Annotated in this window: 104 protein-coding genes, 2 tRNA genes, 1 other RNA gene and 1 pseudogene (2 of these 108 only partly in view); 42 read left to right on the forward strand and 66 right to left on the reverse strand. The window is 59.9% G+C overall.

Features of this window, described 5'->3' with window-relative positions; genetic code table 11:
* From lolE to GF111_RS02295, 4 genes are all read right to left on the reverse strand, one after another.
* On the reverse strand, positions 1-106 hold the 5' end (the start) of the coding sequence (lolE, locus tag GF111_RS02280) for a lipoprotein-releasing ABC transporter permease subunit LolE (protein ID WP_147191299.1). 1,142 nt of this gene lie to the left of the window's left edge; only the first 106 of its 1,248 coding nucleotides appear in the window; it begins with the start codon at positions 104-106; the stop codon falls past the left edge of the window.
* Complete coding sequence (gene lolD, locus GF111_RS02285) at positions 106-810, reverse strand: lipoprotein-releasing ABC transporter ATP-binding protein LolD (protein ID WP_004941120.1); 705 nt, start codon at positions 808-810, stop codon at positions 106-108. Before lolD ends, lolE begins: the two co-directional genes overlap by 1 nt.
* Positions 803-2,077, reverse strand: a complete 1,275-nt coding sequence (gene lolC / locus GF111_RS02290; protein ID WP_147191297.1) for a lipoprotein-releasing ABC transporter permease subunit LolC — start codon at positions 2,075-2,077, stop codon at positions 803-805. Before lolC ends, lolD begins: the two co-directional genes overlap by 8 nt.
* Positions 2,078-2,182: 105 nt before the next feature.
* Positions 2,183-2,824 carry a transcriptional regulator gene (locus GF111_RS02295; RefSeq protein WP_038877816.1) on the reverse strand — a complete coding sequence of 214 codons (642 nt, stop codon included), beginning with the start codon at positions 2,822-2,824 and terminating at the stop codon, positions 2,183-2,185.
* A 94-nt stretch (positions 2,825-2,918) separates the two neighbouring features.
* On the opposite strand from GF111_RS02295, the gene GF111_RS02300 reads away from it, so the two are divergent.
* Entirely contained in the window at positions 2,919-3,902 is a 984-nt protein-coding gene (locus GF111_RS02300; protein ID WP_047727725.1) for a threo-3-hydroxy-L-aspartate ammonia-lyase, read from the forward strand.
* Between the two features lie 152 nt (positions 3,903-4,054).
* Positions 4,055-7,528: a transcription-repair coupling factor gene (mfd, locus tag GF111_RS02305; protein WP_038877818.1), complete on the forward strand. Its 3,474-nt coding sequence runs from the start codon at positions 4,055-4,057 to the stop codon at positions 7,526-7,528.
* Positions 7,529-7,562: 34 nt separating this feature from the next.
* Here mfd and GF111_RS02310 read toward each other — a convergent pair whose 3' ends face one another.
* Positions 7,563-8,663, reverse strand: a complete 1,101-nt coding sequence (locus tag GF111_RS02310; RefSeq protein ID WP_147191295.1) for a GGDEF domain-containing protein — start codon at positions 8,661-8,663, stop codon at positions 7,563-7,565.
* Between the two features lie 199 nt (positions 8,664-8,862).
* Here GF111_RS02310 and GF111_RS02315 point away from each other — a divergent pair, with 199 nt between their 5' ends.
* Both GF111_RS02315 and dauA read left to right on the forward strand, forming a co-directional pair.
* Positions 8,863-9,348 carry a heme-degrading domain-containing protein gene (locus GF111_RS02315; RefSeq protein WP_147191294.1) on the forward strand — a complete coding sequence of 162 codons (486 nt, stop codon included), beginning with the start codon at positions 8,863-8,865 and terminating at the stop codon, positions 9,346-9,348.
* A gap of 232 nt (positions 9,349-9,580) precedes the next feature.
* Complete coding sequence (dauA, locus tag GF111_RS02320; protein ID WP_038877822.1) at positions 9,581-11,269, forward strand: C4-dicarboxylic acid transporter DauA; 1,689 nt, start codon at positions 9,581-9,583, stop codon at positions 11,267-11,269.
* Positions 11,270-11,316: 47 nt separating this feature from the next.
* Here dauA and kdsA read toward each other — a convergent pair whose 3' ends face one another.
* From kdsA to GF111_RS02355, 7 genes are all read right to left on the reverse strand, one after another.
* Positions 11,317-12,171, reverse strand: a complete 855-nt coding sequence (gene kdsA / locus GF111_RS02325) for a 3-deoxy-8-phosphooctulonate synthase (protein ID WP_038872048.1) — start codon at positions 12,169-12,171, stop codon at positions 11,317-11,319.
* Positions 12,172-12,229: 58 nt separating this feature from the next.
* On the reverse strand, positions 12,230-13,039 hold the full coding sequence (gene sirB1, locus GF111_RS02330) for an invasion regulator SirB1 (RefSeq protein WP_038872030.1): 810 nt from the start codon (positions 13,037-13,039) through the stop codon (positions 12,230-12,232).
* Positions 13,036-13,437 carry a SirB2 family protein gene (locus GF111_RS02335; RefSeq protein ID WP_170310520.1) on the reverse strand — a complete coding sequence of 134 codons (402 nt, stop codon included), beginning with the start codon at positions 13,435-13,437 and terminating at the stop codon, positions 13,036-13,038. Before GF111_RS02335 ends, sirB1 begins: the two co-directional genes overlap by 4 nt.
* A 41-nt stretch (positions 13,438-13,478) precedes the next feature.
* Positions 13,479-14,312 carry a peptide chain release factor N(5)-glutamine methyltransferase gene (gene prmC, locus GF111_RS02340; RefSeq protein WP_147191743.1) on the reverse strand — a complete coding sequence of 278 codons (834 nt, stop codon included), beginning with the start codon at positions 14,310-14,312 and terminating at the stop codon, positions 13,479-13,481.
* Positions 14,312-15,397: a peptide chain release factor 1 gene (prfA, locus tag GF111_RS02345; protein WP_038872021.1), complete on the reverse strand. Its 1,086-nt coding sequence runs from the start codon at positions 15,395-15,397 to the stop codon at positions 14,312-14,314. Before prfA ends, prmC begins: the two co-directional genes overlap by 1 nt.
* Positions 15,398-15,428: 31 nt before the next feature.
* On the reverse strand, positions 15,429-16,691 hold the full coding sequence (gene hemA, locus GF111_RS02350; RefSeq protein ID WP_055317459.1) for a glutamyl-tRNA reductase: 1,263 nt from the start codon (positions 16,689-16,691) through the stop codon (positions 15,429-15,431).
* Between the two features lie 327 nt (positions 16,692-17,018).
* The gene (locus GF111_RS02355; protein ID WP_146220594.1) at positions 17,019-18,191 is read right to left on the reverse strand and encodes an acyltransferase; all 1,173 of its coding nucleotides are present in this window, start codon (positions 18,189-18,191) and stop codon (positions 17,019-17,021) included.
* Between the two features lie 482 nt (positions 18,192-18,673).
* On the opposite strand from GF111_RS02355, the gene lolB reads away from it, so the two are divergent.
* From lolB to prs, 3 genes are all read left to right on the forward strand, one after another.
* Positions 18,674-19,297: a lipoprotein insertase outer membrane protein LolB gene (gene lolB, locus GF111_RS02360; protein ID WP_038872018.1), complete on the forward strand. Its 624-nt coding sequence runs from the start codon at positions 18,674-18,676 to the stop codon at positions 19,295-19,297.
* Positions 19,294-20,160, forward strand: coding sequence for a 4-(cytidine 5'-diphospho)-2-C-methyl-D-erythritol kinase (ispE, locus tag GF111_RS02365; RefSeq protein ID WP_147191730.1), 867 nt, complete (start codon positions 19,294-19,296; stop codon positions 20,158-20,160). The genes lolB and ispE overlap by 4 nt, the downstream gene beginning before the upstream one ends.
* 174 nt (positions 20,161-20,334) lie before the next feature.
* Positions 20,335-21,282: a ribose-phosphate diphosphokinase gene (prs, locus tag GF111_RS02370; protein ID WP_004941061.1), complete on the forward strand. Its 948-nt coding sequence runs from the start codon at positions 20,335-20,337 to the stop codon at positions 21,280-21,282.
* Between the two features lie 185 nt (positions 21,283-21,467).
* Here the strand turns inward: prs and ychH are convergent, their stop codons facing one another.
* Positions 21,468-21,746, reverse strand: a complete 279-nt coding sequence (gene ychH, locus GF111_RS02375; RefSeq protein ID WP_038872012.1) for a stress-induced protein YchH — start codon at positions 21,744-21,746, stop codon at positions 21,468-21,470.
* Between the two features lie 301 nt (positions 21,747-22,047).
* On the opposite strand from ychH, the gene pth reads away from it, so the two are divergent.
* Positions 22,048-22,638, forward strand: coding sequence for an aminoacyl-tRNA hydrolase (gene pth, locus GF111_RS02380; RefSeq protein ID WP_004941053.1), 591 nt, complete (start codon positions 22,048-22,050; stop codon positions 22,636-22,638).
* A 37-nt stretch (positions 22,639-22,675) separates the two neighbouring features.
* On the opposite strand, the gene GF111_RS02385 is transcribed toward pth, so the two are convergent.
* Positions 22,676-24,205, reverse strand: a complete 1,530-nt coding sequence (locus tag GF111_RS02385) for a SulP family inorganic anion transporter (protein ID WP_147191733.1) — start codon at positions 24,203-24,205, stop codon at positions 22,676-22,678.
* Positions 24,206-24,539: 334 nt separating this feature from the next.
* Between GF111_RS02385 and ychF the strand changes: the two genes are divergently transcribed.
* Both ychF and GF111_RS02395 read left to right on the forward strand, forming a co-directional pair.
* Entirely contained in the window at positions 24,540-25,631 is a 1,092-nt protein-coding gene (ychF, locus tag GF111_RS02390; protein WP_004941048.1) for a redox-regulated ATPase YchF, read from the forward strand.
* A 218-nt stretch (positions 25,632-25,849) separates the two neighbouring features.
* Positions 25,850-27,034: a tyrosine-type recombinase/integrase gene (locus GF111_RS02395; RefSeq protein WP_047727730.1), complete on the forward strand. Its 1,185-nt coding sequence runs from the start codon at positions 25,850-25,852 to the stop codon at positions 27,032-27,034.
* 120 nt (positions 27,035-27,154) lie between these two features.
* Here the strand turns inward: GF111_RS02395 and GF111_RS02400 are convergent, their stop codons facing one another.
* From GF111_RS02400 to GF111_RS02455, 12 genes are all read right to left on the reverse strand, one after another.
* Positions 27,155-27,931 (reverse strand): hypothetical protein, encoded by a 777-nt coding sequence (locus GF111_RS02400; RefSeq protein ID WP_047727731.1) that lies wholly within the window; start codon positions 27,929-27,931, stop codon positions 27,155-27,157.
* Positions 27,932-27,936: 5 nt separating this feature from the next.
* A complete protein-coding gene (locus tag GF111_RS02405; protein WP_047727732.1) occupies positions 27,937-29,022 on the reverse strand; it encodes a ComEC/Rec2 family competence protein in 1,086 nt (361 codons plus the stop codon).
* A gap of 12 nt (positions 29,023-29,034) precedes the next feature.
* Positions 29,035-31,863 carry an ATP-binding protein gene (locus GF111_RS02410; protein ID WP_047727733.1) on the reverse strand — a complete coding sequence of 943 codons (2,829 nt, stop codon included), beginning with the start codon at positions 31,861-31,863 and terminating at the stop codon, positions 29,035-29,037.
* Positions 31,864-31,877: 14 nt separating this feature from the next.
* Positions 31,878-34,757, reverse strand: a complete 2,880-nt coding sequence (locus tag GF111_RS02415; RefSeq protein ID WP_047727734.1) for a DUF1156 domain-containing protein — start codon at positions 34,755-34,757, stop codon at positions 31,878-31,880.
* Positions 34,758-35,810 (reverse strand): hypothetical protein, encoded by a 1,053-nt coding sequence (locus tag GF111_RS02420; RefSeq protein ID WP_047727735.1) that lies wholly within the window; start codon positions 35,808-35,810, stop codon positions 34,758-34,760. It lies immediately after the preceding gene.
* The gene (locus GF111_RS02425) at positions 35,810-39,337 is read right to left on the reverse strand and encodes a helicase-related protein (RefSeq protein ID WP_047727736.1); all 3,528 of its coding nucleotides are present in this window, start codon (positions 39,335-39,337) and stop codon (positions 35,810-35,812) included. The genes GF111_RS02420 and GF111_RS02425 overlap by 1 nt, the downstream gene beginning before the upstream one ends.
* Before the next feature lie 21 nt (positions 39,338-39,358).
* Positions 39,359-40,252 carry a WYL domain-containing protein gene (locus GF111_RS02430; protein ID WP_047727737.1) on the reverse strand — a complete coding sequence of 298 codons (894 nt, stop codon included), beginning with the start codon at positions 40,250-40,252 and terminating at the stop codon, positions 39,359-39,361.
* Between the two features lie 381 nt (positions 40,253-40,633).
* Positions 40,634-41,500: a hypothetical protein gene (locus tag GF111_RS02435; protein WP_053056815.1), complete on the reverse strand. Its 867-nt coding sequence runs from the start codon at positions 41,498-41,500 to the stop codon at positions 40,634-40,636.
* 231 nt (positions 41,501-41,731) lie between these two features.
* Complete coding sequence (locus tag GF111_RS02440) at positions 41,732-42,130, reverse strand: hypothetical protein (protein WP_047727738.1); 399 nt, start codon at positions 42,128-42,130, stop codon at positions 41,732-41,734.
* Positions 42,127-43,038 carry a hypothetical protein gene (locus GF111_RS02445; protein ID WP_154235509.1) on the reverse strand — a complete coding sequence of 304 codons (912 nt, stop codon included), beginning with the start codon at positions 43,036-43,038 and terminating at the stop codon, positions 42,127-42,129. The genes GF111_RS02440 and GF111_RS02445 overlap by 4 nt, the downstream gene beginning before the upstream one ends.
* Positions 43,039-43,062: 24 nt before the next feature.
* Positions 43,063-43,269 carry an AlpA family transcriptional regulator gene (locus GF111_RS02450; RefSeq protein ID WP_071845397.1) on the reverse strand — a complete coding sequence of 69 codons (207 nt, stop codon included), beginning with the start codon at positions 43,267-43,269 and terminating at the stop codon, positions 43,063-43,065.
* Between the two features lie 471 nt (positions 43,270-43,740).
* The gene (locus GF111_RS02455; protein ID WP_047727741.1) at positions 43,741-44,463 is read right to left on the reverse strand and encodes a hypothetical protein; all 723 of its coding nucleotides are present in this window, start codon (positions 44,461-44,463) and stop codon (positions 43,741-43,743) included.
* A 117-nt stretch (positions 44,464-44,580) separates the two neighbouring features.
* On the opposite strand from GF111_RS02455, the gene GF111_RS02460 reads away from it, so the two are divergent.
* Positions 44,581-46,146, forward strand: coding sequence for an AAA family ATPase (locus GF111_RS02460; RefSeq protein ID WP_047727742.1), 1,566 nt, complete (start codon positions 44,581-44,583; stop codon positions 46,144-46,146).
* Positions 46,147-46,176: 30 nt separating this feature from the next.
* Here GF111_RS02460 and GF111_RS02465 read toward each other — a convergent pair whose 3' ends face one another.
* The 3 genes from GF111_RS02465 to GF111_RS02475 form a co-directional block, all read right to left on the reverse strand.
* Positions 46,177-46,746 (reverse strand): ankyrin repeat domain-containing protein, encoded by a 570-nt coding sequence (locus tag GF111_RS02465; RefSeq protein ID WP_047727743.1) that lies wholly within the window; start codon positions 46,744-46,746, stop codon positions 46,177-46,179.
* A 204-nt stretch (positions 46,747-46,950) separates the two neighbouring features.
* Positions 46,951-47,424 (reverse strand): hypothetical protein, encoded by a 474-nt coding sequence (locus GF111_RS02470; protein ID WP_047727744.1) that lies wholly within the window; start codon positions 47,422-47,424, stop codon positions 46,951-46,953.
* Between the two features lie 2 nt (positions 47,425-47,426).
* On the reverse strand, positions 47,427-48,539 hold the full coding sequence (locus GF111_RS02475; RefSeq protein ID WP_047727745.1) for a hypothetical protein: 1,113 nt from the start codon (positions 48,537-48,539) through the stop codon (positions 47,427-47,429).
* A 153-nt stretch (positions 48,540-48,692) separates the two neighbouring features.
* Between GF111_RS02475 and GF111_RS02480 the strand changes: the two genes are divergently transcribed.
* Positions 48,693-48,878 carry a helix-turn-helix domain-containing protein gene (locus tag GF111_RS02480; RefSeq protein ID WP_224217808.1) on the forward strand — a complete coding sequence of 62 codons (186 nt, stop codon included), beginning with the start codon at positions 48,693-48,695 and terminating at the stop codon, positions 48,876-48,878.
* Positions 48,879-49,096: 218 nt separating this feature from the next.
* On the opposite strand, the gene GF111_RS02485 is transcribed toward GF111_RS02480, so the two are convergent.
* Entirely contained in the window at positions 49,097-49,531 is a 435-nt protein-coding gene (locus GF111_RS02485) for a tautomerase family protein (RefSeq protein ID WP_038872004.1), read from the reverse strand.
* Positions 49,532-49,697: 166 nt separating this feature from the next.
* On the opposite strand from GF111_RS02485, the gene GF111_RS02490 reads away from it, so the two are divergent.
* Entirely contained in the window at positions 49,698-50,192 is a 495-nt protein-coding gene (locus GF111_RS02490; RefSeq protein ID WP_147191876.1) for a helix-turn-helix domain-containing protein, read from the forward strand.
* A gap of 7 nt (positions 50,193-50,199) precedes the next feature.
* Here GF111_RS02490 and GF111_RS02495 read toward each other — a convergent pair whose 3' ends face one another.
* Positions 50,200-50,880, reverse strand: coding sequence for a helix-turn-helix transcriptional regulator (locus GF111_RS02495; protein ID WP_224217809.1), 681 nt, complete (start codon positions 50,878-50,880; stop codon positions 50,200-50,202).
* Between the two features lie 375 nt (positions 50,881-51,255).
* Between GF111_RS02495 and GF111_RS02500 the strand changes: the two genes are divergently transcribed.
* From GF111_RS02500 to GF111_RS02525, 6 genes are read left to right on the forward strand one after another with little or no spacing between them, the layout of a single operon-like run.
* Entirely contained in the window at positions 51,256-51,789 is a 534-nt protein-coding gene (locus tag GF111_RS02500; protein WP_015377562.1) for a fimbrial protein, read from the forward strand.
* 59 nt (positions 51,790-51,848) lie between these two features.
* On the forward strand, positions 51,849-52,601 hold the full coding sequence (locus GF111_RS02505; RefSeq protein ID WP_223182005.1) for a molecular chaperone: 753 nt from the start codon (positions 51,849-51,851) through the stop codon (positions 52,599-52,601).
* A 20-nt stretch (positions 52,602-52,621) separates the two neighbouring features.
* Positions 52,622-55,156, forward strand: coding sequence for a fimbria/pilus outer membrane usher protein (locus GF111_RS02510; RefSeq protein WP_060442614.1), 2,535 nt, complete (start codon positions 52,622-52,624; stop codon positions 55,154-55,156).
* Positions 55,157-55,184: 28 nt separating this feature from the next.
* A complete protein-coding gene (locus GF111_RS02515) occupies positions 55,185-56,525 on the forward strand; it encodes a fimbrial protein (RefSeq protein ID WP_060442615.1) in 1,341 nt (446 codons plus the stop codon).
* A complete protein-coding gene (locus GF111_RS02520) occupies positions 56,525-57,277 on the forward strand; it encodes a molecular chaperone (RefSeq protein WP_224217810.1) in 753 nt (250 codons plus the stop codon). The genes GF111_RS02515 and GF111_RS02520 overlap by 1 nt, the downstream gene beginning before the upstream one ends.
* A gap of 44 nt (positions 57,278-57,321) precedes the next feature.
* On the forward strand, positions 57,322-58,188 hold the full coding sequence (locus tag GF111_RS02525) for a hypothetical protein (protein ID WP_147191907.1): 867 nt from the start codon (positions 57,322-57,324) through the stop codon (positions 58,186-58,188).
* 6 nt (positions 58,189-58,194) lie between these two features.
* Here the strand turns inward: GF111_RS02525 and GF111_RS02530 are convergent, their stop codons facing one another.
* The 7 genes from GF111_RS02530 to ebgR form a co-directional block, all read right to left on the reverse strand.
* Entirely contained in the window at positions 58,195-58,788 is a 594-nt protein-coding gene (locus tag GF111_RS02530) for an ATP-dependent Clp protease proteolytic subunit (protein ID WP_038871984.1), read from the reverse strand.
* A gap of 44 nt (positions 58,789-58,832) precedes the next feature.
* The gene (locus tag GF111_RS02535) at positions 58,833-59,159 is read right to left on the reverse strand and encodes an SRPBCC domain-containing protein (protein ID WP_038871982.1); all 327 of its coding nucleotides are present in this window, start codon (positions 59,157-59,159) and stop codon (positions 58,833-58,835) included.
* Complete coding sequence (locus GF111_RS02540) at positions 59,156-59,470, reverse strand: helix-turn-helix transcriptional regulator (protein WP_134266960.1); 315 nt, start codon at positions 59,468-59,470, stop codon at positions 59,156-59,158. Before GF111_RS02540 ends, GF111_RS02535 begins: the two co-directional genes overlap by 4 nt.
* A 104-nt stretch (positions 59,471-59,574) precedes the next feature.
* Positions 59,575-61,077: an amino acid permease gene (locus GF111_RS02545; RefSeq protein WP_038871978.1), complete on the reverse strand. Its 1,503-nt coding sequence runs from the start codon at positions 61,075-61,077 to the stop codon at positions 59,575-59,577.
* Positions 61,078-61,135: 58 nt separating this feature from the next.
* Complete coding sequence (locus GF111_RS02550; RefSeq protein WP_048233457.1) at positions 61,136-61,588, reverse strand: beta-galactosidase subunit beta; 453 nt, start codon at positions 61,586-61,588, stop codon at positions 61,136-61,138.
* Positions 61,585-64,674: a beta-galactosidase subunit alpha gene (gene ebgA, locus GF111_RS02555; protein ID WP_147191749.1), complete on the reverse strand. Its 3,090-nt coding sequence runs from the start codon at positions 64,672-64,674 to the stop codon at positions 61,585-61,587. Before ebgA ends, GF111_RS02550 begins: the two co-directional genes overlap by 4 nt.
* A 170-nt stretch (positions 64,675-64,844) precedes the next feature.
* The gene (gene ebgR / locus GF111_RS02560; protein WP_038871971.1) at positions 64,845-65,825 is read right to left on the reverse strand and encodes a transcriptional regulator EbgR; all 981 of its coding nucleotides are present in this window, start codon (positions 65,823-65,825) and stop codon (positions 64,845-64,847) included.
* Between the two features lie 336 nt (positions 65,826-66,161).
* Here ebgR and ygjJ point away from each other — a divergent pair, with 336 nt between their 5' ends.
* Entirely contained in the window at positions 66,162-67,232 is a 1,071-nt protein-coding gene (gene ygjJ / locus GF111_RS02565) for a protein YgjJ (protein WP_147191184.1), read from the forward strand.
* Between the two features lie 17 nt (positions 67,233-67,249).
* Positions 67,250-69,625 (forward strand): alpha-glucosidase, encoded by a 2,376-nt coding sequence (ygjK, locus tag GF111_RS02570; protein WP_147191182.1) that lies wholly within the window; start codon positions 67,250-67,252, stop codon positions 69,623-69,625.
* 43 nt (positions 69,626-69,668) lie between these two features.
* On the opposite strand, the gene GF111_RS02575 is transcribed toward ygjK, so the two are convergent.
* Entirely contained in the window at positions 69,669-70,094 is a 426-nt protein-coding gene (locus GF111_RS02575) for a universal stress protein (RefSeq protein ID WP_015377548.1), read from the reverse strand.
* Between the two features lie 148 nt (positions 70,095-70,242).
* Entirely contained in the window at positions 70,243-70,761 is a 519-nt protein-coding gene (locus GF111_RS02580; RefSeq protein WP_038872110.1) for a hypothetical protein, read from the reverse strand.
* A gap of 236 nt (positions 70,762-70,997) precedes the next feature.
* Between GF111_RS02580 and metQ the strand changes: the two genes are divergently transcribed.
* The 5 genes from metQ to lhgO all read left to right on the forward strand — a co-directional run bounded on the left by metQ (position 70,998) and on the right by lhgO (position 76,910).
* Positions 70,998-71,813, forward strand: a complete 816-nt coding sequence (metQ, locus tag GF111_RS02585; protein WP_147191180.1) for a methionine ABC transporter substrate-binding lipoprotein MetQ — start codon at positions 70,998-71,000, stop codon at positions 71,811-71,813.
* Positions 71,814-72,000: 187 nt separating this feature from the next.
* Positions 72,001-73,035, forward strand: a complete 1,035-nt coding sequence (locus GF111_RS02590; protein WP_047727758.1) for a TAXI family TRAP transporter solute-binding subunit — start codon at positions 72,001-72,003, stop codon at positions 73,033-73,035.
* Between the two features lie 13 nt (positions 73,036-73,048).
* Positions 73,049-75,004, forward strand: coding sequence for a TRAP transporter permease (locus tag GF111_RS02595; RefSeq protein ID WP_047727759.1), 1,956 nt, complete (start codon positions 73,049-73,051; stop codon positions 75,002-75,004).
* Positions 75,001-75,720 carry a FadR/GntR family transcriptional regulator gene (locus tag GF111_RS02600; protein ID WP_047727760.1) on the forward strand — a complete coding sequence of 240 codons (720 nt, stop codon included), beginning with the start codon at positions 75,001-75,003 and terminating at the stop codon, positions 75,718-75,720. Before GF111_RS02595 ends, GF111_RS02600 begins: the two co-directional genes overlap by 4 nt.
* Positions 75,720-76,910: an L-2-hydroxyglutarate oxidase gene (gene lhgO / locus GF111_RS02605; protein ID WP_080490548.1), complete on the forward strand. Its 1,191-nt coding sequence runs from the start codon at positions 75,720-75,722 to the stop codon at positions 76,908-76,910. The genes GF111_RS02600 and lhgO overlap by 1 nt, the downstream gene beginning before the upstream one ends.
* A gap of 29 nt (positions 76,911-76,939) precedes the next feature.
* Here the strand turns inward: lhgO and GF111_RS02610 are convergent, their stop codons facing one another.
* Complete coding sequence (locus GF111_RS02610; RefSeq protein ID WP_047727762.1) at positions 76,940-77,704, reverse strand: SDR family oxidoreductase; 765 nt, start codon at positions 77,702-77,704, stop codon at positions 76,940-76,942.
* 196 nt (positions 77,705-77,900) lie between these two features.
* Here GF111_RS02610 and GF111_RS02615 point away from each other — a divergent pair, with 196 nt between their 5' ends.
* Entirely contained in the window at positions 77,901-79,106 is a 1,206-nt protein-coding gene (locus tag GF111_RS02615) for an ISL3 family transposase (protein ID WP_071845248.1), read from the forward strand.
* Between the two features lie 55 nt (positions 79,107-79,161).
* Here GF111_RS02615 and GF111_RS02620 read toward each other — a convergent pair whose 3' ends face one another.
* The 4 genes from GF111_RS02620 to GF111_RS02635 form a co-directional block, all read right to left on the reverse strand.
* A complete protein-coding gene (locus GF111_RS02620) occupies positions 79,162-80,082 on the reverse strand; it encodes a sugar ABC transporter substrate-binding protein (RefSeq protein WP_055317569.1) in 921 nt (306 codons plus the stop codon).
* A 63-nt stretch (positions 80,083-80,145) separates the two neighbouring features.
* On the reverse strand, positions 80,146-81,186 hold the full coding sequence (locus GF111_RS02625; RefSeq protein WP_102780036.1) for an ABC transporter permease: 1,041 nt from the start codon (positions 81,184-81,186) through the stop codon (positions 80,146-80,148).
* A gap of 15 nt (positions 81,187-81,201) precedes the next feature.
* Positions 81,202-82,686, reverse strand: coding sequence for a sugar ABC transporter ATP-binding protein (locus GF111_RS02630; protein ID WP_038875672.1), 1,485 nt, complete (start codon positions 82,684-82,686; stop codon positions 81,202-81,204).
* Between the two features lie 75 nt (positions 82,687-82,761).
* A complete protein-coding gene (locus GF111_RS02635; RefSeq protein WP_033642730.1) occupies positions 82,762-83,691 on the reverse strand; it encodes a sugar ABC transporter substrate-binding protein in 930 nt (309 codons plus the stop codon).
* Between the two features lie 484 nt (positions 83,692-84,175).
* Here GF111_RS02635 and GF111_RS02640 point away from each other — a divergent pair, with 484 nt between their 5' ends.
* From GF111_RS02640 to dcuR, 3 genes are all read left to right on the forward strand, one after another.
* Entirely contained in the window at positions 84,176-85,018 is an 843-nt protein-coding gene (locus GF111_RS02640; protein WP_147191798.1) for a class I fructose-bisphosphate aldolase, read from the forward strand.
* Between the two features lie 125 nt (positions 85,019-85,143).
* Entirely contained in the window at positions 85,144-86,757 is a 1,614-nt protein-coding gene (locus tag GF111_RS02645) for a sensor histidine kinase (protein ID WP_038875676.1), read from the forward strand.
* Positions 86,750-87,469 (forward strand): two-component system response regulator DcuR, encoded by a 720-nt coding sequence (gene dcuR, locus GF111_RS02650; protein ID WP_038875679.1) that lies wholly within the window; start codon positions 86,750-86,752, stop codon positions 87,467-87,469. The genes GF111_RS02645 and dcuR overlap by 8 nt, the downstream gene beginning before the upstream one ends.
* Before the next feature lie 37 nt (positions 87,470-87,506).
* Here dcuR and GF111_RS02655 read toward each other — a convergent pair whose 3' ends face one another.
* The 6 genes from GF111_RS02655 to fabV form a co-directional block, all read right to left on the reverse strand.
* On the reverse strand, positions 87,507-87,842 hold the full coding sequence (locus GF111_RS02655; RefSeq protein WP_147191800.1) for a hypothetical protein: 336 nt from the start codon (positions 87,840-87,842) through the stop codon (positions 87,507-87,509).
* Positions 87,843-87,875: 33 nt separating this feature from the next.
* Positions 87,876-88,301 carry a hypothetical protein gene (locus GF111_RS02660; protein ID WP_049193395.1) on the reverse strand — a complete coding sequence of 142 codons (426 nt, stop codon included), beginning with the start codon at positions 88,299-88,301 and terminating at the stop codon, positions 87,876-87,878.
* A 61-nt stretch (positions 88,302-88,362) separates the two neighbouring features.
* Positions 88,363-88,662, reverse strand: coding sequence for a hypothetical protein (locus GF111_RS02665; RefSeq protein ID WP_038875685.1), 300 nt, complete (start codon positions 88,660-88,662; stop codon positions 88,363-88,365).
* A gap of 637 nt (positions 88,663-89,299) precedes the next feature.
* On the reverse strand, positions 89,300-89,515 hold the full coding sequence (locus GF111_RS02670) for a helix-turn-helix transcriptional regulator (protein WP_025302459.1): 216 nt from the start codon (positions 89,513-89,515) through the stop codon (positions 89,300-89,302).
* A 7-nt stretch (positions 89,516-89,522) separates the two neighbouring features.
* Positions 89,523-90,086 carry a DUF2975 domain-containing protein gene (locus tag GF111_RS02675; RefSeq protein WP_033642723.1) on the reverse strand — a complete coding sequence of 188 codons (564 nt, stop codon included), beginning with the start codon at positions 90,084-90,086 and terminating at the stop codon, positions 89,523-89,525.
* Positions 90,087-90,244: 158 nt separating this feature from the next.
* A complete protein-coding gene (gene fabV / locus GF111_RS02680) occupies positions 90,245-91,444 on the reverse strand; it encodes an enoyl-ACP reductase FabV (protein ID WP_055312137.1) in 1,200 nt (399 codons plus the stop codon).
* 286 nt (positions 91,445-91,730) lie between these two features.
* Between fabV and GF111_RS02685 the strand changes: the two genes are divergently transcribed.
* Positions 91,731-92,033, forward strand: coding sequence for a hypothetical protein (locus GF111_RS02685; protein ID WP_047727769.1), 303 nt, complete (start codon positions 91,731-91,733; stop codon positions 92,031-92,033).
* A 50-nt stretch (positions 92,034-92,083) separates the two neighbouring features.
* Here the strand turns inward: GF111_RS02685 and GF111_RS02690 are convergent, their stop codons facing one another.
* Positions 92,084-92,434 (reverse strand): DUF4377 domain-containing protein, encoded by a 351-nt coding sequence (locus tag GF111_RS02690; protein ID WP_033638116.1) that lies wholly within the window; start codon positions 92,432-92,434, stop codon positions 92,084-92,086.
* Positions 92,435-93,049: 615 nt separating this feature from the next.
* Here GF111_RS02690 and GF111_RS02695 point away from each other — a divergent pair.
* A pseudogene (locus tag GF111_RS02695) lies at positions 93,050-93,472 on the forward strand (STM2901 family protein); the annotation flags it as partial.
* Positions 93,466-93,795: a DUF1493 family protein gene (locus tag GF111_RS02700; protein ID WP_038875697.1), complete on the forward strand. Its 330-nt coding sequence runs from the start codon at positions 93,466-93,468 to the stop codon at positions 93,793-93,795. The pseudogene GF111_RS02695 and the gene GF111_RS02700, both read left to right, overlap by 7 nt.
* Before the next feature lie 658 nt (positions 93,796-94,453).
* Here GF111_RS02700 and GF111_RS02705 read toward each other — a convergent pair.
* The 4 genes from GF111_RS02705 to ftnA form a co-directional block, all read right to left on the reverse strand.
* Positions 94,454-94,795 carry a YebY family protein gene (locus GF111_RS02705; RefSeq protein ID WP_025302452.1) on the reverse strand — a complete coding sequence of 114 codons (342 nt, stop codon included), beginning with the start codon at positions 94,793-94,795 and terminating at the stop codon, positions 94,454-94,456.
* Positions 94,796-94,864: 69 nt separating this feature from the next.
* Entirely contained in the window at positions 94,865-95,746 is an 882-nt protein-coding gene (gene copD / locus GF111_RS02710) for a copper homeostasis membrane protein CopD (protein ID WP_147191661.1), read from the reverse strand.
* A 2-nt stretch (positions 95,747-95,748) separates the two neighbouring features.
* Positions 95,749-96,132: a CopC domain-containing protein YobA gene (gene yobA, locus GF111_RS02715; RefSeq protein ID WP_038875845.1), complete on the reverse strand. Its 384-nt coding sequence runs from the start codon at positions 96,130-96,132 to the stop codon at positions 95,749-95,751.
* Between the two features lie 324 nt (positions 96,133-96,456).
* Positions 96,457-96,975: a non-heme ferritin gene (ftnA, locus tag GF111_RS02720; protein WP_038875847.1), complete on the reverse strand. Its 519-nt coding sequence runs from the start codon at positions 96,973-96,975 to the stop codon at positions 96,457-96,459.
* 340 nt (positions 96,976-97,315) lie between these two features.
* Here ftnA and GF111_RS02725 point away from each other — a divergent pair, with 340 nt between their 5' ends.
* The gene (locus GF111_RS02725) at positions 97,316-97,546 is read left to right on the forward strand and encodes a DNA polymerase III subunit theta (protein ID WP_033638067.1); all 231 of its coding nucleotides are present in this window, start codon (positions 97,316-97,318) and stop codon (positions 97,544-97,546) included.
* 34 nt (positions 97,547-97,580) lie between these two features.
* Here the strand turns inward: GF111_RS02725 and pip are convergent, their stop codons facing one another.
* Both pip and dksA read right to left on the reverse strand, forming a co-directional pair.
* Positions 97,581-98,534 carry a prolyl aminopeptidase gene (pip, locus tag GF111_RS02730; protein WP_038875880.1) on the reverse strand — a complete coding sequence of 318 codons (954 nt, stop codon included), beginning with the start codon at positions 98,532-98,534 and terminating at the stop codon, positions 97,581-97,583.
* A 194-nt stretch (positions 98,535-98,728) separates the two neighbouring features.
* Complete coding sequence (gene dksA, locus GF111_RS02735) at positions 98,729-99,154, reverse strand: RNA polymerase-binding protein DksA (protein WP_080491292.1); 426 nt, start codon at positions 99,152-99,154, stop codon at positions 98,729-98,731.
* A gap of 369 nt (positions 99,155-99,523) precedes the next feature.
* Here dksA and GF111_RS02740 point away from each other — a divergent pair, with 369 nt between their 5' ends.
* Together GF111_RS02740 and exoX are read left to right on the forward strand one after the other, a co-directional pair.
* Positions 99,524-100,270: a carbon-nitrogen hydrolase family protein gene (locus GF111_RS02740; protein ID WP_147191473.1), complete on the forward strand. Its 747-nt coding sequence runs from the start codon at positions 99,524-99,526 to the stop codon at positions 100,268-100,270.
* Positions 100,271-100,296: 26 nt separating this feature from the next.
* Complete coding sequence (exoX, locus tag GF111_RS02745) at positions 100,297-100,965, forward strand: exodeoxyribonuclease X (protein WP_004928833.1); 669 nt, start codon at positions 100,297-100,299, stop codon at positions 100,963-100,965.
* Positions 100,966-101,000: 35 nt separating this feature from the next.
* Here exoX and GF111_RS02750 read toward each other — a convergent pair whose 3' ends face one another.
* The 6 genes from GF111_RS02750 to GF111_RS02775 form a co-directional block, all read right to left on the reverse strand.
* Positions 101,001-103,034 carry a S9 family peptidase gene (locus GF111_RS02750; protein ID WP_047727774.1) on the reverse strand — a complete coding sequence of 678 codons (2,034 nt, stop codon included), beginning with the start codon at positions 103,032-103,034 and terminating at the stop codon, positions 101,001-101,003.
* 68 nt (positions 103,035-103,102) lie between these two features.
* A complete protein-coding gene (locus GF111_RS02755; protein ID WP_048233870.1) occupies positions 103,103-103,756 on the reverse strand; it encodes a tellurite resistance TerB family protein in 654 nt (217 codons plus the stop codon).
* A 158-nt stretch (positions 103,757-103,914) separates the two neighbouring features.
* A complete protein-coding gene (locus GF111_RS02760) occupies positions 103,915-104,493 on the reverse strand; it encodes a molecular chaperone (RefSeq protein WP_038875853.1) in 579 nt (192 codons plus the stop codon).
* A gap of 42 nt (positions 104,494-104,535) precedes the next feature.
* Positions 104,536-105,273: a phosphatase gene (locus tag GF111_RS02765; protein WP_038875855.1), complete on the reverse strand. Its 738-nt coding sequence runs from the start codon at positions 105,271-105,273 to the stop codon at positions 104,536-104,538.
* A gap of 90 nt (positions 105,274-105,363) precedes the next feature.
* Positions 105,364-106,305 (reverse strand): glyoxylate/hydroxypyruvate reductase GhrA, encoded by a 942-nt coding sequence (gene ghrA, locus GF111_RS02770; protein WP_147191471.1) that lies wholly within the window; start codon positions 106,303-106,305, stop codon positions 105,364-105,366.
* 125 nt (positions 106,306-106,430) lie between these two features.
* A complete protein-coding gene (locus GF111_RS02775) occupies positions 106,431-107,897 on the reverse strand; it encodes a peptide MFS transporter (RefSeq protein ID WP_047727777.1) in 1,467 nt (488 codons plus the stop codon).
* 447 nt (positions 107,898-108,344) lie between these two features.
* Here GF111_RS02775 and GF111_RS02780 point away from each other — a divergent pair.
* The 4 genes from GF111_RS02780 (at position 108,345) to GF111_RS02795 (ending at position 110,158) form a co-directional block, all read left to right on the forward strand.
* Positions 108,345-108,434 (forward strand) — tRNA-Ser (locus GF111_RS02780).
* 626 nt (positions 108,435-109,060) lie between these two features.
* Positions 109,061-109,150 (forward strand) — tRNA-Ser (locus GF111_RS02785).
* Positions 109,151-109,196: 46 nt separating this feature from the next.
* Positions 109,197-109,316, forward strand: a non-coding RNA gene (locus GF111_RS02790) — RtT sRNA.
* Between the two features lie 146 nt (positions 109,317-109,462).
* On the forward strand, positions 109,463-110,158 hold the full coding sequence (locus tag GF111_RS02795) for a hypothetical protein (RefSeq protein WP_147191713.1): 696 nt from the start codon (positions 109,463-109,465) through the stop codon (positions 110,156-110,158).
* 69 nt (positions 110,159-110,227) lie between these two features.
* Here GF111_RS02795 and GF111_RS02800 read toward each other — a convergent pair whose 3' ends face one another.
* Positions 110,228-110,584 carry a helix-turn-helix domain-containing protein gene (locus GF111_RS02800; RefSeq protein WP_004928813.1) on the reverse strand — a complete coding sequence of 119 codons (357 nt, stop codon included), beginning with the start codon at positions 110,582-110,584 and terminating at the stop codon, positions 110,228-110,230.
* 295 nt (positions 110,585-110,879) lie between these two features.
* On the opposite strand from GF111_RS02800, the gene sdeA reads away from it, so the two are divergent.
* On the forward strand, positions 110,880-112,067 hold the full coding sequence (gene sdeA / locus GF111_RS02805) for a multidrug efflux RND transporter periplasmic adaptor subunit SdeA (protein WP_147191715.1): 1,188 nt from the start codon (positions 110,880-110,882) through the stop codon (positions 112,065-112,067).
* 24 nt (positions 112,068-112,091) lie between these two features.
* Positions 112,092-115,235 (forward strand): multidrug efflux RND transporter permease subunit SdeB, encoded by a 3,144-nt coding sequence (sdeB, locus tag GF111_RS02810; RefSeq protein ID WP_060435468.1) that lies wholly within the window; start codon positions 112,092-112,094, stop codon positions 115,233-115,235.
* A 64-nt stretch (positions 115,236-115,299) separates the two neighbouring features.
* Here the strand turns inward: sdeB and GF111_RS02815 are convergent, their stop codons facing one another.
* On the reverse strand, positions 115,300-115,343 hold the final stretch of the coding sequence (locus GF111_RS02815; protein WP_015377469.1) for an Rrf2 family transcriptional regulator. It continues 436 nt past the right edge of the window; only the last 44 of its 480 coding nucleotides appear in the window; the start codon falls outside the window, past its right edge; its stop codon occupies positions 115,300-115,302.

Consider the following 115,343-nt stretch of genomic DNA (forward strand, 5'->3'; position numbering starts at 1 on the left):
CAATGCCGACGGTGGAGATGACCGAGATCAGCGACACCATGCCGCCGCGTTTACGGCCGCGACTGAAACGCAGGGCCGTCAGGAAGGACAGTGAGGCTCCCGCCATTACTCGGCCCCCATCAGGGTCAGCTGCGCCTGCAGGTGTCCGTCGGCCATTTCCAGCTGGCGGCTCAGGCGCTTGGCCAGCTGCAGATCGTGCGTCACCACCAGAAAAGCGGTGCCCTGACGCACGTTCAGCTCGCCCAGCAGATCGAAGATGCTGTCCGCGGTGCGTTTGTCCAGGTTACCGGTCGGTTCGTCCGCCAGCACCAGCGCCGGGTTGTTAACCAGCGCGCGCGCGATTGCCACGCGCTGACGCTCGCCGCCGGAGAGCTCTGACGGGCGGTGCTTGCTGCGTTTTTCCAGCCCGACCGCCGCCAGCATCTCCCGTGCCTTCTCCTGCGCCTGCGCCGGCTTGGCGCCGCCGATCAGCAGCGGCATGGCGGCGTTTTCCAGCGCGGTGAAGTCCGGCAGCAGATGGTGAAACTGATAGATGAAGCCCAGCTGGCGGTTGCGCAGCTCGGCCTTGGCCGCCGAAGACATGGCGTTCAGCGATTCGCCCTTGAAGATCACCTCGCCGGAGGTCGGTGAGTCCAACCCGCCCAGCAGGTGCAACAGGGTACTCTTGCCGGAACCCGAGCTGCCGACGATCGCCATCATCTCGCCCTGCTGCATGGCAAAGCTGACATTGCGCAGCACGTCGGTGTGCAGATTGCCTTCCTGATAGGTCTTGCACAGGTTGTCACACTGCAGCAAAAGATGGTTACTCATAACGTAAAGCCTCAGCGGGTTGTACGGCGGCAGCGCGCCATGAAGGATAAAGCGTGGACAACAAGGAAACCGCCATCGCCACCACGGCGATGATCGTTACCTGCAGCGGATCGACCGCCACCGGCAGCGAAGCGCCGTCGATCAGGGCGCCGAGGATCGGCATCAGGTTATTCAGGTTGGTGGCCAGCAGCACGCCGAGCAGCGTGCCGAGCAGCGAACCGATGATGCCGGCGCTGGCGCCTTGCACCATAAACACCGACATGATCTGGCGGCGAGTCAGCCCCTGGGTCTGCAGAATGGCGACCTCGCCCTGCTTTTCCATCACCAGCAGGCCGAGCGACGTAATGATGTTAAACGCCGCCACCGCCACGATCAGGCTGAGCAGCAGCCCCATCATGTTTTTCTCCATACGCACCGCCTGGAACAGCTCGCCCTTGCGATCGCGCCAGTCTTTCCAGACCGTGCCCGCCGGCAGCGCCTGTTGGCTGAGGGTATCGACCGCCAGCGGCTGCTGCAGGAACAAGCGCCAGCCGGTGATGTTGCCCGCCGGGTAGCGCATCAGGCGCGAAGCATCCTGTTGGTTGACCAGCAGCTGATAGCCGTCCACCTCGCTGTTGGCGTGGAAGGTGCCGATAAGGGTGAACAGGCGCTGGCTGGGAATCCGGCCCATCGGTGTGAACTGGCTGGCGCTCGGCACCATCACGCGCAGCGAATCGCCGCGCTTGACGCCGAGTTGCCCCGCCAGCTGTTCGCCGATGATGATGTTGTATTGGCCCGGCTGCAGCTGTTGCTGCTTGACGTTGACCAGATACGGGGTCAGCGGATCGGCTTCGTCGGGATTGACGCCGAGCATCACCCCGACCGCCACGCTGCGGGCGCTTTGCAGCACCACGTCACCGGTGGTCAGCGGTGCGACGCGCGTGACGCCCTGCAGCTTCTGCATCTCGGAGGCCGGCAGCTGCTGCGGGTTGACCGATCCTTGCGGACTGGTGACCAACGCCTGCAGCTTCTGCATCTCGGAGGCCGGCAGCTGCTGCGGGTTGACCGATCCTTGCGGACTGGTGACCAACGCCTGCGGCATCAGGCCGAGGATGTTGTTCTCCAGATCCTTCTCGAAACCGTTCATCACCGACAGCACGGTGACCAACGCCATCACCCCCAGCGTAATGCCGATGGTGGAAAGCCAGGAAACAAACCGCCCGAAGCGGTCTGAGGCTCGCCCGCGCATGTAGCGCAGGCCAATGAATAACGCGACAGGTTGATACATGAAATCCGTTTGATAGCCGTGGCTTAAGCAAAGTGATCATGGATAATAAAGGCTCTCCCTCGTTTAGGGAACACCCGGCGGCCTTTTATTGCGCCGGGCGGCCCCTCATCCGGCGTCTCGCTTGAGCAGGTTATAGACCGACACCCGCGAGATGCCGAGCGCTTCGGCCACCATGGTGGCCGCGCCGCGCAGTTGCAAATACCCTTGCTGCTTCAGCTGTTGCACCACCTGAAACCGCTGTTCGGAAGACAAAGCGCGCGGCTGGGTGGCATGCGACGCGGCGAACGCGTTGATCGCCGCGGCGATGTCCGACAGCGAGCGTGCACTCTCCGCCGCCTGCGGCGCGGCGCTTTGCACCACCGCCGTCAGCTGCTGCAGGATAGCGGTGACGCTGTTGAAGATGGACACATCCAGATTGAGGCAAATCGCCGCCACAAAGCGGCCCTGGCTATTGCGCAGGCCGATCGAGGTGCTCTTGGCCGGGCGCCCGTCGGGAAACACGCTGGCGTAGTTCTGCACCACGTCAGGAAACTCCGGCGACGCGATGCGCTCCAGCCCCATTTCCGTCGCGGCGTCGCCGATGCGGCGGTTGGACAGATTGTTGGCGATGGCGACAATGGCGCGATCGGGCTGGGTCAGATCGTGCAGCACCACTTCGCAACCGGGCGCAAACATCACGCCCAACGCCTGAACAATTTTTTCCGCTTCGCGCAGCAACAGCGCATTTTCCTGCCTGAGATCGCTCATTGAGTTAACCATTTGACAATAACTTTACAAAGAGTAAATTAAAAAACCACACCAAGCAATGCATCGTCCCCATCCTTACCTGTGCGAGGTCGCCATGAGTTCAGTCCCACGCTGCATCACCGCCGCCGATATTGCCACCGCCGCCGACGTTATCGCCGGGCATGCCCTGCGCACGCCGGTCATGACTTCGCGCCAGGCCGACCAGATCGCCGGCGCGCAGCTGTTCTTCAAGTGCGAGAATTTTCAGCGCATCGGCGCCTTCAAATTTCGCGGCGCCTATAACGCCATCGCGCAACTCAGCGCAGAGCAGCGTCGGGCCGGGGTAATCGCCTTTTCATCCGGCAACCACGCACAGGCGATGGCGCTGGCGGCGCGCGAATTGGGCGTTAGCGCCACCATCGTAATGCCCCACGACGCCCCTGCGGCCAAGCTGGCGGCGACGCGCGGCTACGGCGCCAACGTGGTCATCTATCAGCGCCACAGCGAAGATCGTGAAGAAATCACCCGACGCCTGGCCACAGAGCGGGGCCTGACGCTGGTGCCACCGTACGATTATCCGCAGGTGATCGCCGGCCAGGGCACCGCCGCCAAGGAGCTGTTTGAAGAGACCGGGCCATTGGATCTGCTGTTGGTGTGCACCGGCGGCGGCGGCCTGCTGGCCGGCAGTGCGGTGGCGGCGCACCACTGGTCGCCGGGCTGTCGCGTGTTCGGCGTCGAGCCCGAAGCCGGCAACGACGTTCAGCAAGCCTTTCAGCGCGGTGAACCGGTGCACATCCCGGTGCCGAAAACCATTGCCGACGGCGCGCAGACCCAACAGGTCGGGCGGCTGACCTTCCCGATCATTCAAGAATATGTCGAAGGCATTCTGACGGTCAGCGACGCCCAGCTGTGTCGGCAAATGCGCTTCTTTATGGAGCGGATGAAAATGGTGGTTGAGCCGACCGGCTGCCTGGCGGCCGCGGCGGCGATGAACGGCCTGCTCGATCTGCGCGGTAAAAAGGTCGGCGTTATCGTCAGCGGCGGCAACCTTGACGTCGACAAGATTGCGCACTATCTCACCCTGGCCGGCGAAAATTAACGCGGCGCATCGGTTAAATAACAGGCGGAACATCAGGGTAGAGCGCTTTTTGCTGTGTCAGTTTGGCGGCCGCTGGGCTACTATAAACAGCATAAAGGCGCTGGGTTATCCGTGCCGGAACGCCCTCTAACACATTGATTAAAGATACCTGAATGAGCACTTCCGATAGCCGTAACCGTTCCTCATCCCCCCGTTATTCTCTGCCCGATCGCGCGGGCGATCTGCGCCAGCTGGGGCAACTGACCGGCGCGGCCTGCGCCGTGGAGTGCGCCGAGATCGTCGAACGCCACCCAGGCCCGGTGATGCTGATCGCGCCGGACATGCAAAACGCCCTGCGGCTGCGCGACGAGATCCAGCAGTTCACCGACCAGATGGTGACCACGCTGTCCGACTGGGAAACCTTGCCGTACGACAGCTTCTCGCCGCATCAGGAAATCATCTCGGATCGTTTGTCGAGCCTGTATCACCTGCCGACCATGGCGCGCGGCGTGATCATTCTGCCGGTCAACACCCTGATGCAGCGCGTCTGCCCGCACGAGTTCCTGCACGGCCACGCGCTGGTGATGAAGAAAGGCCAGCGCCTGTCGCGCGACAAGCTGCGCGCGCAGCTGGAACAGGCCGGTTACCGCAGCGTCGATCAGGTGATGGAGCACGGCGAATTCGCCACCCGCGGCGCGTTGCTCGATCTTTACCCGATGGGCAGCGATGAGCCTTACCGCATCGACTTTTTCGATGACGAAATCGACAGCCTGCGCATCTTCGACGTCGATACCCAGCGCACGCTGAGCGAAGTCGAGGCCATCAATCTGTTGCCGGCCCACGAGTTCCCCACCGACAAAAACGCCATCGAGCTGTTCCGCAGCCAGTGGCGCGAGCAGTTTGAGGTGCGCCGCGACGCCGAGCACATCTATCAGCAGGTCAGCAAAAGCGCCTGGCCGGCCGGCATCGAATACTGGCAGCCGCTGTTCTTCAGCCAGCCGCTGCCGTCGCTGTTCAGCTATCTGCCGGCCAATACGCTGATCGTCAACACCGGCGATCTGGAGGGCGCCGCCGAGCGCTTCTGGCAGGACGTCAACCAGCGTTACGAAAGCCGCCGCGTCGATCCGATGCGCCCGCTGCTGGCACCCGATACGCTGTGGCTGCGCGTCGACGCGCTGTTCGGCGAGCTGAAGGCCTGGCCGCGCATCGCGCTGAAAACCGATAAGCTGCCGCCCAAGGCCGGCAATACCAACCTGGACTACCATGCCCTGCCCGATCTGGCGGTGCAAGCGCAGCATAAATCCCCGCTGGATAACCTGCGGCGCTTTATCGAAGGCTTCGACGGCAGCGTGATTTTCTCCGTCGAGAGCGAGGGGCGGCGTGAAACGCTGCAGGATCTGCTCGGCCGCATCAAGCTGGCGCCGGCGCTGATTCAGCGCCTCGATCAGGCGGAAACGGCGGGCCGTTACATGATGGTCGGCGCCGCCGAACACGGCTTCCTCGACGGCCTGCGCCAGCGGGCGCTGATCTGCGAAAGCGATCTGCTCGGCGAGCGCGTCAGCCGCCGCCGGCAGGATAACCGGCGCACCATCAATACCGATACTCTGATCCGCAACCTGGCGGAGCTCCATCCCGGCCAGCCGGTGGTGCATCTGGAGCACGGCGTCGGCCGCTACGTCGGCCTGACCACGCTGGAGGCCGGCGGCATCAAGGCCGAGTACCTGATCCTCTCCTACGCCGGTGAGGACAAGCTGTACGTGCCGGTTTCTTCGCTGCATCTGATCAGCCGTTATGCCGGCGGCGCGGACGAAAACGCCCCGCTGCACAAACTGGGCGGCGACGCCTGGACGCGCGCGCGGCAGAAAGCGGCCGAGCGCGTGCGCGACGTAGCGGCGGAGCTGCTGGATATCTACGCCCAGCGCGCCGCCAAGGCCGGTTTCGCCTTCAAACACAACCGCGAACAGTACCAGCTGTTCTGCCAGAGCTTCCCGTTCGAAACCACGCCGGATCAGGAACAGGCGATCAACGCGGTGCTGAGCGACATGTGCCAGCCGTTGGCGATGGACCGCCTGGTGTGCGGCGACGTCGGTTTCGGCAAAACCGAAGTGGCGATGCGCGCCGCCTTCCTGGCGGTGGAAAACGGCAAGCAGGTGGCGGTGCTGGTGCCGACCACCCTGCTGGCACAGCAGCACTTCGACAACTTCCGCGATCGCTTCGCCACCTGGCCGATCCGCATCGAAATGATGTCGCGCTTCCGCAGCGCCAAAGAGCAGCAGCAGGTGCTGGATGACGCGGCCGAAGGCAAGGTAGACATCATCATCGGCACCCACAAGCTGCTGCAGAGCGATCTGCGCTGGAAAGACCTGGGGCTGCTGATCGTCGATGAAGAACACCGCTTTGGCGTGCGCCATAAAGAACGCATCAAGGCGATGCGCGCCGACGTCGATATCCTGACGCTGACCGCCACGCCGATCCCGCGTACCCTGAACATGGCGATGAGCGGCATGCGCGATCTGTCGATCATCGCCACCCCGCCGGCGCGCCGGCTGGCGGTGAAGACCTTCGTGCGCGAATACGACAGCCTGGTGGTGCGCGAGGCGATCCTGCGCGAAGTGCTGCGCGGCGGCCAGGTTTACTACCTCTACAACGACGTGGAAAACATCGAGAAAGCGGCGCAGCGCCTGGCGGAACTGGTGCCGGAAGCGCGCATCGCCATCGGCCACGGCCAGATGCGCGAACGCGATCTGGAACGGGTGATGAACGATTTCCACCACCAGCGCTTCAACGTGCTGGTGTGTACCACCATCATCGAGACCGGCATCGATATCCCCAGCGCCAACACCATCATCATCGAGCGGGCCGATCGCTTCGGCCTGGCGCAGCTGCACCAGCTGCGCGGTCGCGTCGGGCGTTCGCACCACCAGGCTTACGCCTATCTGCTGACGCCGAACCCGAAAGCCATGGGCACCGACGCCCATAAACGGCTCGAAGCCATCGCATCGCTGGAAGATCTCGGCGCCGGTTTCGCGCTGGCGACCCACGATCTCGAGATCCGCGGCGCCGGTGAACTGCTGGGCGAAGACCAGAGCGGCCAGATGACCACCGTCGGTTTCTCGCTCTACATGGAGCTGTTGGAAAGCGCCGTCGATGCGTTGAAAAACGGCCGCGAACCGTCGCTGGAAGATCTCACCAGCAGCCAGACCGAGGTGGAACTGCGCATGCCGGCGCTGCTGCCGGAAGATTTCATTCCCGACGTCAATACCCGTCTTTCGCTGTACAAGCGTATCGCCAGCGCGAAGCGCGACGGCGAGCTGGATGAGCTGAAAGTCGAGCTGATCGACCGCTTCGGCCAGTTGCCGGACGCGGCGCGCAACCTGTTGCAGTGCGCGGCGCTGCGCCTGCATGCGCAGAAGCTGGGCATCAAACGCATCGAGAGCAACGAGCGCGGCGGCTTTATCGAGTTCGGCGACAACAACCGCGTCGATCCCGGTTATCTGATCGGCCTGCTACAGGGCAATCCGCAGGTTTACCGCCTGGACGGCCCGAGCAAGCTGAAGTTCACGCTCGATTTGGCCGATCGCCAGAAACGCCTGACGTTCACCGAAGAGTTGCTGGATGCCTTCCGCGAACACACGCTGGCGGCCTGAGCCAACGCCTTCCGCCGGCACGGCGGGAGGCGGCTTACTCGCGCGGGAAACCGGCGCCCAGCGGCGCCAGCTGCATCACGCGGCTGGTCACCACCCGATTTTTACCGCTGCGCTTCGCCTCATATAACGCTTCGTCGGTCATGGCGATCGCCTTGTCCAGCGTCATGCCGGGCAGATACAGCGACACGCCGATCGACAGCGTGATGTGCGCTTCATCGTGGGCATTCAGCAAAAACGTCGAGCTCTCCACCGCACTGCGAATGCGCTCCGCCACCCCACCGATAACCAGCGGATCGTAGCTGGCGGTGATCACCATAAATTCCTCGCCGCCGTAACGCCCGACGAAGTCCTCGTTGCGCACGCTGTTTTGCAGCAGCCGGCCGACGCTGGCCAGCAGCACGTCGCCGGCCGGGTGGCCGTAGGTATCATTGATCTTTTTGAAGTCATCCAAATCGAGGATCATCAGCCCGCACGGGCGGCGTTCGGCGCGCTGCAGCATCAGGTGGTAATCGACGCTGGCGCGGTTGTTGATATGGGTCAGGCTGTCGGTCGTGGCGCGGGCGCGCATCGCGAAATAGGCGTAGATGTGGCGCTCTTTGAAATTCAGCGCATGGTAGCAAATCGCCAGGCAGAGCGCGGAAACCGCCTGGTACAGCAACACGTCCAGCCACAGCCCGCTCATGTCCACCAGCAGCCACACCACCGCGATGCGATACATCGCGATGGCGCCGATCGTCAGGTAAAACACCCAGTGGGATTTCTTCAGCCACACGCGCGACAGCAGCAGCGGCACCAGGATTGAGGCGATAAACAGGTTATCGACGGTGAAACCGCCGGTCAGCGCCATGGCGAACAAAAAGCTCACCAGCCCGCTGATGCCGCCGCCGAAAAAAGTCACCAGGATCATCGGAATCATCGCAAAGCTGTAGTGCACCTTATCGGTCAGCTCCAGCCGGTCCTGGCTTAAATACAGCACCGCCACCCCGGCCAACAGGCCGAATACGACGCGCTTCCACAGCGCAGAGCGATAGGAGAACGGCGCATTTTTACTGAGAACGAAATAGCTTACCGACAGCGTGGCGTAGGTGATGCAGGCGTCGCTGTAAATGGCGGGAATGGACGCAATGTAGGTCATAAATAGTCAGCGGCTCCTCGGGATCGCCAGGGGTTGATATGCAGACGTTGAATAACGCATCCCTGTCGTCTCCGCTTCGGCGGCGGCTATTTTACACAGTCTATTAATAGAGTAGCAGTTCTATCTTATCGCCAAGCCGTCTATCTCACGATGCGCGCTTCAGGCTACTCTGTGCTTTGTGTTATCGGGGGAGAACCGTATGAATATCGACGATGAACTGCAGGCGCTCAGCGAACAGGAAGCGACGCTGGCCTTTACCCATTTTGACGCCGCCACCGCCTGGGAGCTGGGCGCGGCGCTGAAATCCGCCGCCGAGCGGCGCGGCCTGAGCATCGCCATCGAGATCCAACTGGCCGGGCAAACGCTGTTTTATTACGCCATGCCGGGCGCCACGCCGGACATCGCCGACTGGGTGCGGCGCAAGCGCAATCTGGTGAATCATTTTCACAAAAGCTCTTACGCCATCGGCCTGCGCCTGCAGCAGCGGCAAACGTCGCTGGAGGAGCGCTACGGGCTGAGCGTACGCGACTATTCGGTGCACGGCGGCGCCTTCCCGCTCACCCTGGCCGGCCTCGGCTGCGTCGGCAGCATCAGCATTTCCGGCGCGCCGCAGAAGGAAGATCACCAGCTGCTGGTAAGCACTTTAGCCCACTTTCTCGGCTTATCCCTACCCGCGCTCCACTAGCCGTTAAAACCTTGATTATTCCTTTTCTTTTCAGCCGCAGAATCTGCGGCTGACTTATCTGTTATCGGCATTTAGCGCCAAACAAAAGGGCGACTCTCTGATTTCCTGCGCCAAATTGACACAGGTCTGGTAATCCGCTGAACAAAGGGCGTATGGTATCTGTCACGTGACAAGACGGACCTCATCGGGCCCGCCATTCCTTTCACTTTTGAAGATTTGGTACGCACCGTAGATGAAAACGCATGAAATAAACAAAATTCGCCCCTTCAGCGCGCTGATAGACGCCTGCTGGTGGGAACCTTATAGCCTGACGCGGTTGCTGAAAGACGCTATCGCCGGGGTGACGGTCGGTATTATCGCCATCCCGCTGGCGATGGCGCTGGCGATCGCCAGCGGCGTGCCGCCGCAGTACGGCCTGTATACCGCCGCCATCGCCGGGATCGTCATCGCCGTCAGCGGCGGTTCGCGCTACAGCGTCTCCGGCCCCACCGCCGCCTTCGTGGTGATCCTGTATCCGGTTTCGCAGCAGTTCGGATTGGCCGGCCTGCTGGTCGCCACGCTGATCTCCGGGGTGTTTCTGCTGCTGATGGGGCTGGCGCGCTTTGGCCGGCTGATCGAGTACATTCCGCTGCCGGTGACGCTCGGCTTTACCTCCGGTATCGCCATCACCATCGCCACCATGCAGATCAAGGACTTCTTCGGCCTGCAGCTGGCGCACACGCCGGAAAATTACGTCGGCAAGCTGTACGCCCTGCTGCAGGCGCTGCCAACGCTGGATTTCGGCGATACCCTGATCGGCGCGGTGACGCTCCTGATCCTGATCTTCTGGCCCAAGCTCGGCCTGCGGGTGCCTGGCCACCTGCCGGCGCTGCTGGCGGGCACCGCGCTAATGGGTCTGCTGGCGCTGTTTGACCACCCGGTGGCAACCATCGGCTCGCGCTTCAGCTACCTGCTGGCCGACGGCAGCAGCGGCCAGGGCATCCCGCCGATCCTACCGCAGTTGCTGCTGCCCTGGGATCTACCGGGCGGCGGCGGGCAGCCGTTCACCCTGAGCTGGCAAACCGTTTCCGCCCTGCTGCCGGCGGCGTTTTCGATGGCGATGCTCGGCGCGATCGAATCGCTGCTGTGCGCAGTGGTACTCGACGGCATGACCGGCAAGAAACACAACTCGAACAGCGAGCTGATCGGCCAAGGTGCGGGCAACATCATCGCGCCGTTCTTCGGCGGCATTACCGCCACCGCCGCGATTGCCCGTTCGGCGGCCAACGTGCGCGCCGGCGCCACCTCGCCGGTGTCCGCCATCATCCACGCGCTGCTGGTGCTGTTGGCGCTGCTGGTATTGGCGCCGTGGCTCTCTTACCTGCCGCTGGCAGCGATGGCAGCGCTGTTGCTGATGGTCGCCTGGAACATGAGCGAGGCGCACAAGGTGATTTACCTGCTGCGCCGGGCGCCGAAGGACGACATTCTGGTGCTGCTGCTGTGCATGTCGCTGACGGTGCTGTTCGATATGGTGATCGCCATTACCGTGGGCATCGTGCTGGCGTCGCTGCTGTTTATGCGCCGCATCGCCCGCATGACGCGGCTGAGCGAGCTGAGCGCCGGCGACGGCCGCCTGGTACTGCGGGTGAACGGCCCGCTGTTCTTCGCCGCCGCCGAGCGCATCTTTACCGAACTGCTGGCGCGCAGCGAAGGCTATCGCACGATCGTGCTGCAATGGGATGCGGTGCCGGTGCTCGATGCCGGCGGCCTGAGCGCCCTGCGGCGCTTTATCGACGTGCTGCCTGCGGACAAAAAGCTGGTGATCACCGACGTGCCGTTCCAGCCGCTGAAAACCCTGGCGCGCGCGCGGGTGCAGCCGATCGAGGGCCGCTTGCAGTTCTACCCGACGCTGCCGGAAGCGCTGGCAGCCACCGGCGCCTAAACGTAAAAAAGCCCGACAAGTCGGGCTTTTTTTATGGCGACGAGCGCTTAGTTGCTGGTATCCAGCTCCGGGAAGCTCTTCACCAGGTCGTCGATGGCTTTCATCTGCGCCAGGAACGGCTCCAGCTTGTCCAACGGCAGCGCGGACGGGCCGTCGCACTTGGCGTTTTTCGGATCCGGGTGCGCTTCGAGGAACAGGCCGGCCAGGCCAACCGCCATACCGGCGCGCGCCAGCTCGGCCACCTGAGCGCGGCGGCCGCCGGACGCGGCGCCGAACGGATCGCGGGTCTGCAGCGCGTGGGTCACGTCGAAGATCACCGGATGGCCGCCGGTCACGTTTTTCATCACGTTGATGCCCAGCATGTCGACCACCAGGTTGTCATAGCCAAAGTTGCTGCCGCGATCGCACAGGATCACCTGGTCGTTGCCGCCTTCTTTGAACTTGTCGACGATGTTGCCCATCTGCCCCGGGCTGACGAACTGCGGCTTCTTGACGTTGATCACCGCGCCGGTTTTCGCCATCGCTTCCACCAGATCGGTCTGACGCGCCAGGAAGGCCGGCAGCTGGATCACGTCAACCACTTCGGAAACCGGCTGCGCCTGCGCCGCTTCATGCACGTCGGTGATGATTTTCACGCCGAAGGTTTTTTTCAGCTCTTCGAAGATCTTCATCCCTTCTTCTAGGCCCGGACCGCGGTACGAGTGGATGGAGGAACGGTTGGCCTTGTCGAAAGAGGCTTTGAATACGTAAGGGATGCCCAGTTTTTGCGTCACGGTGACGTAGTGTTCGCAGATGCTCATCGCCAGATCGCGCGATTCCAGCACGTTCATACCGCCAAACAGCACAAACGGCAGATCGTTTGCTACGTCGATATCGCCAATGCTAACCACTTTCTGTTTCATGCTTTCGCCTTTGTTAAGGTTGTAACCGTCGCCTTGCAAACTGCACGGAGTCATTGAATTAATGCAGCGTCACCTGTTTCGGCTCAATCGAGTGGATCTGTACTTTGATCACTTCGCTGACCGGGTCTTCAGGACACTGCTCGACAAAATAGTTGAGGTCGGAAATCGCGATATGGTTGCACTCCAGCTGGGCGTAAATCAGCCCGCGGTCGCGGATCTCGTACGGGTCTTCCGGATCGAAGCACAGTACCGTTTCGCTGGTGCGCAGCGCCATTTCCAGCTGTTTTTCTTCCATCAGGGCGGCCTTCAGCGTATCGAGCATCTTGCGCACCACCATGATGTTCTCCGACTCGTCGAGATCGTCGTCTTCCAGCTCGGCGCCCAGCCCCAGGTTGCCCTTGATCCACACTTCCAGCTGGTGCTCGCTCAGGGTTTCGCCGTTCAGCGGGTTGATCAGCCACAGCTCTTCGTCCAGCCAGTCGGCGCGCAGGATCAGCTGAGTGGGGAAAATCACCGGCAGCAGCGGCAGATCCAGCGCGTTGGCAATATGCAGGAAGATAGTGCCCAGCGAGACCGGCGTGCCCTGCCGCGCTTCCAGCACCTTGTCCAGCCAGATGGCGTCCGACAGGCGGTACACGCCGCTGGCGCCGCCGAATCCCCAGGTCTTGTAAAACAGTTCGATGAGCGCATCCAGTTGCTGCTCCTGAGTGATATCGACCGGCACCGCCGCGCGCGCTTCGTCCACCAGCTGTTGCAGCTTGCGCTCCACGTCAGCAACCGGGAAATCGCGCCGCACCGACTGCGACACCAGGATCACCCCTTCGCTCAGCGGCGAGGCGTTAAATTCAAAATCAGCAATGCTACTCATAGGTATCCCATCAAAAACGGTATTTTCGTCGTGGCAAGTTTAATTATCAGGTACAGGCAGCCCAACGCCAGCACGAACGCCACGGTTCGCAGCCGCTGACTTTTGGTCTTCTTGCCCAATGCGACGTAGCCAAGCAGGATATAGATAATAACGCCAAACAGCTTCTCGGTCAGCCATGAGTCCATACCCAGCAGCGGATAAAACCCGAACATCACCACCAGCGCGATGCCGCTGACGAACAACAGCGTGTCGTTCAGGTGCGGCGCTACCTTGACCCAGCGGCGACCCATGATCGGCGAGCGGCGCCATTGCCAAAAAAAACGCAGCACAAACAAGGTAATACTGATGGCGACCGTCAGCAAATGGAAATGTTTCAACGCGGTGTATGCAGTCATGATGCTCCCTTAAATGGCTCGGGCGTCGTTATTATGAGAGGCGCTTATCCCGGCCATTGGCCGAGCGTCACGCGGTCGTTGTCGCCATAATCACGGTGGGTGGCGACAGCGGAAAATCCGGCGGCCTGCAGCAGCGCGCGCACGCTCTCGCCCTGCTGCCAGCCGTGTTCCAACAGCAGCCAGCCCTGGGGCTGCAAATGGTGCGGCGCCTGGCGCACGATGGCGGCCAGATCCGCCAACCCATGATCGGCGGCGACCAGCGCGCTGCCGGGCTCGAAGCGCACGTCGCCCTGCGACAAATGCGGATCGGCGGCGTCGATATAGGGCGGATTGCTGGCGATCAGCGCGAAGCGTTGCCCCGCCACCGGCGCAAACCAGCTGCCCTGTAGAAATCGGACGTTGTCGATCTTCAGCTTGTGCGCATTGTGCTGCGCCAGCGCGACCGCCTCCGGCTGCACATCGACGCCGATGGCCGAACAATCGGGGCGCTCGCCGGCCAGCGCCAGCGCGATGGCGCCGGTACCGGTGCCGAGATCGAGGAAGTGGCAGGGTTGTGGCGGCAGGCGCGCCAGCGCCAGCTCCACCAGGCATTCGGTATCCGGGCGTGGGATCAGCGTTGCGGGCGAAACCGACAGCGGCAGCGACCAAAATTCGCGCTCGCCCACCAGGTAGGCCACCGGCTCACCGCGTTCGCGGCGCGCCAGCAGCGTCTCCAGCTGCTGTTGCTGCGCTGGCGTCAGCTGAGTTTCCCCGAACGCCATCAGGAAGGTTCTGGCCTCGCCGGTCACGAAACCCAACAGGATTTCCGCGTCGCGCCGGGCGCTGTCGCTGTGGGTCAAACGCGCGGCGGCGGCTTTCAGCCAGTGTTGATAGTCCATCACTCTTGCTCGGCGGACAGCGCAGCCAGCTGATCGGCCTGATACTCCTGCACGATCGGCTGGATCAGCATGTCCAGTTTGCCTTCCATCACTTCGTCCAGGCGGTAGAGCGTCAGGTTGATGCGGTGGTCGGTCACCCGCCCCTGCGGGAAGTTGTAGGTGCGGTTACGGTCGGAACGGTCGCCGCTGCCCAGCAGGTTGCGGCGAGTGGACGCCTCGGCCTGCTGGCGCTTGGCCATCTCGGCGGCGCGAATGCGCGCGCCCAGCACCGACATCGCCTTGGCTTTGTTTTTGTGCTGTGAACGCTCGTCCTGGCACTCCACCACGATGCCGGTCGGCAGGTGGGTGATGCGGATTGCCGAGTCGGTGGTGTTAACGTGCTGGCCACCGGCGCCGGAGGAGCGGAAGGTGTCGATTTTCAGGTCGCTCGGGTTGATGTCCGGCAACTCGGCCTCCGGCACTTCCGGCATCACCGCCACGGTGCAGGCGGAGGTGTGGATGCGCCCCTGGGATTCGGTTTCCGGCACGCGCTGCACGCGGTGGCCGCCGGATTCAAACTTCAGTTGGCCGTAGACGCCATCGCCGGAAACTTTGGCGATCACTTCTTTGAAACCGCCGTGTTCGCCTTCGTTGGCGCTCATCACCTCGACGCGCCAGCGGCGGCTTTCCGCATAGCGGCTGTACATGCGGAACAGATCGCCGGCGAAGATCGCCGCCTCATCGCCGCCGGTGCCGGCGCGCACTTCGAGGAAGCAGCTGCGCTCATCGTCCGGATCTTTCGGCAGTAGCAACACCTGCAGCTGCTGCTCCAGCTCTTCGCTGGCCGCCCGCGCCTGTTTCAGCTCTTCCTGCGCCATCTCGCGCATTTCCGGATCGTCCAGCATCATTTCCGCCGTCTCCAGATCCTCCTGCACCTGACGCCATTCCAGGAAGCAGCGGCTGACGTCGGTCAGCTGCGCGTATTCTCGCGACAGCGCGCGGAACCGGTCTTGGTCGGCGATAACGCCGGCATCGCCGAGCAGCGCCTGCACTTCTTCATGGCGCTCTTGTAACGCTTCCAGTTTGGCAACAATAGAAGGCTTCATGCGTGGTAATAAACCCTGTTAATAGAGAAAACTAATGCTGATCCAGCCCAAGGCTGTCGCGTAATAACTGCAACCGCTCCACGTCGCCGTCGCCGGCGGCCTGCTGGAGGGATTTGGTGGGGGCATGAATAAGACGGTTGGTCAGTTTATGGGCCAGCTCGTGAATAACCTGCTCCACGTTGGCGCCCTGCGCGATGGAGGCCAGCGCTTTGGCCTCCATCTCTGCGCGAATTTGGTCGGCCTGCGAACGGTAGTCGCGGATGGTTTCCACCGCGCCCTGCGAGCGCAGCCAGGCCATGAAGTTGGTGCTTTCCTGCTGCACGATCGACTCCGCCTGCACCGCCGCCGCTTTGCGCTGCGCCAGATTGCTTTGAATGATGGCGTGCAGATCGTCCACGCTGTAGAGATAGGCGTTGGCCAGTTTGCCGACTTCCGGTTCGATGTCGCGCGGTACGGCGATATCCACCAGCAGCATCGGCTGGTTGCGGCGCGCCTTCAGCGCGCGCTCCACCATCCCCTTACCGATGATCGGCAGCGGGCTGGCGGTGGAACTGATGATGATGTCGGCGTCCGCCAGGCGTTCGTCGATCTCCGGCAAGGTGATCACCTCCGCGCCGACCTCGTCCGCCAGCAGCTGGGCGCGCTCGCGGGTGCGGTTGGCGATGATCATGTGCCGCACTTTGTGTTCGCGCAGGTGGCGCGCCACCAGTTCGATGGTTTCACCGGCGCCCACCAGCAAGACGTTGAGATCGGCCAACGATTCGAAGATCTGGCGCGCCAGGGTACAGGCGGCAAAAGCCACGGAGACCGCGCTGGCGCCGATGTCGGTTTCGGTACGCACGCGCTTGGCAACGGAGAAGGATTTCTGGAACAGACGCTCCAGCTCGCCGGACAGCGACTGGCCGCGTTGCGACTCGGCGAAAGCTTTTTTCACCTGCCCGAGGATCTGCGGTTCGCCCAGCACCAATGAGTCCAACCCGCTGGCCACCCGCATCAAATGGCTGACCGCGTCGTTGCCCTGATGCCAGTACAGGCTTTTCTTCACCTCTTCCGGGCGCAGGTTGTGGTAGGCGCACAGCCAGGCGACCAGCTGCTCGTGCATGTGTTCCTGCTGCTCTACGCTGAGGTACAGCTCGGTGCGGTTGCAGGTGGACAACACGACGCCGCCCTGCACCAACGGTTGTTGGAGCAAGCTGGTCAGCGCCTCATCGATGGACTCTGGCGAGAAGGTCACCCTTTCACGCAGAGAAACCGGAGCGGTTTTGTGATTTATACCTAACGCCAGCAGGGTCATTGCTTCGAGTAATACTTCTGTTGGTACGGGTTCTCGTTGAACGGCATTCTACTTGATGCGCAGGATCAATAAAAGTAACAACCGCATCTTCCGTTCAATCGTTGCCATAGACGGCATCAATCGATGAATAATTAATAAATTCATAACGTTGTCAGAATAGCGAACGCTTTACGTTCGCTGATCGTCTGGGGACACCGCGCGAATTGCAGACAGAACGGCACGTCATAGCCAAATTATGAACTAAAAACTCCGCTGTGCGGGATTAAAAATACGTTCGACAGGGCGACAGTCGAGCCCCCAGCACAGCGGCCCGACGCACGTCGTGGATTACTCAGTTCTCCTGACCATTCGCAACCCGATGATTTTGTTATACACGCGCTTCGAGAAGCTGATGGAAAAATCATCTACCGGCACCACAAACCGCGCGAGCAGCAAAGTGGCGGCGATCGCGATAGCCGAAACGCTCAGCATACTGGCGACGGACGCCGTCGCAAAACCTTGGGTCAAATAGATCGTCAAAATGATCATGGGCATGTGGATGATATAAATAGGGAACGAGAGCTTGCCCAAATAAACCAACCCCTTATTTTCCAACATCCGACTGAGAGAATGGCTGGTCAACACGCCGTAGACAATAAATATGCCTGAGAGAAAATTGAGGAACATATACGAACGATAGCCGAGGAGTTTGGTTACCCAACTATAGCTTACGCTATCGTTGTGGACGCCGGCAAAATACAATCCAATAATAAGGAGCACAAGGCCAACGTAATTATTCTTATAGGTAATATTAAAGGCCGAGTAAACAAATCCAAAGAAGAAACATATCATCCCTAATGCAATGGGGATACTAAAAGGTACTATAGCCAATGATGCCAGCAGGAACAGAGACAATGATTGCCACTTGCTTCTTTTGTAAACGATGCAGGCCATATAGATGAATAATGAGCCAATTAACTCAATTTTCATCGTCCAAAGCACGGGGTTATATATATATCCATCCCAAACGGAACCACCGATGAAAGCTCCCAGAGCACCGTAGGTAAATGCACCAATCAAAGAGGGGTCACTGATGAGGAAAGGATCGAGCCATGCCGACACACCGGGAAACTCTCGCGTCCCCTCAGAGATAAACAACAAAACCAGAAGCATCAATAAGCAAGAAAACGTAGCCGGAATGGCCAGCCTGAAATATCGCGTAAAGGAAGTTATCAAATAATATTCATCGCTTTTCTTTTCGATACCTCGCGACAGCACGATTCCGCTCATGACAAAGAAAACGAACACCGCCGAACTGCCAGAATAAAAGAACCCCCAAAAAGAATCATGCAAATATTTTTGAACAGGATAAGTGTCAGGAATCGCCCCACCAGAAAAATTATGTAGATATATAAAATAAATCAATGATAAATGGGATAGTACAACCGCCAGACTGGCAATTCCCCTAACCGAGTCAAGGTACATAAGCTTTGACTCTTTTTTTGAAGCCGAATTTTCCACAATAAATTCCCAACAATAAATATAGGAATAGTAGTATTAAAGATGAACAATACAATCCAATTAAATGAAGAATGATTGGCATAAAATTTATTTAAAATGTCACCTTGACATTCCTTTAAAATAAAAAAAAATAAAACAACCAGTTAGCATTGATTTGGATTTAAAAAAAACCGCAAGCCAGCACGCGTAAACCTGAGGTATTTCCTAATAGTATTCCTATCATTTCGGAATTAACTCAGGTTTTAATTCCAGGAGATGAACGGCACCCACATGTTTGCACGATAGAGCATCGGTGGGTTAAAGCGCCCAAAAGATGGTCCAGCATACTGAATGTTGAAGGCGAAAATTAGCGAGAACGACCATTGCTGTGCCAATATTCATAACACGCTATCATTGACGCGCCGCCGCCGCCCCGTTAGCGTGAGCGCTGAATCCGGGTTTCGTCGCGCATGCCCGCAAGGACAAAAGGACAAGAGAAAGTTATGCCAATACGCAAAGTTAGTTTGCTCCGTCTGATCCCGCTGGCCAGCCTGGTGCTGGCCGCCTGTACCACCACCAAGCCGACCGGCCCGGCCACCAGCCCGACTTCTCCGCAGTGGCGCGCCCATGAGCAGGCGGTGCAGCAGCTCAGCACCTATCAGACCCGCGGCTCCTTCGCCTACTTGTCTGATCAGAAAAAAGTCTACGCCCGCTTCTTCTGGCAGCAGTTCTCGCCGGAGCGCTACCGTCTGCTGTTGACCAACCCGCTGGGCAGCACGGAAATGGATCTCAACGTGCAGAAAAACGTGGTGCAGCTGACCGACAACCAGGGCAAACGCTACGTCAGCGACAACCCGGAAGAGATGATCCGCAAGCTGACCGGCATGGCGATCCCGCTGAACAACCTGCGCCAGTGGATGCTCGGCCTGCCGGGCGAAGCCAACGATTTTGCGCTGGATGACCAATATCGCCTGAGCAAGCTGACTTACCAGCAAGGCGGCCAGACCTGGAAAGTGGATTACCAGGGCTACAGCAACGAGGTGCAGCCGACGCTGCCGAACCGCCTGGAACTGCAGCAGGGCGAGCAGCGCATCAAGCTGAAAATGGATAACTGGACGCTCAAATGATTCGCCAGTGGCCCTCCCCCGCGAAACTCAACCTGTTTTTGTACATCACCGGCCGTCGTGAAGACGGCTATCACCTGCTGCAGACGCTGTTTCAGTTCTTGGACTACGGCGACACCCTGACCATTGACCCGCGCCAGGACGACCGCATTCATCTGCTGACGCCGGTCGACGGCGTGCCGGACGAACAGAACCTGATCGTGCGCGCCGCCCGCCTGCTGCAGCGCTATTGCGATGAGCGCGGCCTGCAGACCGCACCGCGCGGCGCCGACATCAGCATCGACAAGCACCTGCCGATGGGCGGCGGCCTGGGCGGCGGCTCCTCCAACGCCGCCACCGTGCTGGTGGCGCTCAACGAACTGTGGCGCTGCGGTCTTGGCGACGACCAACTGGCAGCGCTGGGGCTCAGCCTCGGCGCCGACGTGCCGGTGTTCGTGCGCGGCCACGCCGCCTTCGCCGAAGGCATCGGCGAGTGCCTGCAGCCGGCCGAGCCGCAGGAAAAGTGGTATCTGGTGGCGCATCCCGGCGTCGGCATCCCGACGCCGGTTATCTTCGGTGACCCCGAATTGAAAAAAGACACCCCGGTTCGCTCCTTAAGTGAGCTGTTGCAGGCGCCGTACGCAAATGATTGCGAACCGATCGCAAGAAAACGTTTTCGCGAGGTTGAACAGCTTCTTTCATGGCTGTTAGAATACGCCCCGTCACGCCTGACTGGCACAGGTGCTTGTGTGTTTGCTGAATTCGACACAGAAATCGCCGCCCGTCAGGTGTTAAATCAAGCCCCGGAGTGGTTGTGTGGTTTTGTAGCGCGCGGCGTTAACGTCTCCCCACTACATCGCATTCGTTCCGGGCGGTTTGAGTCGTAGCTCAACGTTTCGTTGCGCAGGGTCATGCACACCTGGCCCTGTTATCCCTGCGCTGCCTGCGGTCTCAATTTTAGTTTTACATACCCGTATGTATATTGCGCCGGCGTCGCCGACTGCCCCTTGGTGATGTCGTATGACAATATCTTCTCTGGACGCAAGCCTGAGGTTCTTCTCGTGCCTGATATGAAGCTTTTTGCTGGTAACGCCACCCCGGAACTAGCACAACGTATTGCCAACCGTTTGTACACCAGCCTTGGTGACGCCGCTGTAGGTCGTTTTAGCGACGGCGAAGTGAGCGTGCAAATCAACGAAAATGTACGCGGCGGTGATATTTTCATCATCCAGTCCACCTGTGCCCCGACCAACGACAACCTGATGGAACTGGTTGTGATGGTCGACGCCCTGCGTCGCGCCTCCGCAGGTCGTATTACCGCCGTTATCCCTTACTTCGGCTATGCCCGCCAGGATCGCCGCGTGCGTTCCGCGCGTGTGCCGATCACCGCCAAGGTGGTTGCCGATTTCCTCTCCAGCGTAGGGGTTGACCGCGTTCTGACGGTGGATCTGCATGCTGAGCAGATTCAAGGCTTCTTCGACGTACCGGTAGACAACGTGTTCGGCAGCCCGATCCTGCTGGAAGACATGCTGCAGCAGAACCTGGAAAACCCGATCGTGGTTTCCCCGGACATCGGCGGCGTAGTGCGTGCCCGCGCCATCGCCAAACTGCTGAACGACACCGACATGGCCATCATCGACAAACGCCGCCCGCGCGCGAACGTGTCTCAGGTGATGCACATCATCGGTGACGTGGCAGGCCGCGACTGCGTGCTGGTCGACGACATGATCGACACCGGCGGTACCTTGTGTAAAGCGGCTGAAGCGTTGAAAGAACGCGGTGCCAAGCGCGTATTCGCCTACGCGACGCACCCGATCTTCTCCGGCAACGCCGTGGACAACATCAAGAACTCGGTGATTGATGAAGTGATCGTCTGCGACACCATTCCGCTGTCGCCGGAAATCAAGGCACTGAAAAACGTTCGCACTCTGACCCTGTCCGGCATGCTGGCTGAAGCCATCCGCCGCATCAGCAACGAAGAGTCGATCTCTGCGATGTTCGAGCATTGATTCGTCGTCTTTCCGGTGCGGCGCCCACCGTGCCGGAAAGATAGCGTGCCCGACAGCAGAAAAAGAAAAACCCGTTGGTGCGTGAGCAACAACGGGTTTTCTACTCGTAGTCCGACATGACCTCAAACCTTAATGCACGGCAGATATTCCCTTGCCCTGCTCTTGCTTCCCTTCTGCTTTTTTAATCAATGCGACGAACGATGTTGGTCGTTACGGCACCGTTTATCAAAGTGTTTTACCCACCAGTAGCGATCCGCCACCTGCTCGCGGCCGCCGATACGCGCGCCCACCAGCCACAACAGCGCGCCGACGAAGATACTCATGATGGCGCCGTGGGCGAAAAATTGCGGTAAATCGAACTGGGATACTTCAGCAACAATGGAGTATCCGACGCCACCGATCATCACGACCAGGCCCAGCCCCATAAAAAAGTTGCCCATTCTGTCCGCGTTTCTGCGTTTCATATGCCACCTCCATGATTGCCATGTGCCAATCGGGATAACGCTGCAACTTGTTAACCCACTTTGATAAGTTAAGTATAGTCCTTGTGGCGGCAAGGGGATTGCGGAGGCGATCACAAATGGTAAAGAATTATTGACACTTCTTAACACACCGCTGAAAATTAGCGGACAAATTGAATTATTCAGCTAATGAATCATTCGTCTTTCTTACCTAAGGCGACGGCGGAGATCGGATTTTGTCATTCGCCGCCCCGGCAGGTAGACTAAGGCCCTTTCCATTACCCTGATCATAGCGAATCTCCCAGTGAGCAGTATTAAATTGATAGTCGGCCTGGCCAACCCGGGCGCGGAATATGCCCAGACGCGCCACAACGCCGGCGCCTGGTACGTCGATCTGCTGGCCCAGCGCCACAATCAGCAGTTGAAAGAAGAGAGCAAGTTCTTCGGCTACACCGCCCGCTTGAACCTGGCGGGCAACGACGTGCGCCTGCTGGTGCCGACCACCTTCATGAACCTGAGCGGCAAAGCGGTGCTGGCGATGGCCAACTTCTACCGCATCGAGCCGAACGAGATTTTGGTGGCGCACGACGAGCTGGATCTGCCGCCCGGCGTGGCCAAAATCAAGCTCGGCGGCGGCAACGGTGGCCACAACGGCCTGAAAGACATCCAGAACAAGTTCGGCAACAACCCGAACTTTTACCGCCTGCGTATCGGTATCGGCCATCCGGGCGACAAGAACAAGGTGGTGGGCTTCGTGCTCGGCAAGCCGCCGGCCAGCGAGCAGAAGATGATTGACGAAGCGATCGACGAGTCGCTGCGCTGCACCGAGATGCTGATGAAGGACGGGCTGGAAAAAACCGTTCAGCGCCTGCACAGCTTCAAGGCGCAGGCCTGAACCTTGCCGCAGCGGGCGCCCTGCCCGCTGCCTGCATCTAGCCGCGCGGGTTGAAGGTCTCCTCGCTCACGCGGCGGTCATCGGCGGTGAAGCCCTCTTCCGCCACGTAATACTGCGGATCGTCCAGTTCATGGCTGCAGAACGGCCCGGCGCGCTTGAGCAAGCGCACGCAGTCACCGCTCAGGTGGCGCAGACGAATGCTTTTTCCCGCCGCCAGATAACGCGCCGTCAGCTTATCGATCGCCTCTACGCCGCTGGAATCCATCACCCGGGTGCCGGCAAAATCCAGCACCACATTCTGCGGATCGCTCTGCGGATCGAACAGCTCGGCGAAACCGGCAGCGGAGCCGAAGAACAGCGGGCCATCCAGTTGATACACCGCCACGTCGCCCGTCACCTGCCGCTGGCGCACGCGGATGCGCGCCTGCTGCCAGGCGAACACCAGCGCCGAGATAATCACCCCGCTGATCACCGCCACCGCCAGATCGGTAAAGATGGTGATCAGCGTGACGGCGAGCATCACCAGCGCGTCCGCCTTCGGCATGCGGCGCAAACGGCGCAGCGAGCTCCACTCGAAGGTGTTGTAACACACTACCAGCATCACCCCGGCCAGCGCCGCCACCGGCAGCAGGCCGATATAGCGCGACAGGCTGACCACGAACAGAATTAACAGAATGGCGCCCACCGTGCCGGAAATGCGCCCGCGCCCGCCCGAGGTGAAGTTGATGATCGACTGGCCGATCATCGCGCAGCCGGCGAAGCAGCCGAACAGGCCGCATACCGCATTACCGGCGCCCTGCGCGATGCTCTCGCGGTTGCCGTTCCCCTTCTTGCCGCCCATTTCATCCAGCACCGTCATGGTCAGCAGCGATTCAATCAAACCGACCAGGGCGATCACCACCGCATAGGGCAGCACTACCCGCACCATCTCCAGGGTGAACGGCGCCGTCGGCAGGCTGAAGTGCGGCAGCGCGCCGGAAATGTCCGCCAGATCGCCCACCCGCAGCGTGTGCAGATTGAGGTCAATCGCCAACGCCGAAACCACCAGCAGCGCCGCCAGCGAAGACGGAATGGCTTTGGTCAGGCGCGGGAACAGCACCACCACCGCAATCGCCAGCGCCACCAGGCCGTACATCAGCGGTCCCTGCCCGGCGATCATCTTCAGCTGCGCCAGCATGATGACGATCGCCAGGCCGTTGACGAAGCCGTGGATCGCCGGCAGCGGCACCAGACGAATGAACTTGCCCAGCCGGAAGGCGCCAATCAGGATTTGAATCCCCCCGGCGAACAGCGTGGCCCACAGCACGTAGCCCATGCCGTACTGCGCCGCCAGGCTCATCAGCACCACCACAATGGAGCCGGCGGCGCCGGAAACCATGCCCGGCTTGCCGCCGAACAGTGCCGTGACCAGGCCGATGATAAACGCGGTATGCAAACCGACGATCGGCGAAAGACCGGCGACCAGCGAAAAGCCGACCGCCTCGGGGATCATCGAAACCGCCACCACAAAGCCCGCCATGACTTCATTTTTAACGTCCGCGATCCTGACGTTACTCAGGTTAAACATGCATTATTCACTTATGACAGATGGCATCATCTCCCCGCGTAGCGGGTATGGGGTACCGCAAGGGGCGGCAGACTGCAGGCGGGCACAGCTCAGGGTGGCGTAGGCAAGAAATACATCCGGCGCGTTTCCTGTCGGTTAATCGGAACGGCCAGTATGGGTAAATGTGATCCAAATCTCAAATAAAAACCGGCCGCCCGCGCTGGGTTCGCCCCGGCCAAGCAAGTCTGATCGAGATAAATGCCCATTACGTGTATAATGGCGGCATTATTTTGCCCTTTATGCAGTCGATTAAACCTAACCGGCTGATAGTTAAGATATTTAAGGTGATTATAACATGGGATTCAAATGCGGTATCGTCGGCCTGCCTAACGTAGGCAAATCCACCCTGTTCAACGCGTTGACCAAAGCGGGCATTGAAGCAGCCAACTTCCCGTTCTGCACCATTGAACCGAACACCGGTGTGGTGCCGATGCCCGATCCGCGTCTGGATAAGCTGGCCGAGATCGTCAAGCCGCAGCGCATTCTGCCAACCACCATGGAATTCGTCGACATCGCCGGCCTGGTGAAAGGCGCGTCTAAAGGTGAAGGTCTGGGCAACCAGTTCCTGACCAACATCCGCGAAACCGAAGCCATCGGCCACGTGGTGCGCTGCTTCGAGAACGACAACATCATTCACGTCAACAACAAGGTCGATCCGGCCGAAGACATCGACGTCATCAACACCGAGCTGGCGCTGTCTGACCTGGACACCTGCGAGCGCGCCATCCACCGCGTGCAGAAGAAAGCCAAAGGCGGCGACAAAGACGCCAAGGCCGAGCTGGCGGCGCTGGAAAAATGCCTGCCGCACCTGGAAAACGCCGGCATGCTGCGCGCGCTGGATCTGACCGCAGAAGACAAAGCGGCGATCAAATACCTGAGCTTCCTGACCCTGAAGCCGACCATGTACATCGCCAACGTCAACGAAGACGGCTTCGAGAACAACCCGTACCTGGACACCGTGCGTAAAATCGCCGACGCCGAAGGCTCCGTGGTAGTTGCCGTGTGCGCCGCCGTGGAATCCGACATCGCCGAGCTGGAAGACGAAGAGCGCGACGAGTTCATGGCCGAGCTGGGCCTGGAAGAGCCGGGCCTGAACCGCGTGATCCGTGCCGGTTACGAGCTGCTGAACCTGCAGACCTACTTCACCGCCGGCGTAAAAGAAGTGCGCGCCTGGACCATCCCGGTCGGCGCTACCGCCCCGCAGGCGGCCGGCAAGATCCACACCGACTTCGAGAAAGGTTTTATCCGCGCCCAAACCATCGCCTTCGACGACTTCATCACCTACAAGGGTGAACAAGGCGCCAAAGAAGCCGGTAAAATGCGCTCAGAAGGTAAAGACTACATCGTCAAAGACGGCGACGTGATGAACTTCCTGTTCAACGTCTGATTCGAGCAAACCATTTCAGGCGATTGCACATGCTTGCAGGCGCATCGCTGAAATCGACGCTAAGCCCCGTGGATACGGGGCTTTTTCATTTCAATTCGTTGCATGCAACGACACCTGATAGCACTGCGCAAGTGAATACGGGTGTGTATATGGATCTTGCACCAGGTCGATGAAGGTGTATACGATAAAGCCCTGAGGACGAACAGGAGACCTTCACGATGCTGACAGACGCCCAGTGCCGAGCCGCCAAGCCTAGAGAAGGCATCTACCGCCTCAATGACTACAAGGGGCTGTACCTAGAAATCAAACCCAACGGCATCAAGGCTTGGCGCTATCGCTTTAAGCTCAATGACAAGGCCTCGTGGTTCGCACTTGGCGACTACCCCAGCGTGACGCTCGGCGAGGCCAGAGAGAAGTGCGAGGCGGCGCGGAAGCTGGTCAGGGAGGGCATCAATCCCGTCCAGAATCGCCAGATCGAACGTATCAAGCGCGAGCAAGACTCAGCGAACACATTCGAGGCTGTCGCCAAAGAGTGGCTGGCCCTGAAAGACTGGGAGGAAGTGACCAAGAAGCGGAGACTCGATATGCTGCAGCGCGTGGTCTTCCCGTCGATTGGCAAGCTGCCGGTACGTCAGATCACTCCGGCCCATGTCCTCGACATCCTCAACAAGACGGTCAAGCGGGGTGCCCCCACCGTAGCCGCTGAAGCCAAGCGCACCATGTCTGGCGTGTTCGAGCATGCAGTCGCGACTCTACGGGCGGACACAGACCCCGTTTGGCCGGTTCGCAAAGCACTGCCGCCCAACAAGACGCAACACAAGCGCGCCCTCAGCGCGGAAGAAGTCGGCCAGTTGCTGAACGACTTTGATGGACATGGCGGCAACTTCCAAACCATTAAGGCGTTCCAGCTGATGTGGCTGACGCTCAGCCGTCCGAATGAATCCGTCCAAGCAGAGTGGGCTGAGTTCGACCTGGAAAAGGCGCTCTGGACCATTCCTGCACGCCGGATGAAGGCGCGGCGAGAGCACGCCGTTCCGCTACCGACTCAGGCTGTTGAACTTCTCAAGGCCATGCATCCGATCACAGGGCACACGAAGTTCGTTTTCCCGAACCGCGACGACCGCCAGCGCCCAATGGCCGACGCAGCCCTGCGGCAGGCGCTCAAGAAGCTCGGTTGGGCAACCAAGTACAGCCCACATGGCACTCGCACCACGGGCAGCACACGGCTCAATGAAATGGGCTATCGGCCCGATGCCATCGAAGCCCAGCTTGCACATGCGGAGCCGAATAGTGTTCGGCGCACATACAACCATGCCACCTATCTCGATGAACGGCGCGCGATGATGCAGGAATGGGCAGGCCAGCTTGATGCCTGGAAATTGGCTGCGCGTGCAGGGGACTGACCTCTCGTGCGTTCGCTCGGCACCATAGTTCCGGCGATTAAGGCGCAGACGAGGCAAAAGGCGCCTCCAGCATTGGTGCGCGAGGAAGGCTGGGGGAATCCTTGCTAAACTAGAGGCGCGTCAGCCCTTGCTCGTTGCAGCAGATTTGCGGGCCTTTGGCTTTTCGGTAGCCAGCGACGGTGAATCGCAAGCAGCAAGAAGTGCGGTTGCATAGGCGAACGCCGTCGTTTTAACGAAGTCTGCATTGACTAGGGCACCCCAAACCACAAGGCCAATGCACGCCACCAGTGCTGATATCCACGATTGGACGGTGATGGCGGTCAAACTCCCGGAGCTCGATAGCCACGCGTTCAAGGCGGTCAACAATAGCGTCAGAACGCACAGCACGATTGCCATTGGTCTTACACCAAGTAGATTTCTTCGAAATCCGTAGTTCGTGTTTTCGGCGAAGATCAATGCGAACTTCTTCTTATCTCTCGTGGCCTCGCGCAGCCACTTCACTGCTGACTCGCAAGTTGCAGCAGCTCTAGATGGATCGGATACCTCGCCGGTCGGATCTGGAAAACTCAGTCCCGATACCTTTTTGCTCAAGACCTTGCGGTACCTGTCAAGGGTGAGCTGATCTAGGGAGGTACTTGCCCGCAGCAGCATCAACGTCGTTGGAGTCCCTCCCCATATTTCATACAGTTTTGGCTCTTTGCGCTTTCCCCATTCGCGGCCAAGCGAACTGAGCAGCATTAACCCACCCAGCGCTACGGCTAGAGAGGCCAATCCAGCAAGTTGACTTGAAAACACTGGGGCGACCAAGGCGAGGGCAACGACTGGCACAAGCATTACCAGCAACGCTGGATAAAGGCGGGCCTTGCGGTCATAGGGATCGAAAATGCTGCCAATCATCTGCTTCAGTCCCCCTCAACTTGGGCGTGAAATGGCACAGGTGTCGACGCCGTCCAACCGTCACGATTCGGCATGTTGTGCGAATGTCGCTTCGACTGGCCTTTTGTCTGATGCACGTCAGCGCCGCGCCGCAGGAATGCATTCGTCACCACTTTTCGTGGATGCACTTCCGAGTCCTTTGACGCAGAAACAAACGCTGTCTTTGTTGCCGCCGTGCCCTGTGTGTTTTTCGGGCCGACAAAGCGATTCAGAACACTTGGGGCAACGTTGTTTCGACTGCCGTGGTGAGGCACCTGAATGAAGCGACTAGAGATCAGGTCTAGGCCAAGTGCCTCCGCGTAGTCACATGCTCGACCCAAAGCCTGAATGCCCGCATCACCAGTCAGCAATACACCGCGTCCATCAAGGTTGGCGTACAGAACCACGCTGCTTTCGTTCTCGCACGACGTTTCACCATCTTCCGAAAGCGTCTCGATGTGCCAATGCTCATCAACCCACGAGGCCATCTTCTCAAGTGCTCTGAGACCAAAGCTTTTCACAGCCTCGGCCATGTTGACGCTGCGGGCTTCAGGTGTTTTGTTGAATTGCGGGACGAGATCCAAGTACCAGTCTTGATCAGGTGACAGCACATAGAAATCACCAATTTTGGCACCGGCATACGGCTCGAATACCGGGATTCCCTTTTCGTCGGCAATCTCTTCGATCCGGTAAGCATGCGATAGCAGATCCTTCAGGCGACGGGCCAAACTCTCATCGGTGATCCGGCCGTCCTTGAACCAATGCCGGATTTCCTCGGCATACTCCCACGGACGATGCACCCAGACCTCACCGACAGTGAGCTGCTCAAGCACGACTTCAAGTCCGGATGCATGATCCGCATCGGGGTGCGTGTTGACCAGGTAGTCGACATGCGTCGTTCCGTAGTATTCCTTGATGTGATCGACGATCTTCTGCCCAGACTCTTTGGTCCCACCGTCAACGACCATCACCTTGTAGCTACCAGGCTCTCCGTATCGAAGAACGATGGCATCGCCACTTTTGTCGCCGTTACCGACTGGTAGAAAATCAATTTCGTAGCCGTATCCCGCCATTTTTCAGCCCCCTTATTCTTCAAACTCGGCATTCTTGAACCGCAGCACATTGCAGTTTTCCTTGACCGCACGCTGCAGCCCGTCATCGAAGCCCGTGGCCGAGTCGGCCTGGATTTCGATGGCGATCTTGACCTTCACGCCGGGGCGTGAGGTGAATTGCAAGACAACCTCGTCAACCAGATCCGCGAACTGCTTCTTGGCTTGAATGGCATCGAGTTCGATGCTGCCGTAGAACTGCTTTTTGACCGGCTGCGGGGCTGCACTGCCGCCTCCAACGTAGGTCGGTTTGGCTGAGTCCTCGACCCTTGGCGGCGGTGCGCCGCTGCCGGTGGTACCCGGCGCTGGCTCTGTCTGCTTGGGGCGCGCGGCTTCTTCAGCGGCGCGCTGTGTCTCGGCGTATCCGGCGGCAGTGACCGGTTCGATCAGCAGCAGGGATGAGTCGAGAAACAAGGACGTGCGCTTGCCGAAGGTGAAACCGACGTAGCGGCCGTCCTCCTTGCCCTGCGCGAAGCCGAAGAAATCGCGGCTGTCTGCACCAGCCCCCATCGTCTGTTGGAAGACCGTGTCGTCCTTCAGGCGTGGAAGGTAGAGCTGCTGGCAGCTCTGCTGCCAGACGTTGAGAGCGCTAGTGTCCTTGATGTCGTCCTTCCAGAACCAGTTTTTCAGCACCGTGGCCAGATGGATCGGTGCCCATTCGGTGATCAGAAGTTCGTTCTCTTTCAGCACGCGCTCGATTTCCTGGGACAGGTTCTGAGCGCCCGGGTTGACCTGGAAGTGTTCCCATTGGATTTCCGACAAGCCCTTGCCGGGGCGTGCTTCCTGCATCGGCGCGACCATCCACTTGTAGGTCTCGCGAATCATTCGGCGTAGCGCCTCGTTGGCGTCCTCCAAACTCTTGCTGGCCTGTCGCGACTGGAACTGGTCGAGGTTGAGCTTCAGCTCTTTGATGTCGCCCACGATGGACTGCCATGCCAGGGTCGAGCGCACCTGATCCTTCAGTCGGCTCACGCTGTCGTAGTCGGCGGCCAGGAAGATCAGTCGGTTCTGCTTGAAACGGGGTTGGTCGCCACGGGTCTTCAGAATCTCTGTGGCACGCTCGATGGCAAGGCTCTGGCCGCTGCGGCTGAAGGCGGCATCGGGCGGCAGCACCACGAGGCGCAACTGCCAGTCATCGGGCACGTCGCTGCTCGCTGTGAAGATATGGATGCCGCCGAACACGCCGCTGGCAAAGGTCTTCTGCACGCGGTCGCGGATGGCGGGGAACACATCCTCCTTGTCTTGGAAGCGGCGCTTGCGCTCCTCCATCTCGCGGCGCAAGTTAGGACGGGTATCGAACCAGAAGCGGTTGTTGCCGCTGTTCAGGTAATGCAGGCGGTCGCCGAGGCGGCGCAGCGCGTCCTTGTAGATCCCGACCTGCTGGCCCGGCTGTGCCACGCCCAGCGCCACGCGCTCCAACTCGATGCCACGCACCATCTGGTTTGCTGTGCTCGGCGCACTGCCCAAGAAGATCGCGCGGGCCGAGCGACGGCAGGCTTGCACGCTGCCAAGCCGAGTGTCGCGGTTCTCGATGTCGGTGGTCTCGGCGCGCTCGCCGTCCACGTCACGCTCCACCACCGGGTCCCAGCCCTGCGGCAGGTAGTAAATCACCTCGTTGCGGGTGTCAGCGTCCTGCAGTGGGAAGCTGCCAGGCATGATCAGCGGGTCTTTGTCGTTGTCCTTCCACAGGCGGTGGATCACCTTGGCCATCAACTTAAGCACGCCACGGGTGCGCTGGAAGTTGTCGAGCGACGACCAGTCCTCGTACAGGCGGTCAAACACCTCCGGATGAATCGGATAGGCGTGCATCAGGCGCTCGAAGTAGCGGCTCTCCTGCGTCTCACGCGGGAAGTCCTCGCTATTGGCCGTGTAGAAATCGGCGAAGGCACGGCACACCGATTCGGCCGCCAGCTTGTCATTGATGCTGGTGAACAGGCGGCGACGGACGATCTCGAACGCTTCCTCGGTGCCCACCGGCTTCCACAGCGCCTGAATGCGGCCGAAGTAGTGCGCCAGGGCGGCCAGCGCCTTCACGCCACGTTGGCTGCCCGCCTCCTTGTCCGATTCCGGCAATGAAGCCAGCAGCACTGCCGTTGGCACGGCCTTCAGTGCTTCGGTCAGGGCCTGCACAAAGCTGAGGTTGGAATCGAAGCTGCCGCCGGTCAGCGTTTTGCCTTCTTCAAACTGGCGCACATAGGCCACCAACTCGTCGATCAGGATCACGCAGGGCGCGTAAGACTTCAGCAGTGTCTCCAGCACGGCCTTGCCTGGCGAGGTACCCGACGCATCGGCATCGGCAACTAGCGCGTAGCCCTCAGCCTTGCCCAACTGCCACGCCAGATCGCCCCACAACGTGCGAATGGCCTGTCCATCACGCATCACAGGCTGGTTGGGCGACGACTTGATGCCATCCAGCACGGCAATCCGCGCACGCGGCAGTTCCGTGACGCCTGCAGCATCAAGGATGGCCGGAACGCCGGGTAAATCGCTGGCCAGGGCCTCACCCTTGGCAAGGTGGTATACGGCCAGCATCGTGTGCGTTTTGCCGCCGCCGAAAGCAGTCTGCAGCTGAATGACCGGATCACCACCCTTGCCAGACAAGCGCTTGACCACGGAATCCAGCAGCAACCGCATCCCTTCGGTGATGAAGGTGCGCTGGAAAAATAGCGTCGGGTTCTGGTACTCGGCCGTTGCCGTGCCTTCGTGAACGCGCGACAGATCGGCCGCAAACTCGGCTTGCTGGAATGTGCCCTTCAGGACATCTTCATGCGGGACGGCAACTTCACGCCACGGTTTGAGATTCATCGTCAACTCCCCAATCAAATGTCCAGTTGCGCTTGCGAGCCTTTGATGCCCGCTTCCGCCGATGCTTGTTCAATGCCAGACCACGCCGACACCAGCTCGTTGTAGGCGCGTGCTTCTTCGGCCCAGCCCTTACGTTCGCACAGTGTGTAGAGCCGGTATGCCAGTGCGCGGATCGGTTCAGAGCGCGCTGGCATCCTTGCCAAAAGAGCCCCTGCAGCCGATTCACCATCCTGGTTTAGCGCCCGAATAAGTTGATGCAGGGCTTCCCACACCGGCGTACGTGCATCGCCTTCTGGTGTCCAGTCTTTGGGAATTTCGGTCCAGCGCAACAGGCGCAGATTTCCAGCGCTGCTTTCAACTACTCCGGATACTTGCAATCCGTTCACGCTTGTGCCCTTGGCGCGTGCCAATACATCAGCCTCGCCAAACCTTCCCGTAGCCCAGCCCAGTTGCTCGAACCATGCCAAGCAGAACTGTGTGTCGTGGTCGAAGTCGTCCTCAGCAAGGAAGCGGTTGATCAATTGCAGTGCTGTCTTCACCCGCATCGGCGTTCCGTCGGCCTCCAGCACAGCGCTGTACTGGCTAAAAATGGCCATGCCAGGCCCAATGATGGCTTGACTTAGATCCACTGGCGCTACCGGTGAATTGACGCCGCCGCGTGTCATGTCCAACAATGCCTCAGGCAGTGTCGTATTCAGTTCGCGGATAAATTCGCGGCGACTAATTGTTTGGGCGTTTAGTGGGCGCTGGCGGCAAACAAGAATAATGCTTGACGCCAAGGCATTGGCATTATTTCCAATAACGCGCCCTTCCTTTTCGGTGCGCATTGGCCATGTGCCAGTGAGGGTAAATCCGGCACGCAATACTGCATCTAGAAAAGTTTCCCACCCCGTACTGTTTGTTCCATCTGCCTCCTGTGTATCGCTTTGCTTAAAGGCGTAGTAGATGGTTACCGGAAAACCTGGGTGCGCCTTCTCTGCTAAGTTGTGCATGGCACGTGTCATTCCATCGAGAAAGAATGCCTCAGCCTTGTCTTTGGTTCCATGACGGTACGGAGTGGCTACTAACTCTTCAGCCTTGGGAACGGCAACAGTGGCATAAAGATTTGGGAATACAGGCCGCAGGCTTCGTCGGAGCCATACGTAAAAGAAATCAGACAGGTCAGCGTAGCCAATATTGTCGTAATAAGGGGGGTCTGTTGAAACGACCTTGTCGCCGCTTATATTTTGATTCGCTGCGTCTGCTTGCATTGCATGCCCAGCGACTTTGTTTCCCAGGGCGTCAAATCCTTTAATCTGTCGTTCAAATAGATTATTAAAACTTCCAGATGAGTCGGAAAATATATTGGTTTCGGCAAAATCCCAAGTCATTGGAATTGCTTGACGCGAGAAAACGCTCCTCATTTGAGTGTTTGGGTGGTTCCATCCGCAAATAGTGGAGGCATGGTTGGCAACTTGATCCACTAGGAATCCGAGATACACTCCTATGGCTTCCGCGTATGCCGTGGCTCCACAACCGCCTGCATCAAGACCACGACCATCGTCGGCCATGCCTGCAGCAGTAGCGTCGACTCGGACGCGGGCGATTGCTTCAGGCACTAGGTCAGATAACGTGGTCAATGCGACGAGTTGACGAGGGGTGAAAAGGTCACCGTAGACATCCAAGCCGTAGTTCGAGACATTTACCCTGCACTTGCCGTGTAACGGCGTCTCCGGTTTCCAGTCGGGTCGGGCCTGCAGTGCAATTGCCTCATGTTCGGGTGTAGGGGCCAGATAGACTCGTCCGCGTGCACCCTCGGCAACGATAGCCATGAGTCTGGTCCCCATTCGTCCGGCGGAACCTTCACCACGGATATATTTGTAGTCGATTGGCGATTGGGACAATAGGCAGAAGAAGCCGGCTCGTTTACCGGCGGTTGTCCCGCTTGTCACACTTTCGGGAGATTTTCCGTTGCGCACTTCGAAACGGTAACTGTCTCCGTCAACCACAGGCTGCACATATGCCTCTTTCCCCGCCTTACTGGAGAGGGTAAAGGTGCTGACAAGCGGCACTTCCGCATGGCTGAAGGCCGGGTTTGGACTTTTAACTGTGCGAGCCCATATCCAAGCAATCACAGTGAGTTTCTCGCCCAGATATTGCTTCAACTCGGGCCGTTGGGCGACCATCTCAGCGGATACTTCGACCTGCGGGTATAGATGTCCAATGCGTTGCGCAGCCTCTTTTCTCATCCAATCGCCATAGCGCTGCACGTCTTCGGCCAAGCCGCGTGCGCCGCTCCAGTCCTCGGACAGCTTGCCCTGTTTATCGACCGCCAGCTTCGGCCCCACCGGCGCGCGCCCGGCGAACTTGGGCGGAATTTCGATCATTGCCTTGTTGATGGTCACAGCCACGGGGTTCAGGTCGCTGGCATAACTCTCCAGGCCAAGGCGCTGCGCTTCCAATGGCAGTGCGCCGCCACCAGCAAAGGGGTCGTGAAAGCCGGGCAACTTTTCAGGATTGAATAACTCAGCGGCCTGAGGGTGCGCCTTGTTCAACTCACACGTCTCGCGCCAGCTGCGTACGATTTCGGCTCGGGCACGGGCCAGCACCTCTTCGTTGTTGGTGTTCTCCCATTGCACAAGGTCTTCGATGATCTTGAACAGGCGCTCGCGCTCAATCTCGGCCTTTTCTTTGTTCACGCCGTACTTGAAGCCCCCCCCCTGCTGGTAGCCAGGGTCATTGACCATCTGTGCAAAGATCACCGCCCGTGCTGCTGCCAGTGGGCGGCGTGCCCACCACAGATGCAAGGTGCTGGGGTGGCCGTGCCGGATGGATTTTTCGCGTGCAGCAGCGGCATTGATAGCATCGAGCGGCAGCGCGACTTCGATGAGTTTCTTCGGTGTTTTGATGTTCATTTAATCGTCCTTCTCCCAGCCCAGCCCGCCATCGCAGTGGCTGCAGCCTGTTGAGTAACTGTGTTCCATATCGCCGGTATTTGGCTCGTTGCACCATTCACATTGCTCGACGTGGTCGCTCTGGTCGAAGCAATTGGCGCAGAAGTAGATATCCCCCCGCCTGACAACGGTGTGGTAGCCCTCGCAGTTCCCGCAGTTGGCGGGCTCCCACCGGTCATCCCCATCGGCGATGGCGATATGAGCCGAGTCGTGATCGGTCAGTGCGTCAACCAAGTGCTCAGGCTCAATTGCGCCCCCGCAGTGCTCGCATGTCGCATACCCTTCATTCGCAATGACGACAGGCTTGTCGCAGTGCGGGCAATCGATCTCTACTTGAGTTTCAGTGTGATCGCACACCAGACACCGCAGCGACGCGATCTGGTCATCTAGCTCATCGGGAATGGCTGCCTTGAAACCGCAGGCGCTGCAGGCTTTCGGTTTGCTGCCAGCCTTGCGCACAGCATCCAGCTCCGGCTTGAGGGCCTTGAACTTGGCGCTCAGGTATTTTCGAAGCCCCTTCATCGCGCGGTCAGCGCGTGAGATTTCTGCACTAAATTCTCGGAAGTAGGTATCCCACCGGTTCAACAAGCGGTGCAGATGAAACCAAGAACGGCAGTGCTCAGCGACGATTTGTGCTTTTGCCTGTCCATCACTGTCCACATCGGCGTGGAAGAAATGGATCATCTTGTTGCGGTGATTGGCCAAGGTGCGGAAGCTGTTGAACGCGTCGTCCGCGATGTCTTCGCCCGCGATGTCTCGAATGCGTGCTCGTGCCTCGTCCATCGTGACCGAGGCGAAGTCCCCGGCCATGAATTTGACAAGGCTGGCCTGCTCTGGCTTGGAAACGATCAGCGACCAGTGCTCCTTCATCAGTCGAGCCTTGAGCAACATCTCCACAGCAGCGCAGAAGTGAATGACAGAATACTTGGGCGCTGTGTCGAACTCGCCGATGGCGCGCTCCAGAAAATCAAACGCATTCCGGGCCAGCGAGTCGAAAATGTCGTGCTGATCCATCAGGCACGCTCCGCTTTGGCCAGCAACTGGTTGAGATCGAGATTGATGCTGGTCACAGCCCAATCCGGTCCCTGCGTGAACGGCTTGGTCACGTAGAACGGCCCCTCGTGTTGGTCGCCATCCACCAGCACGATGGCCAGCATGAATTTGTCTTGCTGGTTCAGCCCGTAGAGGATTTCGTTGCGGGTAACGGTGATGGTGCTGCTACCTTTTGCGCGGCCCTTTACTTCGATGTGCCGTAATGGTGGCAACCTACCGTCTACTGCTTTTGGCAGGCTGGTCACGTCCCAGCCGCACTTTTGCGCCGAGACATCGATGACTTCGTGACCAAGGGCGCGTTCGGCATCCATGACGGCGTTCATAGCCACCCACTCCACTCGAGCACGGGCGTCAGCGTCTGCACTCCAACCTGGATCTCCCTTGCGTTGCGCCAGAAGGCCAGCCGGGATCACCAGTGCACCACCAACCACCACTGGGGTAGCCGAGATCACATGGCGCATCGCCAGCAGTTCTTTCTCGCGTGACTCGCGGCGCGCAGTCAGATCATCGATAGTGCGACGGACGTTTTCCAGCGTAAGGCGAACGTCCTTGCCTGCAGCGATGTCGTCCTGCAGTTTGATGTAGCGGTCCGACCAGTAGTTGATCTCTTTGACCAGTCGTTCGTGGACGGCAGTCAGTGTTTTGTCCACGCTCTTTTCGCGCCGGGTGCGCACTTCGTCGAAATGCTCGGGCACGAGGTGGGTGGACGCGTGCGCCAGTGCTTGCTGCTCAAGGTTCTGTGTGATCCACGGTGCGCCGAGCACGTCCTCGATCAAAGCCATGTCTGCTTTGGCGATGGGCTCCAGGTCGAGGTGAGGTGCCCAGCCTGCGTTGATCGCACCGCCCTGCGGATCGATCTCGACGAACTGCATCCGGCGAGATGCGACGTGGGTCGAATCAGCACCTTCTTTCACGCAATGGTCGATGATGAACATCACCTTAGGAAGCAGGCCCATATCGGTCGGATCGACCAGTACCGCACCCTGTTTGAGCTTGTTGCGATGCTGCTCCATGACGAGATCAGTGACCGACTGCATCAACGGATGGCCGGGGTGCATCAGGCTCGCCATCGGGGCACCCACGCGGTCGGCGAGCCGCACGTACTGCTTCTCGAAGCAAACGCGCTCGTATTTGCGCAGTACAGGGTCGAGGTTGCGTCGATCCCGCCCGGTAATCTGGCGGTCGCGCTCGCGAATGTTGGCCGGGACGTGGGTGATCTCGTAGCGGCCCTGCTCACGCGGACGCAGCTCGCCACCGAGCTGCAAGAAGGCTTGATTGAAGAAGGAGCGAATGAAGTAAGGCTGTAGCTTGCGGGCCTCGGCTTTCTCCATTTCCTCCTTGACGGCGAACAGGCGGCGTTCGTCCATCACCTCTTCGCACAAGGCGTTGCGCTTGATGATGGTTTCCAGATGCTGGGTGTCGAGCGCGCCTTCTACCTTGCGGTGCAGCCGGGCGCGAACCTCGGGGTCTGCGCCATAGCGGATGGCTTCGATCAGTAGGTCTTTGAGGCTCTTGTCTTCGAACACTTCGCCGAGGATGTCGAACACGCGACCTCCCAAGGCGGCACGCTCGACCTCGAGCTTCTCGAACAGGCGCTGAAAGACATCTCCCTCGCGGGTCTCGCTGGCCACCATGTTCCACAGGTGGCAGACTTCGGTTTGGCCGATACGGTGGATACGGCCGAAGCGCTGTTCGAGTCGGTTGGGGTTCCAGGGCAGGTCGTAGTTGACCATCAGGTTGGCGTTCTGCAGGTTCACGCCTTCGCCCGCAGCGTCTGTAGCGATGAGCACTCGCACGGCAGGGTCGTTGCGGAACATCTCCTGCACCTTGCGCCGTTCTTCGCGCTTCACGCCACCGTGGATCATCACCACGGACTCTTCATTGCCGATCAGGCCACGGATCTTGACGGCGAGGTAATTCAGCGTGTCGCGGTGCTCGGTGAAGATGATCAGCTTGCGCTGGCGGCCATCGGCATCGTGCATCTCAGGCCTGTTCTGCAGCAGTTTGGAGAGTTCATCCCACTTACGGTCTTGGCCGGAGTGGACGACCTGACGAGCCTGCTCCTCCAGGGCTTCGAGGATGATGATTTCGGCTTCGAGCTCTTGGATGGTCTGCGCTGCTGTGGCTTGGTCAACCACGGTTTCTTCGAAGTTCTCGTAGTCCTCGGGCGAGAGCGCGTCGTCGGCCTCCCAGATGTCCTCGGGTGCATTGCGCCCGTTGAATTCGTAACCGTTCAATGTTTCGGCCAGGGACTGACCGCGCTGACGCAGTTTTTCTTCTTCGACCCGGCGCATCAGCTTGTGGTGGCGACGCTTGAGAGATTGATAAATTGCTTCCGGACTGGACGCCAGACGCCGCTGCAAGGAAGTGAGGGCGAAACCCACCGTGCCCTTCCGCTGTCCGTCGAGCTGATCGGCGCGATTCATTTCCTCCTTCACGTAGTCGGTGACGGCTGCGTAGAGAGCGGCTTCGGGGTCGGAGAGCTTGTAGTTGGTGGTGTAGGCGCGGCGCTCAGGGAACAGGCGTGTGCCATCGAAGCGAAGCATGTCTTCCTTGACCATGCGACGCATCAGATCGGCGACATCAACCTTATGCGCGCCATCTCGGAACTTGCCGTAGAAGCGGTCGGAATCCAACAGGGACATGAACAACTGGAAGTCTTCCTCTTTGCCGTTGTGCGGCGTAGCAGTCATCAGGAGGAAGTGGCGAGTGACCGAGCCCAGCAGTTCGCCGAGCTGGAAGCGCTTGGTCTTGTTGACCTTGTTGCCGAAGTAGTTGGCCGAGAGTTTGTGCGCTTCATCAACCACCACCAAGTCCCAGTGGGAGAGGCGCAGCTTTTCCTGCAGGTCTTCATTGCGTGAGAGCTGATCAACCCGGGCGACCATCAGGTCGATGTCGTCGAAGGGGTTGCCGCTGCGCGACTGCTCGACCTGCTCTCGTGAGAACAGCGTGAAGGTCAGGCCGAACTTCTCGAACATTTCGTCTTGCCACTGTTCGACCAGACTGCCGGGGGCCACGATCAGCACGCGTTTGGCATCGGCCCGCATCAGCAACTCGCGGATGAACAGACCGGCCATGATGGTCTTGCCTGCTCCAGGGTCGTCAGCCAGCACATAGCGCAGTGGCTGGCGCGGCAGCATCGATTCGTAGACAGCAGTGATCTGGTGCGGCAGCGGCTCGACGTTGGACGTGTGGACGGCCATCATTGGGTCGAACAGGTGAGCCAGGTTGATCCGCCACGCTTCGGCGGCGAGCTTGAAGTCTTCACCCGGCGCATCAAAGGCCCAGGGGCGACCGGCCTCGGCCAGCGACAGATTGACCTCATCGGTACGGAACAGCATCCGCTCGCACAATTGCCCTTCCGACTTCTTGTAATAGACGGTGAGGGCGTTGTCGCCCACGGGCTCCGTGGTTACGATGCGCACCACCTGCCCAGGCTCAAGTCCGGAGATGGCAGCGTTTTTTTTGATGTCTTCTAGTTTGAGCATGTGTCCTCCCCAGCCGTGCGCTTAGGCTTTCTCTTCGGGTTCGTACCCGGGAGCAAGTACGAGATTGGTGACGCCGTACAGTGCCTGCCGGTTCCGAAGCCACAAGTGGTACTCGCCCCCCTTGAGACTGTGATCTTCTGTGCAGTCGACGTTCCACCGACGAAGCAGGTAGCCCGCCATCGCCGCCCGCGCTCGAATCTTGAGCACTCCGTCGGTCATGCCGTACTCGGCCTCGATGGTATCGGGGTGCTGTACGTTGGCAGGATGAGGCACAAGCTCGAGTTCGGTGATCCGGTTCCACTGGATGTCCTGGTCGGCCGTTTCGTGCTCCTTCACCGCACCAGAGAGCAATCTTGCATCGGCGATTCGGGTCAGTACGAAATCGCGGAAGTCACCGCTGCGGCGGTCGAAGCCACGGACGTGCCAACGCTGGCCGTTGTCGGCCAAGGCGAAGGGAACGATCTCACGAGTGGTTAAACCACTCGATAGCGCCCGGTACGAGATCTCAACCGCAGACTTCTTGTGGATCGCCCGCGTCAGCACAGACAGCATTTCGAGATCAAGATTGGTCGACAGAGCCGCTCCCTCGCAGGCCACCAAGGAGCGAAGCCGCAAGGGCTCACCGTCGCCAAACCCCTGCGACAACCAAGTCAGCACGCGCTCGGTAGGGAAATCAAACACGGGGCGGAACCACTTGCCACGGACGTAGACCTTGCCCTTGGTGTCGTAGTCCAGATTGCGAGGGCCGAGCTCTTTGTACTGGCCCAGGTCGCGGGTTGCAGCAGCAGCCTGGATGCCGAACCGCGCAACCAAGTCCTGACGACGGATTTCGCCGACAAACCGCAAGCGCAACTCAACGAACGCGAGCCGGTCGCGCTGCGATTGAGTCATCTCTGTAAGTTGTACGCCGGACATTGATGCGTTCTCGCTACTTGTCAATCCTATTTGGCGAAGCTTATTGGAATCATATTGCTATGTCAATGTAACGTACAATGAACGTGACGTCGGCTCTTTTTGATGACGATTTCGCGATTGAAAGTTTATAGCAAGTACCAAAAGGCGGGAGGTGCCGTCAGCTAGGAAGAGTCAGCCAGGGACGTATTGCAGGAGCAGCGCCCCGTTTAGCCCATCGAAACTGTATGCACCCCTGACCAAAGCCGAGGCAGCCCTCCATCAATCTCAGGAACCCAGGTGCGGCTCCGTGTTGCCTGCCGCAACGTAAAGTCTCAACCATTGCCATAGGGGGACGTTGATAGGCGCGCTACCAGTCCAACTTTGTTTTGAAGTCTGGATGGGCTATGACCTGAAGGGCTCGCTTGTGCCAGGATCAGGTGGCGATAGACCCAGCTTCGCTTCCAATGCAAGAACGCGAGCCTCCCGTGCTTCAAGTTCCTTGATCAGTGCCTGTGCTTCGAGCATGGTCTTGCGTGCAAATGAACGAAGCTGACTGTCACGCTCCCCCGTCCCACGCGTGATCTCACGCGCACGCTGGAGCAACGCGGCCTGCGCCAGCAGCCCGAACTTCACCCGCGTCCACTGCGCACGACTCATGCGCTGTCGGCCCGGCCCCAAACGAGCGAGACCAGACGGCCCGGCAACGTGCTCCCAGAATCGGTCCTGAAATGCGCGCATCGCAGTGTTGTAGGCAAGGCGTTGCTCCTTGGGCGATTGAGCGCCCTTTGCCGCGCGGAAGCCAGGGTGCAAGTCCTTGACGTTGCCCCCGTCAGGGTTGACAGCATAAAAATGCAAGTGCGGGTGCGTCTCATCAGTGTGCTCGACCACAGTACGCAAGTGCTCACCGAATTCGATCTGCAGCCATTCCAGCGTGCATTGCTTCCAGTAGTCGTACTCAATGCCACCGCGCGGGTAGGACGCCACGCCAGCCAGCAAGACGGACGCGTCTTTTCGCAAACGGCGACCAGCCGCGTCAGTGCTGCGCGCATGAATGGCGCCAATCTCGGCTTCCAGCTCAGCCAGCCTGGGGCCATGCAACAGGATGGGTGGCCTCGGCCTCGGCACATGCAAGCAGGCTTGCGGCTCGCGGCTGGCCTCAGCAATCACGTCGCGCACAGCCCATTTCCGGTCCGCTCCCCGCGAGGTTTTCTTCGGTGGGTGCAGCGAATAGACCGATATGTGAACAAACTGAATGCCGCCTGTGATCATGGGGCACCGTCGCTGAAAACATAGTGACCGACTATATTTATCGCCGCTGTCGCAACAATAAATGTCGGCCAGGGGAAAATCCCCTGGATCCCGCCTTCCAATGTGTGAACAGTGTGTTGAAACCATGCGAACCAATGGGCGAAACTGTGTGAACAACTGGCCGATTTGATGCCGACCCTTGTGTTAACAGTGTGGCAACCATGTGGGGGCACTGTGGCGCACATTGTGTAATCAGTGTGTGAATTGCCCACGACGCCTCCGCTGATTACCAAAAACTTGCACGAGTAGACCGTCATCCGCCAGGCCATTCAGCAATTCCGGTGCGGCCAAATGGACTGGAGTTGATGGGACTTGCCGCAGCCTGTCGATGACAGCATCGAATGAAAGTCGGGCCACATACTCGCGGAGCACGAAGCCGGTGTCCGTATATTCGATCAACGTGGTCTGATCAAGCGCAATGAGACAAAGCCGCATGCATCGGTCGTTACCAAGAGCTGGTTGCTGTACGCATTCGATATTGACCCTGCCCGTCGCCACGCTGCAGGTTTGCATCCATCCCCAGCCTGCCCATTTGTCATCCGCCACGACATCTCTCCAGGCGAATCGGCTTTCCAAGTTTTTGTTGTTCATGCTGTGCCTCGTGGCATTGCCGGTGTCCGTGCCTTCTTTGCGAGTTCATCACGCATCTGCTGGAGCCTTTCTCTGGCGCGAGCCCTGTCCACCACTGGCCGATCCGTCACGATTGCTTGAGTGGGCTCAGCTGCGGCTTCCACGGCTCGTTGCCGCCTGATGATTTGCCGAAGGTCCCGTCGCAGCTCTGACCCAGCCGACAGGCTGAACTTGCCCTGGCGAGCCCTTCGCAGCAGGGAGGCAAGGAATTGGGGGACAGTCTTCCGGATGCTGTTTTGGCGCTTGCATTCGAGGACTTCTGCCAACACATCCAGGGCTGCAGATGCGGGGAGACCCGCGCACTGATCCCGGGTTTTCTGGGGTTCGAGTGATAGCTTTTGACACAACCACAACCAGCACTCTTCATCCGCCTCGTCCATGATCAAGGCCGGTGACTCGTCAGTCTCAGGAGGCGTGTCCTCTGGCCCGGTAGTGGTTGTCTTTGATGAATCCAATGTTTCTACAAATACAGTGTTTGTAGCCCCTTGGTCGCCCTGAACTGGGTGATCCAGAACTGGCTCTTCCACACGTGGGTTTTCAAGGTATGGAGCCCAGTCCACAATCGGCTCATCACTGACAATCCATTTCGAATGGATGAAGCGCCCGGATGCAGAGCGCTCACGGACGATTCGCATGTAATTCAGCCGCTCAAGCTGTTGGATCGCGCTGCGCATTGCCGTTTCCCCCTCCTTGCGCGCTTTGCAGAGAAATTCGATGCTGATACGAAACCCTGGTGGGAGTGACAGCAGATGAACAATCACCCCAAGAGATTTCGAGCTGATTTCATCATTGCGAATCAAAGCATTCGGGATTTGAGTGAAATTCCCCGTGTGCCGACGCCGAACGATCAGCAATTGAGAGGTGTTCACGGGCATCTCCACCGGCCGTCATGGTCAGCGCTCCACCCGTGCGGTCGCAGCTTGCTGTGCAATCCAGGCCTCGATTTCTTCAGCAAGAAATCCGATGGCCGCGTTGCGAGAGTTGCCCAGGCGGATCGGGCGCGGGAAGGTTGGGTCTGTTCTCGTCCTGCGCCAGATGGTGACGCGGTTCATGCCCAACTGGGTTTCCAGGTCGCTGTACCGGAGGATGCGGTTTTTCATTTGATTGCCCATCGTTTCGATTGATGACAGGCAATTCTTCGTTCTGCGTTGTCGGCGTGTCCAGAGGCTCAGATTTTGGCCATATTCCGCGATTTACATGTCAAATTCAGATAATTGATGCGATTGTCAAAAACGTGCAGCGGCATGTTTTTGACCATACAGAGAACCGCAAGCACTGCCGCCCCAATGAAACGGACAGTTCAACTTCACATTGGTCGATTGACTTCCGCTCGGGCACGGACACGAAAGTAGCTTTTTTCGGAATTCACCGACCAACGACCATTCACCGCCGAATGACGGATATGGAATCAGTTGTTTTGAATCAGAAGCTAGAAACCTGAATCGCCATCTTTTGAACTGGAAAATGTCTTTTATCAACAGCCACTTGCGCGATTCGTGGAGCGCGAGAGGACAGAAAGCGGCGCGAGCGAAATAAATCATCGCCCGTTGCATTTTTGCAACAATTAATGCCTATTTCTGGCTATCGCGTACTGCGGAGATCCATTGAGCAATCGCGCTGGGCTCAAACCCATCATGCAGTGCTGCGCGTAGTGCTTGTTCCAGTTTTTGCCAACCGACGGGAGAACTGGTGTTGGTTGATGCGGTCGGCCAATCGCTATTACCAATCTGAAACAGCAGACTGTCCAACAGCTCGTTGTCGCCCACGTCATTTGCAGCTTGCTCAGCTAGCGTAAGCAATGCTTCACGCGTGGCACTGACCGGCTCGACCGGGACCGCAGCAAGAGGCTCAGCCAGCGCGATCACACGATGCGGCTGAATGAAGTCGGCCAAGTCCTGTGCTGCCGCAACGCCAGCGGTTAGCTCGATGCGGACAAGTACATCGCCAATTTGCAGGAACCGGGTCTTGATAAGGCCTGGCTGAGCATCCTGGTAAAGCACAACAGCCTCAGAGCCGACGAGGGCGTTCAGCACCAGTCCCAGGTCATCTAAGGCACCAGCGTCCCGCCATTGGTGGAGGATGTCTGCGCGTAGGCTGCTTCCCTCCAGCCCTAGGTGATACATCAACGTCGCCACGCGCTTGGCAGAAATGACCTGCTCTTTACCCCTCAGCCAAACGGACAGGTTCGCCGGACGGATACCGGTGGCCATCCCCACACAGCTCAGCGTATCGCCACGCAGGCGCATGAGTGCGGCTGCTATGGCACGCAGTTGTTCGGCCTGAAGTGTCGGCATACGGCACCTACATTGCTCTAACAGTAAATCACTATAACAAGGCGACCATCACCCAGCCAAGACTTGGCATGCTGCGTTTACGTTGTTATAGTAAATTATAGTTAGATGGAGAGTGCCATGGCCGACCTGCCACGAAAGTACCGCCCCATGCGACGCCGAGAGTACCAAGAGGCCGTCGAAGAGCTGAAGCGACTTCACCCTTGGCTAGAGAAGCAGGTGTTTCAGCCCGCCCCAGGTCATCTCGCTGTGGTCGCCGAGTTGATCGATCAATGCGAGCGGTTGATGCATCGCAGTGACTACCAGCGCCGTCCGCTGTTCTGTGTCACTGCCACCAGGGAGAAGCTGGCTGTTCGAGTCGAGGTCTCCGATGCCAGCATCCAGCGCGAGCGCGCCTTGCTCGATGTGGTGGAACAGGCTCGGCACGTCGCCCAGCAGTGCTGCCCTGTGTGCGGTGCTCCGGTTTTCGGTGGCGACGCCAATGCTCCGCAAGGCGCTCGGTGCGCCGCACACGCGCAAGTGGTTGGACTGTTCGCAGAGGACATCCAGCGTTTCAAGAGGGCTGCGAAGGCCTTGGAGTTGGCGGATGCTGAGCGTGTGAGCAGCACCACTGATAGCGATGCCCCCACTCGCACCGAAGCCGCCAAGAGAGAACTGCCCGACAGCCCTGTCCCCGCACGCGATAGCAGCGGCACTACGATTGACGACAAGCACGCGCCGTTGATCACATTTCTGGACGCTTCCGGCCTCAAGCAATTTGTTGACCGCCATCGCGCAAAGGCAGACGAAAAGTTCAAGCGTGCCCAGCAGATTGCGGAGCGCATCCGGGCGGCCGGCCATGAGCGGCGCATGCTCGGCATGCTGCCCGACGAGTGGGACGTTCTGATCGAAGAGTTCACCCAAGCCTTCCCGAACTTCAGCGAGCTGGCCGAGGTGCTTCACGATCACTTTGCCCTCAATGCGATGGGTGATGGCCGTGTGGCCTGGTCGCCGTTACTGCTGGTCGGCCCTGCGGGCATCGGCAAAACAGAAGCAGCCCGTTGGCTGGCGGAAAGGCTGGCCTTGCCCTTCCGTTTGTTCGACATGGCCAGCGCCCAATCCGGTTCGCCATTGGCTGGGTCTGAAGCCTTCTGGAGCAATTCCGAGCCGGGCCTCCTGTTCGAGCTGCTTGCCTACCAGCCAAAGGCCAACCCCATCGTGGTCTTGGATGAACTGGACAAGACTGAGCAGGTGCGCCAGTACGACCCATTGGCGGCGCTATACAGCCTTCTTGAGCCCCGCAGCGCACGGTCCTTCACGGACCTCTCTATTCGTGATTTCACCATCGATGCCAGCCACGTGAACTGGATCGCGACGGCAAACAGTGTGGATGGCATCCCGAGCCCATTGCTGTCGCGGCTCACGGTACTGCATGTCCATGCGCCTACACCTGATCAGGTCGCATGCATCGCTCAGAACATCTACGGACGGATGCGGGCGGAAGCCAGTTGGGGTTCTGCATTCGTACCCTCTATCGACGAGGCCGTGCTGGCGAAGCTGAAGCACCTTCCGCCGCGAAGTCTGGGCTTGGCATTGCGACGGGCGCTGGGACGGGCGGCTCGGGATGTACGAGATTACATCCGGGTAAGCGACCTACCCGCAAATATGGCGACGCCCAAAAGAGGAATTGGATTCACTAGCTTATGAATCAACTCTCTCACGATAAACCTACACATCCTAAAAACTTTGGCAGGAGCGGACTGGGATCAATGTCTGACCATCCATATCGCATGGAGGGTTGAAGCTTCCATGCCAGCCGATGAGGATGCGCTCAAACGAGTCAACATAGTACTTAGTTTCCTTTGGAATCTTTACGACGCCACCAGCGTATGCCACAAGAATCGACTCCGTTGACCAACGTTCTGCGGCCTCCTGCCACATATTGCTGCTTGGTCGGAGGTCTGGGTCAGTCGACGGAATCCAAAGAGATTCGCAATCTAGCCGTGCTCGCTGCAATTTAGCGGCCAGCGCCGGATAGCCCCGCTCTGCAGATATTTCAGCTGCTGTTTTTCCTTGACTAGTGACAATGCCTGCATCCGCGCCAAGGGCTATCAAATCTAGGCAAGCAAGTTCATTGCCAAAATAGGCCGCTTGATGCAAGAAAGTCCAGCCAGAGCCTTCCTTTTGAAAGCGACTGCAGCGACGTGCAAGAATTTGGCAGTCTTTCCAGTCGGCTCGCAAATTTTCCCAATTCCCGGCTTTAGCCTGCTCATATGCCTGCGTGATGAGTGCCTGCAGTCCGCTCACAAAGTCTCCACTGAATGCGTATCGAAAAATGGTTTCAAGTACCGAATTAGAATCAGCCACACTTTAGCCACTTCTGCGCAAGACTGATCGGGTCCATTTTAGTTGCCCCATAAGTCAAAGGGCCAGCGCTTTTGCTTGTAAGCCCTCAGTCTGAGAGTAAGTCGTTACTGTAATTATGATAGTTACAGTACCTGCCAAGTGTAATCACTTGTTGTAGTGGGACTGCCCGCACGTATGGCAAAACCAAGTGTTCTGCCACTGGCGCTTCGCGGCACTGTATGCCTTCGCCTGGGCATGCCAGCCCTTCATCAGCAGCCAACCCAGCGCGATGACTCCAATCCCGACTGCAGCTTGCTTCCAGTTGTAGATGAGCAGCGCCCAGAAGGACATGCCGACCCGGCAACCCCGCTCGAAAAGGTCGCATACCGTAGCCGCGTGATAGACGGTCGCGCCACCCAGCCCAAACGTAATGATGAACGGCAAAGGTGACGGAGGAGCTGGCGGTGCGCAATGCTGTGCTAACGTCGTTAACTGGTGGCCCTGGCTGCTGCCTTGAACAAACTGCCCGTCTGAGGTGACCGCCGTGTGTGTAGCGTGGAAATGCTGCGTGCCGCCCGCATGTACAACGGCCATTGGCTGGATGTGCGTGCTGCCGCAGCTCGGACATTGCATCGTCATTTTCAGCCCTCCGAACCTTCGGTGTTGACGGTACAGGTCAGCGTGGCTTCGCCGTCCTCCATGCCAGCCGACAACACGCCGATCTTGGTCAAGCGGCCATAGGTCTTGCCGTCCTTACCCAGCTTCAGCAAGGCTGACTGCGCAAGCTGCTGGACCGTGAGGCCAGGCAAGTAGCTGCGGTAGGTTTGCTCACCACCGTCACGTGACACCGCCACCTTGCGGACGCTGAACCCATAGACCTTGACCGGCTCGGCGAGCGTGACCGGCGTGACGCCTTGATCGGGATTCCATCCCGACTGCTTGAGCAGCGACTCAGCCAGTTCAAATCGTGGACCGATGACAGTGCAGCTCAGCGCCTGTTCGAGCTGCGCCTTGGTCTTGGCGTCCACGGGCTGCGACGCTCCGTTGCTGGAGGCAGGAGGCACGGTTGGCTTGATGACCGCGTTGGCGTCATACCCTACCAACCAGAGATTGGTCGGTGCGCCCGGCTGCCAGCCGGTGTCGAGCACCAGTTGCTGAACGAACCCTTGGAAGGCGAGCTGCTGCCGCTCGCTGATCGGCTGCCGGTCGGGGATGACCAGCATGGGCGGCTTGGGGCCAACAGTACGGACATTTCCGCTGTGCTCCACCGCCATCTGCTGCATGAAGAGGTGCAGGTTGGCGGCGCTGTTGACCGCGTACCCCACCGACTGTCCCCAGCACACCGAAAAGGCGGGCACGGCTTCGGACTTGGCCTTGCTCCACCAAATGGTGGCCGTGCCGATCCAGCAGTCGTTGCGAGACCAGTCCGTGACCGTGACAGCGACCCGGGGGAAGTAGGTCTTGGGTGTTCCGTCGTAGGGATGTTTGCTGAAGACGCCCGCCAGCGCTGTTGAACGGATGCCAGGAGCACCGGACGGCGCGCTTTGGTCTGGCTTTGCTTGATTGGCAACGACGGCTGGGCGAGGCTCGGTAGTAGGAGGCGGTGCCACGTTACCTTGGCCGGCCTTCGACACGCCACCCAAGGAGAGGTGAACCTTAGTCGAGCCGTCAGCCTGCGGCTGTGTCGTGACACAACCGGTCACGGTCATCACAACGGCCAGCCCAGCCAGCATCCGAAAGCAGAGTCCACTCATCCATCAGCTCCCTTTGATCCCAAGTTGAGCTGATTATGAAGACTATATTCGACATTGTCGAATATAGTCCGTGGATTAAAGGTCTCATGACGCCCATGCTCGGCGGTGATGGGACGAGACTACGAGCAAGTGCGTCAGGACTTGGCGCGCAACATGAAAGACTTCCGGGGCAAGCGTGGCTTGTCGCAGGAGGCGCTCGCCCTGAGTGCGGATGTGGATCGCACCTACGTGAGTCAGATCGAGCGCGCTGTGGGCAACCCATCCCTGCTGGTCCTGTGCAAGCTGGGCACGATCCTGGAGACCGACGTGCTTGATCTCTTGGCGGAGCAGACCAAGTGAACACGGGTGAGGCCACACGAATGGGGATGTCCGCAAAAAATGTATACGGAAGTGACTACGGAATGAGCCAAAACGCACTGATGCCCAGTGGAAATGGCACTTCCAAGGCCATCTTTCACTTTAACGTCTAATCCCTTCCCCGCAGCGTTTCTCTCGGCTGCCGGAAACGTAAAAATCCACGCTTCGGCGTGGATTTTTTTGTCCTGATATCCCCAGACTCAACCCATCACCCCCTCCCACACCGAAGGCCGGTTCTCGCTGCGCCACTTTTCGCCTGCCGTCGTTCCCGGCGCCGGCGGCTTCAAACCGTCAATCGTCCACAGCGAGAACGGCGTTTCGTCCACGTGCAGTTCCCAGCGCAGCCCATGCGCGGCGATGTAGGGTTGCAGGATACGGGTGCAGGCCGCCAGAAATTGCTGCTGCTCCGCATCGTTGTCCATGGCGCGCGCGATATGGTCAATGGTCACCCGCACGAAATCATCGGCCGGTTCGCCGCCGAGATAGGCCGAACCTGGCGGCAACGCGTGGAAGAAGACGTTGACGTAGAAGCGCGGCAAAAAGTCCTGGTACAGGGCGGTGACCTTCTGCGCAAGCGCGCGTTTATCGGCGGTGCTGAAGGCCGGTTCAGGGTGGTAAATCTGCCACAGTGGCATCGCGGTATCTCCTCGGTGAAGGCGTGGGTTTCCGGCCGGCGTTCAGACCATCGGCCACTGTTAAACATAAACTCCAATAATAAGAGTAATAACTCCAATCATTGAAGTGATCAAGCCGAGGCGATAAAATTATCCGCATTACGGCGGCAAACGGAGGCAAGGCAAAGTGAAAGCAAAAGGGTTTGAAGGCATGACGTGCTCGGTGGCCCACGTGCTGTCGGCATTGGGCGATCGCTGGGGCGCAATCCTCATGCGCGATCTGTTGCTGGGGCTCTCGCGCTATGACGATTTGCGCCAGTCGACCGGCATCACCAACAGCACGTTGGCCGATCGGCTCAGGGCACTGGAAGGCAGCGGCCTCATCGAAAAGCGGCAATACCAAACGCGCCCCGATCGCTACGAGTATCTGCCGACGGAGAAGGGAAAAGATCTCGGGCTGCTGGTGATGGCGATGATCCAGATTGGCGACAAATGGAACCTGTCCGAGCTGACCGGGCCGCCGCTGCACGTGGTTGACCGCGCGACCGGCCACCCCGCCACCCTGCGCGTGGTCGATGCCGTGACCGGCGAATCGCTGCCGCCGCAAAACCTGGCGCTGGCCGCCGGGCCCGGCGCCGATGAGATCACGCGATGGCGGCTGGCCGTCGGCAAAACCCGCTAACGGCACGCTACAACAGCGCAATCATCTTCAGCAGTTCGACCCGATTGCGGATGCCGAACTTTTTGCCGGCGTTATTGAGGTGCGAATAAACGGTTTTCGGGTGCAGGTTAAGCCGCCGCGCGGTCAGGCGGATATCTTCGGTGCGGGCGGTTTCACACAGCACCGCCGCCTCGCCAGGCGTGATTGCCGCCGCCCGCTGCCGGTTCACCACGTGTCGTTCGCTCGTCTCCTGGCGGGCCAGCGTTGCGCAGGTCTCTCGCACCACCTGCAGCGCTTCCCGTTTGTGCAAAACCGCATCCGGCTGCGCCGCAGCGATAAACGCCAGGATCAGCGGTGAAGTCTTATCGATGAAGAACAGTAACCGGACACCTTTATATTCACCGCGCGAATATTTAATGAATTCTAAATACGCCTCGAACCGGTAAATCTCCTGAGGAAACTCCATAATAATTAAATCAGGCGCCGGGCTTATATTTTTAATGATATTCATATTGGGTGAGGATAAGGTTATTACCCCGCCGCCCAATAATGTTTTCATGCCCAGCCGGCACAGCGGTGAACCGTCGATATAAATCACTCTCACTTTAATTCTCCTTATCAGCATGGACGCATGCTTCCACACCTCAGGCGGCTTGTCGCTGCTCTTTTTTGGGGTAATTCTCCTGCAAAGCACACCGATATAAAACATCTTGATAACATGTTTTTCAAATAATCAGGCAGCCGTCAGCACGTTGATTAATACGCAAAAAAGGCATGAATGTTTCAAATTATTTCAATCACAAAAACCGGCGATCCAATAAAATCGCAACGCAATGATATAGATCTATTTTCTATTTTGTATGATATAAGCAAAAATGAAAAAAAATGCAACAGCAGGCCTTCTCGTCTTATTGCCTTATTCGAAACACCTATAGGGAAAATTCTTAGTTTGTTAGGATGAAAATCCATGTTTGCCGACGCGTTTAAAAAACAATTGCGCAACATGATTAACCCACAACCGCACGTCAGTAATTTATTACTGTCAGGAAAGCTTTTCTCTAAAGTAAATTAAAGGGCATTTCACATGAATGTTAAATTAGTCGCATTATCCATGCTGGCTCTCTCCGGCGCCTGTGCGGCCGCTTCGTCCAATACGGTGCAATTTAAAGGCGAAGTCAGCACACAAACCTGCTCGGTGAATATTAACGGCAACCAATCCAACCCGGTCGTTCTGCTGCCGACCGTCGCCGCCAGCAAACTCGCCACCAAAGGCGCCACCGCCGGCGACACCACCTTCACCGTCAACGTGACCGGCTGTGCGGCCGCAACCAGCGATACGGCGATCAAAACCGTGCTGGCGGGCAACAACCCAACCACCAACGGCAACCTGGGCAACGCGGGCGATGCGGCCAAAGTGTCCATTCAACTGCTGGACAGCGACGCCACCACGCCGCTGTCGTTCGCCAGCGGTTCGACCGTCACCACGTCGGCGATGACGCTGGCCAAAGACGCCACCTCCACCTCGCAGAACCTGGTGGCCCGCTACTACGCGGAAGACACCGGCGTGGCGGCCGGTTCGGTGATCGCCACCGCACAGTTCGCCATTAGCTACAAATAAGCCGGCGTCAGGCGCCATACCTGTTGATGCCAGCGCCGCCCTTCGCCGGGCGGCGCTGAATGACTCGCTCCCTTTATCGGTTCACGTTTATGCCGCAGATAACCCGCTCCGCCCGCCGATGGGCCGCCCTGTCGCTTTGCCTGATGAGTTTTGCCGCTACCCACGCGTCGGCCAGCGTGACGCTGCTCGGCAACCGCGTGATCTACCCCGCCGAGGCGCGGGAAAAAACGCTGCAGTTCACCAATGACGACGGCACCCCGGCGCTGATGCAGATCTGGCTCGACATCAATAACCCCAAATCCACGCCGGAAAACGCCGATGCGCCCTTTGTCGCCTCGCCGCAAATCTTCCGCATGAATCCGCACAGCGGGCAGATGGTGCGGCTGTCGTTCGTCGGCCAGCCGCTGCCGCGCGATCGCGAATCGCTGTTCTATCTCAACTTCCTGCAGGTGCCCGCCGTGCGCCAGACGGACAGCGACAAGAACAAACTGCTGCTGGTAGTCACCAATCGGCTGAAGGTGTTCTATCGCCCCGCCGGGTTGGCCGGCGACGCCAACCACGTCATCGATCGGCTCAGCCTGCGCCAGGCCGGTAACGCGCTGCGCGTCGACAACCCGACCGGCTACTACGCCAACGTCAGCCAGGCCGCGATCCTGAGCGGCGCGAAGCGCATCGCCATCCCGCAGGCGGATCTGATCCCGCCGTTTTCGCAGGCCAGTTGGCCGGTGAACGGGGAGGTGCGGCAGGTCGCACTGCGCGTCATCAATGACTATGGGGTGGAAATCTCACGCACCCTGAACGTCGCGCGCTGAAACCAGACAGGGAGGTGTTCATGTTCGATGTCCGCAAGGCGACGCCGCTGCCCGCGCGCTGGTGTTGCGCGCTGCTGGCGCTGCCGCTGGGCTGCGCCGCCGCCGACGGCTATACCTTCGATCCCGCGCTGCTGCGCGGCAGCGTGCTGAGCAACAGCGCACTGAGCCAGTTCAACCAACAGGACGCCGTTGCCCCCGGCAGCTATCAGATCGATCTGTACCTCAACGGCCAGTTTCTCGAGCGCGACCAAATTCGCTTCGTGCGCGCAGGCAAGCAGGTGTTGCCCTGTTTCGATCGGCCGCAGCTGACGCGCTTCGGGCTGAAAAATCCGCCGGCGGCCGCCGAAGCAGAATGCCTGCTGCCCGGTCGGGATCTCAAGGACATTGCGGTGAACGCGGACATTTCGCGGCTGCGGCTGGATCTCAGCATTCCGCAGGCGCTGTTGAACGGCCAGCCGCGCGGCAGCGTCAATCCCGCCAGCCTGGACAGCGGAGAAACGATGGCCTTCGTCAATTACAACCTCAACCAGTACCACGTCAGTTACCGACAGGGGCAAACCCGCGATCTCGACTCGACCTACGCCAACCTGAACGGCGGGTTCAACCTCGGGCTATGGCGCTACCGCCAGCAGTCCAGCTACCGCTACGATCGCGAGTTCGGCGGCCACCTGGACACCAGCCGCCGCTACGTACAGCGTGCGATCTTGCCCTGGCGCAGCGAAATGCTGTTGGGCGAAGGCTTTACCGACGGGCACTTCTTCTCCGGCCTGGGCTTTCGCGGCATTCAGCTCAGTTCGGACGACCGCATGCTGCCGGATTCGCAGCGCGGCTATGCGCCGGTGGTACGCGGCGTGGCGAAAAGCAACGCGCGCGTGACGGTGCTGCAGGGCAAAAGCACGCTGTATGAAACCACCGTCGCGCCGGGGCCGTTCGCCATCAACGATCTGTACGCCACCAACTACGCCGGCGATCTCACCGTGGTGGTGACGGAAGCCGACGGCAGCGTCAGCACCTTCACCGTGCCGTTCGCTGCGGTGCCGGAATCCATCCGCCCCGGCCAGTCGCGCTACTCCGCGATCGTCGGCCGTTCCCGCTACGTCGGCGACAACGATCTGTTCAGCGAAGTGACCTGGCAGCACGGCCTGACCAACGCCCTGACCTTCAACCTCGGCAACCAGCTGGCGGACGGCTACCAGGCGATGATGCTGGGCGGGGTATACAGCAGCTGGCTGGGCGCCTTCGGCATGGACACCACCTATTCCCACGCCAGCCTGCCGGACGGCGGCGCCTCCGGCTGGATGCTGCACCTCTCTTACAGCCGAACCTTCAGCCCGACGGACACCACCTTATCCATCGCCGGCTACCGCTACTCCACCGAAGGCTTTCGCGATCTCAGCGACGTGCTCGGCGTACGGCGCGCCGCCACTACCGGCCAAAACTGGCAGTCCGACTCCTACCGCCAGCGTTCGCGCTTCGAGGTCGCCGTCAATCAGGGGATGGGGGCGTTCGGCAGCCTGACGATGTCCGGCTCGACTCAGGACTACCGCGATCAGCGCGGCCGCGACAATCAGCTCCAGCTGGGCTGGGGGAAAACCTTCGGCAACGGCGTGGCGCTTAACCTCTCCGTCACCCGCACCCGCAGCCTGGGCTACAGCAACGGCGACTACCGCGGCTACGGGCCGTTGGATAACGTCTACAGCGCGCCGCTGGCGCAAAACGCGCAGACCGTCACCGCCCTGTCGCTGAGCTTCCCGCTCGGCCGTTCGTCATCCGCCCCCAGCGTCTCGCTGTTGGCCAACCACAGCCAGGGACAGGGCGGCAACTATCAGGCTGCGCTGTCGGGCAGCGTCGGCGACGAACAGCCGGTCAGCTACGGCCTGAACTTCACCACCGACGACGATCGCCAACAAAGCATCTGGGGCGGCAACCTGCAAACCCGTCTGCCTTACGCCAACGTCACCGGCTCGTTCTCCACCGCGCGCCAGTACCGACAAGGCTCCCTGTCGTTGCAGGGGGCGGTGGTGGCTCACCGCGGCGGCGTAACATTAGGGCCGTATGTCGGCGACACCTTCGCCCTGATTGAGGCGCCCGGCGCCAGCGGCGCACGGGTGATGGACGGCCAGGGCGCGCGCGTCGATCGCTTCGGCTACGCCCTGGCGCCGTCGCTGGTGCCCTATCACTACAACACCGTCGCGCTGAACCCCGAGGGCATGAACGACAAAGCGGAACTGGAAGACGGCCAGCGGCGCGTCGCTCCTTATGCCGGTGCCACGGTGCGCCTGCACTTCAACACCGTGCGCGGCCAGGCGCTGCTGATCACCGCGCAGCGGCCCGATAACGCACCGATCCCGATGGGCGCCAACGTCCTTGACGCGGCAGGCAACTGCGTGGGCATGGTCGGCCAGGCCAATCAGGTGTATCTGCGCAGCGATAAGCGTGCCGGGGAACTGACGCTGAACTGGGGCGACGCCCCCGGCCAGCAGTGCACGCTGCATTACCGCCTGTCTGCCGGGGAAGACGGCCCGATTCAACGGCTCAGCGCCCCGTGCCGCTAGCCCGTTAAACTTATTTTCAGGAGAGACGATGAAACGCATTTTTTACCCGATCGCCGCCCTGGCGCTGCTCGCCCTGTCGCTGTTCGGCGCGCCCACCGCGCTGGCGCAATGCACCCGGGTCGCCCCCTGGATCGATTCCGGTTGCGATCCCTGCGGGGTGGGCACGGCGCTGGGCAGGGTTAACCTGACCAGCACTTACCTGCAGCCCGTCGGCACGCCGCTCGGCACCAGCGTGTTCGATCTCACCTCCGGCACGCGCTATCCCGATCCCAACAAAGTGTTGTATGAATGCGACGCCGGCGACGCGGGGCAGATCTATGAAGTCTTCGCCACCAACGGCGACGATCGCGTCGGCGGCTATTACGATCTGGGCGCCCAGGACGGTAACCCCAACTACTACGCCACCTACTTCCCCTACGTCGGCATCCGCCTGACCCATCTGGATTCCGGCAAGGTTTTTACCCGCTACTGGCAGTCGGCGCCGATTACCCGCTACGCCACCGTCGGCAGCAAAATTCAGATTCGGGTGAAAGACTTCAGCGCCATCCGTGCCGATCTGATCCGCATCAGCTCGCTGCCGGGCGCGGGCGCCAGCAACTACTGTGGCTACAGCGCCGGCAACCCGCTGGTGGGCATGGCCTCGACCACCGGCAATTCGAACTATACCTGCACGCAGCCGAACGGCTATGTCACCTTTCAGGGGCCCGGCATCGCCTCGGATCCTATCGGCAGCGACTCCGCCACCAACTACGCCACCTGGGGCACCGGGCGCTGGAACGCGATGGGCATGGGCACCGCACCGATCTCTTCGCTGACCTATACCGCCACCTGCGTGGCGCGCAACGTCACGCCGCTGGTGATCCTGCCGACCATTTCCGTCAGCCAGTTGACCGCCGGGCAAACCTCACAGGCGCAGTTCACCCTCAATATCGAATGCGACAACGCCGCCGTATCCGGCGTCAGCAGCAACAATACCGCCCTCGGCCTGCAGGTACCGTATGAAAGCTATGTCGCGGCGCAGCAGCTCGGGTTGGTCAGCGCCAACGGCGGCGTGAGCTACCTGCTCTCCGGCGGCTACGGCACCGACAGCAGCGTCGCCACCGGCGTGGGCATCGCACTCGCCAACGCCGGCAACGGCGCGCCGATGAACTTCGTCGGCTGGGCGCGTTGCAGCGCCGGGCAATGCCCGCAGGGCAACGACGCCGGCTGGTACCCGGTGCTCAACGGCGCCAGCGGCGGCGGCAGCACTGCGGCGGGGTTTACCCACTACACCACCCAGCTCACCGCCACGCTCGCCCGGCTGCCCGGGCAAACCGTCACCGCCGGCAAAGTGGACGCCAGGGCCTACGTCTGGGTTAAGGTGCAATAATGATGAGAAAGAAATATCTGACGATGGGATGCGCCTTGTTGCTGGCGCTGGCGGCCATGGGGGCGCAGGCAGGCATCATCGCCTCCGCCACCCGGATGATTTTCCGCGAGGGCGACACGGAAAAAACCCTGATGTTGCTCAACACCAACGGCTACCCGATCGTGGCGCAAACCTGGGTTGATAACGGCGACGTCAACGCCGCCCCCGAACTGTCGCACGCGCCGTTTGTTACCCTGCCCAGCGTGTTCGCTCTGCCGCCTTCGGCGCTGAAAGGGCTGCGGATCCTGTTTGCCGGCGCGAACCTGCCCACCGACAGGGAATCGGTGTTTTGGCTTAATCTGTATGAGATCCCACCCAGCCAGCCGATCACGCCGCCGCTGGCGTCGCGCGTGACGCTGGCGATGAACACGCAGATGAAAATCTTCTACCGCCCCAAAGCGCTGCCGGGGAATGCCGAAAACGCAGCCGAGGCCGTCTCGTTCACGCTGCAAAAAACGCCGGGCGGCTATCTGCTGCGCTGTCACAACCGGTCGGCGTTTTATCTCTCCTTCGCCCGCATCGCCGTGAAAACCGACAGGCGCGATTACCCGGTGCGGCAAGAAAGCGACATGATGACCGCACCGTTCAGCATGCGGGATTATCACCTCGACGGCGTTACGGCGCCGACACTCCCTTCACAGATCACCGTTCAGGCCACCCTCATCAACGACCAGGGCCAGCAGATCGTCAAGTCATACACAGCAAACCCATAACGATAAAAAGCAGCACATTTTTTAAGTACAGGAAATAGGGAAAAATGAGTCTAAGCAGATTCCAGCTACAGTTTCACCTGGAGAAACAGGCCAACAACATCAGGCAGTCACCGGCATTTCACACCGCCATCGTCAAACACGGGGAATTGTTGAAAGAGACCTACAAGAAGCATCCGCTGTTTTACAAAATCATTTTCAGGAACAGCCGGTTCATCATTTGTTCCACCATCCTGTCCATTTACTACCACCAGCCCACCGCCGGGCTGAAAGACATCAAAGCCTTTTTTAAAGGAAAGAACATGATCAGCGAGAACTCCCTGGACTCCTTTCTGTTCTTTTTGCGGGTCGGCCGCCGGCTGGAGGTCAAACCCTGCGAACATGACAAGCGCCAACTGCGCTATAAGCCTACGCCGCACGCGCTGGCGGAAACCCAGGCGTTGATCGCCTCCATGGCGCGGCCCTATCAGGCGCTGGCGCCACAGATGCCCATCGCGGCGCTGCTGGCGGCGCCCGACTTTCTGCCCACCTTTTTCGCCGCCTACGGGCAGCTGATGCTCAAGGAGATCTACCTGATCGATCTGGTGCAGCAATCCGGGCTGTTTATCAGCAAGGACGCCGGCCACATGGTGCTGCTGATGCTGCATATCGAAAGCATCCGGCAGAACTCCCCGTTTCTGCTGCTCTCCTCGGCGAAAATCGCCAAGTCATGCTCCGTCTCACGCGCGCACGTCAATCGCATTCTGCAGGCGGCGGAAAAATCGGGCCTGCTGACCACCACCAATAACGTGGTGATCGAACTCAACAGCTCGTTCTTTATCATGGCAGAGCGCTATTTCAGCCTCTATTTCGCGATGGTCGAATTCGGGCTTGAACGGGTTTTGCAAACGCAACGAGCGGCCGAGCACCGCTGAGCCATTTTACCGCTCCCGCAGCACCTTATCGATCAGCCCCCAGGCCGCCGCTTCGTCGGCGGTCATAAAGCGATCGCGATCCAGCGCCAGCTCCACCGCTTCATCGCTCAGGCCGCAATGTTGGGCGTACAGCCGAATCACTCGCTCTTTGGTGCGCTTCATCTCTTCGGCGTGGATCAAGATGTCGGAGGCCTGCCCCTGAAAGCCGCCCAGCGGCTGGTGCACGTGCAGGCTGGCGTTGGGCAGCGCCATGCGGTGCCCCGGTTCGCCGGCCATCAGCAGGAACGAGCCCATCGAACGCGCGGTGCCCATGCACAGCGTATGCACCGGCGCACGGATGTACTGCATGGTGTCGTAAATCGCCAGCCCGCTGGTGATCGCCCCGCCCGGCGAGTTGATGTACAGATGAATCGGTTTTTCCGGGTTTTCCGCCTCCAGAAACAGCAGCTGGGCGCACAGCATTTCAGCCACGTCGTCGTTGACTTCGCCGTTGAGGAACACGATCCGATCGCGCAGCAGACGCGAATAAATATCAAAGGAGCGTTCTCCCCGGCTGGTCTGTTCCACCACCATCGGGACGAGCATCATCTTCTCACGCATCGGTGAACTCCTGGGTTGGCAATAAGGGAAGTGTGTTTAACGCGTCAGGCGGCGCACATCATCGTCGTCGGGCCGTCGTTGGCGGCGTCAAGCTGGTGAATAATCCGCAGCAGGCTGCCACCGCCGGCATCCGGCACAATCTGCAGCGTCACCACGCTTTCGAGGAACGGCGGTTGGTCGTCACGCAGACGGTAGCTCACCGCCTCGCCCGGCGTGGTGGCCAGCGGCTCGGCCTGCGCCAGGTCGCCCGTCGGCAACCACTGCTCGCGCAGCTCGGGAATGCTGAGCGCCCGCCACACTTTTTCCGGCGGCGCATCGAGCGAATATTCCAACACCAGCCGATCGTGCGGCGGTTCAGCCCGTTTGTTCATTGATCCATGTCCTTCAGTAAGGTTTGCAGCGCGTCGATGCGCGCCGGCCACCAGGCGCGGTACTTCGCCAGCCAGTGGGCGATCTGCGCCAGCCCGTCCGGGTCGACCTGATAGTTGACGCAGCGCCCCTGCTTCGCCTCACGCACCAGCCCGGCATTGCGCAGCACCGCCAGGTGTTGCGACATCGCCGACTGGCTGATGGGCAGCCCTTCGCGCAACGCGCTGGCGTTCATGCTGCCGGCGGCGAGTTTGTCGAAGATGGTGCGGCGGGTCGGATCGGCCAACGCTTTGAAGATGTCATTTTCGTTCATATAAACACATTAGTATTCACTTATGCATTATGCAAACGCCGGGGCAGGAATTTTTTCCGCGAAGCGAGACTCCGCGCCGGAGCGCGGAGCCGATAGAGGAGAGATTACAGCGGCTTATTGCAAGCGGGCGTGGTCAGCGCGGGTTGCCCGGCCGGCGCCCCTTCCTGCGCTTCCAGCGCGAGACGCGCCAGCGGCATGTCTTCGTGGTAGCGCGCCTCGGCGTTCAGGGTCTTCGAGTAGCGGTTGTACTTCCACCAGGCGTATCCCAGGAACACCACCAACCCGCCGACGTTATAGAACACGATGGTCATGATGCTGGCGCCGGTCGGGAACGTCGAGGCGAAGAAACCGACGGTGAAGATGGCGATCAGCACGCTGACGATGGCGATGCCCTGCAGGCGCGAGCCCATTTTGAAATCGCGCGCCACCCGGTCGTACTTCAGCCGCAAATTCAGGTAGGCCAACATGATGAACAGCGGCGGCAGCATCGAGGCGGCGGCGGTCATGTTGATCAGCGTGTTCATCAAGTCCTGCACGCTGCTGGAACCCAGCGTTGGGATCAGCATCAGCGGGATGACGATGAAGAACTGGATCCAGGCCGCGCGTGTCGGCACGCCGTGCCGGTTCAGACGAATGGTTTTCTCGCCGAAAATGCCCTTCGGGATCTCGGTGAAGAAAATCTTCACCGGCGCCGCCGTCCACATCAACAGCGAGCCGAACATGGCGGTGAAGGAAACAATGCCGACAAAGCGGTTCATCAGCATCGTCGGCAGGCCGAAGTGCGCCGACAGCCCTTCGAACACCTGTACCGTACCGCCGGTAAAGTGCAGATCGGTGCGGTGCACGAAGACGTTGATCAGCAGCGATGACACCGAATACAGCACGCCGATGAACAGCCCGGAAACGATGATCACCTTCACGAAGGCGCGGCTGCCGCCTTTCACATCGTTCACGTACACCGCCACGGACTCCGCCCCGCCCGCCGCCTGGAAGATCCAGGCGGTAATGCCGAGGAACGCCCAGTTGAAGTTCGGCGTCATCGCCTGCACGTTGATCGGGTCGGCCGGCTCGATGCCGCCCAGCACCGCCGCGCCCGCCAGAACGATGTAGGAAAACGTCAGCAGCAGCATCAGCGACGAGGTCACCGAGGTCATCGGCCCCAGCAGTTTTGCGCCGCTGTTGGAGATGTAGGTCGAGAAGGCGAACAGGAAGATGCTGATGATCGCCGTGGTCAGCGGGGTAAACACATAGTCATAGCCCAGGAACGCGTAAGAAGCGTAGGCAATGACGCGCGGCAGCAGCGCGGTGAAAAAGAACAGGTTTACGAACCAATAGGTGTAGGCGGTGATAAACGCCCAGCGCCCGCCGAGCGCGCTTTTCACCCAGGCATAGACGCCGGCCTCGGAATTGCGGTTGAGCGAGACGAACTCGGCGATGATCAGACAAAAGGGAATGAAGTAAATGATCGTCGCCACCAGGAATACCGGCGACGAGGCGACTCCGAGCTGAATATTGTTGTTAATCACGTTGTTGAAACTGAACACTGCCGCAAACGTCATCGACAGCAGGCCAAACTTGCCGATGGTGTTTCTGTTCGACGCAGCCATAGAGATTCTCCGAATGGTGTAGGGGACTTCGGTTTGTTGTTATCGATCGGCGGGCGCGCTATTTATTGACGAAATAGCTGTCTTCCACCGTCACTTTTAAAATGACTTTTTTTACCTTGCCGCTTTCTGTGAAGCGCTGAGCCTGGTGGTTTTCGAAGATCACCACGTTGCCTTTTCCGACCCGGTGCCTCTCGCCTTCGCCGCTAAAAAACTCGCGGTCGGTTTCGTCCTGATAGGGCGCCACCGTCGTCAGCGCCCGCTTGTCGGCGACCTCGACGGTCTCTTCCCCCTCGAGGTAATAGTGCACGTCGAAGTAACGGCGGTTACCCTCCAGCCAACCGTGCCGGCGGCCGGCGCCGAGGCTCAGCCGATAGGTCAGCGAGTCGCCGATCGAATGGCATACGTTTGGGCTGATGCGATCGACATTGGCGATCGCCTCCATGCAGCGCAGCCACTTCTTGCCGCTGTGATAAATGCGCTGGAACTCCGCCAGGGATTCGAGAATGATCATGCGTTTTCCTCCGCAGGCTGCGGGTGATGGTGAGTGGGCGCGAAGTCATAACCGGCGAGCGCGGCGCCCTGCGTTTGCCGCCCGTCGAACGGCACCAGCGTGAAGCCGTAGCTGAACGGCGCCAGATAGACCCGGTGGGTATCCAGCACTTCGGAGCCCCAGGAGTTGGAGCCGAGGCCGAGGATCTGGTCGTCCAGGTTCAGCGTCAGGCAGTCGCTCGGTTCCAGCTCGTTGATGTGTTGGGCCTGGTGCAGCATCTCGGCGCTGTAAGGCCACAGGCTGAAATTGATCGGCCGCCGCGGCTGGATGAAGATCCCCTTGCCCGCCGCGTCCTGCAGGCTCAGCCAGCGCACGTCCTGCCGGTTGCCGTTGTCCTGCGGGAACGGATAGTGTTCGAACAGCGCGTCGGCGCGCTGCCGGTAGCGGCCGATAAGGTTGGCCCGGCAGCTGTCGCGGTAGTTCTCGCCCGGCCCGCGGCCGTAGTATTCCACCTGCTCGAAGCGGCGACTGATGCCGAAATCGAGACCGATTTTCGGGATAATCTGCCGGAAATCGCCGTAAGGCTCACCGGACAGATCCAGGCTGACGTAGCCCTGCGCGGAGATGCGCCAGCGGTAGGTGCAGCGCATGCCGAAGTCGAACACCGGCGGCGCGATCAGGCTGTGCACCTCGAGCAGCAGATCTTCGCCCTGCCATTGCCGGCTGAGGCGGCGGAAATGCTGCTGCATGATGGGGAAATGTTGCGGCAGCCAAATCCCCTCATATTCCTGTTTATGGTTATCGATCACCGGTTTGAAGAAGGTGATGCGCGGCGCGCGCCCCACCACGTCTTCACCGTCTACCCGCCACGACAGCAGTTCGCCGCTCAGCAGCGAGAATGCCAGCTGGAAACGGCCGCCGCTGACGATCAGCTGATGATGTTCCTCGCGGCATTGCAGCGCCGGCGCATCGGCCAGCGGTGGAGCCGGCAGCCGCGTCGCCGCCTGGCGCAGATGCTGATAATGCCCCAGCCGCTGGCCGCTCTCGCTGTAGCGGGTGGCGCTGTCCTTATGCACCGCCACGTCGACCAGCGTTTCCCCCTGCCCCAGCGCCAACACCGGCAGATGCATGTCTTCGCTCTCGCCCGGCTGCAGATGCGGCAGCTTGAATTCGTAACTTGCCACCTGGCGGCCGTCGGTCTTGACGCTGACCTTCAACGTGATGTCCGCCAGCGAGCTGAACCAATAGCGGTTTTTCACCCGCAGCACGTCACCCGCGCCCTCTTCCGCCGTCACCTCCACCGGGCACAGCACCTGCTGGTATTCCCGCAGGCCGGGGCCGGGTCGCTGGTCCGGATAGATCAGGCCGTCCATGCAGAAGTTGTAGTTGTTCGGGTAGTCGCCGTAATCGCCGCCGTACTGGTAGCGCTCGCGCCCCTGCTCGTCGTGGCTCAGCAGCCCGTGATCGCACCACTCCCAGATGTAGTGCCCCTGCAAACTGGCGTGACGGTTGAACACCGACTGGTATTCGAACAGCCCGCCGGGGCCATTGCCCATCGCGTGGGCGTACTCGCACAGGATGCGCGGTTTGGAGTGCGGGTATTCGCCGAAGGCGTTCATCATCGCCACGCGGGAATACATGGTGCTGATCACGTCGGTCACTTCGGCGTCGCGATCTTCTTCATAGTGGATCAGACGGGTCGGATCGAGCGCCTTGCAGCGCCGGGCCATGGCGCGAATGTTGCAGCCGTAGCCGGACTCGTTGCCCAGCGACCAGATGATGATCGACGGGTGGTTTTTCTGCGCCGCCACGTGGCGCTCGATGCGCTCGACGTAGGCCTGTTCCCAACGAGGATCGTCGGTGATGCGGCTCAGATCGCCGACGTTGGCGAAGCCGTGGCTTTCCAAATCGGTCTCCGCCATCACGAACAGGCCATAGAGATCGCACAGCTCGTAAAAGCGCGGATCGTTGGGGTAATGGGCGGTGCGCACCGAGTTGATGTTGTGCTGCTTCATCAGCACGATGTCGCGCTCTACCCGCGCCATATCGACGGCGCGCCCTTTGCGGTGATCGTGATCGTGGCGGTTGACGCCGTGCAGCTTGAGGTAGCGCCCGTTGACGTACATCAGCCCGTCGCGCACCGCGATCTCGCGGAAACCCACCCGCTGCGGCACCACGCCCAGCAGGTTGCCGGCGCCGTCATACAGGCTGAGCAGCAGTTGATACAGATAGGGATTTTCCGCATTCCACTGCTGCGGGCAGCTGACCGGCAGTTCGAAACGGCAGCTCAGCACCTGCTCGATGCGCAGATCGTCGCGCCACTGCTCCGCCACGCAGCGATCGCCGTCGAACAGCTGCGCCTGCAGGCGGCAGCCCTCGGCGGCCTGCGATCCGAGATGATGCAGTTCGGCATCGATCGCCAACTGTGCGTCGCAGTAGCGTTCATCGAAGGTGGTGACCAGCGTTAGGTCGTGAAGGTGAGTGGCGCTCTGGCCGATCAGATAGACGTCGCGGAAGATGCCGGCCATCCACCACATGTCCTGATCTTCGATGTAGGTGGAATCGGCCCACTGCATCACCCGCACCGACAGCAGGTTCTCGCCCTGCCGCACATAGGGGCTGATGTCGAACTCGGCGCACAGCCGGCTGCCCTTGCTGAAGCCGACATAGTCGCCGTTGACGTACACCTCGAAGTAGGTTTCCACGCCGTCGAATTTGATCAGCACCTGCTGATCTTGCCAGCCGGCGTCGAGCGTAAAGTGGCGCTGATAGGCGCCGGTGGGGTTGTTGGTCGGCACGTAAGGCACGTCGATCGGGAACGGGAAGCCCTCGTCGGTGTACTGCAGGTGGCCGTGCCCTTCCAGCTGCCACATGCCCGGCACCGCCATATCGCCCCAATCGTTCATCGGCTCCCGATAAAACGCCGCCGGCACCTGCGCCGGGTGCTCGAAGAAGCGAAAACGCCAGCGGCCGCTCAGCAGCTGGAAGCGCCGGCTGGCGTTGCGATCGAAGCTCAGCGCCTGCTCGGCGTCCGCGTAGCTGAAGAAGCTCGCGCGCGGCGCCAACCGGTGCTCCGACTGTTTATCAATGTTTTCCCAATTATTCACGTCACGTCTCCCGACACCTGTGCAATGCGGAAACGATAGTAAATATTTAGTAAAAACTACAGTTGATATTTACCAAATGACGACGGGATCACAATAAATCTCAAATGCCTTTTTTTATCATGACGTTAATTTGGGGCGCCAACGCGACGCCCCGCCGAGGCGGGGGCCGGTCAGGCGACGGTGGTGTCGCGCAGCTGCAGCGAGCTGGGAACGAAGATCGACAGCGGGACGGCGCGCTCATCGCGCAGGCGCTCCGCCAGCAGGTTGACGGCCTGTGCGCCCATGGTTTCCGAAGGGATGCGCACCGTGGACAAGGCGGGGAAAATAAAGCGGGCGGTGGGAATGTCGTTGACGCTGATCAGCGCGATCTGCCCCGGCACCTGAATGCCGTGTTCGTGCAGCGCGCGCAGCACACCGATCGCGATCGAATCGGTCGCCACCAGCAGCGCCGGCGGATAGCCATTCTTGCTCTGCAACATCGCTTTGGCGCACTGGTAGCCCGACTGGCTGCTGAAATCACCGTGGTAAATATCCTGCGCTCGCACCACGTTTTGCTGCCGGCCATACTCGACGAACGCCTGCTCGCGCTGGTCGATACCGGCCGGATCGTCGCGCCCGCCGATAAAGCCGATGCGCTGATAGCCGCGGCCGATGAAGTAGTCGATCACCTTGCGGCTGATCTTGTACAGGTCGACATTGACGCAGTCGAACCGCTCATCCTCCACCACGCCGTCGACGAATACGACCGGCGTTTCCTGCTGCCTGAGCTGCTCATACAGCGCGGGCTGTGGCCGGCCGATCACCAGCAGGCCGTCGGCCGCCGGCAGCGCCTTGTCGCCGTTGAAGTCATAACCGGCGCTCAGCGCCACGCCCAGCTTTTCGCACTGCGTTTCGATGCCGTAGCGCATCGCCAGGTAATAGGGATCGTTGATCTCCACGCCCTGCGTATAGGTGAACAGCGCGGCGAAATGCAGGCGTTGCCCGCTTTGCCGTTTGGAAGGCGCGACCTTGTATTCGAGGCGCTCCGCCGCTTCCAGGATCTTCTGGCGGGTTTGCGCCTTCACGCTCAGGGTGGGGTCGTCATTCAACACGCGCGAAACGGTGGCGACGGACACATTAGCGGCTTCAGCAATTTCCTTCAGTGTGGCCATAGAGTCCCAATGCACAGACGAAAAACAGTAGCTTAATCGGATAGCGCCGCGGCGTACAGCGCCGCCCGCCTCCTCTCCTTCCCAGACCGGGCCAGCGCACGCTCATGCCAGCCGTTGCCGGGCGTCTGCAGCGAAAGATACCCATTTCGCCCGCTGTGATCAAGTTAACGCTTTACTGATTTAAGCATATTTTTTACTAAATATTTTACTAATATACCTGCCGTTTACCGCCCCATGAGGGCGGACTTTTTATCTTCTCCCAGGGATCCGGGAGCGACCTCGCGTGAGCCGCCGCTCGGCTGACGTTCCGATCCATCCAACACCAGGCTATGCCCCATGAAATCACTAAGCCATCACGCCCTGTTGCCCTTGTTGCTGCTCGTTAATGCGCCCGCCTGGGCGGTGCAGGAACCGGTGGCCCCGGCGGAGCGCAATCAGCTGCCACCGCCGCCGCTACCCGATAGCACCGCGACCGCCCTGCGCTTTTACGGCGAGCTCGGCATCGGCGGCAGCGTCTATTTGAACGGCGAACATCAGCATCAATACAGCGACGGCACCTATATCGAAGGTGGCCTGGAGATCAAACGGGGCCACTGGTTCGGCCTGATTTACGGCGAAGGCTGGACCGTGCAGGCGGACAGCCAGGGCCACGCCTGGACGCCGGACCACAGCTGGGGCGGCTTCGAGGGTGGGTTGAACCGCTTTTACGGCGGTTACCGCACCGACGACGGCACCGAGATGATGCTCAGCGTGCGCAACGATTCGTCGCTCGACGATTTGCAGTGGTGGGGCGACTTCACGCCGGAGTATGGCTACGTGATCCCCAACACCCGCGATCTCAGCCACGCCGCCAAGCTGCAAAACCTGACCGGGCGCTTTCGCTACAGCGTGACGGCGGCCCCGGAAAGCCGCATCGACGAGAGCAAGGCGCTGCTGCACTTCGGTAAATACGACCGCTATTCCGACAAGTATACCTACCGAGCGATGGTCAACGGCTACACCCAGTACGACCTGCAGGACAATCTGACGCTGCTGACCGGCCTGGAAGTGACCGACGGCCTGGGGCAGCTGTTTCTGCTGGGGCTGCGCGGCACACACCTGGCCGGCCGCGTCTGGCACCACACCGGCAAAGGCGACAGCGGCGGCCATCCCGGCAGCGAATCGGGCCTGATGCTCAGCGCGATGACGGAAACCGCCAAAGGGCTGTATCTCTCCACCGCCTACAGCTACGCCCGCCACCGGTTTGATAGCGCGGCGGATACCGCCACCTCATACGCCCAGTTTGGCGTCTGGTACGAATACGCCGGCGGCAAGCTGGCCACCGCGCTGGACAGCAAATTCTTCATGCGCAACGACAGCACCGGTGCCAGCAACTCCTTGTTTCTGATGCAATATTTCTATTGGTAACCGTTGAGGCTCCTACGATGAACATGATTCCCCTGACCCCGCTGGCCACCGCCCTCATCCTCGCATTGGCGCTGACGGGGTGTGCGCCGAACACACCCGACGCCGACGCCCCGTTGGCCGAGCGCTATAAAAACGTCATCGACCGCCGCGGCGCGCCGCACTTTATGCTCGATTACGATTTCGACGATCACCAGCGCTTCAATCCGTTCTTCGATCTCGGCGCCTGGCACGGCCACCTGTTGCCGAGCGGGCCGGAAGGCATGGGCGGTTTCCCCGGCCCGGCGCTGCTGACCGAAGAGTACATCAACTTTATGGCCAACAATTTCGATCGGCTCAGCGTCTATCGAGACGGTAAACCGGTGCATTTCACCATGACGGCCTACAGCCTGCCCGGCGCCCTGGTGCAGCGGCTCAGCGCGCCGGGCGTGACCGTCAACCTGACGCTGCGCTTCGCCGCCGCGCGCACCTCGCTGCTGGAAACCCAAATCCTGACCGACACGCCGCTGGAGCTGGTGTGGGACGGTGAATTGCTGGAGCGCTACGCGGCCAAAGAGCAAAAACCGCAGCCGCCGGCGACCCTCGAGCAGGCGTTTCCGGACTATACGCGCCGCATTGTGCCGACGGCTGACGGCCTGCGCGTCACCTTCGGCAAGGTGCGCGCGCCGTCGCAGCTGATGACCTCGGGCCAGTCCGAGTATCAGATCCACAAATCGCTGCCGCAACGCACCACGGTCGACGGCCACCGCTTCCGCGCCACGGCGCGCATCACCGGCTCCACCACCCTGTACACCACCTACTCGCACCTGCTCACCGCCGAAGAGGCGCAGCGCGAACAGCGCGCTATCGCCGATATCCTCGCTCACCCGCAGCGCTATATGGCCGCGTCGGCCCAGCGTTGGGAAGGCTATCTCGCCACTGGGCTCAGCAACCCGCACGCCACGCCGGAACAAACCCGTGTGGCGGTCAAAGCGATGGAAACGCTGAACGGCAACTGGCGCGGCGCAGCCGGGGCGATGAAGTTCGACTCGGTCACCCCGTCGGTGACCGGGCGCTGGTTCTCCGGCAACCAAACCTGGCCGTGGGACACCTGGAAACAGGCCTACGCCATGGCGCACTTCAACCCGGACGTGGCCAAGGACAACATTCGCGCAGTGTTCGCCTTCCAGATCCGGCCGGGCGACGCCCTGCGCCCGTGGGACGCCGGTTTTCTGCCCGACCTTATCGCCTACAACCCCAGCCCGGAGCGCGGCGGCGACGGCGGCAACTGGAACGAGCGCAACACCAAGCCGAGCCTGGCGGCCTGGGCGGTGATGGAAGTGTATCGCGTCACCGGCGATAAGGGCTGGCTGGCGGAGATGTACCCGAAGCTGGTGGCCTACCATGACTGGTGGCTGCGCAACCGCGATCACAACGGCAACGGCGTGCCGGAGTACGGCGCCACCCGCGACAAAGCGCACAATACCCCCGACGGGCGCATGTTGTTTGCCGTCAAACGCGGGCAGCGCGAGCAAACGCTGGCCGGCCTCGACAATTACGATCGCATCGTGCGCGAGGGGCAGTACGACAGCATAGAGATCCCGGCGCAGACCGCCGCCTCCTGGGAGTCGGGCCGCGACGATGCGGCGGTATTCGGCTTTATCGATCCGGATCAATTGGCGCGCTATGTGGCGCAGGGCGGCAAACGCGAAGACTGGCAGGTAAAATTCGCCGAAAACCGCGCGCCGGACGGTACGCTGCTCGGCTACTCGCTGCTGCAGGAGTCGGTGGATCAGGCCAGCTATATGTACAGCGACAACCGCTATCTGGCAGAGATGGCCGATATTCTGGGCCGCGGCGCCGAGGCCGCCGCCTTTCGCGCCAAAGCCGACCGGCTGGCGGCCTACATCAACACCTGCATGTTCGACAAGCAGAGCGGTTTCTTCTATGACATCCGCATCGAAAGCCGGCCGTTGGCCAACGGCTGCGCCGGCAAACCGATCGTCGAACGCGGCAAAGGGCCGGAAGGCTGGTCGCCGCTGTTCAACGGCGCCGCCAGCCAGCCGCACGCCGATGCGGTGGCCAGGGTGATGAAGGATCCGCGCGAGTTCAATACCTACGTGCCGCTCGGCACCGCGGCGCTGACCAATCCGGCGTTCGGCGCGGACATCTACTGGCGTGGCCGCGTGTGGGTCGATCAGCTGTATTTCGGCCTCAAGGGCATGGAGCGCTACGGCTATCGCGACGATGCGGTGGCGATGGCGCAGGCCTTCTTCCGCCACGCCGACGGCCTGGTCGCCGACGGGCCGATCCGCGAGAACTACAACCCGCTCACCGGCAAGCAGCAAGGCGCGCCGAACTTCTCCTGGAGCGCGGCGCACCTGTACATGCTGTATAACGACTTCTTCACGCAATAAGCCGCAGCGGCCACCGCCATCGTTGCCCGGCGGTGGCCCGCGTTTATGAGCGGATCGGGATCACCAGCACGTCGATATTCAGCTGGTTGATGGCATTGCGGGTGGAAGAAAACAGGTTGCTCCACAGATCGTGGTGATGGCCGAACACCAGCAGATCGATGTTCTTATCCACGACTGCCGTACGCAGTTCATCGACGAAGCCGCCGCGCCCGATAATCACTTCCGCGATCGGGTAATTGACGTTTTGCGTGGTGGGCTCCAGCTCTTTGCGGATCTTCTCTTCGAACGGCACGCCGTCATAGCTGCGCTCCGAAAAGCCGATCGCCGCGTGGTAGGTGTCGTAGTGAACGTCCACATAGATCAGCGAGAGTTTGGCCTGCAGCGCCTCCGCCAGCAGCGCCCCCTTTTCAACCAGCCGTTTGCCGTCATCGCTCAGATCGGTGGCAATGACAATATGGTGGTAACACATAGCGCCTCCTGTCATGGACTCGGTAGAGCCGAGGCTCCGATATCACGCCGGGGTCATATCGTTATGGTTAATTTTAGTTCAGAAATGGCGCGTATGACGGGTGGCGAAACGGTGGGAAAGCCCCGTTGCCGGGGCTGAAGGCAAAAAATTACCTCTCGCGCTGCGCCTCAAACCAGACGTTGCACAGCGACAGGATCAGCGTGTTGGCGTCTTTCACCAGCACGTTATCGCCGGGCACCCCATCGGTGCCCTGATCGGTGATGCCTTTGATGGCGGTATCCGCGTGCTGAATGGCCACGCGTTCGACCGACGGCGTGCTGATACCCAGCATCGGGAAATCGATGTAGGAGCTGCTGCCGGAATTGTCCTCGACAAACTCCTGCGCTTCTACGGTGCTGACGGTGGCCCCTTCGCTTTTCAGCGCCGTGCCGTTCCAGCTGAACGCATCCGCTTTGTAGCTGATTTTGCCGCCGATCAGGCTCTGCGCCTGCTGTTGATCCCAGCAGCCGGTGGTCTGGGTCGGCACAATTTTACTGACGCGCCAGTTGCCCAGCAGCTGTTTGGGGATCGGCCCGGTATCGCTCTCCGCCGCCCGAACCTGAGTCGCCGAGACGCAGGCCAACACCACCAGCGGCAGCAGCGCCTTGCTCCAAGTGTTCAATCGCATTGTCTTTTCCTTCGTTTCAGTACCCAGTCTGCCCTCGCGGGCCAACGGCTATCATAATAAGCCCGCCGATTCGCCGTCAAAACAATCCGCACCGCGCCAGGCGGCGGCCGCTCATAGCTAATCGCTATGAGTCATAGTGAATCAGTATTTTGTTTTAGCCCAGCGATTACCTACAGTCACTGCCACTATTCTGCCCGCCAAAATTAGCAGGCAATGTTGACAAGGACCCTGGGAAAATGACATTTACGCTGAAAAACCTCACCCTGGCGCTGGCCGCCGCCGGCACGCTGCTGCTGACCGCCTGTGGCCCGACGGCACAGGACGATCACCACATCAAGGTCGGCATCAGCGCCGGTATCGATCAGTCGCTGTGGGCGGTGGTGCAAAAGGTTGCCAAGCAGAAATACGATCTGGACGTGGAGGTGGTGACCTTCAACGACTACGTGCTGCCGAACGAAGCGCTGAACAACGGCGATCTGGACGTCAACGCCTTCCAGCACAAGCCGTATCTGGACAAGCAGATGCAGGAGCGCGGCTACAAGCTGGCGGCGGTGGGCAACACCTTCGTCTACCCGATCGCCGGCTATTCGAAGAAGATAACCGCACTCAGCCAGCTGCCGGACGGCGCGCAGGTGGCGGTGCCGAACGATCCGACCAACCTGGGCCGCTCGCTGCTGCTGTTGCAAAAACAGGGGCTGATCCCCCTGAAAGAGGGCGTCGGCCTGCTGCCGACCGCGCTGGACATCGTCGGCAACCCGAAAAAGCTGAAGATCGTCGAGATTGAAGCGCCGCAGCTGCCGCGCGCGCTGGACGATCAGAAAGTGACGCTGGCGATCATCAACACCAACTATTCCAGCCAGATTGGCCTGTCGCCGGCCAAGGACGGGCTGTTTGTCGAAGACAAAAACTCGCCGTACGTCAACATCTTCGCCAGCCGCATCGACAACAAAGACAGCGAGAAAGTGAAGGATCTGGTCAAGGCCTATCAGACCGACGAAGTGGCGGCCAGCGCCGCCGACATCTACAAGGGCAACGCCGTCAAAGGCTGGTAACCTTCCCCCGCATGCCCGTGGCGCCCGGCCACGGGTTTTTCATTTCTGCCCCCCGCCGCACCGTTCAATTTTCGCCCACTCAGATCACAAATCAAGCACTGCGCTTTAGGTGAATAAAGCTGCCATGTTGTATACAAGTTTGCGTAAATGTTTTCTATTTGTTTCAAAAAAACCGCTGGGGAAAATAATGAAAAATAGAAAAATCAAAACGTTGCTTGTTACCTGCGCCGTGGCCGGCGCCGCGTTGCTGGCCATCGCCGGCAAAGCGGAAAACGCCGATAAAACCTTCCTCTCCGTCGCCACCGCCTCCACCGGCGGTACCTACTATCCGATGGGCGTCGGGCTGGCCAACGTCTGGAGCAACCGGCTGAAGCACCAGGGGATACAGGTCACCGGCCAATCCTCCGCCGGCTCGATCGAGAATATCGACCTGCTGCAAAAAGACGAGGCGCAGTTGGCGATTTTGCAAAGCCTGATCGCCGTCGAAGCCTATCAGGGCGTGCGTAACTTCGACGGCCGCGCCTACGGCGATCTGCGCTCCATCTCCATGCTGTGGCCCAACGTCGAACACTTCGTGATGCAGGAAAGCCGGGTGAAAGACGGCACGCTGAACGATATCGCCGGCACGCGCTTTTCCGTCGGGCCGCAGGCCAGCGGCACCGAACAGTCGACGATGATCATCCTGCAGGGCGTCAACCTGACCAAGAAGTCGCTGTCGGCGGAATACCTCGGCTACGGCGACACGGTTTCCGCGATGCGCGACGGGCGCCTGGACGGCGGCGCCCTGCCCGCCGGGGTGCCGGCCGCCGCCGTCACCGATATGTATGCCAGCGGCGTGCCGGCACGCATCCTGGAAGTCACCGACGAACAGCTGGCCAGCATCAACGCCATCGCCAACTCCTGGTTCCGCTTCGACATCAAGGCGGAGACCTACCCGCGCCAGCCCAAGGCGGTCGCCACCATCGCACAGCCCAATATTCTGGTGGCCCTCAGCCGGCTCGATGAAAAGCTGGTGTACGACCTGACCAAAACGATGTTCGAGAACCTGCCGGAAGTGCACCAGGTACACAGCTCGGCCAAATACATCTCGCTGGAAAATGCGCTGAAAGGCGTTTCCGTGCCGCTGCACCTCGGCGCCTATCGCTACTACCGCGAAGCCGGCGTCGAGATACCCGATTATCTGATCCCGCCGGAAGCCGCCGCGCTGGCCGCCAACCCCTAATCCAGGAGGACGTATGAGCACTCACTCTTCTTCACCGCAGCCCGCCGTCGATCTGGACAAAGAAGCCGGCGCCGGCAACCGGCCGCTGAGCGGCGTCTATTTGCAGCTGGCAACCGTCCTCGCGATCGCCATCTCCGCCTATGCCATCTACGCCAACGCGCTGTCCAACACGCAGGAGTTCTACCGCAACACCACTTTCCTGAGCGGCATTCTGATCCTGGGCTTTATCCTGTTCCCCTTCTCGGCCCGGTACGCCACCCGCAGCTTCAACCGCTGGGACTATCTGTTCATCATCCTGACGCTGGTCAGCTACGGCTATTTCTACGTTAACTACCTCGATCTGCACGTGGTGCGCAAGAGCATCCCCAACGCCACCGACTATGTGATGGCGGCGATCGGTATCGGCGTGCTGTTCGAAGCCGCGCGGCGCACCACCGGCTATTTCATCCCCGGCCTGGCGAGCTTCGCCATTCTCTATGCGCTGTTCGGGCAATACTTCATGGGCATCTTCGGCCACGGGGGCTTCTCGGTAGAACGCCTGCTGTATCGGCTGTTCATGACCGGCGAGGGGATTTTCGGCATCACCCTGTCCACCGCCTCCACGGCCATCGTGGTGTTTATTCTGTTCGGCGCCTTTCTCAGCGTCAGCGGCGCAACCGCGCTGTTCAACGATCTGGCGCTGGCCGCCGCCGGACGCCGCCGCGGCGGCCCGGCCCAGGTGGCGGTGATCTCGTCGGCACTGACCGGCTCGTTGAGCGGCAGCGCGGTAGCCAATGTCGCCACCACCGGCACCTTCACCATTCCGCTGATGAAAAGCATCGGGCTGTCGTCCCGCTTCGCCGGCGCCGTGGAAGCCACCGCCTCCACCGGCGGCATGATCATGCCCCCCATCATGGGCGCGGCGGCGTTTATCATGGCCGGCTTCCTCGGCATCTCGTACACCACCATCGTCATCGCCGCCATCGTGCCGGCGCTGCTCTATTACGCCGCGCTGATCATGGCTATCGATCTGGAAGCCAAGAAACAGGGCCTGAAAGGCATCAACAAGGAGAACATCCCTCAGGTGCGCGCGGTGCTGAAGGCGCGCGGGCTGCTGCTGCTGCCGCTCGTCATCGTCATCGGCACGCTGCTGCTGGGCAAAACGCCGATCTATGCCGGCTTCCTCGGCATCATTGCCATCATCGTCGCCAGCTGGCTCACCCCCGACAGTTCGGTGCGCATGACGCCGAAAAAAATCGCGCTGGCCTTGAATGACGCGGCGCGCGGCTCGATCCAGGTCACCATCGCCTGCGCCGCCATCGGCGTAATCATCTGCGTGGTGACCATGACCGGCATCGGCTCCACGCTGGCGTTCAACATCGTCGCCATGACCGACAACACCCTGTGGATGATCCTGCTGGTGGTGATGCTGGTGTGCATCGTGCTCAGCATGGGGCTACCCTCGACCGCGCTCTACATCGTGGTAGCGGTGACTGTGTCGCCGATCCTGATCAAAGCCGGCGTGCTGCCGCTGGCGGCGCATTTCTTCGTGTTCTGGTTCGGCGCGTTGTCCAACATCACGCCGCCGGTGGCGCTGGCCAGCTACACCGCCGCCAGCATCGCCCGCGCCGATCCGATGCAAACCTCGTGGGACGCGGTGCGGCTGGCGCTGCCGGGCTTTATCATCCCGTTCATTCTGGTCTACAACCCGATGCTGTTGATGCAGGGCGACGATCTCAACCCGCTGTCGGTGCTGCATATGGTGATCAGCGCGCTGGTGGGGATCTACGCCCTGTCGATCGCCAGCGCCAATTTCTGGCTGATAAAGACCCACTGGCTGGAGCGGGTGCTGTTTACCGCGGCGGCGATTTTACTGATCAAACCGGGCCTGATGACCGATCTGGGCGGTGCGGCCCTGATCGCCGCCGCCGCCGCCATGCACCTGCTGCGCTATAAACAGCGCGCCGCGCTGCCGGGAGGCGCGTCATGATCCGCAAGGTCACGCGCCAGAAAGCCTCTCATCAGGTGCTGGCGCAGCTGAAAGCCGGCATCAACGACGGCACCTTTCCGGTCGGCGAGAAGCTGCCGTCGGAAAACGTGTTGGCGGACGCGTTCGGCGTCAGCCGGGTGCCGGTGCGCGAGGCGCTCGGCGTGCTGGAGGTCAGCGGCATCATCTCCTCACGCCAGGGCGGCGGCCACCGGGTGGAACAGCATTCGCTGCTGAGCAAATACGAACCGCTGGTGATGGAGGTAGCCGACCACCGCGAGGTGGAAGCGCTGCTGGAAATGCGCGAGGTCATGGAGCAGCAGGCGGCGCGCATGGCCGCCGAGCGCCGTACCGAACAGGAATTGCAGGCGATCGAACAGGCGCACCTCGCCTTTCGTCACTGTACGCTGCACGACGGCCAGATCGGCTATCGGCAGGACTACCTGTTCCACCGCGCCATCATGCAGGCTTCGCATAACCCCTTTTTCGTGCAGATCCTCGATAATATGCACGAACTGTATCTGGGGGTGCTGGTGTACTCGCTCAGCAAAAACCTAGGGCGGCAGGCCGAGCGCCAGCGGGTGATCGACGAACATGAGCGGGTGTTTATCGCCATTCGCGACGGCGATGCGGCGGCGGCCACCGCCGCCATGCAAAGCCATCTGAACAACGTACGCGGCAAATTACGCCGCCTGGAAAACGAGGAGCAAGAGCCGTGATGTACGACGCGATCGTTATCGGAGCCGGCCTGGTGGGGCTCGGCGTGGTGAATGCGCTGCAGGAAGCGGATCCGCAGCGGCGCATTCTGATCCTGGAAAAAGAACGCGGCCCGGCGGCGCACCAAAGCGGCCACAACAGCAACGTGGTGCATTCCGGCATTTACTACACGCCCGGCAGCCTGAAAGCGCAGTTGGCAAAACAGGGCAACCGCAGCATGTTCGCCTTCTGCCGCGAACACGACCTGTATCACGACCAATGCGGCAAGGTGATTGTCGCCACCCAGCTAAACGAACTGGATCGGCTGGAGAACATCTATCAGCGCGGCCTGCAAAACGGCCTGCAGGTCACCCGGCTGTCACAGGCGCAGCTGCGGGAGCGCGAACCGCACGTCAATGGCCTTGAAGCGCTGCTGGTGCCCGACGCCGGCATCGTCAACTACGCGGAGGTGGCCGCCAAGCTGGCGGAGATCATTGTGCGACGCGGCGGCGAGATCGCCTACGGCCATCAAGTTGAGGCCCTCCGCGAGCACGCCACCGGCGTCACCGTCACCGCCGCCGGCGACACCTTCGAGGGACGGCTGCTGATCAACTGCGCGGGGCTGTTCAGCGATCGCATCGCCAAACTGGCCGGTTACGAAACCGGCATGAAGATCGTGCCGTTCCGCGGTGAATACTATGTGTTGGACGACGCGAAAAACCACCTGGTCAACCATCTGATCTACCCGGTGCCCAACCCGGATTTCCCTTTCCTCGGCGTGCACTTTACCCGCATGTATAACGGCAAACGCGACGTCGGCCCCAATGCGGTGCTGGCCTTCAAACGCGAAGGCTACCGCAAATGCGACTTCAGCCTGCGCGATCTGAGCGAGGTGCTCGGCTATCGCGGCTTTTGGAAAATCGCCGGCAACTACCTCGGCGAAGGGCTGGCGGAAATGCGCCGTTCGCTGTCGCGCCGCCGCTTTGCCGAGAACGCCCGTCGGCTGATCCCGGCGCTGCAGGAGCAGGATATTCGGCCCGGCCCGGCCGGCGTGCGCGCTCAGGCGCTGACCGCCGACGGCAAGCTGGTGGACGACTTCCATTTCGTGCAGGGGAAACGCTCGCTGCACGTGTGCAATGCCCCTTCTCCGGCGGCGACTGCCTCGCTGGAGATCGGCCGCGAGATCGTGCGCCGCCACCTGTCCGCTTTCTGACGCCCGCTGAGGCCACGGCGCCCGTGGCCTCAGCCGCGCTGGATGGACACGCCGCCGTCCACCAGCATCGCGGTGCCGGTGACGAATGAGGAGGCGTCAGACGCCAGATACAGCGCCGCCTGCGCGATCTCCTCCGGCACCGCCAGCCGCTTCAGCGCGTGCAGTTCGGCCACCTGCGCCAGCGCCTCCGGGGTATTGCTCATCTGCCGGCCCATCGCCGTATCGGTGCCGCCCGGCAGCAGTGCGTTCACCCGAATGCCGCGCCCGCCGAACTCCACCGCCAGCGCCTGCGTCAGGCCGATCAGCCCCGACTTGCCGGCCGCATAGGCCGCCGTGCCGGGAAACGCCGCGGTGTGGCCGACGAAGGTGGAGGTGAAAATCACCGAGCCCGCGCCGCGCGCCAGCATGGCGGGGATTTGATATTTGGCGCCGTAGTAGGCGCTGGACAGGTTGGTTTCCAGCACCTCGCGCCATTCTGGCGCGGTGAGTGCCAGCGACGGCCCCAGCGGCCCCAGCGCGCCGGCGTTGTTGAAGGCGATATCCAGCCCGCCGAATTCGTCGACCGCCGTCGCCGTCAGCCGTTCGGCGAAGGCTTCATCGCGCACGTCGCCCGCCACCGCGAGCGCCCGGCCGCCCTCGCGCCGAATGTCCTCCACCAGCTCCGCCAACAGCCGCTCACGCCGGGCGCCCAACACCAGCGCAGCCCCCTGGCGGGCGAACAGCAGCGCCGCCGCCCTGCCGATCCCCGAACTGGCGCCGCCGATCACCGCCACCTTGCCGTTCAATGCGTTCATCGCTCATCCTCACGCGGTTTAAAGATCCTCAGTGTGAAGCAAGATCCCGCGCCGCGCTGGCCGCAAACGGACATGTAACTGACGCCAATAAAAAAGGTTCATCGCGCTTTAGCGTGAACCAATAGAAAACGGCAGTCAGAACGTTTAGGTTTGTATTCGCCAAAACACACCCTAAACCTTCAAAACTGCCGTCACTATGAATGCTAACCTTTGCTCCCTGTTCTGGGAAGGCTTTATCGTCAATTCCTTCTCGCATCCTTCTGCCAACTCCCTGCTTATCCAGCTCCAGCCTGACGCTGCCGTCATGCCCTGTTGTCGTCGTTGTGAGCGGCGGGTGCCTGTTGTGCATGATGTTTCCTTCCGCCGAGTGCGTGAACGCCAGCTGCTCGATTGGGTCGTCTGGCTCAACGTCCCCGTCCGGCGCCTGTGTTGCCCCCATTGCGGGGTCACCACCGAAAAAATCAGCTGGTTGCCTGAACGCCAGAGATATACCACGATGCTATCCGTATGGGTTGAGTCATTGACCCGTTTACTGCCGATTAAGCACGTTGCACAACTCACCGGCCTGCACTGGCATACGGTCAAGAATATCGACTACCGGCGTCTGCTGCGGGAACGGACAGAGCCGCAGCGCCATACCCTCCGCCGTCTGGTGATGGATGAGTTCGCCCTGTTCAAAGGACATCGCTATGCCACCGTGGTGATGGATGCGGATACGCAACAGGTGTTGTGGGTGGGCGAAGGCCGCAGCAGAGCGGCCTTCCGCCCCTTCTTCGTCTGGCTGGGCGCTGAAGGCTGTGCCGCTATCCAGTCTGTCGCCATGGATATGAATACGGCGTTAGACCTGGAGGTCAGGCATCACTGCCCGCAGGCGGAAGTGGTCTATGACTTGTTCCATGTGGTGGCAAAGTATGGCCGGGAGGTTATCGACCGGGTCCGCGTCGACCAGGCCAATCAACTCCGTGATAACCCAAAATCGCGTCAGGTCATCAAACGCAGCCGCTGGCTGCTGCTGCGCAACCCAGAAAACCTGCCCGAAGGGCATGAGGTAAAGCTCACGGAGTTGCTGGAGGCGAATCAGCCGTTGAATGTGGTCTGGCTGATGAAAACAGCGCTGAAAGAACTGTGGTACGCCCCGAGTGAACAAGAGGCGCAGAGACGCTGGGTAAGCTGGTACAGGCAGTCTCAGGAAAGCGGAATCAAGGCGTTGCAACACTTCGCCGAGAAACTGAAAGGGTATGCCGGTGGCATCATCGCGAGTGCCAGACACAGGTTGAATACCAGCGTGCTGGAAGGGATGAACAATAAGATAAAAGTGATGAAGCGGATGGCCTATGGATACCGGGATAACGCTTACTTCTTCCTGAAAATCAAAGCAGCGTTCCCCGGTAAAGCGCGATGAACCATAAAAAAGGCGCTGCAAGCAGCGCCCCGGCAACGCGAATCTGACGGTTAACTCACGGCCTGGCCGCATACTTCTGCATCGTGGCCGGCGTCACCAGCTCGAACGGGATCCAGTAATACGGCTCGAGCTTTTCACCGTTGATCATGCGCTGCGCCACATCGACCGAGGTTTTGCCCTGCCCGACCGCGTCCTGGAACACCGTGACCTGCATCTTGCCGGAGGCCAGCGCCTTGAGGCCGTCCGGCGTGGCGTCGATGCCGCCGATCAGCACTTTCTTGCCCGCCTTGCCCGCCTGCTGCAGCGCCATGATTGCGCCGATCGCCATCTCGTCGTTGTTGGCGGCGACGATGTCGATCGCTTCGCCGTTGGTCAGCCAGTTCATCATCAGATCCATGCCTTCACTGCGTGAATAGTTGGCACTCTGCTTCTGCACCACCTTCATTTTCGGGTACTTGCTCACCACCTGCTCCACGTCTTTGGTGCGCTGCAGCGCGCCGGCGTCGGTCAGGTTGCCGATCATCACCGCCACGTTGCCCTGATAGCCGGCCAGCCGCGCCAGCTCTTCCATCTGCAGCGTGCCGGATTCCCGCTCGTCGGAGCCGACGAACACCACGCCCTGGGGCAGTTTGGCGTCGCCCGGCGTTCGGTTCACGTACACCAGCGGCACGCCGGCGGCCTGGACCATTTTGGTCATCACCGGCGTGCTGGCCGAGTTGACCGGATCGACGATAATCGCGTCCACCCCGGCGCTGATAAAGCTCTGCACCTGATCGGTCTGGCGGCCGACGTCGCCGCGCGCGTCCTCAAACTGCACGGTGATGCCGCGCGCCTTGGCCTCCTTGTCGATCGCCTGGCGGATGATGGTGAGGAAGTTCTGGTCGAAATAGGCCATCGACACGCCGATGGTTTGCGCCCATGCCGGGGTAGACGCGCACAGCGCCACCGCCAGCCACAGCCCTTTCAGGTAATTCATGATGTGTCCCCCGGTAAAAAAACGCCGCCGGCCAACCCTGGCGCCGGCGGCAATTCACGGCAATCAGTGTTTTTTACGGTTGCGCCGCATGTCGATCGACACGGCGGCAACGATAATCACGCCTTTGATGATGTCCTGAATGTAAGAATCGACGCCGATAAAGGTGAAGCCGCTTTTGATCAGGCCGAGGATCACCGCGCCGATCAGCGTGCCGGTGATGCGCCCGACGCCGCCCATCAGGCTGCTGCCGCCGATCACCGCCGCGGCGATGGCGTCCAGCTCGTAGGACATCCCCATGCTCGACTGGCCGCTGCTGACGCGCGCCGCCAGCACCACGCCCGCCAACCCCGCCAGGCCGCCGGCGATGGTATAAACCGTCACCAGGTACTTATTGACGTTGATGCCGGAGACCCGCGCCGAGGTCATGTTGCCGCCGATGGCGTAGATGTATTTGCCGTAGCGGGTGTGCTTGAGTGCGATATGGAAGATCACCGCAATCACCAGGAAGATGATCACCGGCATCGCGCCCTGGCCGATTGACGTGAAGCCGTCCGACAGGAAGCTGACCGGGTTGCCCTTGGTGTAGTACTGCGCCAGGCCGCGCGCCGACACCATCATCCCCAGCGTGGCGATGAACGGCGGAATACCGGTGCGGGTGATCAGGAAGCCGTTGATAAAGCCGCAGACGATGCCCACCCCGATCCCCGCGCCGATCGGGATCGCCGCCGGCAGATCGAGCAACCCCGGATACATCGGCGAGATGCTGTCCGAGGTCTGCGCCAGGCTGGCCGCCACCACCGCGGTCAGCGCAATCAGCGAGCCGGAGGAGAGATCGATGCCGGTGGTGATGATCACCTGGGTGACGCCCACCGCGATGATGCCGATGATCGCCACCTGCAGCACGATCAGCAGCAGGCGGTTCGGATTCAGCAGGAACGACTGATCGCGCAGGTACCAGCCGAGGATTTCGAAGATCAGCGCGATGCCGATCATCACGATGAAGATGCCGGTATCCTTCGGCATTTTGCCGCTCAGCCCGGAGAACAGCGTTCCCTTGTCCGTTGAATCGGCGGAGAGCGGCTTCTCAATCTTTACGTTACTCATGATGTTCACCCTTCGTTATTCTGAGGCCAGCGCCAGGATCTTCTCCTGGTCCGCGTCGTCTTTGTCCAAAATGCCGGTGATGCGGCCGCCGTGCATCACCATTACCCGATCGCTCATGCCGAGGATCTCCGGCAGCTCGGAAGAGACCAGAATGATGGCGACGCCGCGGTTGGCCAGCTCGCTGATCAGGCGGTAGATTTCCGCTTTCGCCCCCACGTCGATGCCGCGCGTCGGTTCGTCGAGGATCAGGATTTTCGGCTGCGCCAGCAGCCAGCGCGCGATCAATACCTTCTGCTGGTTGCCGCCGCTGAGGTTATTGATGATCTGATCCATGGTCGGCGTTTTGATGTTGAGCTTTTTAATCTGATCCATGCAATCTTTGGCCATCTGCACGTGGCTGACGAAACCGTTCTTGCCGATGTATTCCGACAGGTTGACGATGCTCATGTTCTCGACCACCGACAGCACCAGAAACAGGCCGGATTTTTTGCGGTCTTCGGTGAGGAACGCCAGCCCGCTCTCGATCGCCTTCGCCGGGGAATCCACTTTCACCGCCTGGCCTTCGATAAAGATCTCGCCGCCGTCCGCCGGGTGCATGCCGAACAGGCTCTCCATCACTTCGCTGCGCCCGGCACCCACCAGCCCGGCGACGCCGAGGATCTCGCCGCGCTTGACGCTGAACGACACGTCATGGAACCAGCCGCTGCGGCGCAGCCCCGCCACCCGCAGCACTTCCTCGCCGATATTGTTGTTGAATTTGGGGAACATCTGCGTCAGTTCGCGCCCCACCATCATGGTGATCAGCGACTGTTTGGTCAGGTTTGCGGTTTTGTCGCAGGCGATGAAGGTGCCGTCGCGGAAGATGCTCACTTCGTCGGTGATGGCGAAGATCTCATCCATCTTGTGGCTGATATAGATGATGCCTTTGCCCTGCTCGCGCAGTTCGCGAATGATGGCAAACAGGTGCACCACTTCGCCTTCGGTCAGCGCCGAGGTCGGTTCGTCCATGATCAGCACATCGGCGTTGTAGGATACCGCCTTGGCGATCTCCACCATCTGTTGGTTGGCGATGCTCAGCTCGCCCACCAGCGTTTCCGGCTGCAGTTTGATGTTCAGCCGCGCCAGCAGTTCGCGGGTCTGTTCGTTCAGCTGTTCGTGGTTGACGAACCCCAGCCGCGCCGGCTCGCGCCCCAGCCAGATGTTTTCCGCCACCGTCATGTAGGGCACCAGGTTCAGCTCCTGGTGGATCATGGAAATGCCCGAATGCAGCGCCTGCAGCGTGTCGCTGAAGGTGACCGGCCGACCTTTGATTTTGATCGAGCCTTCGTCCGGATGGTAGATGCCGATCAGACATTTCATCAGCGTCGATTTACCCGCGCCGTTTTCCCCCATCAGCGCGTGCACGCTGCCGGGTTTGATTTTAATCGAGACCTTATCCAGCGCTTTGACGCCGGGGAACTGCTTGCTGATGCCTTCGGCCTCAAGAACATAAGGGTACATACCGCTTACCTCCGCACTGACCCACGTTTTCCGCCGCGCTCGCCCCACACCGGCGCCCGCGGCGGGCTTCAAGGCTTATTTCTTGTTTTTATCGGCGAATTGCTGGTAATTGGCCTGGGTGATCAGCTGGTAAGGGATCAGCACGTTGCTCTCCACTTTCTCGCCTTTCACCAGCTGAACGGCGGTCTGCACCGCGCCTTCGCCCTGGCCTTTGGCGTCCTGGAACACGCTCAACGCCAGATCGCCCTTCTTGATGAACTCCAGCGCGTCCGGCGTGCCGTCAACGCCGGCCACCAGCACGCCGGATTTCTTGGCCTGCTTCAGCGCCAAAATAGCGCCGATGGCCATTTCGTCGTTGTTGGAGGCGATGGCATCGATCTGCTGGCCGGACAAAATCCAGTCGGTGGTAACGTCCACCGCCTCTTTGCGGAAGAACTTGGCGGTTTGCTTGTCGACTATTTTGATGCCGGGATAGTTGGCCGCCACCTCTTCCACGCCGCGAGTGCGGTCGCGCGTGGCTTCACTCGACAGCTCACCCATCAGGATCATTACGTTGCCCTTGCCGTTCATCAACTTGGCCAGCGCTTCCATCTGCAGCTTGCCGGCCAGCTTGGAGTCGGAGCCGACGTAGGCCATGCCGGCCGGCAGCGCCACTTCCGGCTTGCGGTTGACGAACACCAGCGGGATCTTGGCCTTCTCGGCCAGCTTAATCATCGGCTTGACGCCCTGGGTATCCACCGGATTCAGGATGATGGCGTCGACGCCCTGGCTGACGAAGTTTTCGATTTGTTGAATTTGCTGCGCGATGTCACCTTTGGCGTCTTCGAACTGGCCGCTGACGTTACCGTCGGCCTTCATTTTGTTTTGCATCGACTGGCGCAGAATGGTGAGGAAGTTGTCATCGAAGTAAGCCATGGAAACGCCGATCTTGATGTCTTTCGCCAACACGCTGGCCGGCAGCATGCACATCAGTACCGAGGCGGCGATCAGTTTCTTCAGCTTCATGTTCGTTACCCTTTAATCGTTAGAATGAAGAGGTCTGTTGGTTGACAGCTAATGAAAAATATTTTTTACATTCAAACAACAATACGGTCGGTGTTATCCCTTTGATACGGCGAATTTACCGCGTTATCGCCGTATAAAGGTCGTTAGGAAAATGGTGATCAAGATCTCAAAACAGATTAAAAACAATCAATTGAAATAAACCCCTGGCACAGAAAACGGCACCTTCAGCGCGTTTTTAAATGTTTATTTCATAATTTAGATTATTGAAACTTTTTAACCCAAACAAGCGAAACATGCATTTTGGAATGGCTTATTAACAAAAACATGACACGGATCTAACAAATGAAATGAAAGCCGCCGGCAAAGGTCCCCCTTTCGTGCGCCGGCAAAAACTGCGAGCGGCCACGCAGTTTGCGGTTTCCGCGTTTCCCGACCATCCTTACTCGGCAATAATGGACATATCCCTATCTCAGGAGGACCTGACATGCAGCTCAGCAGTAAGGTGCGGATGAACCGCCTGTTCAACAACGGCAAGTGCCTGGATGTGGCGATCGATCACGGCATCGCCAACGAACCGGATTTCTTGATCGGCCTGGAAGATATCGAACGGGTGATGGACAACCTGATCGCCGCGCGCCCTGACGCCATTCAGGTCAACTACGGCCAGGCGGATCTGCTGCAGCGCGTGCCGCAGCGCGAAAAACCGGCGCTGGTGATGCGCACCGACGTCGGCAACGCCTATAACGCCGCGCGCCACCGCGAAATGTGGGCGGTGCTGCACAACCCGGAGGCGCCGATCCTCGCGGCGCTGCAAATGGACGCCGCCGCGGTGGTGGTCAATCTGTATATGATCCCGGATGAGCCCGGCATTTTCCGCCAGTGCGTGGAGAACATCGGCCGCCTGCGCCACGCCTGCGATCAATACGCCATGCCGCTGATGATCGAACCACTGGTGATGGCCCCGGCCGGCCAGGGCGCCGCCTACGGCTCGCTCGGCGACGTGGAGAAGATCGTGCCGCTGGTGCGGCTTGCGCGCGAGCTGGGCGCCGACATCATCAAGGCCGACCCGACCGAACGGGTGGAAGATTTCCACCGCGTGGTGGAAGCGGCGCGCTGCCCGACGCTGGTGCGCGGCGGCGGCAAGGGGGAGCTGGGGCCGGTGCTGGAGAAATCCGCCGCGCTGATGGCCCAGGGCGCCTCCGGCATGGTTTACGGCCGCAACGTCTATCAACACAGCAATCCGTCGCAGGTGGTGCGTGCGTTGATGGCAATCATCCATCAGGGTGCCAGCGGCCAACAGGCGCTGGAGATCTACCACCAGCAGTGACCCGCTTTTGTAACTAAAATAAGCCCCCCGCTCCCCGGCAGCATGCTATAACCTGCTGCCGGTAACTGCAGCTTGCCTCATTCCTCGCTAGAATACGCCGTGATATCGCCATTCGGAGAACCGCCATGCCAAAACAACGGGTGCCGCTCAAGCTGAGCACCTCCATCACGCTGATGGTGTCCGCCATCATCGCTTCGGTGCTGCTGGTGGTGTTCGCGCTGTTTTTCGTACAGATGAGCCGCGAGGGGCAAGATCAGCTGCAGCAGAAAGCCATCGCCGTCGCCAATACGCTGGCGCTCTCCAGCACGGTGGTTGACGGTCTGCAGCGGCGCGACCAAAGCGGCGCCATTCAGCGCTTCGCCGAGCAGGTGCGCCATCAAAACGAGCTGCTGTTCGTGGTGGTGGTGGATATGCAGGGCATCCGCTATTCGCACCCCAAACCCTGGCTGATCGGCAAGCATTTTATCGGCGACGATCTGGCGCCCGCGCTGCAAGGCAACGTCAACAGCGCCATCAACCGCGGCACGCTGGCCCCGGCGCTGCGGGTGTTCGTGCCGGTGTATGACGCGCAGAAACAGCAAATCGGCGTGGTGGCGCTCGGCATCGCGCTGGATACCGTGCAGCGGGTGGTGGCGGAAAGCCGCTGGATCATCTATTGGACCATCGCCTTCGCCGCGCTGGTCGGCAGCCTGGGCACCTTCTTCCTGGTCTCCGCACTCAAGCGCATCATGTTGGGTTTCGAGCCTTACGAAATCTCCAACCTGTTCGAACAGCGCAACGCCATGCTGCAATCGATTAAAGAAGGCGTGATCGCGGTCGATAATGAATCCCGCATCACCATCGTCAACGACGAGGCCAAGCGCCTGCTGCGCCAAAGCGGCCCGGTGGAAAACCTGCTGCTGGAAGCCGCCAGCAAGCATTGGCCGGCGCAGCTGCATCTGGCGGAGGTGCTGGGCAGCGGCAAACCGCTGCGCGATCGGCAGATCAACTTCAACGGCAGCGAACTGCTGACCAATACCGTCCCGGTGATCGTCAACGGCCAGGTGACCGGCGCCATCGCCACCTTCCGCGACAAGACCGAAGTCAGCCGCCTGCTGCAGCGCCTGAGCGGCATGGCGCACTACGCCGATGCGCTACGGGTGCAGTCGCACGAATTTATGAACAAGCTGCACGTGATACTCGGCATGCTGCACATGAAGGCCTACCAGCAGTTGGAAAACTACATCATCAATACCGCCAGCAACTATCAGGAAGAGATCGGCGCGCTGCTGCGCAAGATTCACTCGCCGGAAGTGGCGGGCTTCTTCATCGGCAAGATCAGCCGCGCCCACGAAGCCGGCGTTGAGCTGACCATCGAGGAAACCAGCCTGCTGCCGGAAACCGACGATGCGGAAACCACCCATGTGCTGATCAGCGTGCTCGGCAACCTGATCGAAAACGCCATCGACGCCATCGACGGCGTTGAGGGCCACGAGATCGGCCTGAGCTTCCATCACCACGACGATCAATTACACTGTATCGTCAGCGACGACGGCCCCGGCATCGATCCGGCGATCGGCGCGCGCATCTTCGAACACGGATTTTCTACCAAGGGAACGGGACGCGGCATTGGCCTGGCGCTGATCCGCAGCCATCTGGAGAAACTGGGGGGCAGCATCGATTTCGAATCCGAACCGGGCGAGCTGACCCAATTTTTCGTGCACCTTCCCTATCAGGCCAAGAGCAGAACCCATGATTAACGTACTGATTGTCGACGACGACCCGATGGTGGCAGAGCTGAACAAATACTACCTGAGCCAGGTCAGCGGTTTTCACTGCCAGGCGACGGTCGCCACTCTGAGCCAGGCGCGCGCCCTGCTGGCCGACGCCAGCGTCAGCATCGATCTGGTGCTGCTGGATATCTACATGCAGCAGGAGAACGGGCTGGATCTGCTGCCCGGCCTGCGCGAACTGGGCGAGAAGACCGATGTGATCATCATCTCTTCCGCCAGCGATGTGAACACGGTGCAAAAGGCGCTGCACTACGGCGTGGTGGATTACCTGATCAAGCCGTTCCAGTTCAGCCGCTTCAAAGAGGCGCTGAGCCACTACCGGCAGCAGTCGCAGCTGCTGGCGCAGCGCGAGTTTTCGCAAGCCGACGTCGACAGCCTGCTGCGCCGCCAGCCCGGCGGCCAGGAGAGCAAAAAGCTGCCGAAGGGCCTGACCAGCATCACCCTGAGCACGGTCTGCGAGTGGATAGAACAGCAGCACGACAGCGAATTCTCCACCGACAACCTGGCCAACGCCATCGGCATTTCGCGGGTGTCCTGCCGCAAGTACCTCATCTATCTGGCGGAGAGCGGCATTCTCGGCACCCGTATTTTGTACGGCGCCACCGGCCGCCCGGTCTATCTGTATCAGCTGAAGCCGGACGCGATCGCCATGCTGAAAGAGCATTGCCGCCCGGCATAAACGACGCCGGGCGCTGCAAGCGCCCGGACGTTGAAAGCTAGAAGTTGTGCATGTAACACTTCGCCTCGCGGTGAGGATCTTTCGAGTGTCTCCGCAGGCAGCGCTGCTTTTTCTGCTGCTGCTCCAGGTGACGCTGCTGCCGCTTGGCGGCTTCTGCGGCCTCGCGCTGCTGCTCACGCGCGATCGCCTGCTCATTGGCCTGCGTCAGGCTGTCGACATTCCACACCTTGTGGCGCAGCGCGCTGCGTTTTTTCTGGTACTCCTCGGGGACTTTATTGTCCTTCGGCGGCGCCGCGTGGTATTCCAAATCCACCCGCGCCTGCGCAAAGCAGGCGCAACACAGGGCCGCGCCGACCAACACTAGCCTTTTCATCGATAAACTCCTGACAAATCCCTGTTCTCATCTTTAGCAATTCAGCGGCCGGCCATTCAGCCAGGCGCGGCAATAAACGCCGACAAACGGCCGATGCGGCCCCGTCAGAGACGTCCGCCGCAGACGCAGCGACAGGCAGCGGACGATATCGGCACCCTGCTCACAGGCCGATCGGGCGCTCTGATGCCCCTGCGCGGAAGGTCTCGCCGCTTCCTGCGTTTGCAACCGGATTTCCAACGCTTCCCGCTCCGCACGCAGCAGCGCCAGCTGCACGCGCTCCGCCTGAATCTGTTCAGCCAACCAAACATGCTGTAACAAGCCATCCAGCCGCGCCGGACACCCCGCCGCAGAGGGACTTTCCGTCGAGGCGCCGGGCGAGGAATGGCGATCGATGAACGCCTGACTGCAAAATGAGGCCAGCAGCGCCAGCGCCGCAGCGATTAACGAAGGTAGTTTCAATACACAAGCTCCATGAATAAGCCGACTGGGGCGCGCCGCGAAAAACGACGCAGAGAACCGTTCAACAGCCGTTGAGTGAAGACACCTGAGGCTCCGCGGGATCGGGCGCATGTTGCCCTCCCGTCGCCGGCGCTTTCGCGTTTTCGGCATCGCATTCCGCCAGACGCGCCAAGGTTTCGGCCTCATTCTCCGTGGGCGGGGTCGGCTCAGCCATCTCTTGTCGCAGGCCATGCGCCAGCTCTTTCAATTTCTTCTGAAACAGCACGGGAGAAATTCCCTCGCATTGCCGATCGTAACGGGCCGCATTTGCTTGCAGACTCAACAACGACATTATCAATATGGCGACAATACGCTTTGCCATTGAAAACTCCTGTAAGGATGTCTGGGTATGTTGATATATATTCAACAAGCAGAGATTCATCGTTTAAAGATAAATAACGCATCGGAAAAACAGAGTAGCGAATTAATAATAAACCGTTCCACAATATCTTTGAGATAACGTCTGCCGCCCCGCCGAATAAAGATCGGCGGTTAGCGCCCCCCTATTTTCGACCAGTCCAGCGTACCGCCGATACCGACCCGGCCTTCATTCAGCACGGCAGCGGCGGATTCGCCGGCGATAATGCGCTGTTTCTGTTCTCGCGTTGCGGGCTGCGGTGTCCCCCAATTCCCCCAGTGAGTGGAGGAGGATGAGGATGAAACAGTGGGGTGAATGGCACTGCATCCGTTTAATACAAGACACAATGCCAGAAGAGAATTACGCCATGTCATACTATTTCCCTTAAAATAACGCTATTGGTAGTGACGGTAAATGAAAAACGAGTTTATTTAGTTTAATAACTTTCGCCGCATGCAATCGCCTGCGACAACAAGAATACGCAAGTGTTAATCACCCGTTATTTTAATTAACCTGAATCAAACAAATATCGTTCAATAAGACAACGCTAATCGCAGAAATGGGCCAGCAGGCTCAGCGCACTTCCGAGTGCGCTGGGATCTTACTCTTCGCCGTCCGGCTGCCAGGCCAGCAGATCGCCGGGCTGGCAGTCGAGAATGCGGCAGATCTTGTCCAGCGTTTCCAGCCTGACTCCCTTGACCTTGCCGTTTTTCAACAGAGACAGGTTTTGCTCGGTGATCCCCACCTGCTCCGCCAGCTCCTTTGAACGCATCTTCCTTTTGGCCAACATGACATCAAGACTTACGATTATTGCCACTCTATTCTCACACGAAAGAAAGCTGTTCTTCATTCAGCCGCAACGCTTCCAGAAATACCCGGCTAAATACCAGGATTGCGCAGCCTACGATCAGCGAGCGCACCGACTCGCTATTGACGCCATAATAAAGGATAAACAGCATTTTTTCATCGGCGGTCAATACCATTACCTGCAGCAGACCGGCTAACGACGGGAACAACACATCGACGATCAGCAAGATGCCAATGATCTGCAACAGCACCATATTGTTGCGATGCCACACGTTGCCGCGGAAGAATTGATAAAACAGCCCGGCGCCGCACAGCAGCGCGCTGTAATAGGGCAAATAACCGAGCATGTCGATAACCAGCGTGGCGAACAGCGCCCAGCGTTGCTGCGGGATCGCGTAGGCGAGCAGCTCCGGGTAATATTCCCGGTAAGAGGCGACGATATCGCGATAGGCTACGCCCTGCAGCCAGTCCCGCACGATGATGAACATCTCAACGCCGGTGCTGACGATCAGCATCGCCATAATGAGCAAACACAGACAACGCACATACAGCGGCAGATGGATCCTTGGCGCAGCGCCCATAATTTTCTATCCCTTAATCAACAGCAATAAATTATCGTAAAACGATAATTTATTGCTGTAAATGATCAAGTGGACTGATGAGTCAGGCGATGGTCGCCAACGCGCGAACAATAAAAAAGGCCGGGCTAACCCGACCTTTGTTTGACCGCTCGACGCGCTTAGACCAGTTCGATCACGTCGAAGTTGGCTTCGCCGCTCAGATCGGCATCGTAATCAACGCCCTGCAGACCGAAGCCGAACAAGCGCAGGAATTCCGCCTTGTAGCCCTGGTAATCCGTCAGTTCGTTGATGTTGCTGTCGTTCAGCTGCTGCCAGATTTCACGGCAGGTTTCCTGCACTTCGTCGCGCAGTTCCCAGTCATCCAGGCGCAGACGGTGTTTCTCGTCGGTATCCGGCGCCGCACCGCTGTACAGCTTGGTGGCGAACAGACGCTGGATCTGCTCGATGCAGCCTTCGTGAATGCCCTGCTCCTTCATGATCTTGAACACGATGGAGATATACAGCGGCATCACCGGAATGGCGGAAGAAGCCTGCGTCACCACCGACTTGAGCACCGCAACGTAAGCCGCGCCCCCTTTGGCCTGCAGCTTCTGGTTGATGGCGTGCGCCGCGCGATCCAGATCTTCTTTCGCCTTGCCCAGCGTACCGTGCCAATAGATTGGCCAGGTCAGATCGGTACCGATGTAGGAGTAAGCGACAGACTGCGCGTTATCCGCCAACACGCCCGCTTCGTCCAGCGCGTCCATCCACAGCTGCCAGTCCTGGCCGCCCATCACCTTCACGGTGTCGGCGATTTCTTGCTCGTTGGCCGGCTCGACCACGGCCTCAACCAGCACGTCTTTGTTGGTGTCCAGCGCGACGGATTTGTACGGCTCGCCGATCGGCTTCAGTGCGGAACGCACCACTTCGCCGGTTTCCGGCATCTTACGCACCGGCGAAGCCAGCGAGTAAACCACCAGGTCAACCTGACCCAGGTCTTTCTTGATCAGATCGATAACGGTCTGACGGCACTCATTGGAAAATGCGTCGCCGTTGATGCTTTTCGCGTACAGGCCTTCTTCTTTAGCTGCCTTGTCGAAACCGGCGGAGTTGTACCAACCGGCGGAACCGGTTTTGCCTTCGCTGCCAGGCTTCTCGAAAAATACGCCGATGGTGGCCGCACCGCTGCCGAAAGCGGCATTGATGCGCGAGGCCAGACCGTAACCGGTGGATGCACCAATGACCAGCACCTTTTTAGGCCCGTTTTTCAGTTCGCCGCGCGACTTAACGTAGGCGATTTGCTCACGGACGTTGGCTTCACAGCCTGCCGGGTGAGCGGTGGTGCAGATAAAACCACGAATTTTAGGTTTGATAATCATAGTAATTTTTTCTTGGTAGCTAAAAACCGAAGGACAATATACCTGATTTTCTCGATATACTTAAGAAAGTGCGAAAACAAGCGCAGTGAACAGACCAGTTTAGTCGAGGGATCAGGGTTGCCCAACTCCGCATCGTGATACCTTCACGCGCCGCGCTTCGCACCCTCAGCGCGTTCAAGCCTTCCCTCTTCAAATCAGCAAAAGTTGATCATGCTTCTGGCGTTGCGTTATGGTATGGCTGTTTTTTGGTCGAAATCCAGGGAAGATAAAATCACCAGGAACAGTAATGGAACCGACTTTATATTATATTCTTTCTACTCTCGCTGCCGCAGCCTGCCTGGCCGTGAAATACGGCTTCAGACCGCCTCAGGGTTCCAAGGGGTATGTTGTTCTGGTTACGATATGCTTTTTAATCCTTTGCTGGCAATTTACCCTTTTTGCCAGCGGCAACGCGATGTTTATTGCTGACTCTGAAACATGGACCAAAGAAAATTGGCCTCTACGCTACTGTGCGTTGGGGTTTGCTCTTGCACATACCTTCGCCACTTTCGAATCCTCCAGAAGAAAGAAAAAAGACAAACTTTCCTGAAGTCGTCACCACCAAATGAAACGCCATTTGGTGGTGACAAGGTAGAGCCATTACGCCTTGTTCTTTTCCAGCTGCTCAATCAGCGTGTAACGCAGCGATGAGGCATCAGCCGGTACGTTCTCCACCGGAGTGACGCGCACTTTCAGCCGATACTGATAGCCGGGTTCAAAAGTGAAGCCCTCGATACCGGTATAGAACAACTCCCACGGCTGCTGCGCGGAGCGGCGCACCTGCATGCACTTCATCGGGGCGACGCCCACGCAGTCCACCAGCGCGCTGTTCACCAGCAACACTTCCGTTTGGCCGCCTTTCTCGTTTGCGGGCTGATTCATCGAGGTTCCCTCCTGGCTGCAGCCGGCCAGCGCGGCCAACGCAACAAATAACAACGCTTTAATTTTCAATGTACTGCACCAATAGTCATCTAGGTTGCGCGATCCTAACAAATTGGCCGGGTGAATTGAACCTTGCTTCGTATCGCAGGAGTGACATTATTCGTTCGCGTTTATTCTCCAAACTCATGCATTACTGGAAAGAGTTCATGACGGTACGCTGTCATTTTTATCATCGGCATCAATGAGAAAACCGGTGATGCGAATTAAAAACCAGCGCCAGATCCAAAAGTTCGATTTTCGCTCTGGTGGCCACATTGGCCAAGCATTGAAACATCTCCCCACGTCCGTTATGTTACAACCATAAGAATTTCGAGGGATTGAAGTGAACAACACAGAGATAAATGAAATGAGAAAAGACAGCATCCATATACGCATACTCTCTTTTTTCTTTGAATTTTTCTATCAGTTAATCGGGGGAATTGGGTTTCTATTGTGTATCTATTTTTTCTTTAGCTTCGACACGATAACTCAGCGCGTCGTTGCCATTTTATCGACAATAGCAATATTTTGTATCATTTGCTGGCTCGGCGACACCCTCATCAAAAAGCTACGAGGTTATTGATGTTATCAGACCGACGAGTGACGGCTATGATTCATGAATAGCAGCGTAAGGCTGGCGACCTTTATGCAGGCCGTACTAATCTAAGCGCCAGTGAAATGCTCTTCATGGTCTTCTGTGAAGAGACGGCGCACCAGTTAGGTATCGAGGATTTGGGGGCTATTGTTGCTGTTGTGTCAGGTTTAAACGTTTCAAAAACACGTGGCAAATTTAGAGGGAACATCAAAGATACATCATATGCATCTCGAGGCGCTCGCAAGGTATTCGGAAAAAAAACGTTCCCTGGCAATGTGAAATTACCATCTGTAGTAGGTGGGTATCCCCCATCCACTATGCGGATCATCCTTACGCGAAAGATGGGAACATTTGTCGGACGCGCAGTGCCCGTCGTTGGTTGGATAATTATTGCCAAAGATATAACAGAAATAGCATTTCGTTCTGTGACCAGGTACAACAGCATTGCAAGGGGTAATGATAAATTATGGTAACTGACGAGGAAGTTTTGGCGTTTTTCCGAGATGAACTCTCCACGCCAGTATCTTGGGCAGGAAAAGTCGAACACCTAGAATTGGATACCCCACTCCAAGACTACGCCGAAGGTGATGAACTGCCATATGCAATTAATGACTACGATAAAAAGTTCGGCGTTGACGTCTCTATCATCGATATGTCTATCTATTACCCATGGGAAAATTTGTCCCTCCGTGAGCGCTGGTTTAAATATAAAAAAGCAGATGTAAATAAGACCAGAAAACCTCTAACCGTCAGAATGTTTGCTGAATCGGCAAAAGCGGGCCGATGGTTGTATTAGGCTGGCATACGCCGGCCATCTTCATCAATAAGCCTTCCATGCAGAGAACACCAGCGGATCGCCGAATGCATAGCGCCTGTGTTCAACCATCGAGTTGTACGGCATATACACTTGGTGGCACGTATCAACATCCCCCCTGGCTCGAAACACCTTAGCGCGCCAGCTACAGCCTCTGGGTAGTTTAGGGCTAACGTGGTGTTGCTGGTCGCGTTCTGAAAGTATTGGTCAATATGCCCAAGGCAAGAGGGAAAGACTTTGCGCAAAAACTGCTGGGGCATTCATCAGAAACGATGACGTTGAAATATCTCAACACGAGGGGAGAAGGCGGACGTCATGCTGCAAAAGACCGAATATCAAAATTCGAGTAAATTTCGAGTGATTTCGATTTTTCAGAAAAAAATACTTATAAATCAATTACACAAAAAAAGACCGAATACGATTCCTATATTCGGTCTAGGGAAATGGCTCTTGGGAGAGAGCCGTGCGCTAAAAGTTGGCATTTAATGCAGGGCTTGTTCAGCCGTGCTCTTTAAGAGTAGCCTACCGCGCCAGTTTTGCCAGCCGCCCGGCGGCCGCGTGATAGTTTCGTGACGAAATAACTATGCGGCAAAGGCGCATCAATCCGCGCGCGCTGGGCAAGGCGTTGGCAAACAAGCGGTTAGTCAGCGCACAGCTTCTCGGCGCGTTCAATGAACGGCGCCAGGCTCATTTTTTTCCCCGGTTCGGCAGGGTCGTCCAGCAGGAGCACCTCCAGCGGTTGCGCGCGCTGATGGCCCTTCTTCACCTGCTGCTCCGCTGCGTCGTTGAGCGGGTATTGCATCAGAGTGCTGTTGTTGAGCACGAACAGCGCGCCGCCGCTGCGGCACTGCAGCGTCACTTCTTCCTTGGTGAACGCCCACTGTTTGCCGTATTCCAGTTTGGTGATGTTCACCAGTTTGTCTGCCGCCAGCGCGCCGGTCGCGGTTGCCAGCAGCGTAATGCCGAGTAATACCGATTTCATGTGTTGGCCTTAAGGTTGCTATTCACGTCGATTTTCCCGCAGCTTGCCCGGTTGCGGCAAGCCGAAATGTCAAACCGGCGCATAGGTTGCAAATAAACTGACCAGCAGCAGCACCGCCATCCCCAGCCCCACTTCGAGCCAGCAGGCCAGCACCACGCCGCGCTGCGCCAGCGCCGGCACGCGGCTCATTGCCGGCACGATGGCATAGCGATTGGCCAGCGCCACCATTACCATCAGCGCCACCAGCGCGGTTTTGATCAGCAGCAGGCGCTGATAAGGCGAGCCGAGGTTGAGCGGCCAACCGCCGAGAATGATCAGGCTGTTGACGATGCCGGTGACGATCACCGCCGCCACCGCCAGGTGCCCCCAGCACGAGAAACGGATCAGCGTGGTGATGGCGTCGCTGCGCCACTGCGGCGGCTGCAGGTAACGCAGGCAAACCAGCAGCGGCGCCAGGCAGCCGAACCAGTAGCCGGCGGCCAGCAGGTGCACCGCATGGTTGGCGCGGTGCAGCGCGCCCAGCGTGCCTTCGTGCATCGCCGCGTGGCCGATGAACGCCAGGCTGACCAGCAGCAGCGCCGAACACAGCGCCAACGCCTGCGCGCGCGGCCTTTCCGGCAGCAGCAGGCTCAGGATCGCCAGCAGCGACAGGCCCAGATGCCAGCGCCACACTTCGCCGAAGGTGGTGCCGAGCACCGCCCACCAGACCTCCAGCCGCCAGGCGTCTTCCCAACCGTCGCCCATTTGCCCGGCCTGAATGGCCAGCAGCGCCACGGCGGAAAGCCCGGCAATCAAGGTGCCGGCAAGCAGCAGCGGGCGCACATCGCGGGAGAGGATCGGGGAGAGGCGCTGCGGTGACAGTAAGGCGGTGAACAGGCTGATGCCGAACATCAGCATCACCGCCGCAAAGTGCACCAAGCGACACAGAACGAACAGGGTCGCCAGACTCACGATCAGTTTACGGTGAAGCTGTACTGGCCTTTGGTTTTATGCCCGTCGACCGACACCACATGCCAGCTGACGTTGTATTTGCCCGCGCTCAGCTCGCCTTCGATCGGCACATTGACCTGGGTGTTGTTGTTCGGATCGAGCTGCAGCTTGCCGGTTTTCACCACGGCGTTGTCCGGGCCGGTGATTTTCACGCCGCTGAAGTTCGGCTCGATGCCTTCGGAGAAGCTGAGGGTCAGCGCTTTCGGCGCCGGGCTGACGCTGGCGTCGGCCTTCGGCGTTTGCACTTTCAGGTGGGCGTGCGCCAGCGCTTGCTGCGAAGACAGGCCGACGAACAGGACAAAAACGGTGGAAAGCAGGCGACAGGAGGAACGAATTTTACCGATCACAGTGGTATCCCTTAACAGTATAAAGAGGGTCATAAGGGTTAAGGCCACAGCCAAGGCGATGTATCAGCGGCCCCAACCCACCGCAAATGATTGCGCCACGGGTAAACAGAAAAACGGGTTGTATCGGCTAACCCGCTGTTTTGACTCTACCATCCCTGTAGCGTATCGCGGTAAATCATAACGACCACGCTGCGGCAAGTCGAGCGCATCACTGGCATTTTGCGATCCGGCAGCACGTATCGCCGCATAACCGCGATAAACGCAGGGTAAAAAAAACCGCGCGTCAGGCTCGCCCGCGCGCGGTTTTCGGTGTTCTGATGCGGATTAAGCCTGGCCGTTGCCGCCCTGGCCCATCGCGCCCATTTTCTTCAGATCTTTGTCGATGAAGAACAGGCCTTTGCCGCTGGTGCCCACCAGCGCCAGCTTATCCAGCACGGATTTGAACAGTTTCTCTTCTTCGTGCTGCTCCGCCACGTACCACTGCAGGAAGTTGAAGGTGGAGTAATCATGTGCGGTCATGGCGGCGTGCGCCAGTTCGTTGATCTGACGGGTGATCAGCTGTTCGTGTTCGTAGGTCTGCTGGAACACGTCCGCCAGCGATTCGAACGTCACCGGCGGTGCGGCGATGCTGCCCAGCAGCGGCAGAGAGCCGGTGTCGCTCAGGTAGTCGAACAGACGTTGCATATGCTGCATCTCTTCCTGAGAGTGCTCTTTAAGAAATGCGGCGGCGCCTTCAAAGCCTTTATCGCTGCACCATGCGCTCATCTGCAGGTACAGGTTGGCGGAGTAGAACTCCAGATTCAGTTGCTCATTCAGCTTTTGAGTCATTTCTTGCGTCAGCATAATGATTCCTTTTATTTTGCAGGTCATGAATTTAATTTTCGCGCATTATGCCCTGCTGCCGCAAAAATAAAAACACCTTATTTACACTCAAATCACATTAATTATAAAAACCATACATATCAACAAATTAAAATAATTTAATTACATTAAGAATTAACATGATAATTATTTTCATCTTTTATTCCAATCAAAAAGCGAATCATTCTTATTTAAAAGAATAAATAGATTGCATTACTCCCGGACAAATATCGCCCACGGTAGCGGCGCAACGGGCTTGCCAAGCGCCGCCGGGTGGATTACCTTCTGCGCAGGTTCAAAGCGGTAAAGTAAGGAGCATAGCGTGGGTTACAATCTGGCCGAGCTGTCTAAAGAAGAGATGGACCGGGTGAACGTGGATCTCGCCGCCTCAGGCGTGGCGTACAAAGAGCGCTACAACATGCCGGTGATCCCGGAAGTGGTGGAGCGTGAGCAGCCGGAAGCGCTGCGCGACTATTTTCGCGAGCGCGTGGCGCACTACCGCGCGGAATCCCACAGGTTTTCGCGCCTGCCGTACGAGCCGAAGGTCAAATAACAAAAAACCCGCCGTTACGGCGGGTTTTTTTACGTCACTTGCCGGCGAACCGGTCGGTGGCGATCATCAGCTGGTGCAAGATGCCCGGTTCATCGAACGAATGCCCCGCTCCTTCCACGATATGCAGTTCCGCTTCCGGCCAGGCCTTGGCCAGATCCCAGGCGTTCTGCACCTGGCAGGCCATATCATAGCGGCCGTGGACGATCACCGCCGGGATATGGCGGATCAGCGGCACGTTGCGCAGCAGCTGGTCATCGCTCTCCAGGAAGCCCAGATGGGTGAAATAGTGGTTTTCAATGCGGGCGAACGCCAGGGCGAAATCGTCCTCGCCGAACGAAGCGGATTCGCGGCTCGGCAACAGCGTGACCGTTTCCCCTTCCCACACGCTCCACAGCTTGGCCGCTTCGAGCTGCACCTGCGGATCGGCCGAGGTCAGCCGCTGCCGGTAGGCGGCGATCACGTCTTTACGCTCGTCATCCGACAGAATGGACAGCACGCGCGCCCATTTGTCCGGGAAGAAGCGTGAAGCGCCGTCCTGGTAATACCAATGCAGCTCCTGCTTGCGCAGGGTGAAGATGCCGCGCAGCACCATTTCACTGACGCGCTCAGGGTGAGTCTGCGCATAGGCGAGCGCCAGCGTCGATCCCCAGGAACCGCCGAACACCAGCCATTGATCGACGCCGGCCATGTCGCGCAGCCGCTCGATATCGGCCACCAAATGCCAGGTGGTGTTGTTGTCCAGGCTGGCGTGCGGACGGGAGCGGCCACAGCCGCGCTGATCGAACAGCAGCACCTTGTAACGTTCCGGATCGAACAGCTGACGATGATGCGGGGAGATGCCGCCGCCCGGCCCGCCGTGAATGAAGACCGCCGGTTTGCCGTTCGGGTTGCCGCTCAGCTCCCAGTAGATCCGGTGGCCATCCCCAGTGTCCAGCCAACCGCTGTCGTATGCTGCTAACGGCGGGTACAAACCTCGTAATTGTTCCATGGCGCTTTCCGTCTCTCTGTGAGTCATGCTTTCATCAAAGCGGAAGCCGCCCGGCAGGTCAACGGTAAAACCCGAAAACTCGAACGCGCGCCGAGAACTCGGCGCGCGTTTGCTCAAAATCACAACGACCTGCCTGCAAAATGCCCACAGGTCCGATCGGTTGAGGGGCACATTCGCCCCCCGGCGGGACTCAATTAGCCACCTTTGCGCATATGCGGCTCACGCATCTCCTGTGCGGTTTTCGCCTCGATGCTCAGCTCCGCCGTCGGGCGCAGCAGCAGGCGCGCCAGCCCGATAGGTTCGCCGGTTTCCCGGCAGTAGCCGTACTCGCCGTTCTGCAATCGCGCCAGCGCCGCATCGATTTTCGGCAGCAGGCGGCTTTCGCGATCCAACTGGCGGAACAGCAGGCGCAGATCCTCTTCGCGCGCCGCCTTGTCGGCTTCATCGCCCGTCGCTTCGCCGCCGTCGATATCCTTTTTCAGCTCATCGATGTGCAGCAGCAGCTTTTGCCGCTCATCCTTCAGCAGCTGGCGGAAAAACGCCCGTTGAACCGAGTTCATATAATCAGAATCCGGCATGGCCAGCAGTTGCTGCGCATCCGGTAACGTCATGACTGTCATTGCGCTCTCCCAACACCAAAAGTGTAACATTATAACATAATATTTATTTTTAGCACCCGGTCATCCAAAAACAAAATTTCATGCACAAACAGCCGGTTAACCTAAAGCTGCACTTTGCCGCTTGCATCCTCTTGGCTTTAGGCGGTTAATGGCTGAGCAAGCCACCCAATCATAGGTAACGAGAGGCCATCATGAGTAAGGGAATGGATAGCAAAAAGAATGCGAAGAAGAAGCCGTTGAAAACCCCAGCTGAGAAACGTGCGGAGAAACGCGCCAAAAAAGCGCATCCGTCTGGTGAGTAAGCGTCCTTCCATCCGTCATTAAACCCGCCAAGGCGGGTTTTTTATTGCCTCACTGGAGAGATGGCCGATGTCCTGCCTCACCCTTGCCGCCGCCCAATACCCCGCTGCAGCGGCCAATATCGCCTGCAACCTTGAACGTCACCTTGAATTTGTTGCGCAGGCAGCAGCTCAGCAGGTGCAGCTGCTGGTTTTTCCCGAGCTGTCGCTGAGCGGCTATGAGTTGGCCAATGCTGCCGAACTGGCGCTGACGCTGGACGATCCTCGCCTGCTGCCGCTCAGTGCAGCGGCGCAATCACGGCAGATGACAATCATCGTCGGCGCGCCTTTGCGCAGTGGCCCGGCATTGCATATCGCCGCCTTGATCTTTCACCCCAACGGCGCATTGACTACCTATACCAAACAGCATCTGCACGGCGCGGAACAGCAATACTTCGCGCCCGGCGATGGCGGCTCGTTGCTGGAACTCCATCACCACAACATCGCGCTGGCTATCTGTGCCGATACTTCGGAGCCCGACCACGCGAGCGCCGCCGCACGGGCGGGTGCGCACATTTATGCCGCCGGCGTGCTGGTATCTGAAGCCGGTTACGCGAAAGACAGCGCAGCGCTGGCAGACTATGCCCGGCGTTACGGTATGGTCACGCTGATGGCCAACCATGCGGCACCGACCGGTGGCTGGATCCCGGCAGGCCGCAGCGCCATCTGGGATAACACGGGAGCGCTCCTGGTTGCCGCGCCGGATGACGCCTCAAGTCTGATCATCGCCGACAAGACTTCCGACGGTTGGCACGGCCGCCGGTGCCGGTTAAGCTGAGGGCTGACGGCAACGCGGAGGAAAACATGACGTTACGCGTAATAGATACCGAGACCTGCGGGCTGGACGGCGGCGTGGTAGAAGTGGCCTCCCTCGATCTGCTCGACGGTCAGTTAACCAACCCGATGAGCGATCTGGTCAGCCCGGATCGCCCCATCAGCCTCGACGCGATGGCGATTCATCACATCACCGAGCAAATGGTGGAAGGCAAACCGCGCATCGCGGTGGCGATCGGCCGCTATCAGGGCAGCCCCTACTACGTGGCGCACAACGCCGCTTTCGATCGCGGCGTGCTGCCGGAGATGAACGGCGCCTGGATCTGCACCCTCAAGCTGGCGCGCACGCTGTATCCGGACATCAAGTACGGCAACCAATATCTGCGCTACGCGCTGAACCTGGACGTGCAGCTACCGGCAGACGCCACGCTGTACCCGCACCGCGCGCTGTATGACTGCTACGTCACCGCCGCGCTGCTGCAACGCATCATCAAGGATTCGGGCTGGACGCCGGAGCAAATGGTGCAGATCACCGAACAACCGGTGCTGCTGAAGAAGTTCAAATTCGGCAAGTATCGCGGGCAGGAGATCGATCGCATCGCCCAGGAAGACCCCGGCTATCTGCGCTGGATGCTGAAATCCATCGACGATCTGAGCCCGGACATGAAGCACACGCTGAAATACTATCTGATTGGCTAACAAGGCGGGCGGCGCTGGCCGCCCGCCGTTCGTCGTTACTCCGCCAGCGCCAGAATGAAGGCGTACTCCAGCGCAATATCCTCATAGGCCTTGAAGCGCCCGGACTTGCCGCCGTGGCCTGCATCCATGTCGGTATACAGCAGCAGCTGCCGATCGTCGGTTTTCAGCTCGCGCAGCTTGGCCACCCACTTGGCCGGCTCCCAATACTGCACCTGCGAATCGTGCAGGCCAGTGGTCACCAGCAGATGCGGGTATGCCTGCGCCTTCACCTGATCGTACGGGCTGTACTGCTTGATGTAGTCGTAATAGGCCTGCTCGTTCGGGTTGCCCCACTCGTCGTATTCGCCGGTGGTCAGCGGGATCGACTCGTCCAACATGGTGGTCACCACGTCGACGAACGGCACCTGCGCCACCACGCCGTGGAACAGCTGCGGCGCCTGGTTGATCACCGCCCCCATCAGCAGGCCGCCGGCGCTGCCGCCCATGGCGAACACCCGCTTGCCGTCGCCGTACCCTTGGGCGACCAGCGTTTCGGTCACGTCGATAAAATCGTTGAAGGTATTCTGCTTGTTGAACAGCTTGCCGTCTTCATACCACAGCTGCCCCAGCTCGCCGCCGCCGCGAATGTGCGCCAGCACGAACACAAAACCGCGATCGAGCAGGCTCAGGCGGCTGGCGCTGAACGCCGGATCCATGCTGCTGCCGTAGGAGCCGTAGCCGTACACCATCAGCGGGTTGGCGCCGCGCTGGAAGCTGTCCTGGCGATACACCAGCGAAACCGGCACCTCGACGCCGTCGCGCGCCTTCACCCACACTCGCTCGCTGCGGTAGTTTTCCGGCGTGAAGTTCTTCACTTCCTGCTGCTTGAGCATCGTCCGCTCGCCGCTGTCCATGTTCAGCTCGTACAGCGTGGTCGGGGTGGTCATCGACGAATAGCCGTAGCGCAGCAGCGCGGTCTCCGGATCCGGGTTATACGCCAGCCAGGTGGTGTAAGTCGGATCGTCGAAGGCGATGCGCTTCTCTTCGCCAGTCTGCCAGTGGATCTGGCGCAGCAGCGTCAGGCCGGCGCTGCGCTCCTCCACCACCAGCCAGTCGCGGAACAGGCTGAAGCCCTCCAGCATCACGTCGGCGCGCGGGGCGATCAGCGTCTGCCACTGCGCTTCGTCCGCCTGTTCGCTTTGGTACAGGCCGAAGTTCTTGCCGTCCTTGTTGGAGCGGATGTAGAAATGCTGGTGATAGTGATCGATGGCGTATTCGTGATCCTTGCGGCGCGGCACGAACAGCTGCGGCTTGGCGTCCGCACGATCGGCGTCCAGCAGCAGGATCTCCGAGGTGGTGGTGCTGCTCAGGTGGATCAGGATAAAGCGCTCGGAGGTGGTCTTCTCCAGCCCGACGTAGAAAGTATCGTCCCGCTCTTCGTAAATCAGCTCGTCCTGCTGCGGATCGCTGCCCACCACGTGACGATAGACCTGATACGGCAACAGCGTCTTGGCGTGCTTGCGCACGTAGTACACCGTCGAGGAGTCGTTGGCCCACTCGAAGCTGCCGGAGGTGTTCTCCAGCACTTCGTCCGCCCAGCTGCCGTCGGCCAGGTTCTTGAAGCGAATGTCATACTGGCGGCGCGACAGGAAATCCTCCGCCACCCCCAGCCGCTGGTTGTCGGGGCTGACGTCCAGCCCGCCCAGGGTGTAAAACTCGTGGTTCTCGGCGCGCTGGTTGCCGTCGATAAGCACTTCCCAGTGCTCGCTCTCGGCCTGCGGCTGGCGCACGGAAATCGCGTATTCGTTGCCCGGCTCATAGCGCGTCTGATAGCGATAGCCGTGGCGCACGTAAGGCACCGAATGTTCCTGCTGCGGAATGCGCGCCACCATCTCTTCGTACAGGGTTTCGCGCAGCGCCTGCTGCGGTTTCAGCATCGCATCGGTGTAGGCGTTCTCCGCCTGCAGGTAGTCCAGCACCTGGCGGTCTGCGCGCTCGTCGTCGCGCAGCCAGTAATAGTCATCCACGCGCGTGTCGCCGTGGATGGTGATGGGATAAGGGCGTTTTTCCGCTTTCGGTGGGGTCATCATTGCTAAATCATCCGCTTACATAGATTGCGGCAAGAGTGACACGATTCCCCCCGGCTTGCCAAGCGGCGCTATGCCAGCTCGCGTTTTTTCTCGTTGACGTCGCTCTCGATGCCCTGCTTGACGTCCGCCGGGATCTTCAGCGCCTGCGCCAGCGCATCGAGGTAGCCGCGCTCCATAAAGTGGTCGACGTCAATCACCAGGCAGCTCAGATAGTAAACCTCCAGCGCCTCGTCTTCGTTTTGCACGCTGCGGGCGATCAATTCCGGGTTGAGCGGCTGATCGAGCGCTTCCTGCACCCAGCCCTGCGCCTCCTCCCCCACCTGCAGCTGCGCCAGGCTGTGATCGATGGCGCGCTGCTCGTCGGCATCGATATGGCCGTCGCTCTTGGCGGCGAACACCAGCGCCTGCACCAGGCGTTTGGCGCGCAGATCCACCGGCGTGGTTTGCAAACCGAACCTCGGTTCGCCCTGATGGGTCTCCTTCACCCGCTGCTTGTACTTGTTCCACAGCACCGCCCCCACCGCCGCGCTGCCGCCGACGATCAGCGCATTCTTGCCGAACTTGCCCACCAGCTTGCGCGAGGATTTGTTGGCCAACAGCACGCCGACCAGGCCACCCAGCGCCGTGGGCGCCAGCAGCTTGCCGATGCCTTCCGCTCCGCCCATCGCGCCGGCCTTCTGACCGATCAACGTTTGAATCTGCTGCATCCAGTTACTTTTCATCATCTACCCCTTGCGTGAAAAAGCGCGGCGCGCAGGCGCGGCCGAACCGATGGTAAACCGCCAGATTAGGGGAACTTTTGTCAATTTACGTCTGGGGGATGCAAACCTGTGTTTAGCGGTTCGGCGGGCCGGGCGGCCCGCCGGGATGAGCTGCGGCGTTACGCTTCTTCGTCGCCAGCTTCGTCGTCCTGCTCGTACTCCGCCAGCTCGTCGCGCATCGCCTGGATGGCGTCGCGGGTCATCAGTGCCAGCGTGCGGTAGAAAGCGGTGGTGGCGTGCGCTTCCACTTTGCCGAGGAAGCGGCCGCACCATGGCAGCAGGAACTCGTCGAACAGGGCAATCTGCGCCTGCGCTTCATCTTCCTGCGACTGATCTTCCAGCCAGGACGCCGCCAACAGTAGCTGGCCGAAATGGTCGGCCGGCGCCTCCGCCAGCGGCATGCCGCGCTGCTGCAGGAAGGTGCGCACTTCCGCCTCGCTGGCGCCTTCGACGTAGTCGGAGCGGAACGGCGACACGCTGCATTCGCTGCCGACGAACATCGCGTTGAAGTCGGTCGCCAGCTGGTTGACGTCGCAGCCCTGCTGCAGGCGCTTCAGCAGGTCATCCTGCTCCAGCGGCCAGTGCTGCTGCAGCTTGCCCTCTTTGATCAGCGCGAACAGCGGCACCAGCAGCGGATCCTGCGGCTGACGGTAGAACAGCGTACCCAGCACGCGGCAGACAATGGAAAACTCATTCATGATAATGCCTTATACAATACGGAAAATTTTGCCGGGACGATGTCACAAATCAGCCAGTTCCGCAATCGCCGGCTTGCCGCGCCGCTCGAGAAAGTCCAGCAACCGGCGCGGGCTAACGTTGAGAATGCGCTCCTGCGGGAAGCCCACCTCTTCGATAATGCGCTCGCAGTGCTCAAAGTTACCCAGCGAAAAGGCGACGTGCGAATCCGAGCCCAGCGCCAGCCAGCCGCCGGCATCGCGCACCGCGGCGGCGATCGTCCGGCAGTTGGCCTCGCTGCCCTTGCGGGAGTGGGTGAACGACGAGTTATTCAGCTCCAGCGCCACCTCGTATTTGGCCGCCGCCGCCGCGACGGCGGGAATGTCGATCGGGTAGCGCGGGTTGCCGGGGTGGCTGATGATATGCACGTCCCCCTGCGCCATTGCGGCGATCATCGCTTCAGTATTGGACGCTTTATCCTGCGGCGCAAACACCGGCTCATGGAAACCGGCGATGATCACGTCGGTGGCGGTCAACATCGGGCCGGTGCAGTCGATGTCGCCCTGAAGGTTTTTGATGTTGGCTTCGATGCCGCGCAAAATGCCCACGCCGTTCACCAGGCGCGGCCACACGTGCATGTTCATAAAGTGCCAGTAGTGCGGCGCATCGGCCATGTCCGGGCCGTGATCGGTGATGGCGAACAGCTTGATGCCCTTCTGCTGGGCTTCGGCGATGTAATCGTGCAGCGTGCTGTAGGCGTGGGTGCTGGCGACGGTGTGCATATGCAAATCAACGGGGTACATTGTTTCTCCTTCCAGAGGGCCCGCCCGCAAAGGTACGGACAGGCGCGATGACGATAACAGCTTATCAGTTACCGAACGGCGGCTGAAGGATCAGTAACCCCGCTGCCTGTCGACCACGCCGGCCGGGGCATACCCCGCCTCCAGCGCGCGGATGTTGGCGACGATCTGATCCATCGCCTGCTGCGGCAACGTGATGGCAGCAATATGCGGGGTAATGGTGACACGCGGATGACGCCAGAACGGGTGATCCTGCGGCAGCGGCTCGCGGGCGAACACGTCCAGCGTGGCGGCGGCCAGTTGCCCTTGATCCAAGGCCGTCAGCAGATCGGCCTCCACCAGATGCGCGCCGCGCGCGATGTTGATGAGATAGGCACCCGTGCTCAACTGCGCGAACAGCTCGCGGTTGAGGATGCCGACGGTCTCCGGCGTATTGGGCAGCAGGTTGATCACCAATTTGACGCCGTCGAGGAAGGCCGCGCGCTGCGCCTCTCCGGCGAAGCTTTGCACGCCATCGATCTGTTTGGCGCTGCGGCTCCAGCAGCGCACGCTAAAGCCAAACTCGGTCAGCTTGCGCGCCACGCTCTGCCCCAGCACGCCGGCGCCGAGAATGCCGATGGTGAAATCATCCAGCGAGTGTGGATCGAGCGGCTGCCACTCCTGCCGCTGCTGCAGCGCCTGATACTCGTCGAAACGGCGGAAATAGCGCAGCACATAGCTCAGCGCATACTCCTGCATCTGCTGCGCCATGCCGGTATCCTCGAGCCGCAGCAGCGGCACGCCGGCGGGCAGCGTGCCGGGGTGCTTGCGCTCCTGATCGAGGATCGCGTCAACGCCGGCGCCGAGGGCGAACACCGCTTTCAGATCGCAGCGGTTGGCCAGCATCTCGTGCGGCGGGCGCCACACCAGCGCGTAATCGGCCGGCCGCTCGTCGCCGCGCTGCCACTCGCGGATCTCGGCCTGCGGCAGGCGTTGTTTGATGCCGGCCAGCCATTCCTGGGCGTTAAACAAGGGGTGGTAATAAATGATGTTCATACTGCGGGCTCCCGTTTGTTTTTATTGGTTTTCCTCCAGCCTTCCGCGATTCGCCGCCGGATGCAAGCGTTAAAGCCCAAATAAAAACAGCCCCGACCAGTGGGGCTGTTGTGCATGTTAGCGAATCAGGCGGCAGACGGGCCGTCGCGCCGGATAAGGCGTCGCAGCAGCGGAATGAGAATCAGCATCGCCACGCCGACGCCCGTCGCCCCCCAGCCCAGCACGCTGAAGATTTCGCTGTAGCCGGGGTTGGTTTGCAGCGGCGTGCTGCCGCTGTTTTCCGGCATCAGGCCGGAGACGTAGCCCGCCAGCACCGAGGCGACGCCGGTCACCATCATCCAGCAGCCCATCATCACGCCCTGATAGCGCGGCGGCGCCAGCTTGCCGATCATCGCGTAGCCGATCGGCGAGATCATCAATTCACCGACGCTTTGCAGTACATAGCTGATGACGATCCATTTGAATGCCACCAGCCCGTTGCCGCCCGCCATGCTGATGCCCAGCGGCAGCACCAGCATGCCCAAGCCGATGCAGAACAGCGATCCGGAGAACTGCAGCGGAATGTCGATGTTGCAACCGCGAGCGCGCAGGCGGTTGAACCACCAGGCCAGCAGCGGGCCACCCACCACGATCACCAGCGTATTGATGTTCTGGATCCACTGCGGCGCCACCTGAATGCCGTAAACGTTCAGGTTGATGTTGTGCTCGGAGAACAGCATCAGCCCCATCGGTGCCAGCTGGTACAGCGCCCAAAACACCAGCGAGCCCAGCGCCAGGATCAGATAGGCCGCCATTCTGCGGCGCTCATCGCGCGGATGGTGGCGCAGCGTCACCACGCACAGCATCAGGAAGATCAGCGCACCGAGCACGATCACGAAGTGGCCGCTGAATTCGGCATGGGTCAGCATCACGCGGATAATCGGCACCAGCGCCACCAGCACCGCTAACCCGACCAGCATGCGCCAGCGGTATTGGCTGCGGCTGGCGTCGTGCAGCGGGGTATTGAGATCCGCCAGAATGCGCCAGCGGCAGACGGCGACGATGATCGCCGCCGCGTTGCCCAGCGTGGCGAACAGGAACAGCGCGCGGTAGTTTTCCGTCAGTTGGAAATAACCGGCGACGGTAAAGCCGACGAAGAACCCGAGGTTCATACCGGCGTAGTTCCACAGGAACGCCGATTCGCGCCGATCATCGTCCGGCTTGAAACGCTGGGTGAGCATCATATTGATGCAGGTGACGTTGAGGCCGCTGCCGGTCAGGAACATCGCCAGCCCCCAGTACAGCCCCCACACGCCCGCGACGGCAATCAGCGCGCAGCCGATCACCTGCAGCACCATGCCGAGCACGAACAGATTGCGGTTGCTGAGGAATCGGCCGCCGAGGTAACCGCCGAACATGTGCAGGCCATAGTTGAAGGCGCCGAATACGCCCATCATGGCGTTGGCGCTGCTTTCGTTGAAGCCCAGCCGCTTGGTGGCGTACAGCACCAGCGTGGAGTAAAGCACGGCGAAGCCCAGCGTGGCGAAGATCTGGATGAAGAACAGCGCCCCCGCACCGGGGGGAATGGCATGGCGCGCTTGCGGCGCCGGCATGGCATCTGAAGGAGTCAAAACGAACCTCTACTGCATTATTATGTAATGAGTCTGTCCCTGTCTGCGATATCGCCGGCCTGTCACCCGGCAATCTGCGCGGCGTCGTGATATTCCTTGCCAAAAACGCCGCGCCGACATGATTCCATTTAGCGACACATCTGACTAATAATCCAGTATTAATGCATATAACAGCAAACAACCCAATCTCATTGGCGACATATTGAGCTGCCTGTACAGAAAAAGGTCAAATAATCGTCTTTCATGGATTCCAACCGCTGCCTGCCCTGCCCGCCGGCGGCCGCGAGTGGGAATATCGTTCGGTAAATCAGCAAATTGCTGCAAGTTTGGCTAAACAGTCATGAGAATGAAATAAGAGGGTTGACGCTGAGATCAGATTCTCCTACATTAGCGCCCGTCGACAGCGCAAAGCGTTTCCGGCAACAAAACGGTGAGGTGTCTGAGTGGCTGAAGGAGCACGCCTGGAAAGTGTGTATACGCGAAAGTGTATCGAGGGTTCGAACCCCTCTCTCACCGCCAAATTCAAAAAGAAAGCCTGGATTCGCGTCCAGGCTTTTTTTTGCATGGTGCACCGCCGAGAGGGGCGAGAAGCCTCGACAGGGTTCGACAAAACGCCTGCGTTTTGGACCGCCAACGGCGGCCCGCAGGGTGAGCGCAGCGAATCAAGCCCTCTCTCACCGCCAAATTCAAAGAGAAAGCCTGGATTCGCGTCCAGGCTTTTTTTGCATGGTGCACCGCCGAGAGGGGCGAGAAGCCTCGACAGGGTTCGACAAAACGCCTGCGTTTTGGACCGCCAACGGCGGCCCGCAGGGTGAGCGCAGCGAATCAAGCCCTCTCTCACCGCCAAATTCAAAGAGAAAGCCTGGATTCGCGTCCAGGCTTTTTTTGCATGGTGCACCGACGAGAGGGGCGAGCATCTTTCCCCCTCTGCGACAGTGATCCCCATTACCGTCGGTTATCCACGAACTTTACCGCTGATTTTCTCACCCATTCATGACATGTGCCCTGCCGTTCGCCGCAGTTTTCAGCAAAGTGCGCACGGCTTGAGCGGACGAACAAAAACACAGAAATTATTCTTGACCGGATCGGCCCCACTCCCTATAGTAGCGCCCCGTTGCAGCGATGATTTCGCAACAAAAAAATATGGTGAGGTGTCCGAGTGGCTGAAGGAGCACGCCTGGAAAGTGTGTATACGCGAAAGTGTATCGAGGGTTCGAATCCCTCCCTCACCGCCATATTCTACGAAGAAGCCTGAACTCGCGTTCAGGCTTTTTTGTATGCATAGCGCACCGACCGGGAGGGTGAGAACCCTCGACAGGGTTCGACAAAACGCCTGCGTTTTGGACCGCCAACGGCGGCCCGCAGGGTGAGCGCAGCGAATCAATCCCTCCCTCACCGCCATATTCTACGAAGAAGCCTGAACTCGCGTTCAGGCTTTTTTGTATGCATAGCGCACCGACCGGGAGGGAGCCCCCTCGACAGCGGCATAAGCTGTCGACCATAATGCCCTCATAAAGATAGGCCAATGCGTAATGCAAGGGAGAAACGTGGCGCGTAAGAAGAAAGGCAATGCCCCGCGGCCAAAGACAGGCCCCGTTAAAGCAAAATCAAATAACCGTTTGGCGAAAGTATCGGCATTTTTGGTAGGCTCGGGGATTCTCGTGGCGATATTGGGCGCCACCTATCAGTACTTCGCCGGCAGCGTTTCATTAGCTTTCGTTCAATCCGTCGGAAGAGCCTATGAGTTCCAACTGACGAATGACACGCCTTCGGATCGTACCGTAACCTCCTTCCGCATCATTCCCCCCGACGTCCAGCAAGTGATCTACAAAGTCACCGAGGATGTGTATGCCACCCGCGACGAAAAAGGGCAGATTACCTTGCCGGGCGGCAACCAGAGCTATGTTCCCGCCGCAGAATTTAAAGAGCTCGATGGCCAGCGCCTATCCGCGAACGCCTCATTCAAGTTTCGCGTGCCGCCGCTTTCCAATCGCACCTGGATGGCGCCGGAGGCGGCCATCGTCGATATTCGTTATGAAATCGACTCGTCAAACCCTGTACTTGCCGCTATTGAAGGCATATTTGACGTCCTTGGCTTCCACTCCCGCCAGCACACCGTTCGCTACCTGGTCATTGAAAACTACTGGACGCCTTCTCGTTCAAACTCCCTCAACGAGGCGATTCGCATATTCTGCCGCGACAGCGACACGGTGGCGAAGTCAGGCAGTTGCGCCAACTTTTGAATCCCCACGGGTAAAGACACAAAAGCCCGAACGCAAATTCAGGCTTTTTTATCCCCACTGCCCAACCGCTCAGTGGTGCGTGCGCCCCATGGACGCCGGCTGCGCCAACGCGCGGCGCCAGTCGCCCGGCGTTTGGCCAAATTGGCGTTTGAAGCTGCGGTTGAACGACTGCTGTGAGTCGAAGCCGAGCGAAATCGCCACGCTGACGATAGGCTCGCCGCTGTTGGCCAGGCGCTCCGCCGACACTTTCAGTTTTTGCATGCGGATATACTCCCCCAGCGCGTAGCCGGTCTGGCGCTTGAACATGCGCTGCAGATGCCATTTGGAATAGCCCGCGCGGTCCGCCACGGTGTTGATATCCAGTTTTTCTTCCAGATTGTTGTCGATCCACGCCTTCAAATCGGTAATAAAGCCCGTAGTGTTCATGCTGATGCTCCCATCATTCGGCAGGGTCACCCTCTGCCCGATGCACATACGTTGCAACAGTTTCGCTTTAAATGCAATTTTTATTATTGCATTTACCGGAAAGCCGCCACTATACTCCACCCAATTAATGTAACCGATATTGATACATTAATGTGACACCAATGTGTTTCAAAACCTAACGCTGCGCCGCTGCACGACGCAGCCGCCCCCTCGCCGCACGCCGGCGCAGGGGCGAATCCCGGAGAACAGGGCCGGGTATGGGGCCTGACCGCGCTTACTTATCGGAATAAAAATAATGGCAAATCAACCAAACTCATCGTTCAATGCCGGCGGCCGCACGCGCGCCGTCGCTCTGGGCCAGCGGCTCTCCGGGGTGGCGCTGTTGGCCGCCCTGCTCGCCGGGTGCGACAACAGCGTCGCACACAACGCCCCGCCACCGCCGCCGGTGGTCAGCGCCGCCAGCGTGGTGGTCAAGCCGATCAGCCAATGGGATGCCTTCAACGGCCGGGTCGAAGCGGTGCAAAGCGTGCAGCTGCGCCCACGGGTCTCCGGCTACATCGAGCGGGTCAACTACACCGAAGGCGACGAGGTGAAGAAAGGCCAGGTGCTGTTCACCATCGACGATCGCACCTACCGCGCCGCACGCGAACAGGCGCAGGCGGAGCTGGTGCGGGCTCGCAACCAGGCCGCCCTGGCGCGCAGCGAATCCTCGCGCACCGAGAAACTGATCGGCACTCAGGCCATCTCTCAGGAAGTTTGGGAGCAGCGCCGGTCGTCCGCCGCGCAGGCGCAAAGCAACGTGCTGGCAGCGCAGGCCCAGCTCGATATGGCGCAGCTGAATCTCGACTTTACCCGCGTTACCGCGCCGATTGACGGGCGCGCCAGCCGCGCAATGATCACCGCCGGCAACCTGGTCACCGCCAGCGACAGCGCCAGCGTGCTGACGACGCTGGTGTCGCTCGACAAGGTCTACGTCTATTTCGACGTGGATGAAGCCACCTTCCTGCGCTATCAGCAGCAGGGCCGGCACGACGCGCGCCTGCCGGTGAAAGTCGGCCTGGTAGGCGAAGACGGCACCCCGCATCAGGGGCTGGTGGATTTCACCGATAACCAGCTGAACGCCGGGACCGGCACCATCCGCATGCGCGCCCTGCTCGATAACCGCGAGCGCCGCTTCACGCCGGGGCTGTTCGCCCGGGTACAGATGCCCGGCAGCGCCGAGTTCAACGCCATGCTGATCGACGATAAAGCGGTGATGACCGACCAGAACCGCAAATTCGTTTACATCGTCGATAAAGACGGCAAGGCGCAGCGCCGCGACATCGACGTGGGCCGCATGGCCGAAGGATTGCGCATCGTGCAGAAAGGGTTGGCAAACGGCGATCGGGTGATCGTCGACGGCATGCAGAAAGTGTTTATGCCGGGCATGCCGGTCGACGCGAAAGCCGTCGCCATGAACCCTATCGCCTCCGCACTTAACTAAGCTCCCAGCAGAGACTTCTGACCCATGGACTTTTCCCGTTTTTTCATCGACCGGCCGATCTTTGCCGCGGTGCTGTCGATCCTGATTTTTGTCGCCGGAGCGATCGCCATCCCGCTGCTGCCGATCAGCGAGTACCCGGACGTGGTGCCGCCCAGCGTGCAGGTGCGCGCCGAATACCCGGGCGCCAACCCGAAAGAGATCGCTGAAACGGTGGCCACGCCGCTGGAAGAAGCGATCAACGGCGTCGAAAACATGATGTACATGAAATCGGTCGCCGGTTCCGACGGCGTGCTGGTGACCACCGTCACCTTCCGCCCGGGCACCGATCCCGATCAGGCGCAGGTGCAGGTGCAAAACCGCGTGGCGCAGGCCGAAGCGCGCCTGCCGGAAGACGTGCGCCGCCAGGGCATCACCACCCAGAAGCAGTCTCCGGCGCTGACGCTGGTGGTGCATCTGGTATCGCCTTCCGGCAAGTACGATTCGCTGTACCTGCGCAACTACGCCACCCTGAAGGTCAAGGATGAGCTGGCCCGTCTGCCGGGCGTCGGCCAGGTGCAGATTTTCGGCGCCGGTGAGTATGCGATGCGCATCTGGCTCGATCCGAACAAGGTTGCCGCGCGTGGCCTGACCGCCTCCGATGTGGTGAGCGCCATGCAGGAGCAAAACGTGCAGGTCTCCGCCGGCCAGCTCGGCGCGGAGCCGATGCCGACGCGCAGCGACTATCTGCTGTCGATCAACGCCCAGGGCCGCCTGCAAACCGAAGAAGAGTTCGGCAACATCATCCTCAAGAGCGGCGACAACGGCGAGATCGTGCGGCTGCGCGACGTGGCGCGCATCGAAATGGGCTCCGGCAGCTACGCGCTGCGCGCCCAGCTCAACAACAAGGATGCGGTCGGTATCGGTATCTTCCAGTCGCCGGGCGCCAACGCCATCGAGCTGTCGGACGCAGTGCGCGGCAAGATGGCCGAGCTGGCGACCCGCTTCCCGGACGGCATGAGCTGGAAATCGCCTTACGATCCGACGGTGTTCGTGCGCGATTCGATCCGCGCGGTGGTGGATACCCTGCTGGAAGCGGTGATCCTGGTGGTGCTGGTGGTCATTCTGTTCCTGCAGACCTGGCGCGCCTCGATCATTCCGCTGCTGGCGGTCCCGATCTCCGTAGTCGGCACCTTTGCCGTGCTGTATATGCTGGGCTTCTCGCTCAATACCCTCAGCCTGTTCGGGCTGGTGCTGGCGATCGGCATCGTGGTGGATGACGCCATCGTGGTGGTGGAAAACGTCGAGCGTAATATCGAAGAGGGGCTGTCGCCACTGGCGGCGGCGCACCAGGCGATGCGCGAGGTCTCAGGCCCGATCATCGCCATCGCCGTGGTGCTGTGTGCGGTGTTCGTGCCGATGGCGTTCCTCTCCGGCGTTACCGGCCAGTTCTACAAGCAGTTCGCCGTCACCATCGCCATCTCGACGGTGATCTCCGCCATCAACTCGCTGACCCTGTCGCCGGCGCTGGCGGCGCGCTTGCTTAAACCGCACGGCGCGCCGAAAGATCTGCCGTCGCGCCTGATCGACCGGCTGTTCGGTTGGCTGTTCCGGCCGTTCAACCGCTTCTTCGCCAGCGGTTCGCAACGCTACCAGCGCGGCGTCTCCCGCGTGCTGGGCCGGCGCGGCGCGGTGTTCGTCGTCTACCTGCTGCTGCTGGCCGCCGCCGGGGTGATGTTCAAGACCGTGCCCGGCGGCTTTATCCCGACGCAGGACAAGCTGTACCTGATCGGCGGCGTGAAGATGCCGGAAGGCGCCTCGCTGGAGCGCACCGATGCGGTGATCCGCAAGATGAGCGCCATCGGCCTGAGCGTGGACGGCGTCACCGATGCGGTGGCCTTCCCCGGCCTGAATGCGCTGCAGTTCACCAATACGCCGAATACCGGCACGGTGTTCTTCGCGCTGGAGTCGTTGAGCACCCGTACCCGCACTGCGGCGCAGATCAACGCCGAGATCAACGCACGCATTTCACAGATTCAGGAAGGCTTCGCCTTCTCAATCATGCCGCCGCCGATCCTCGGCATCGGCCAGGGCTCCGGCTATTCACTGTACGTGCAGGATCGTGCCGGGCTGGGCTACGGCGCATTGCAAACGGCGATCAACACCCTGTCCGGCGCCATTATGCAAACGCCGGGGATGGGGTTCCCGATCTCTTCGTATCAGGCCAACGTGCCGCAGCTGGACGCCAAAATCGATCGCGACAAGGCCAAGGCGCAAGGGGTACCGCTCAATGCGCTGTTCAGCACGCTGCAGACCTACCTCGGTTCGTCTTACATCAACGACTTCAACCGCTACGGCCGCACCTGGAAGGTGATGGCGCAGGCCGACGGCCAGTTCCGCGACAGCGTGGAGGACATCGCCAACCTGCGCACCCGCAACGACAAGGGCGAAATGGTGCCGATCGGCAGTATGGTCAGCATCGGCACCACCTACGGGCCGGATCCGGTGATCCGTTATAACGGCTTCCCGGCGGCGGACCTGATCGGCGACGCCGATCCGCGCGTGCTCTCCTCTACCCAGGCGATGGGCGCGCTGACGCAGATGGCCGGCAAGCTGCTGCCGAACGGCATGAACATCCAGTGGACCGATCTGAGCTACCAACAATCGACCCAGGGCAACGCCGCGCTGGTGGTGTTCCCGGTAGCGGTGCTGCTGGCGTTCCTCGCGCTGGCGGCGCTGTACGAAAGCTGGACGCTGCCGCTGGCGGTGATCCTGATCGTGCCAATGACCATGCTGTCGGCGCTGTTCGGCGTGTGGCTGACCGGCGGCGACAACAACGTGTTCGTGCAGGTCGGGTTGGTTGTTCTGATGGGGCTGGCCTGCAAGAACGCCATTCTGATCGTCGAGTTCGCCCGCGAGCTGGAAATGCAGGGCAAAGGCATCGTCGAAGCGGCACTGGAGGCCTGTCGCCTGCGGTTGCGGCCGATCGTGATGACCTCCATCGCCTTCATCGCCGGCACCATCCCGCTGATCCTCGGTCACGGCGCCGGCGCCGAGGTGCGTGGCGTCACCGGCATCACGGTGTTCTCCGGCATGTTGGGGGTCACCCTGTTCGGGCTGTTCCTAACGCCGGTGTTCTACGTCACCCTCCGGCGCCTGGTGGCACGCAAAGCGCAGCCGCAGACGGCGTAATCATCGTCTTAACATGCAAAAAGGTCGGGCATTGCCCGACCTTTTTTATGCATGCGAACCGCGATTATTTACCGGCGGCTTCAGCCTCTTGCTCGGCGGCGTATTCCG

This window comes from Serratia sp. HRI, assembly GCF_010119335.3.
In the GTDB taxonomy this organism is placed as follows: domain Bacteria; phylum Pseudomonadota; class Gammaproteobacteria; order Enterobacterales; family Enterobacteriaceae; genus Serratia; species Serratia nevei.

Bases quoted from the DNA above. Each gene is read 5' to 3' on its own strand.
- lolD (WP_004941120.1), bottom strand. From the start codon at position 810: ATGAGTAACCATCTTTTGCTGCAGTGTGACAACCTGTGCAAGACCTAT.
- lolC (WP_147191297.1), bottom strand. From the start codon at position 2,077: ATGTATCAACCTGTCGCGTTATTCATTGGCCTGCGCTACATGCGCGGG.
- GF111_RS02295 (WP_038877816.1), bottom strand. From the start codon at position 2,824: ATGAGCGATCTCAGGCAGGAAAATGCGCTGTTGCTGCGCGAAGCGGAA.
- GF111_RS02300 (WP_047727725.1), top strand. From the start codon at position 2,919: ATGAGTTCAGTCCCACGCTGCATCACCGCCGCCGATATTGCCACCGCC.
- mfd (WP_038877818.1), top strand. From the start codon at position 4,055: ATGAGCACTTCCGATAGCCGTAACCGTTCCTCATCCCCCCGTTATTCT.
- GF111_RS02310 (WP_147191295.1), bottom strand. From the start codon at position 8,663: ATGACCTACATTGCGTCCATTCCCGCCATTTACAGCGACGCCTGCATC.
- GF111_RS02315 (WP_147191294.1), top strand. From the start codon at position 8,863: ATGAATATCGACGATGAACTGCAGGCGCTCAGCGAACAGGAAGCGACG.
- dauA (WP_038877822.1), top strand. From the start codon at position 9,581: ATGAAAACGCATGAAATAAACAAAATTCGCCCCTTCAGCGCGCTGATA.
- kdsA (WP_038872048.1), bottom strand. From the start codon at position 12,171: ATGAAACAGAAAGTGGTTAGCATTGGCGATATCGACGTAGCAAACGAT.
- sirB1 (WP_038872030.1), bottom strand. From the start codon at position 13,039: ATGAGTAGCATTGCTGATTTTGAATTTAACGCCTCGCCGCTGAGCGAA.
- prmC (WP_147191743.1), bottom strand. From the start codon at position 14,312: ATGGACTATCAACACTGGCTGAAAGCCGCCGCCGCGCGTTTGACCCAC.
- prfA (WP_038872021.1), bottom strand. From the start codon at position 15,397: ATGAAGCCTTCTATTGTTGCCAAACTGGAAGCGTTACAAGAGCGCCAT.
- hemA (WP_055317459.1), bottom strand. From the start codon at position 16,691: ATGACCCTGCTGGCGTTAGGTATAAATCACAAAACCGCTCCGGTTTCT.
- lolB (WP_038872018.1), top strand. From the start codon at position 18,674: ATGCCAATACGCAAAGTTAGTTTGCTCCGTCTGATCCCGCTGGCCAGC.
- ispE (WP_147191730.1), top strand. From the start codon at position 19,294: ATGATTCGCCAGTGGCCCTCCCCCGCGAAACTCAACCTGTTTTTGTAC.
- ychH (WP_038872012.1), bottom strand. From the start codon at position 21,746: ATGAAACGCAGAAACGCGGACAGAATGGGCAACTTTTTTATGGGGCTG.
- GF111_RS02385 (WP_147191733.1), bottom strand. From the start codon at position 24,205: ATGTTTAACCTGAGTAACGTCAGGATCGCGGACGTTAAAAATGAAGTC.
- ychF (WP_004941048.1), top strand. From the start codon at position 24,540: ATGGGATTCAAATGCGGTATCGTCGGCCTGCCTAACGTAGGCAAATCC.
- GF111_RS02395 (WP_047727730.1), top strand. From the start codon at position 25,850: ATGCTGACAGACGCCCAGTGCCGAGCCGCCAAGCCTAGAGAAGGCATC.
- GF111_RS02400 (WP_047727731.1), bottom strand. From the start codon at position 27,931: ATGATTGGCAGCATTTTCGATCCCTATGACCGCAAGGCCCGCCTTTAT.
- GF111_RS02405 (WP_047727732.1), bottom strand. From the start codon at position 29,022: ATGGCGGGATACGGCTACGAAATTGATTTTCTACCAGTCGGTAACGGC.
- GF111_RS02410 (WP_047727733.1), bottom strand. From the start codon at position 31,863: ATGAATCTCAAACCGTGGCGTGAAGTTGCCGTCCCGCATGAAGATGTC.
- GF111_RS02415 (WP_047727734.1), bottom strand. From the start codon at position 34,757: ATGAACATCAAAACACCGAAGAAACTCATCGAAGTCGCGCTGCCGCTC.
- GF111_RS02420 (WP_047727735.1), bottom strand. From the start codon at position 35,810: ATGGATCAGCACGACATTTTCGACTCGCTGGCCCGGAATGCGTTTGAT.
- GF111_RS02425 (WP_047727736.1), bottom strand. From the start codon at position 39,337: ATGCTCAAACTAGAAGACATCAAAAAAAACGCTGCCATCTCCGGACTT.
- GF111_RS02430 (WP_047727737.1), bottom strand. From the start codon at position 40,252: ATGTCCGGCGTACAACTTACAGAGATGACTCAATCGCAGCGCGACCGG.
- GF111_RS02435 (WP_053056815.1), bottom strand. From the start codon at position 41,500: ATGATCACAGGCGGCATTCAGTTTGTTCACATATCGGTCTATTCGCTG.
- GF111_RS02440 (WP_047727738.1), bottom strand. From the start codon at position 42,130: ATGAACAACAAAAACTTGGAAAGCCGATTCGCCTGGAGAGATGTCGTG.
- GF111_RS02450 (WP_071845397.1), bottom strand. From the start codon at position 43,269: ATGAAAAACCGCATCCTCCGGTACAGCGACCTGGAAACCCAGTTGGGC.
- GF111_RS02455 (WP_047727741.1), bottom strand. From the start codon at position 44,463: ATGCCGACACTTCAGGCCGAACAACTGCGTGCCATAGCAGCCGCACTC.
- GF111_RS02460 (WP_047727742.1), top strand. From the start codon at position 44,581: ATGGCCGACCTGCCACGAAAGTACCGCCCCATGCGACGCCGAGAGTAC.
- GF111_RS02470 (WP_047727744.1), bottom strand. From the start codon at position 47,424: ATGACGATGCAATGTCCGAGCTGCGGCAGCACGCACATCCAGCCAATG.
- GF111_RS02475 (WP_047727745.1), bottom strand. From the start codon at position 48,539: ATGAGTGGACTCTGCTTTCGGATGCTGGCTGGGCTGGCCGTTGTGATG.
- GF111_RS02480 (WP_224217808.1), top strand. From the start codon at position 48,693: ATGAAAGACTTCCGGGGCAAGCGTGGCTTGTCGCAGGAGGCGCTCGCC.
- GF111_RS02485 (WP_038872004.1), bottom strand. From the start codon at position 49,531: ATGCCACTGTGGCAGATTTACCACCCTGAACCGGCCTTCAGCACCGCC.
- GF111_RS02495 (WP_224217809.1), bottom strand. From the start codon at position 50,880: ATGTTTTATATCGGTGTGCTTTGCAGGAGAATTACCCCAAAAAAGAGC.
- GF111_RS02500 (WP_015377562.1), top strand. From the start codon at position 51,256: ATGAATGTTAAATTAGTCGCATTATCCATGCTGGCTCTCTCCGGCGCC.
- GF111_RS02505 (WP_223182005.1), top strand. From the start codon at position 51,849: ATGACTCGCTCCCTTTATCGGTTCACGTTTATGCCGCAGATAACCCGC.
- GF111_RS02510 (WP_060442614.1), top strand. From the start codon at position 52,622: ATGTTCGATGTCCGCAAGGCGACGCCGCTGCCCGCGCGCTGGTGTTGC.
- GF111_RS02515 (WP_060442615.1), top strand. From the start codon at position 55,185: ATGAAACGCATTTTTTACCCGATCGCCGCCCTGGCGCTGCTCGCCCTG.
- GF111_RS02520 (WP_224217810.1), top strand. From the start codon at position 56,525: ATGATGAGAAAGAAATATCTGACGATGGGATGCGCCTTGTTGCTGGCG.
- GF111_RS02525 (WP_147191907.1), top strand. From the start codon at position 57,322: ATGAGTCTAAGCAGATTCCAGCTACAGTTTCACCTGGAGAAACAGGCC.
- GF111_RS02530 (WP_038871984.1), bottom strand. From the start codon at position 58,788: ATGCGTGAGAAGATGATGCTCGTCCCGATGGTGGTGGAACAGACCAGC.
- GF111_RS02535 (WP_038871982.1), bottom strand. From the start codon at position 59,159: ATGAACAAACGGGCTGAACCGCCGCACGATCGGCTGGTGTTGGAATAT.
- GF111_RS02540 (WP_134266960.1), bottom strand. From the start codon at position 59,470: ATGAACGAAAATGACATCTTCAAAGCGTTGGCCGATCCGACCCGCCGC.
- GF111_RS02545 (WP_038871978.1), bottom strand. From the start codon at position 61,077: ATGGCTGCGTCGAACAGAAACACCATCGGCAAGTTTGGCCTGCTGTCG.
- GF111_RS02550 (WP_048233457.1), bottom strand. From the start codon at position 61,588: ATGATCATTCTCGAATCCCTGGCGGAGTTCCAGCGCATTTATCACAGC.
- ebgR (WP_038871971.1), bottom strand. From the start codon at position 65,825: ATGGCCACACTGAAGGAAATTGCTGAAGCCGCTAATGTGTCCGTCGCC.
- ygjJ (WP_147191184.1), top strand. From the start codon at position 66,162: ATGAAATCACTAAGCCATCACGCCCTGTTGCCCTTGTTGCTGCTCGTT.
- ygjK (WP_147191182.1), top strand. From the start codon at position 67,250: ATGAACATGATTCCCCTGACCCCGCTGGCCACCGCCCTCATCCTCGCA.
- GF111_RS02575 (WP_015377548.1), bottom strand. From the start codon at position 70,094: ATGTGTTACCACCATATTGTCATTGCCACCGATCTGAGCGATGACGGC.
- GF111_RS02580 (WP_038872110.1), bottom strand. From the start codon at position 70,761: ATGCGATTGAACACTTGGAGCAAGGCGCTGCTGCCGCTGGTGGTGTTG.
- metQ (WP_147191180.1), top strand. From the start codon at position 70,998: ATGACATTTACGCTGAAAAACCTCACCCTGGCGCTGGCCGCCGCCGGC.
- GF111_RS02590 (WP_047727758.1), top strand. From the start codon at position 72,001: ATGAAAAATAGAAAAATCAAAACGTTGCTTGTTACCTGCGCCGTGGCC.
- GF111_RS02595 (WP_047727759.1), top strand. From the start codon at position 73,049: ATGAGCACTCACTCTTCTTCACCGCAGCCCGCCGTCGATCTGGACAAA.
- GF111_RS02600 (WP_047727760.1), top strand. From the start codon at position 75,001: ATGATCCGCAAGGTCACGCGCCAGAAAGCCTCTCATCAGGTGCTGGCG.
- lhgO (WP_080490548.1), top strand. From the start codon at position 75,720: ATGTACGACGCGATCGTTATCGGAGCCGGCCTGGTGGGGCTCGGCGTG.
- GF111_RS02610 (WP_047727762.1), bottom strand. From the start codon at position 77,704: ATGAACGCATTGAACGGCAAGGTGGCGGTGATCGGCGGCGCCAGTTCG.
- GF111_RS02615 (WP_071845248.1), top strand. From the start codon at position 77,901: ATGAATGCTAACCTTTGCTCCCTGTTCTGGGAAGGCTTTATCGTCAAT.
- GF111_RS02620 (WP_055317569.1), bottom strand. From the start codon at position 80,082: ATGAATTACCTGAAAGGGCTGTGGCTGGCGGTGGCGCTGTGCGCGTCT.
- GF111_RS02625 (WP_102780036.1), bottom strand. From the start codon at position 81,186: ATGAGTAACGTAAAGATTGAGAAGCCGCTCTCCGCCGATTCAACGGAC.
- GF111_RS02630 (WP_038875672.1), bottom strand. From the start codon at position 82,686: ATGTACCCTTATGTTCTTGAGGCCGAAGGCATCAGCAAGCAGTTCCCC.
- GF111_RS02635 (WP_033642730.1), bottom strand. From the start codon at position 83,691: ATGAAGCTGAAGAAACTGATCGCCGCCTCGGTACTGATGTGCATGCTG.
- GF111_RS02640 (WP_147191798.1), top strand. From the start codon at position 84,176: ATGCAGCTCAGCAGTAAGGTGCGGATGAACCGCCTGTTCAACAACGGC.
- GF111_RS02645 (WP_038875676.1), top strand. From the start codon at position 85,144: ATGCCAAAACAACGGGTGCCGCTCAAGCTGAGCACCTCCATCACGCTG.
- dcuR (WP_038875679.1), top strand. From the start codon at position 86,750: ATGATTAACGTACTGATTGTCGACGACGACCCGATGGTGGCAGAGCTG.
- GF111_RS02655 (WP_147191800.1), bottom strand. From the start codon at position 87,842: ATGAAAAGGCTAGTGTTGGTCGGCGCGGCCCTGTGTTGCGCCTGCTTT.
- GF111_RS02665 (WP_038875685.1), bottom strand. From the start codon at position 88,662: ATGGCAAAGCGTATTGTCGCCATATTGATAATGTCGTTGTTGAGTCTG.
- GF111_RS02675 (WP_033642723.1), bottom strand. From the start codon at position 90,086: ATGGGCGCTGCGCCAAGGATCCATCTGCCGCTGTATGTGCGTTGTCTG.
- fabV (WP_055312137.1), bottom strand. From the start codon at position 91,444: ATGATTATCAAACCTAAAATTCGTGGTTTTATCTGCACCACCGCTCAC.
- GF111_RS02685 (WP_047727769.1), top strand. From the start codon at position 91,731: ATGGAACCGACTTTATATTATATTCTTTCTACTCTCGCTGCCGCAGCC.
- GF111_RS02700 (WP_038875697.1), top strand. From the start codon at position 93,466: ATGGTAACTGACGAGGAAGTTTTGGCGTTTTTCCGAGATGAACTCTCC.
- GF111_RS02705 (WP_025302452.1), bottom strand. From the start codon at position 94,795: ATGAAATCGGTATTACTCGGCATTACGCTGCTGGCAACCGCGACCGGC.
- ftnA (WP_038875847.1), bottom strand. From the start codon at position 96,975: ATGCTGACGCAAGAAATGACTCAAAAGCTGAATGAGCAACTGAATCTG.
- pip (WP_038875880.1), bottom strand. From the start codon at position 98,534: ATGGAACAATTACGAGGTTTGTACCCGCCGTTAGCAGCATACGACAGC.
- dksA (WP_080491292.1), bottom strand. From the start codon at position 99,154: ATGACAGTCATGACGTTACCGGATGCGCAGCAACTGCTGGCCATGCCG.
- GF111_RS02740 (WP_147191473.1), top strand. From the start codon at position 99,524: ATGTCCTGCCTCACCCTTGCCGCCGCCCAATACCCCGCTGCAGCGGCC.
- exoX (WP_004928833.1), top strand. From the start codon at position 100,297: ATGACGTTACGCGTAATAGATACCGAGACCTGCGGGCTGGACGGCGGC.
- GF111_RS02750 (WP_047727774.1), bottom strand. From the start codon at position 103,034: ATGATGACCCCACCGAAAGCGGAAAAACGCCCTTATCCCATCACCATC.
- GF111_RS02755 (WP_048233870.1), bottom strand. From the start codon at position 103,756: ATGAAAAGTAACTGGATGCAGCAGATTCAAACGTTGATCGGTCAGAAG.
- GF111_RS02760 (WP_038875853.1), bottom strand. From the start codon at position 104,493: ATGAATGAGTTTTCCATTGTCTGCCGCGTGCTGGGTACGCTGTTCTAC.
- GF111_RS02765 (WP_038875855.1), bottom strand. From the start codon at position 105,273: ATGTACCCCGTTGATTTGCATATGCACACCGTCGCCAGCACCCACGCC.
- ghrA (WP_147191471.1), bottom strand. From the start codon at position 106,305: ATGAACATCATTTATTACCACCCCTTGTTTAACGCCCAGGAATGGCTG.
- GF111_RS02775 (WP_047727777.1), bottom strand. From the start codon at position 107,897: ATGCCGGCGCCGCAAGCGCGCCATGCCATTCCCCCCGGTGCGGGGGCG.
- GF111_RS02800 (WP_004928813.1), bottom strand. From the start codon at position 110,584: ATGAACACTACGGGCTTTATTACCGATTTGAAGGCGTGGATCGACAAC.
- sdeA (WP_147191715.1), top strand. From the start codon at position 110,880: ATGGCAAATCAACCAAACTCATCGTTCAATGCCGGCGGCCGCACGCGC.
- sdeB (WP_060435468.1), top strand. From the start codon at position 112,092: ATGGACTTTTCCCGTTTTTTCATCGACCGGCCGATCTTTGCCGCGGTG.